General features: G+C 65.8%; 85 protein-coding genes and 6 tRNA genes (2 of these 91 running past the window's edge). 49 read left to right on the forward strand and 42 right to left on the reverse strand.

The window, feature by feature from the left end:
* Nucleotides 1–2,257, forward strand: partial view of a MopE-related protein gene (locus QY325_08835; GenBank protein ID WKZ64872.1) — the end only. Its footprint begins 5,378 nt before the window's first position; the window shows 2,257 of its 7,635 coding nt (coding positions 5,379–7,635); its start codon lies beyond the left edge, outside the window; its stop codon occupies nt 2,255–2,257.
* Nucleotides 2,258–2,440: 183 nt separating this feature from the next.
* Here the strand turns inward: QY325_08835 and QY325_08840 are convergent, their stop codons facing one another.
* Entirely contained in the window at nt 2,441–3,124 is a 684-nt protein-coding gene (locus QY325_08840) for a hypothetical protein (GenBank protein WKZ64873.1), read from the reverse strand.
* 1,033 nt (nt 3,125–4,157) lie between these two features.
* On the opposite strand from QY325_08840, the gene QY325_08845 reads away from it, so the two are divergent.
* The 7 genes from QY325_08845 (at nt 4,158) to QY325_08875 (ending at nt 11,848) form a co-directional block, all read left to right on the forward strand.
* Nucleotides 4,158–7,400 (forward strand): DNA methyltransferase, encoded by a 3,243-nt coding sequence (locus tag QY325_08845; GenBank protein WKZ64874.1) that lies wholly within the window; start codon nt 4,158–4,160, stop codon nt 7,398–7,400.
* Between the two features lie 751 nt (nt 7,401–8,151).
* Nucleotides 8,152–8,421: a hypothetical protein gene (locus tag QY325_08850; GenBank protein ID WKZ64875.1), complete on the forward strand. Its 270-nt coding sequence runs from the start codon at nt 8,152–8,154 to the stop codon at nt 8,419–8,421.
* A 288-nt stretch (nt 8,422–8,709) separates the two neighbouring features.
* Nucleotides 8,710–8,925, forward strand: a complete 216-nt coding sequence (locus QY325_08855) for a hypothetical protein (GenBank protein WKZ64876.1) — start codon at nt 8,710–8,712, stop codon at nt 8,923–8,925.
* 8 nt (nt 8,926–8,933) lie between these two features.
* The gene (locus QY325_08860) at nt 8,934–9,107 is read left to right on the forward strand and encodes a hypothetical protein (GenBank protein WKZ64877.1); all 174 of its coding nucleotides are present in this window, start codon (nt 8,934–8,936) and stop codon (nt 9,105–9,107) included.
* Between the two features lie 95 nt (nt 9,108–9,202).
* Entirely contained in the window at nt 9,203–9,772 is a 570-nt protein-coding gene (locus QY325_08865) for a zeta toxin family protein (protein WKZ64878.1), read from the forward strand.
* A 221-nt stretch (nt 9,773–9,993) separates the two neighbouring features.
* A complete protein-coding gene (locus QY325_08870) occupies nt 9,994–10,698 on the forward strand; it encodes a phospholipase D-like domain-containing protein (GenBank protein WKZ64879.1) in 705 nt (234 codons plus the stop codon).
* 379 nt (nt 10,699–11,077) lie between these two features.
* Nucleotides 11,078–11,848, forward strand: coding sequence for a fibrobacter succinogenes major paralogous domain-containing protein (locus QY325_08875; protein ID WKZ64880.1), 771 nt, complete (start codon nt 11,078–11,080; stop codon nt 11,846–11,848).
* 48 nt (nt 11,849–11,896) lie between these two features.
* Here QY325_08875 and QY325_08880 read toward each other — a convergent pair whose 3' ends face one another.
* The gene (locus QY325_08880) at nt 11,897–12,274 is read right to left on the reverse strand and encodes a hypothetical protein (protein WKZ64881.1); all 378 of its coding nucleotides are present in this window, start codon (nt 12,272–12,274) and stop codon (nt 11,897–11,899) included.
* 551 nt (nt 12,275–12,825) lie between these two features.
* Here QY325_08880 and QY325_08885 point away from each other — a divergent pair.
* Both QY325_08885 and QY325_08890 read left to right on the forward strand, forming a co-directional pair.
* Entirely contained in the window at nt 12,826–23,991 is an 11,166-nt protein-coding gene (locus QY325_08885) for a lamin tail domain-containing protein (GenBank protein WKZ64882.1), read from the forward strand.
* A 529-nt stretch (nt 23,992–24,520) separates the two neighbouring features.
* Complete coding sequence (locus QY325_08890; protein WKZ64883.1) at nt 24,521–27,844, forward strand: thrombospondin type 3 repeat-containing protein; 3,324 nt, start codon at nt 24,521–24,523, stop codon at nt 27,842–27,844.
* 300 nt (nt 27,845–28,144) lie between these two features.
* On the opposite strand, the gene QY325_08895 is transcribed toward QY325_08890, so the two are convergent.
* Nucleotides 28,145–29,341 (reverse strand): DUF1343 domain-containing protein, encoded by a 1,197-nt coding sequence (locus tag QY325_08895; protein ID WKZ64884.1) that lies wholly within the window; start codon nt 29,339–29,341, stop codon nt 28,145–28,147.
* Between QY325_08895 and QY325_08900 the strand changes: the two genes are divergently transcribed.
* The 7 genes from QY325_08900 to QY325_08930 all read left to right on the forward strand — a co-directional run bounded on the left by QY325_08900 (nt 29,265) and on the right by QY325_08930 (nt 36,647).
* Complete coding sequence (locus QY325_08900) at nt 29,265–30,941, forward strand: ABC transporter permease (protein WKZ64885.1); 1,677 nt, start codon at nt 29,265–29,267, stop codon at nt 30,939–30,941. The genes QY325_08895 and QY325_08900 overlap by 77 nt on opposite strands.
* A 58-nt stretch (nt 30,942–30,999) precedes the next feature.
* Nucleotides 31,000–32,355, forward strand: coding sequence for a pyridoxal-phosphate dependent enzyme (locus tag QY325_08905; protein WKZ64886.1), 1,356 nt, complete (start codon nt 31,000–31,002; stop codon nt 32,353–32,355).
* 12 nt (nt 32,356–32,367) lie between these two features.
* Nucleotides 32,368–32,628, forward strand: a complete 261-nt coding sequence (locus QY325_08910; protein ID WKZ64887.1) for a DUF4160 domain-containing protein — start codon at nt 32,368–32,370, stop codon at nt 32,626–32,628.
* A 4-nt stretch (nt 32,629–32,632) separates the two neighbouring features.
* Nucleotides 32,633–32,881 (forward strand): DUF2442 domain-containing protein, encoded by a 249-nt coding sequence (locus tag QY325_08915; protein ID WKZ64888.1) that lies wholly within the window; start codon nt 32,633–32,635, stop codon nt 32,879–32,881.
* Nucleotides 32,882–33,230: 349 nt separating this feature from the next.
* The gene (locus QY325_08920) at nt 33,231–34,037 is read left to right on the forward strand and encodes a helical backbone metal receptor (protein ID WKZ64889.1); all 807 of its coding nucleotides are present in this window, start codon (nt 33,231–33,233) and stop codon (nt 34,035–34,037) included.
* 94 nt (nt 34,038–34,131) lie between these two features.
* Nucleotides 34,132–36,411: a patatin-like phospholipase family protein gene (locus QY325_08925; GenBank protein WKZ64890.1), complete on the forward strand. Its 2,280-nt coding sequence runs from the start codon at nt 34,132–34,134 to the stop codon at nt 36,409–36,411.
* On the forward strand, nt 36,408–36,647 hold the full coding sequence (locus tag QY325_08930) for a hypothetical protein (protein ID WKZ64891.1): 240 nt from the start codon (nt 36,408–36,410) through the stop codon (nt 36,645–36,647). Before QY325_08925 ends, QY325_08930 begins: the two co-directional genes overlap by 4 nt.
* A 57-nt stretch (nt 36,648–36,704) precedes the next feature.
* On the opposite strand, the gene QY325_08935 is transcribed toward QY325_08930, so the two are convergent.
* From QY325_08935 to lpxK, 22 genes are all read right to left on the reverse strand, one after another.
* Nucleotides 36,705–37,025: a DUF3467 domain-containing protein gene (locus tag QY325_08935; protein WKZ64892.1), complete on the reverse strand. Its 321-nt coding sequence runs from the start codon at nt 37,023–37,025 to the stop codon at nt 36,705–36,707.
* Between the two features lie 89 nt (nt 37,026–37,114).
* Nucleotides 37,115–41,413, reverse strand: coding sequence for a DNA-directed RNA polymerase subunit beta' (rpoC, locus tag QY325_08940; GenBank protein WKZ64893.1), 4,299 nt, complete (start codon nt 41,411–41,413; stop codon nt 37,115–37,117).
* Nucleotides 41,414–41,463: 50 nt separating this feature from the next.
* Complete coding sequence (gene rpoB, locus QY325_08945; GenBank protein WKZ64894.1) at nt 41,464–45,282, reverse strand: DNA-directed RNA polymerase subunit beta; 3,819 nt, start codon at nt 45,280–45,282, stop codon at nt 41,464–41,466.
* 190 nt (nt 45,283–45,472) lie between these two features.
* Nucleotides 45,473–45,853, reverse strand: coding sequence for a 50S ribosomal protein L7/L12 (gene rplL, locus QY325_08950; protein WKZ64895.1), 381 nt, complete (start codon nt 45,851–45,853; stop codon nt 45,473–45,475).
* A gap of 60 nt (nt 45,854–45,913) precedes the next feature.
* Nucleotides 45,914–46,468: a 50S ribosomal protein L10 gene (rplJ, locus tag QY325_08955; protein WKZ64896.1), complete on the reverse strand. Its 555-nt coding sequence runs from the start codon at nt 46,466–46,468 to the stop codon at nt 45,914–45,916.
* A gap of 17 nt (nt 46,469–46,485) precedes the next feature.
* Complete coding sequence (gene rplA, locus QY325_08960; GenBank protein WKZ64897.1) at nt 46,486–47,184, reverse strand: 50S ribosomal protein L1; 699 nt, start codon at nt 47,182–47,184, stop codon at nt 46,486–46,488.
* Nucleotides 47,185–47,194: 10 nt separating this feature from the next.
* Nucleotides 47,195–47,632: a 50S ribosomal protein L11 gene (rplK, locus tag QY325_08965; protein ID WKZ64898.1), complete on the reverse strand. Its 438-nt coding sequence runs from the start codon at nt 47,630–47,632 to the stop codon at nt 47,195–47,197.
* A gap of 66 nt (nt 47,633–47,698) precedes the next feature.
* Complete coding sequence (gene nusG / locus QY325_08970) at nt 47,699–48,256, reverse strand: transcription termination/antitermination protein NusG (protein ID WKZ64899.1); 558 nt, start codon at nt 48,254–48,256, stop codon at nt 47,699–47,701.
* 4 nt (nt 48,257–48,260) lie between these two features.
* A complete protein-coding gene (gene secE / locus QY325_08975) occupies nt 48,261–48,497 on the reverse strand; it encodes a preprotein translocase subunit SecE (protein WKZ64900.1) in 237 nt (78 codons plus the stop codon).
* A gap of 23 nt (nt 48,498–48,520) precedes the next feature.
* Nucleotides 48,521–48,593 (reverse strand) — tRNA-Trp (locus tag QY325_08980).
* 80 nt (nt 48,594–48,673) lie between these two features.
* Nucleotides 48,674–49,861: an elongation factor Tu gene (tuf, locus tag QY325_08985; GenBank protein ID WKZ64901.1), complete on the reverse strand. Its 1,188-nt coding sequence runs from the start codon at nt 49,859–49,861 to the stop codon at nt 48,674–48,676.
* 106 nt (nt 49,862–49,967) lie between these two features.
* Nucleotides 49,968–50,039 (reverse strand) — tRNA-Thr (locus QY325_08990).
* An 84-nt stretch (nt 50,040–50,123) separates the two neighbouring features.
* Nucleotides 50,124–50,195: transfer RNA gene (locus QY325_08995), tRNA-Gly, on the reverse strand.
* A 79-nt stretch (nt 50,196–50,274) separates the two neighbouring features.
* Nucleotides 50,275–50,357: transfer RNA gene (locus tag QY325_09000), tRNA-Tyr, on the reverse strand.
* Nucleotides 50,358–50,373: 16 nt separating this feature from the next.
* Nucleotides 50,374–50,446: transfer RNA gene (locus tag QY325_09005), tRNA-Thr, on the reverse strand.
* Between the two features lie 137 nt (nt 50,447–50,583).
* The gene (locus QY325_09010) at nt 50,584–50,880 is read right to left on the reverse strand and encodes an HPF/RaiA family ribosome-associated protein (protein WKZ64902.1); all 297 of its coding nucleotides are present in this window, start codon (nt 50,878–50,880) and stop codon (nt 50,584–50,586) included.
* A gap of 27 nt (nt 50,881–50,907) precedes the next feature.
* Nucleotides 50,908–51,807 (reverse strand): tyrosine-type recombinase/integrase, encoded by a 900-nt coding sequence (locus QY325_09015; protein ID WKZ64903.1) that lies wholly within the window; start codon nt 51,805–51,807, stop codon nt 50,908–50,910.
* 76 nt (nt 51,808–51,883) lie between these two features.
* On the reverse strand, nt 51,884–52,075 hold the full coding sequence (gene rpsU, locus QY325_09020) for a 30S ribosomal protein S21 (GenBank protein WKZ64904.1): 192 nt from the start codon (nt 52,073–52,075) through the stop codon (nt 51,884–51,886).
* An 83-nt stretch (nt 52,076–52,158) separates the two neighbouring features.
* The gene (locus tag QY325_09025) at nt 52,159–53,298 is read right to left on the reverse strand and encodes a TlpA disulfide reductase family protein (protein WKZ64905.1); all 1,140 of its coding nucleotides are present in this window, start codon (nt 53,296–53,298) and stop codon (nt 52,159–52,161) included.
* 2 nt (nt 53,299–53,300) lie between these two features.
* Nucleotides 53,301–54,794: an Asp-tRNA(Asn)/Glu-tRNA(Gln) amidotransferase subunit GatB gene (gene gatB, locus QY325_09030; protein WKZ64906.1), complete on the reverse strand. Its 1,494-nt coding sequence runs from the start codon at nt 54,792–54,794 to the stop codon at nt 53,301–53,303.
* 1 nt (nt 54,795) lies between these two features.
* Nucleotides 54,796–55,608: a purine-nucleoside phosphorylase gene (locus QY325_09035; GenBank protein ID WKZ64907.1), complete on the reverse strand. Its 813-nt coding sequence runs from the start codon at nt 55,606–55,608 to the stop codon at nt 54,796–54,798.
* Nucleotides 55,580–56,683: a tetraacyldisaccharide 4'-kinase gene (gene lpxK / locus QY325_09040; GenBank protein WKZ64908.1), complete on the reverse strand. Its 1,104-nt coding sequence runs from the start codon at nt 56,681–56,683 to the stop codon at nt 55,580–55,582. The genes QY325_09035 and lpxK overlap by 29 nt, the downstream gene beginning before the upstream one ends.
* Nucleotides 56,684–56,728: 45 nt before the next feature.
* Here lpxK and QY325_09045 point away from each other — a divergent pair, with 45 nt between their 5' ends.
* Both QY325_09045 and QY325_09050 read left to right on the forward strand, forming a co-directional pair.
* Entirely contained in the window at nt 56,729–57,826 is a 1,098-nt protein-coding gene (locus QY325_09045) for a Nif3-like dinuclear metal center hexameric protein (protein WKZ64909.1), read from the forward strand.
* 1 nt (nt 57,827) lies between these two features.
* Nucleotides 57,828–58,634 carry a C4-type zinc ribbon domain-containing protein gene (locus tag QY325_09050; GenBank protein ID WKZ64910.1) on the forward strand — a complete coding sequence of 269 codons (807 nt, stop codon included), beginning with the start codon at nt 57,828–57,830 and terminating at the stop codon, nt 58,632–58,634.
* 51 nt (nt 58,635–58,685) lie between these two features.
* Here the strand turns inward: QY325_09050 and QY325_09055 are convergent, their stop codons facing one another.
* Nucleotides 58,686–60,191 (reverse strand): hypothetical protein, encoded by a 1,506-nt coding sequence (locus tag QY325_09055; protein ID WKZ64911.1) that lies wholly within the window; start codon nt 60,189–60,191, stop codon nt 58,686–58,688.
* Nucleotides 60,191–61,204 carry a hypothetical protein gene (locus QY325_09060; GenBank protein ID WKZ64912.1) on the reverse strand — a complete coding sequence of 338 codons (1,014 nt, stop codon included), beginning with the start codon at nt 61,202–61,204 and terminating at the stop codon, nt 60,191–60,193. The genes QY325_09055 and QY325_09060 overlap by 1 nt, the downstream gene beginning before the upstream one ends.
* A gap of 105 nt (nt 61,205–61,309) precedes the next feature.
* Here QY325_09060 and proS point away from each other — a divergent pair, with 105 nt between their 5' ends.
* The 3 genes from proS to QY325_09075 all read left to right on the forward strand — a co-directional run bounded on the left by proS (nt 61,310) and on the right by QY325_09075 (nt 63,613).
* Nucleotides 61,310–62,779: a proline--tRNA ligase gene (proS, locus tag QY325_09065; GenBank protein WKZ64913.1), complete on the forward strand. Its 1,470-nt coding sequence runs from the start codon at nt 61,310–61,312 to the stop codon at nt 62,777–62,779.
* Nucleotides 62,779–63,480, forward strand: a complete 702-nt coding sequence (locus QY325_09070; GenBank protein ID WKZ64914.1) for a hypothetical protein — start codon at nt 62,779–62,781, stop codon at nt 63,478–63,480. Before proS ends, QY325_09070 begins: the two co-directional genes overlap by 1 nt.
* Nucleotides 63,481–63,541: 61 nt before the next feature.
* Nucleotides 63,542–63,613, forward strand: a tRNA-Glu gene (locus QY325_09075).
* A 295-nt stretch (nt 63,614–63,908) separates the two neighbouring features.
* Here the strand turns inward: QY325_09075 and murF are convergent.
* Genes murF through QY325_09090 form a run of 3 tightly spaced genes read right to left on the reverse strand, consistent with a single transcriptional unit; the run spans nt 63,909 to nt 67,991 of the window.
* Complete coding sequence (gene murF, locus QY325_09080) at nt 63,909–65,198, reverse strand: UDP-N-acetylmuramoyl-tripeptide--D-alanyl-D-alanine ligase (protein WKZ64915.1); 1,290 nt, start codon at nt 65,196–65,198, stop codon at nt 63,909–63,911.
* Between the two features lie 58 nt (nt 65,199–65,256).
* Complete coding sequence (locus tag QY325_09085; protein ID WKZ64916.1) at nt 65,257–67,023, reverse strand: SUMF1/EgtB/PvdO family nonheme iron enzyme; 1,767 nt, start codon at nt 67,021–67,023, stop codon at nt 65,257–65,259.
* 32 nt (nt 67,024–67,055) lie between these two features.
* Complete coding sequence (locus QY325_09090; protein WKZ67971.1) at nt 67,056–67,991, reverse strand: type IX secretion system membrane protein PorP/SprF; 936 nt, start codon at nt 67,989–67,991, stop codon at nt 67,056–67,058.
* A gap of 218 nt (nt 67,992–68,209) precedes the next feature.
* Here QY325_09090 and porU point away from each other — a divergent pair, with 218 nt between their 5' ends.
* The 11 genes from porU to QY325_09145 all read left to right on the forward strand — a co-directional run bounded on the left by porU (nt 68,210) and on the right by QY325_09145 (nt 83,425).
* Complete coding sequence (porU, locus tag QY325_09095) at nt 68,210–72,139, forward strand: type IX secretion system sortase PorU (GenBank protein WKZ64917.1); 3,930 nt, start codon at nt 68,210–68,212, stop codon at nt 72,137–72,139.
* A 60-nt stretch (nt 72,140–72,199) separates the two neighbouring features.
* Entirely contained in the window at nt 72,200–73,498 is a 1,299-nt protein-coding gene (porV, locus tag QY325_09100; GenBank protein ID WKZ64918.1) for a type IX secretion system outer membrane channel protein PorV, read from the forward strand.
* Complete coding sequence (ispF, locus tag QY325_09105) at nt 73,498–73,998, forward strand: 2-C-methyl-D-erythritol 2,4-cyclodiphosphate synthase (protein WKZ64919.1); 501 nt, start codon at nt 73,498–73,500, stop codon at nt 73,996–73,998. Before porV ends, ispF begins: the two co-directional genes overlap by 1 nt.
* A gap of 34 nt (nt 73,999–74,032) precedes the next feature.
* On the forward strand, nt 74,033–74,932 hold the full coding sequence (locus QY325_09110; GenBank protein ID WKZ64920.1) for an SDR family oxidoreductase: 900 nt from the start codon (nt 74,033–74,035) through the stop codon (nt 74,930–74,932).
* Nucleotides 74,933–74,992: 60 nt separating this feature from the next.
* Nucleotides 74,993–76,669 carry a sodium-dependent transporter gene (locus QY325_09115; GenBank protein WKZ64921.1) on the forward strand — a complete coding sequence of 559 codons (1,677 nt, stop codon included), beginning with the start codon at nt 74,993–74,995 and terminating at the stop codon, nt 76,667–76,669.
* Nucleotides 76,666–76,809, forward strand: a complete 144-nt coding sequence (locus QY325_09120) for a hypothetical protein (protein ID WKZ64922.1) — start codon at nt 76,666–76,668, stop codon at nt 76,807–76,809. Before QY325_09115 ends, QY325_09120 begins: the two co-directional genes overlap by 4 nt.
* A gap of 9 nt (nt 76,810–76,818) precedes the next feature.
* The gene (locus QY325_09125; protein WKZ64923.1) at nt 76,819–77,841 is read left to right on the forward strand and encodes a helix-hairpin-helix domain-containing protein; all 1,023 of its coding nucleotides are present in this window, start codon (nt 76,819–76,821) and stop codon (nt 77,839–77,841) included.
* Nucleotides 77,838–78,371 carry an adenine phosphoribosyltransferase gene (locus QY325_09130; protein ID WKZ64924.1) on the forward strand — a complete coding sequence of 178 codons (534 nt, stop codon included), beginning with the start codon at nt 77,838–77,840 and terminating at the stop codon, nt 78,369–78,371. The genes QY325_09125 and QY325_09130 overlap by 4 nt, the downstream gene beginning before the upstream one ends.
* A gap of 4 nt (nt 78,372–78,375) precedes the next feature.
* A complete protein-coding gene (locus tag QY325_09135) occupies nt 78,376–79,521 on the forward strand; it encodes an acyl-CoA dehydrogenase family protein (protein WKZ64925.1) in 1,146 nt (381 codons plus the stop codon).
* Nucleotides 79,522–79,595: 74 nt separating this feature from the next.
* Complete coding sequence (locus QY325_09140; GenBank protein WKZ64926.1) at nt 79,596–82,577, forward strand: M1 family metallopeptidase; 2,982 nt, start codon at nt 79,596–79,598, stop codon at nt 82,575–82,577.
* 14 nt (nt 82,578–82,591) lie between these two features.
* A complete protein-coding gene (locus QY325_09145) occupies nt 82,592–83,425 on the forward strand; it encodes a UDP-2,3-diacylglucosamine diphosphatase (protein ID WKZ64927.1) in 834 nt (277 codons plus the stop codon).
* A gap of 92 nt (nt 83,426–83,517) precedes the next feature.
* Here QY325_09145 and gap read toward each other — a convergent pair whose 3' ends face one another.
* From gap to QY325_09160, 3 genes are all read right to left on the reverse strand, one after another.
* Nucleotides 83,518–84,516, reverse strand: a complete 999-nt coding sequence (gene gap / locus QY325_09150; GenBank protein ID WKZ64928.1) for a type I glyceraldehyde-3-phosphate dehydrogenase — start codon at nt 84,514–84,516, stop codon at nt 83,518–83,520.
* A gap of 108 nt (nt 84,517–84,624) precedes the next feature.
* On the reverse strand, nt 84,625–85,497 hold the full coding sequence (lipA, locus tag QY325_09155; GenBank protein WKZ64929.1) for a lipoyl synthase: 873 nt from the start codon (nt 85,495–85,497) through the stop codon (nt 84,625–84,627).
* Nucleotides 85,494–86,249, reverse strand: a complete 756-nt coding sequence (locus tag QY325_09160) for a hypothetical protein (GenBank protein ID WKZ64930.1) — start codon at nt 86,247–86,249, stop codon at nt 85,494–85,496. Before QY325_09160 ends, lipA begins: the two co-directional genes overlap by 4 nt.
* A 62-nt stretch (nt 86,250–86,311) precedes the next feature.
* On the opposite strand from QY325_09160, the gene QY325_09165 reads away from it, so the two are divergent.
* The gene (locus QY325_09165) at nt 86,312–86,719 is read left to right on the forward strand and encodes an OsmC family protein (GenBank protein ID WKZ64931.1); all 408 of its coding nucleotides are present in this window, start codon (nt 86,312–86,314) and stop codon (nt 86,717–86,719) included.
* 59 nt (nt 86,720–86,778) lie between these two features.
* Here the strand turns inward: QY325_09165 and QY325_09170 are convergent, their stop codons facing one another.
* A complete protein-coding gene (locus tag QY325_09170; GenBank protein ID WKZ64932.1) occupies nt 86,779–86,907 on the reverse strand; it encodes a hypothetical protein in 129 nt (42 codons plus the stop codon).
* 159 nt (nt 86,908–87,066) lie between these two features.
* Between QY325_09170 and ung the strand changes: the two genes are divergently transcribed.
* Complete coding sequence (gene ung / locus QY325_09175; GenBank protein ID WKZ67972.1) at nt 87,067–87,726, forward strand: uracil-DNA glycosylase; 660 nt, start codon at nt 87,067–87,069, stop codon at nt 87,724–87,726.
* Nucleotides 87,723–89,432, forward strand: coding sequence for a BamA/TamA family outer membrane protein (locus tag QY325_09180; protein ID WKZ64933.1), 1,710 nt, complete (start codon nt 87,723–87,725; stop codon nt 89,430–89,432). Before ung ends, QY325_09180 begins: the two co-directional genes overlap by 4 nt.
* An 18-nt stretch (nt 89,433–89,450) precedes the next feature.
* Here the strand turns inward: QY325_09180 and QY325_09185 are convergent, their stop codons facing one another.
* On the reverse strand, nt 89,451–90,524 hold the full coding sequence (locus QY325_09185) for an acyl-CoA desaturase (protein WKZ64934.1): 1,074 nt from the start codon (nt 90,522–90,524) through the stop codon (nt 89,451–89,453).
* Nucleotides 90,525–90,654: 130 nt separating this feature from the next.
* Here QY325_09185 and xrtK point away from each other — a divergent pair, with 130 nt between their 5' ends.
* Nucleotides 90,655–91,167: an exosortase K gene (gene xrtK, locus QY325_09190; protein WKZ64935.1), complete on the forward strand. Its 513-nt coding sequence runs from the start codon at nt 90,655–90,657 to the stop codon at nt 91,165–91,167.
* A 3-nt stretch (nt 91,168–91,170) separates the two neighbouring features.
* Complete coding sequence (locus QY325_09195) at nt 91,171–93,984, forward strand: MSEP-CTERM sorting domain-containing protein (GenBank protein WKZ64936.1); 2,814 nt, start codon at nt 91,171–91,173, stop codon at nt 93,982–93,984.
* Nucleotides 93,985–94,024: 40 nt separating this feature from the next.
* On the opposite strand, the gene QY325_09200 is transcribed toward QY325_09195, so the two are convergent.
* Nucleotides 94,025–95,296, reverse strand: a complete 1,272-nt coding sequence (locus QY325_09200; protein WKZ64937.1) for a hypothetical protein — start codon at nt 95,294–95,296, stop codon at nt 94,025–94,027.
* Between the two features lie 87 nt (nt 95,297–95,383).
* Between QY325_09200 and QY325_09205 the strand changes: the two genes are divergently transcribed.
* The 3 genes from QY325_09205 (at nt 95,384) to QY325_09215 (ending at nt 97,848) form a co-directional block, all read left to right on the forward strand.
* Nucleotides 95,384–96,061: a response regulator transcription factor gene (locus tag QY325_09205; protein WKZ64938.1), complete on the forward strand. Its 678-nt coding sequence runs from the start codon at nt 95,384–95,386 to the stop codon at nt 96,059–96,061.
* Complete coding sequence (locus QY325_09210) at nt 96,058–97,314, forward strand: HAMP domain-containing sensor histidine kinase (GenBank protein ID WKZ64939.1); 1,257 nt, start codon at nt 96,058–96,060, stop codon at nt 97,312–97,314. Before QY325_09205 ends, QY325_09210 begins: the two co-directional genes overlap by 4 nt.
* Nucleotides 97,315–97,377: 63 nt before the next feature.
* Nucleotides 97,378–97,848 (forward strand): PepSY-like domain-containing protein, encoded by a 471-nt coding sequence (locus QY325_09215; GenBank protein ID WKZ64940.1) that lies wholly within the window; start codon nt 97,378–97,380, stop codon nt 97,846–97,848.
* A gap of 135 nt (nt 97,849–97,983) precedes the next feature.
* On the opposite strand, the gene QY325_09220 is transcribed toward QY325_09215, so the two are convergent.
* Nucleotides 97,984–98,493, reverse strand: a complete 510-nt coding sequence (locus QY325_09220; protein ID WKZ64941.1) for a hypothetical protein — start codon at nt 98,491–98,493, stop codon at nt 97,984–97,986.
* Nucleotides 98,494–98,503: 10 nt separating this feature from the next.
* Complete coding sequence (locus tag QY325_09225) at nt 98,504–100,906, reverse strand: ABC transporter permease (protein WKZ64942.1); 2,403 nt, start codon at nt 100,904–100,906, stop codon at nt 98,504–98,506.
* A 210-nt stretch (nt 100,907–101,116) separates the two neighbouring features.
* On the opposite strand from QY325_09225, the gene QY325_09230 reads away from it, so the two are divergent.
* The 6 genes from QY325_09230 to QY325_09255 all read left to right on the forward strand — a co-directional run bounded on the left by QY325_09230 (nt 101,117) and on the right by QY325_09255 (nt 109,494).
* Entirely contained in the window at nt 101,117–102,148 is a 1,032-nt protein-coding gene (locus QY325_09230) for a T9SS type A sorting domain-containing protein (GenBank protein WKZ64943.1), read from the forward strand.
* Nucleotides 102,149–102,378: 230 nt separating this feature from the next.
* Nucleotides 102,379–102,840, forward strand: a complete 462-nt coding sequence (locus QY325_09235) for a MarR family transcriptional regulator (GenBank protein ID WKZ64944.1) — start codon at nt 102,379–102,381, stop codon at nt 102,838–102,840.
* A complete protein-coding gene (locus tag QY325_09240) occupies nt 102,837–103,898 on the forward strand; it encodes an efflux RND transporter periplasmic adaptor subunit (GenBank protein WKZ64945.1) in 1,062 nt (353 codons plus the stop codon). The genes QY325_09235 and QY325_09240 overlap by 4 nt, the downstream gene beginning before the upstream one ends.
* Nucleotides 103,899–104,160: 262 nt before the next feature.
* The gene (locus tag QY325_09245) at nt 104,161–107,256 is read left to right on the forward strand and encodes an efflux RND transporter permease subunit (GenBank protein ID WKZ64946.1); all 3,096 of its coding nucleotides are present in this window, start codon (nt 104,161–104,163) and stop codon (nt 107,254–107,256) included.
* Complete coding sequence (locus QY325_09250; GenBank protein WKZ64947.1) at nt 107,253–108,545, forward strand: TolC family protein; 1,293 nt, start codon at nt 107,253–107,255, stop codon at nt 108,543–108,545. The genes QY325_09245 and QY325_09250 overlap by 4 nt, the downstream gene beginning before the upstream one ends.
* 28 nt (nt 108,546–108,573) lie before the next feature.
* Entirely contained in the window at nt 108,574–109,494 is a 921-nt protein-coding gene (locus QY325_09255) for a hypothetical protein (GenBank protein WKZ64948.1), read from the forward strand.
* A gap of 18 nt (nt 109,495–109,512) precedes the next feature.
* Here the strand turns inward: QY325_09255 and QY325_09260 are convergent, their stop codons facing one another.
* The 3 genes from QY325_09260 to QY325_09270 all read right to left on the reverse strand — a co-directional run bounded on the left by QY325_09260 (nt 109,513) and on the right by QY325_09270 (nt 111,755).
* The gene (locus QY325_09260) at nt 109,513–109,737 is read right to left on the reverse strand and encodes a hypothetical protein (GenBank protein WKZ64949.1); all 225 of its coding nucleotides are present in this window, start codon (nt 109,735–109,737) and stop codon (nt 109,513–109,515) included.
* A gap of 358 nt (nt 109,738–110,095) precedes the next feature.
* On the reverse strand, nt 110,096–110,716 hold the full coding sequence (locus tag QY325_09265) for a fibronectin type III domain-containing protein (GenBank protein WKZ64950.1): 621 nt from the start codon (nt 110,714–110,716) through the stop codon (nt 110,096–110,098).
* Nucleotides 110,717–111,476: 760 nt separating this feature from the next.
* Nucleotides 111,477–111,755, reverse strand: a complete 279-nt coding sequence (locus QY325_09270; GenBank protein WKZ64951.1) for a helix-turn-helix transcriptional regulator — start codon at nt 111,753–111,755, stop codon at nt 111,477–111,479.
* A 237-nt stretch (nt 111,756–111,992) separates the two neighbouring features.
* On the opposite strand from QY325_09270, the gene QY325_09275 reads away from it, so the two are divergent.
* Nucleotides 111,993–112,934 (forward strand): HNH endonuclease, encoded by a 942-nt coding sequence (locus tag QY325_09275; protein ID WKZ64952.1) that lies wholly within the window; start codon nt 111,993–111,995, stop codon nt 112,932–112,934.
* A gap of 11 nt (nt 112,935–112,945) precedes the next feature.
* Here the strand turns inward: QY325_09275 and QY325_09280 are convergent, their stop codons facing one another.
* A complete protein-coding gene (locus QY325_09280; protein WKZ64953.1) occupies nt 112,946–113,722 on the reverse strand; it encodes a DUF3883 domain-containing protein in 777 nt (258 codons plus the stop codon).
* A 576-nt stretch (nt 113,723–114,298) separates the two neighbouring features.
* Here QY325_09280 and QY325_09285 point away from each other — a divergent pair.
* On the forward strand, nt 114,299–115,343 hold the 5' portion of the coding sequence (locus QY325_09285) for a class I SAM-dependent DNA methyltransferase (GenBank protein ID WKZ64954.1). 1,034 nt of this gene lie beyond the right edge of the window; the window shows 1,045 of its 2,079 coding nt (coding positions 1–1,045); the start codon lies at nt 114,299–114,301; its stop codon lies beyond the right edge, outside the window.

A 115,343-nucleotide genomic window follows, 5' to 3' on the forward strand; every position in this document is an offset into this window, starting at 1 on the left:
CGGCTTCGGCAGCGAGGCGACGAGCCTGGACGACTGTGCGCCACCCGGTGGCTATGTGGCGCTGGGCGGCGATTGCGACGATGCCAACAGCGACCTCTTCCCCGGCAACGGCTGCAGCAACTGCACCGTGACCGAGCAAGCCTGGCTCGCGGCCAACCAGCAGACGCTGCTCAATGCCGTGGGCGGCTGCGCCCTGCAATGCCTCTCCGGCGATCCCGCCTGCATCGCCAGCTGTCTGCAGGACGAAGGCATCCCCCTGGCCGCGGTCTGCCTCACCTGCGTGGAGGAGTACATCGCCTGCACCTTCGACAACTGCCTGATACAATGCCTGGGCAGCGAGGAGGCCTGCCTGGAATGCCAGCTGCAGAGCGGCTGCTTCGCTTCGTTCGCCAGCTGCCTCGGCATGGTGGATGCCGACGGCGATGGCTGGTGGGCCGGCAGCGATTGCGACGATGCCAATGCCGCCATCAATCCCTCCGCGCAGGAGACCTGCGATGGCATCGATAACGACTGCGATGGCACCGTGGACGACAACGCTGGCGATGCCTACTACCCCGATGCGGACGGCGATGGCTTCGGCGACAACGACGCCATGGTCCTCTCGTGCACACCGGTGCCCGGCCTCATCACGCAAGGCGGCGACTGCAACGACAATGACGCCGATGTGAACCCGCTCGGATTGGAGCTCTGCAATGGCCTGGACGATGACTGCGATGGCGAGGTGGATGAGTTCAATGACAGCGATGGCGACGGGCTGGAGGACTGCATCGATCCCTGTCCGGTGAATGCGTTCCTGACGCCGGGCGACGGCTGCGACGATGGCAATGCCGCCACCACCAACGATGCGATCGGCCTCGATTGCCTCTGTGCAGGAACCCCCGTGGCCGCCTGCACCACCGACCTGGACCTGATCTGGCAGCCCGATGGCGTGAGCCTCATCACCTGGGAGCTCCGTGAACAGGGCACCAACGCCTTGGTGCAGGCCGGCGGCGGCATCTACCCCGATGTGAGCCAGTACAGCGAGGCCACCTGCCTGCCCGATGGCTGCTTCTACCTCACCGTGATGGACGAGGGCGGCGACGGCATCGCCGGCGGCGGCTACCAGCTGAAGATCAACAGCGGCGCACGCCTCATCGACAACCTCACCGATGCCTTCGGCAACGGCGGATTCACCAGCGGCGTCTACAGCGAGATCGACGGCCTCGAGGGCTTCTGCCTCCCCCTGGGAAGCGACCGCCTGATCTTCACCAGCTGCGACCGCGTGGACTGGAAGACCAGCCCCTGCGGCGGCGAGTTCGTGGTGGCCAATGACAACCCGGCCGTGAGCGCCCAGTACGGCGTGAGCAACGCCAACAGCGGCTACCAGATGTGGCTCTACAACCCCAACGGCGGCTACAGCTTCAAGCGCTTCCAGAGCCACAGCACTTCCAACGGCCTGCCCGCCGGCGCCACCCGCGCCTGCCACTTCCAGCTCAACAGCTGGAGCGGAAACCAGCTCCAGGAGGGCGTGCTCTACAACGTGAAGGTCCGCGGACGCATCGCCGGCAACTACCTGCCCTGGGGGCCCGCCTGCCGCCTGGTGGTGAACAACGCCGCTGCGCAATGCCCCCGCACCAAGCTCATGGACATCCCCGGCAACCAATACCTGAGCTGCGGACAGACCCGCCCGGTGGGCACCAGCCAGGCCAGCCTGGTGCATGCCAAGCCCGTGCGCCGCATGAACGCCAACTGCAACTGGGTGAGCGCCAACCGCTACCAGTTCCGCTTCCGCCTGCCCGCCGAGGGCTTCGAGCTGGTGAAGAACAGCGCCGTCGGGCAGTACTGGGTGAACACCAACGGACTGCAGTGCGACAAGACCTACGAGGTGGACGTGCGCGCCAGCTTCGATGGCGGCGCCACCTGGTGCCACAGCAGCGATCCCTGGGGCGATGTGTGCCTGCTCACCACCACCTGCAGCAATGCGCTGGTCGGGCAGGGCACCGGCACCGCCGCCGGCACCCTGCGCCTCTACCCCAACCCCAACCAGGGCGACCAGCTGATGCTCAGCCTGAGCGCGGTGGCTGAGGGCGTGCAGACGGTGAGCGTGGACATCTTCGACCTGTTCGGCAAGCGCGTGGCCGCCCGCACCATCCCCGTGCAGGACGGCTTCGTGAACAGCGTGCTGGAACTGAACGGCGAGCTCGCCAACGGCATGTATGTGGTGAGCATCACCGCCGGTGCCGACAGCTACACCGAGCGGCTGGTGATCCAGAGGTAGGCCTCGGCTGAACGGACCCCTGGAGCGCGGCCCCCACCCGAAACGGTGGGGGCCGCTGCGTTAGCGATCGGTCGATCAGGAACCGAGGCGGTCCATCGGTGCACGCGCCGCAGGCGCGCCAGGCCATGAATGACGAAGGCCCGCGCAATGCGCGGGCCTTCCATCAACGGGTGGTCAGGGGCCTCAGGCGGCCTTCTGCTCCGGGGCCTCCTTGGCGCGGCGGCCGCGGTCAACGATGATCCGCGCGTTCCAGTAGGCCCGGTGCAGCGCGGGATCCTCCGTGGCGAAGCGCTCCATCAGCGCATCCAGCCGGGTGGCCAGCAGCCGCTGCGTATCGCGGATCACCAGCACCAGCTCCGTCGTGGCGCCCTTGCGGGCCGTGATGGCCAGGCGCGGCGCCGCCAGCGCGGCCTCGTAGCGCCGGATGGCCTGCTCCAGCGCCTCCAGCCGGGCGGCATCCACGCCATAGTCCGCCAGCGCTGCGCCCACCGCGGTGGCCTCGGCCAGCACCACCTGGCAGTGCCGGGCCACCACACCATCGGCGTGGCGCTCCAGCAGACGGCGCGTCACCGACATCTTGCCGGCGAGCACCATGTTGCCGCTCACCGTCGCATAGGCCAGGGTGCCCTTGGCCACCACCACCGCGGCCTGCATCATGGCCTGCTCGGCGCCCAGCTTGTCGCGGGCAAAGCCGCGCAGGTCCACCACCTGCTTCTCCACGCAGGCCGAGATCGCCAGCAGGTTCGCGCGCAGGTCGCTGGCCGCCGTGCTCAGCGCAGGCACGGTGTCGAAGATGGCATGGTGCTCATCGAGCACTTGGAGTACGGCATTGAACATGTTCGTCCGGGATTCTTGCTGCTTGTTCATGGCGTTGAACGGTTGGGGTTGTTTGCTTGCATTTTCCGTTGGGGGGAGTGAAAGGGGGGTGTCCATTCGTTCGGTCGGTCCGGCACCGCGGGCGGTGCGGCGGCTTGTGCAGTGGCGGCGTTCAGGGTCCCATGGCGCTACGGTTTTAAGGGTGGGTGTATTGCGGCGTTTCTGACCGGTGCAACGGAGCATTGCCCGCCAGGGTTGGCGCTGTTTATCAACGATCGATCGTCAATTCCCGAAATCCGTATGCAGCCATCCGCCCCAACGCCGCGCAACGCCGCAAGCGCAGCCGACCATGAGCGGCGCGCAAGGCGAATCACACCACCCAGCCAGCGGCCTTCGGCACCGGCGCAGACGCCGTTGACAGGCGCGCAGCCGGCTCTGACAGCCATGCAACGCCCGTTGACACCTGCGCAGCGGCCTTTGACACCTGCACAGCGACCTCTGACACCCGCACAGCAGCCTTTGACACCCGCACATCGGCCTTTGACACACGCGCAGCGGCCTTTGACACACGCGCAGCGACCTCTGACACCTGCGCAGCGACCCATGACACCTGCACAGCGGCCTTTGACACCCGCGCATCGGCCTTTGACACCCGCGCAGCAGCCTTTGACACCCGCGCATCGGCCTTTGACACACGCGCAGCGACCTCTGACACCTGCGCAGCGACCCATGACACCTGCACAGCGGCCTTTGACACCTGCGCAGCGGCCTTTGACACCTGCGCAGCGGCCTCTGACACCTGCACAGCGACCCATGACACCTGCGCAGCGGCCTCTGACACCCGCGCAGCGACCATTGACACCCGCGCAGCGACCCATGACACCTACGCAGCGACCCATGACACCCGCGTAGCGGCCTTTGACACCCGTGCAGCGACCCAGGACACCCGCGCAGCCGCGATCGTCACCCCGCCAGCGGCCCCGGGCCATCGCGCAGCCGCCCATGCCAGGGAACCGGCCGCGCACCGCAGCGGCACAGCCCACGCCGCTACCCTTGAATCATCCCCCTGCAATACATTCAACCCGTGACCCTCCCCGACTACCTCTCCGCCCTCGCCAAGCTCCACGCCAGCGGCCGCGCCACCGAGCACAGCTACCGGGGCGACCTCCAGCAGCTATTGACCAGCCTGTGCACAGGCATCACCGTGACCAACGAGCCCCAGCGCATCGCCTGCGGAGCGCCGGACTACATTCTTACTAGGAAGGACATCCCCGTCGGCTACATCGAGGCCAAGGACATCGGGGTGGACATGGACAGCAAGAGCCTCAAGGAGCAGTTCGACCGCTACCGAGGCTCATTGGACAACCTCATCATCACCGACTACCTCGAGTTCCGCTTTTTCCGCAACGGCGAGCACACCAGCACCGTGCGCATCGGGGAGCTGAGCGGCGGCCGCGTGAAGGCGCTGCCCGCAGCCTTCGACCAGTTCACGGCGCTCATCGCCGACTTCGTGGCGTGGCAGGGGCAGACCATCACCAGCCCCAAGAAGCTCGCGAGCATGATGGCCGGCAAGGCCCGCCTGCTGGCCGATGTGATCGAGAAGGCCGTGACCAGCGACGAGGAGACCCGCGCCAACACCGACCTGAAGGACCAGCTGGAAGCCTTCAAGCACATCCTCATCCACGACATCACGCCCAAGGCCTTCGCCGACCTCTACGCGCAGACCATCGCTTACGGCATGTTCGCCGCGCGGCTGCACGACCCCAGCCTGGACAGCTTCAACCGGATGGAGGCCGCTGTGCTCATCCCCAAGAGCAACCCCTTCCTGCGCAAGCTCTTCCACAGCATCAGCGGGCCCGACCTGGACGACCGCATCGTGTGGATCGTGGATGCGCTGGCCGACATCTTCCGCGCCACCGACATCGCCAAGCTGCTCAGCGGCTTCGGCAAGGGCAGCGGCCGCGAGGATGCCTTCATGCACTTCTACGAGGACTTCCTCGCGCAATACGACCCCAAGCTCCGCAAGAGCCGCGGCGTGTGGTACACCCCCGATGCCGTGGTGCGCTTCATCGTGCGTGCGGTGGACGACATCCTGCGCACCGAGTTCGGCCTGCCGATGGGCTTGGCCGATAGCAGCACCGTGCAGATCGAGGTGGATACCGACAACGCCGACAAGCGCACCACAACCGGCAAGCGCCGCGTGAAGAAGACCGTGCACCGCGTGCAGGTCCTCGATCCCGCCACGGGCACCGGTACCTTCCTGGCCGAAGTGGTGCGGCAGGTGCATGCCAAGTTCCAAGGGCAGGAGGGCATGTGGCCGCAGTACGTGGAGCAGCACCTGATCCCGCGCATCAACGGCTTCGAGCTGCTGATGGCCAGCTATGCCATGGCCCACCTGAAGCTTGACCTGGTGCTGCGCGATACCGGCTACGACATGGGCAAGCCGCACGGCACGCCCGGCGCTGCGCCCAAGGGCAGTGAGCAGCAACGCCTGCGCGTCTTCCTCACCAACTCACTGGAAGAGGCCCACCCCGATACCGGCACCCTCTTCGCCAGTTGGCTAAGCCAGGAGGCCAACGAGGCCAATGCCGTGAAGCGCGATACGCCCGTGATGGTGGTGCTGGGGAATCCGCCGTACAGCGGCATCAGCAGTAACATGGGCGAATGGATCAGCGGGCTGATCGAGGACTACAAGTACGTGGATGGCGAGCACTTCGGTGAGCGCAAGCATTGGCTGCACGACGACTATGTGAAGTTCATCCGCTTCGGTGAGCACTTCATTGAGAAGACCGGCGAAGGCGTGCTGGCCTACATCAACAATCATGGCTTCATTGACAATCCCACCTTCCGGGGCATGCGCTGGCACCTGCTGAACACCTTCGATAAGATTTATGTGATCGACCTGCACGGCAATGCCAACAAGAAAGAAGTAGCACCTGATGGACGTAAGGACGAGAACGTGTTCGACATTCAGCAGGGCGTTAGCATCAACTTCTTCGTGCGCACAGCAGAGAAAAGGAAAGGCCAACTTGGTAAAGTCTACCATACGGAACTATGGGGTGCTCGGGAGGACAAGTACAACCAAATGCTTGCCAGCAGTCGTTTGGACTTCAACTTCCAAGAGGTACCCAATGGCGCTCCCTACTTCTTCTTTCAACCCAAGGACGAGTCGGCGAAGTCTGACTTCAACGCAGGCTTAGCCCTGGACGCCCTGTTCACCATTGGAAGCAACGGCATTGTCACAGCGCGGGATGAGTTCGTCCTTGACTTTGAGCGAGCACCTCTTGAACAAAGGATCTATGACTTCTGCGACCGGAACTTGCCGACAGGTGCATTCCAGGCCAAGTATGCACTAAAGGAGAACTATCAGTGGAAGGTTGATGAACAGCGGAAGCTAGTCCCACCTCTAGACCCTTCTCTGGTCACAACGATTTCATACCGACCATTCGATGACCGCTTCATCTACTACCAAGAGAACCTGGTGTTCCGAACACGGAGGAAGCTCATTGGGCATATGCTTGCAGGGGCTAATGTTGGTATTGTGGCTCCAGGACAAACCAGAGACGGATTTGGTGGCTTTATAGCCAAGCACATAATTGGGCATAAGCTCTTTAGCGCGTACGACATCAACAACATCTTTCCCCTCTATCTCTACCCCGAAACCACCAAGCAGACCGCAGCCCTGAGCCAAGGCGTGCAGCCCAACCTGGATGCCAAGCTGGTGGAGCAGCTGGTCAACGGCATCGGCCTCACCTACCGCTTCGATGCCAACGACCTTTGGGCGCATGGCATAGGAAAGGACCTCACCCCGCTGGATGTGCTGGACTACTGCTACGCCGTGCTGCACAGCCCGGCCTACCGCGCCAAGTACAAGGAGTTCCTCAAAAGCGACTTTCCGCGCATTCCCTATCCGACCGATGCCAAGAAGTTCCGCGCCTTGGTGAAGCTGGGCGCCCGCCTGCGGCAACTGCACCTGCTGGAGGATCCGGCGGTGGAGCAGTTCATCACCAAGTACCCCGCCGCTGGCGACAACACGGTGAGCCGCAAGATGACGGCGAAGAGTCCTGGCTGGGAAGCGACGAGCGGCAGGTCGGCCAGCGGCCAGTTGGGCCGCGTGTGGATCAACGACCTGCAGTACTTCGCCGACGTGCCCGAGGTGGCCTGGAACTTCTACATCGGAGGTTATCAACCCGCGCAGAAGTGGCTGAAGGACCGTGTGGGGAGGCAACTAACTTTCGATGACATCCGCCACTACCAGCGCATGATCGTGGCGCTGACGGAGACGGGGAAGTGCATGGAGGAGGTGGATACGGTGGGCGTGGTATGAGGGATGGAGCAGCTGGTACATCATTGATGATCACGAGAGCGTGCCAAAACAAGTGCAGCGTCATAATCCCCTAAGCCCTGCTGAGCAGAAGCACTTTGTTGATGTGGTCATCCCCGGGCGCATCGAGGTTATTAGCGCATGTCTAAGGGAACCGGAGCCATCTGACCCACTTCTGGCAGCAGCTGCGATCCATACGCGTGCGCTAGCTAGCTTCCTTGGCATCGGGGTGGTCAACGGCAAGGTCACCGAAGACCACAGACACTACGACCATGGGGATGGCTCATACGAGGTGAAGATCTCGGACCTACAGGGTGGCGCGCTCTTCACGAAGGAAGAGCTACTCCAACTGGATAAAGGTGACAGGGAGGCGATCCGGTCGGGCTTCATTACTGTGAACTGCGAGTTCGCACATCTGACCTATTGGCGTGACCCTGAGAATCAAGACACCCGGGGTGGTCCAGTTGCCTCGTACCGACCGGCGCTGATCAGCAGGGTACGCACTTTCGCAGACACGATCATCCGTTTGGTGAGGTCCAGGGTGCCGGCGGCCCCATAGGACCTAATGCGATGTTATCCGATGGATGGAACAATTATCTTGCGTGTCTGGAACACACCAGCGGCACAACGATTAACAATTACCACAAGGCCCACGTGATCGACCTGCTCAAGCGGGTATGTGCCGTGAGCGTGAGGACGGTGGGGGTGGTGAGGGGGATGGAAAGGACGGAAAGGTGAACAGATTACCACGAGAATGAAACCATTGGTGCTTGCCGAGTTACTTACTGCGATCAAACGAGTGATCGCAGCCGGAGAAACGGATTTGACTGGGCTTCATGCTCGCTTGTACAATGCAGGGGAACATGTCCAGTACAAAGAGGGGCGACGTTGGGTAAGCCTGCGAACGGATGCCTTGGCGATGACGATCAAAGCGCTAAGGGAAAAGGCAGATGGCAAGAAGGCTTCTGCTGAGCGGAAAGTGGCCGACCCAGGGCCGAAGGCGCGTAAAGCAAGGAAGGCGTGACATGCAGGTTCACCGCACTACACCGCAGCAGGGTCTCCTGAAAGGGACCCTGCGCTCCCTGAACCGCCGCAGGCCCCCCTCAAAAGCTCAGCACTGCGCGTAGCCTGCGGCTACGCGCAACAACGCAGGCTCTCGGCAGCCTGCGGCTGCCCGTGTACGCCGGTTGCCCCAGGCTGCCGCAGGCTGCGTGGGCCGGACCCTGCCGAGCGCAGCCGCAAGCTGCGCTCACATACCGGCCAGGCTAGGCGCAGATGGGGGCAACATGCGCCTTCACCGTAATTTCGCTGCATGTCGAGCAAGGTCACCTTCAGCAAGAAGCTCAGTTCGGAAGGGAAGGCGATGAACAAGGCCTTCAAGACTGCCACGCGGCGCGCTGCCGAACAGGCCTTCGCCAAGCGGAAGACCATCCTTGTGGAGCGCGATGGGTGGCTTGTGCGGGTGCGCGCGGATGGCCGGGTATGGCGCCGTGTGAAGAAGCTGGCACCCGTGCATTTGCCGGGATAAGGGGGGGCATGGAGCGGAGCCCACGCCTGCGCGTCTTTGCCGGACCCAATGGATCCGGTAAGAGCATCATGAAGCAGCAGGTGATGCGCACCGAGGTGAGCGGAAGGCCGGTGAACCTGGGTGTTTACGTGAATGCGGATGAGATTGCCGCCATCCTGCGCAAACGCCGCCGTTTGGCCTGAGCACCTACCAGGTGCAGGCGGACCGGAAGTCGTTCCTGCGCTTCGCTTACGGATCGGGCTTACTGAGCCGACGCTTCCCGAAGCATCGGATGCTGGTGGAGCACCGCATCGACGGATCCGTTTTCGTGCTCACGAATGGCCGTCATCTGGAGCATTTCGCCCAGCTGATCGCCGCTTACCTGTGCGAGCGATTGCTGGAACGGCGGATCCAGTTCTCCTTCGAGACCGTATTCAGCCATGCGAGCAAGCTGGCTCTCATGGCACGTGCGCAGAAAGCCGGATACAAGGTGTACCTCTATTTCATCGCCACCAACTCTCCGGAGATCAATGTGGACCGGGTCCGGATCCGAGTGGATTCCGGTGGGCATAACGTGCCGCGCACCAAAATCATTGACCGCTATGGCAAGTCGCTGGCCCAACTCCTTCCAGCCATCGAGCTCTGCTATCATGCCTTCATCTTCGACAACTCAACGGCATTCGAAGGGGGCACCGGCGAGCCGCTCATGTTCGCCGAGATGAAGCAGACCTCCACGGGCCTCAACTGGGCTTGGGATACCCAGCGCATCCCGGATTGGTTCATCCGGGCGTATCTGATCGCCAGCGGAGAGGCAGTCTATCTGGATATTGCGCGTACCGTGATCGCCGAGCGGAGCCCAGGGCGATAGTCCTCTTATGGCAGGCCCCTCACTGCGCCTAGCCTGCGGCTACCCTCAGCGGCGCGTAGCCTCCGGCTACGCGCATCGACGCAGGCTCTCGGCAGCCTGCGGCTGCTGGTGTACGCCGGTTGCCCCAGGCTGCCGCAGGCTGCGTGGGCCGGACCCTGCCGAGCGCAGCCGCAAGCTGCGCTCACATACCGCGATACGGCGCGGGTACTGTATGTTGCGGCATGGCCAGCTTCCTCACCGCTACCGACAGCAGTGCCGCCATCGAGCGCGTCATCCGCGAGGCGAGCGGCGCGCTCACCCTCATCAGCGCCTTCGTCTTCCCGCGCATCGTGCACCTGCAACGCCTGCAGGACGCCGGGGAGAGCGGCGTGGAGATCACCATCCTCTTCGGCAAGAAGCCCATGGACCAGGGCGTGTTCCGCGACCTTCGGGAGCTGCCCAACATGCGCCTCTATTTCCTGAAAGAGCTCCATGCCAAGTGCTACTTCAACGAACGGGAGGGCGTTGTGACCAGCTTGAACCTGCTGGGCGGCTCCGAGCGGCACAACCGCGAGATGGGCGTGCTGCTGCGGGCCGATGCCGATGCGGAGGCCTATGCGGCCATGTGCAAGGAGGCGCGCAGCATCGTGCGGGTGGCGGACCTCATCCACAGCACCGTGCCCGACCGCAAGCTGGACGCGCCGCGCATGGAATGGAGCAAGCGGGCCGAGGCCATTCCCACCACGCTGGATGCGGAGGGCAGGGAGCTGAACAGCATCGACAAGATCCGTCGCAAGCATCCGCGCGCCTACCTCCGCTGGACCCCCGAGGAGGATGCCCTGATCCTGGAGATGCTGGACAAGGGCATGGCGCGGCTGGCGATCAGCGAGGTGCTGCAGCGGCAGCCTTCGGCCATCGCATCGCGCATCCAACGCTTGCGTCCGTGAATCCCCGCACTGCGCGTAGCCTGCGGCTGCGCGCAACAACGCAGGCTCTCGGCAGCCTGTGGCTGCCCGTGTACGCCCGCTCCCGCGGAATGATGATCCGTGGTCTCGAATCCCTCCAACCGCTGCCGGGTCTCCCAAGGAACGAGTGGCCCCTGCGCTGACCTTCAATAGCGGCCGCCCCAGCTACAATGGGAAGCGCTCCGCGATCGGCCACCTCCAGCATGATCGGTGTCGCGGGGTCCGCCCACCGCGCGCATGCCAAGCGCTCGGCGAAACCACTGCGGGAGGGGAATGGCGATGGCGCGAATGGGATGGTAATCGGCTGGATCGTACTTTGGATGCGGCGGTGCCTGATGCCGCCACCGAAGCCGGAGCAACCATGCGCCATCCGTTCATCACCCGTGCGCTTCCCGGAGCGCTGAGCCTCCTCTGCCTCTTCTCCTGTGCGAAGGACAACGAGGAGCAGGCCGCTGCCGGCGGCGGCGGCACCACGCCACCGCCCCCGCCGCCGGCATCCACCTCCTTCGTGCCGGTGGAGCTCATCCACGACAGCATCACCGACATCGATGGCAACCAGTACTACACCGTGCTCATCGGCACGCAGGAGTGGATGGCGCAGAACCTGCGCACCACGCGCTACCGCGATGGCAGCGCCATCCCCTATGTGCCCGACAATGCCGAGTGGACCGCATTGGACACCGGAGCCTGGTGCAACTACGTGAACAACGCCATCTACGACTCTCCGTGGGGCAAGCTGTACAACTGGTACGCCGCCGCAGCGCCGAACATCTGCCCCGAGGGCTGGCACGTGCCCACGCTGTGGGAGTACGACACGCTCAGGACCTATCTGGGCGGCAGCACTGTGGCCGGGGGGAAGATGAAGTCCACCTCCACGCAGCTCACCTTCGGGTGGATGGGGGGCAACGCCGGTGCCACCAACGAAAGCGGCTTCACCGCGTTGCCGAACGGCCGCCGCAGCTTCGACGGCGCGTACGATGTAACGCCGGGGCACCACGCCTACTTCTGGACGTCCACCCCGCAAAGCACGGGTTACAGCTACCGCTACCGGCTCTGGACCGGCGACAGCACCTTCAGCCAAGGGACCGACATCAACAGGTACGGCTTCTGCATCCGCTGCCTGAAGGATTGAGGCGCTCAAGCGGATGTGGCCCGGCACGCTGACACCGCGCCTATCCCCCTACTCCAGCTCCAGCAGCAGCCCCGTCCAATCCCCGCGGCTGTCCATCCGCACCCAGTCGCCATTGCGCACGCCGCGGTACACCTCCACCTCGGCCCCGCTGCTGTCGCGGGCGGTGATGCGCAGGTCCGTGAGGAAGTTGGACGGGTACACGTGGCCGCCCGATCCCTCCACCACCTCCAGGATCTCTGCCGTGGCGCCGGCCGCGATGCTGTCCACCCGCAGGGCGACCGCACCGCTGCGCTGCTGGGCCCACAGGTGCACCGTGGCATCGCCGCCGTTGCGCACCAGGTAGCTGGCCCTGCTGCGCGGCTCCACCTTCATGCACGCGGCAAGGCCCAGCGCCAGGAGCAGGATGGGCAGCCTTTCACGGTGCATGCGGCGAAAGTAGGGGCGGCGCCGCGCCGAGGCCCCCTCCTCCGCTGCGGGGCGCCACCGCTGCCGCAGGGCCTCATGCACCGCACCTTGCGGAGCATCGCCGCTGCGTGCCGCCCACCTGGAGGAAGGAGCCGGACGCCCGCCCGCTGCCCTCCCGCGCTGCGGCGCGTATGCAAGAATGACCTGAAACGTTGCGTCACCGGGCCGGTGCGCGCAGGGCGCCGCCGCATGCGCCGTAATCGCCTGATGCTGTGCGCGAACCGCCCGGGGAAGCCCGCTCCGCATCCGCCCTGCACGCAGCGATCGCCCCCCGGTTGCCAGCGGTGGATAAAAATTTCACCATCGGCCTGTGGAAAAGCGGCCACTACATTCGCCCCTGCGAATACGTTTCCGCCAATCGAAGAATTTTGACGCTCCACGCCCTTACCGGCTCCATCGTCACCCGATCCACCGCTGCGGCCTCGCGCGGAGGCAGCGGCGCACCGCACCTTTTCCCGAACCCCAGCCGGCCCTGAGCCGGTGCTGACATCCGACAACCAAAGCCCTGTTCCATGTCCACATTCAACCCCACCCCGAAGAGCGGCAGTACCGGTACGCGCATGCTGAAGCGCGCCCTGCTCCTGGCCGCGCTGGTGCTGCCCGCAGTCCTGTGGGCCCAGGTGAACTACACCCGAAGCACCTTCACCGGAACCTACACGCCCATCACCACCGGCGGTGGCGCGCTCACCGCCGGCGCTACCGGCGACGGCGTGTACACCAACGGCCTGCCGATCGGATTCAATTTCGATTACAACGGCACCGTGTACACCACCTTCGGGGTGAGCACGGACGGCTTCATGAGCTTCACCGCCACGACCAACTCGCTCACGAACACGAACCTCTTCTCCGCGACCGCGCCCAACGCGGTGATCGCACCGTGGTGGGACGACCTGAACACCAATGCCGTGGGCACCAACCCCGCAGGGTCCATCCTGTACCAGACCACGGGCGCTCCGGGCAGCCAGGTGCTCACGGTGCAGTGGATCGTGTCCAGCTACTGGAGCACATCCGCTGGCCAGCCACGCCTGCTCAACTTCCAGGTGAAGCTCTACGAGGCCACCGGGGATATTGAGCTCTGGTATGGCGATGCAATCGGCACGACCACCAATACCGCCGAATCCGCCTCCATCGGCCTGGAGAGCGCCACCGGCGGCAATGGGCAGTACATCGATGCGGTGACCGGCTCGCGCTTCACCAGCAACAGTACCCTGCAGAGCAACCGCTGGCCCGCCTACAACTTCCGCTTCACCCCCGGCAGCGCAGCTCCTGTGGCGGCCGGCACCTACAACGTGGGCGTGGGCCAGACCTATGCCAACCTGAACGAAGCCGTGGCCGACCTGAACCTGCGCGGCGTGAACGGCGCGGTGACCCTCAACCTCACCGACGACCAGTATGACGCGACCCCCGCCGGCGGCAGCCACTTCTTCCCCATCCTGCTGGGCCCCGTGAGCGGTGCCAGCGCCACCAACACCATCACCATCACCAAGAGCGGCACCCCGGCGGTGATCACCTATGACGGGGCGCTGGGGTCCAGCGGATCCCTGGGCAACCAGGCTTCCACCACCGGCGTGGGCGGCTCCAACGTGGACCCCATCATCGGCCTGGTGGGCGCTGATTACGTGACCATCCAGAACGTGACCCTGCTCGGCCCCAGCGGCAGCCTGGTGGACCATGGCATCGGCCTCTACAACAGCTCCGCCACGGATGGCGCCACCAACAACACCATCCAGAACGTGACCGTGCAGATGAACCGCGGCAACACGGGCAGCCGCGGCTTCCGCATGAACACCGGCACCACCCCCAGCTCGGCCGCCGGCGCCAACAGCAACAACACCTTCCGCGACTTCACCATCCGCAACGTGTACGCGGGCATCGAGTTCAGCGGCAACGCCACCTGGCCCGACGTGAACACGCAGATCGTGGCCACGGATTGCAACACGCCCAACAGCATCGGCGATCCGAACACCGCATTCGACATCGGCGGCGGCAACTCTTCCACGGCCTCATACGGCATTCAGCTCACCAACCAGAGCGGCTTCACGGTCAACGGCAATGCGATCCGCAACGTGAGCAACACCACCGGGCAGCTGGATGGCATCAACATCGTTGCCTTCCAAGGGACCTGCACAGTGGCCAACAACGTGGTCCGCACCATCACGCGCAACAGCACCAGCTCCACTGTTGCGCTGACCGGCATCCGGGCCACGCATCCCACCACCGGCACGCACGCGCTGCGCATCTACAACAACGCGATCAGCGAGGTGCGCAACCTCTATACCGGTACGATAACCGCCACACGAAGCCCCTTGGGCATCTATGCACCCACCACTGGCGGCGCGAACACCCAGAGCTTCGAGGTGTGGAACAACACCATCAGCATCGACCAATCTGCCAATCCGAACATCTCCAGTTCCTGCCTTGAGATCGCCAGCACGGCCACCACCGGTGCCACCTGGACGGTGCGCAACAACATCTTGGCGAACTACACTACGGGACAGACCGGCGTGGGGCGCCACTTCGGCGTGGTGCACTCCAACAACGGCACCATCGTAGGCGCCACTGGATCATTGCTCAGCAACAACGCCATCTACATCGCAGACGGTGCCGGCACCACCGGGTTCACCGCTGGCGGTGGCGGCTCCTCGCTGACCACCACTCCCTCGGCCACCTACAATGGACAGGCTGCCTGGGATGCAGCATCTGCACAGGTGGGCGCGAACCTTGACGACAATCCCAACCTGACGACAGGGCTGGAATCGGCTTCCGCCGCATTGAATGGCGCGGGAGCCGCCGTGCCCGGTTACCTCACCGTGGATGCCGCCTGCGCCCCGCGCCAGAACGACATCGGCGCCTTCAACATCAACGCCTGCGTGACGCCGGTGGCCGGCACGATCGATGGTTCGCCCCTCGCCTGCCTCGGCCAGGCCAATGCCCTCTCGCTCGATGGCGCCTCCAGCGGCCTCGGCATCAGCTACCAGTGGCGCTACGGCCCGGTGGGCGGCCCCTATGACGACCTGCTCGGCACCGCCCTTACCCAGAGCACCAGCGGCCTGCCCTTGGGCAGCTACGAAGTGGTGGTGGACGTGATCTGCTCGGCCGGCCCCACCACGGTCACCACGGCGCCCTTCGCGCTCACGGTGAACCCCGTGCCCACCGCCTCGGCCAGCGCGGGCCCCGCCTGCATCGGCCAGACACTGCAGCTCGCCGGCACCACCGACATCGGCACCGGCTTCACCTGGTCCGGCCCGAACGGCTTCAACAGCACCCTGCAGAACCCCACCATCGGCAGCCTCACCGCAGCCGCCAACGGCACCTACACCTTCATCGCCTCGGCCGCGGGCTGCAGCAGCACCCCGGCCACTGTGGCGGTGAGCACCGTACAGCCCCCCACGATCAGCTCGGTCACCGCTTCGCAGAACCCCATCTGCATCAACAGCTCGGCGCAGCTGAATGCCGCAGCGACCGGTGCCCAGCCGAACGTGCTCATCTCCGAGGTGGTCCTTTTCCGCACCGGTACGGGACAGACGCCGACCTATCCGGCGCACATCACCGGTGCCGACCTGGCCGAACTGGTGAACGCCTCTACCGTGCCGGCCGACATCAGCGGCTGGACCATCCAGGCTTTCGCGAGCAACGGCACCACCCCCAGCCATAGCCTGACCTTTGCCCCGGGCACGGTGATCCCGGCCAATGGCGTGGCCGTGGTGCACTTCGGTTCGGGCACGGACAACGTCCCTCTCCTGTACTTCAACACGGGCGGCTCCAGCGACACCTACTTCTCGGGTGGCCCGATGGGCGTGGTGCTGAAGAACGGCAGCTTCGTCATCGATGCCGTGGGTGCCGGAACATCCTTCACCTGGAACCCTGCCACCGGTGTGACCGCCGGGGATTGGAGCGGTGTGGCCAGCTCACCGAGCGGCATTGCCGGTTCCATCCGCACCGCGCTGTCGGACAACAACACAGGGGCTGACTGGACCGCCTCTTCCGTTGGCCTGCCGCAGACCATCGGCACCTACAACAACTACAACAATCCGAACTCCAGCCCCATCGCTTCCTACGCATGGGACCCTGTGACCTTCCTGGACGATGCCACCATCGCCAACCCGCAGGCATCGAACGTGACGGCCACCACGGCCTACACGGTGACGGTGACCAATACGGCCGGCTGCGCCTCGGTGGGGAACATCACCCTTCAGGCCAACCCGGCCATCGGGCCCACGCAGGCCGAGATCAACCCCGACCCGGCGGAGTTCTGCACGGGCGGCGATGTGGAACTCACCGCCAGCCCCCTGGGCGGCGGCGCCCCCTACACCTACACGTGGACCGACCCGAACAACGTGACGGGCGCGCCCTCCAGCTCGGCCACCCAGGTGGTGAACATCCCCGGCCTTTGGACCGTGCAGATCGATGATGCCTGCGGCGGCACCGCCACGGCGAGCATCACGGTGGTGGAGAACCCCACCCCCACGGCCTCGGCCAGCGCCGGCCTGGCCTGCCTGGGCCAGACCCTGCAGCTGACGGGCACCACCGACATCGGCACCAGCTTCGCTTGGACCGGCCCCAACAGCTTCGCCAGCACCAGCCAGAACCCCACGGTGAACCCCGTGGTGCCGGCCAGCGCAGGCACCTACAGCTTCGTGGCCACCCTGGGCGATTGCTCCAGCGCACCGGCCACGGTGACCGTGAGCCCGCAGCCCGCCCCCATCATCTCGTCGGTGACCGCCACCCCCAACCCGGTCTGCGCCGGCACGGGTGATGTGCAGCTCAATGTGAACGCGTTCGTCGGCTACGCCGGCGCACCCATCGCCTACGCGCCGCTCAGCCCCGCAGGGCCTGTCACCCCCGGCCCCACGGGCGATGACAGCATGTCGGGCGACGTGGCCATCGGCTTCACCTTCCCCTTCTTCGGCGTGAACTACACCACGCTGCGCATCAGCACCAACGGCTTCATCACCTTCGCCAACACCACCGATGCGGGCTGCTGCTCCGGTGAGCTGCTGCCCACCAACGATGTGAACCAGCCCAACAACGTGATCGCGCTGGCCTGGGAGGATTACAACACGGGCCTCGGCGGCACCATCGACTACTTCACGCTCACCGCCCCGAACCGCTTCGTGGTCCGCTACAACAACGTGATCCGCTTCGGCAGCACCGGCGCGCTCGACGGCCAGATCGTGCTCTTCGAGGACGGCACGGTGGAGATGCACATCGCCAACTCCAACACCACGGGCGGCGACATCATCACCCAGGGCCTGGAGAACGCCGCCGGCACCGAGGCCATCACCGTCCCGGGCCGGAACGCAGCCGAGTACAGCATCACCAACGACGGCTACCGCTTCTCGCTGCCCCAGGCTGACTACCTGTGGACGCCCAGCACCTTCCTCACCTCCGATGTGATCGCCAACCCCGTGGCGGAGGCCCCCACGGCCACCACCGCCTACAGCGTCCTGGTGTCGTCCACCAACGGCTGCGAATCCACCGGCAACGTGACGATGACGGTGAACCAGAGCCCCGATGTGGACCTGGCCGTGGTGCAGGACTGCATCAACTCGGCCTTCTCCATCAGCGTGCTGGTGAACAGCACCGGCAACGGCCCCACGGTCGACCTCAGCTACACGGTGAACGGCGGCACCCCCGTGGTGGTGAGCGGCCTCGCCGCCGGCCCGCAGGCCCCCCTCGGGCCCTTCCTGGGCACCGATGACGTGGTGGTGACCATCGTGGACCCCGCCGCCGGCTGCAACACCACCCTGCCCGTGTTCCGCAGCGGATGCCCCGAGTTCATCGTCTGCCCCAACATCCTCACCAAGACCTACTGCTACGAGAACAACGACACCCGCAGCTGGCTCTTCGAGGCGCCCCCGGGCGAGACCATCCGCCTGCGCTTCGTGAGCGGCGGCATGGAGCCCAATGACATCATCAACATCTACGACGGCGTGGACGACAACGCGCCCTCGCTCACCGCGGGCTCCTTCGCCAACCTCTTCGGCGTCACCGTGGTCTCCACCGGCCAGAGCATCTACATGGTGGTGGCCAGCGATGGCAGCGGCAGCTGCGCCGACAACGACCCCCTCGCCTCCACCTGGGTGTGGGAGGTGCAGTGCAACCCCGGCTGCGTAGACCCCGCCGGCTCCGTCGCCACCGTGCTCGACTGCTTCGAGCAGCGCTTCTCGCTCGACGTGGGCGTCGACTTCGTGGGCGACGGCGCCACCGTTGACCTGGAGTACAGCGTGAACGGCGGAACGCCCGTCACCATCCCGGGCCTGATCGACTTCGACATCCAGAACATCGGGCCCTTCGCCTTCGGCGATGACGTGGAGGTCTTCCTGCGCCACGACTTCGACGGCTCCTGCGACCTGAACCTGGGCACCTTCACCGAGGAGCAGTCGGCCTGCCCCAACGACGAGCCCTGCTCCGCGTGGATCCTGCCGATGAACCCCAACTACACCTGCACGGCCACCTCGCCCGGCAACATGACCGGTGCCACGCTCACGGCCGGCATCACGGGCGGCTGCACCGGCGTGGTGCAGGACCGCTGGTACCGCTTCACCGCCACGGCCCCCACGCACCGCGTGCAGCTGGGCGGCACCACCACGGGCCTCTCGCACTCCATCTACACCGGCACCTGCGGCGCCCTGACCTTGGTGCCCGGCACCAGCTGCGTGAGCGGCGCCACGGCCAGCAACCCGGCCAACCTCACCATCGGTGAGATCTACTGGGTGCGCGTGAGCCGCACCACCGCGGGCACCAACGCCTACACGGTGTGCGTGAGCGCGCCGCCGCTGATCGACGTGGACGCCACCGTGCTGGTGGAGCCCCTGGCCGCCGGTTGCTACACCGCCGCCGAGGACGTGATCGTGCGCGTGCTGAACAACGCCATCTACCCGCTTGACCTGAGCGTGAACCCGCTCACGGTGAACGTGGCCGTCACCGGCGCCGCCACCGCCAACCTCAGCGGCACGGTGAGCACCGGCATCGTGGCCCCCGCCGCCACCATCGACGTGACCATGAGTGCCACGCTCGACATGACCGCCGCTGGCACCTACACCTTCAACGGCAGCGCCGTGGTGGCCGGTGACGGCAACGCCACCAACGACGGCATGACCGCCGCCAACCGCATCAACGCGGCCACGGTGGCCATCCCGCAGACCTGCAACTTCACCGGCTTCACCGGGTCGAACCTCACCACGGTGTTCCCGAACTTCCGTGAGGGCGCAGGCGCCGCATTGCCGGCCGGCACAACCAGTGGATGGCTCAGCTCCAGCGCGCTGGGACAGGCCACCGCGCGCATCAACCTCTTCGGCACCACCCGCAACGAGTGGATCGTGGGACCGAAGTTCGTACCCGTGCTGGGCACCGTGCTGCAGTACAAGATCGCCATCACGGACTTCGCCTCCGGTGCAGCCGACCCGGCTGGCATGCAGGGCACCGATGACCGGGTGCGCGTGATGATCAGCACCGATTGCGGCGCCAGCTACAGCGAGATCTTCGTGCACAACGCCGCCAACACCGTGGGCATCACCAACAGCCTGGTGCAGCAGCAGGTGGACCTGAGCAGCTACGCCGGGCAGCCGGTGATCATCGCCTTCCTGGCGCAGGACGGCCCGGTTGACAACACCCCGGACTACGACTTCCACCTGGATGACATCAACATCACCAACATCGCCGTCTGCGCCGGCGCACCGGTGGCCGGAACGGCGGCCGGCTCGCAGCCAGGCCCCGTCTGCGCACCCGCCAGCACGAACCTGAGCCTCACCGGCCAGAGCACCGATGCCGGCGTGGCGGTGACCTGGTGGAGCTCCACGGTGAACGGCGGCCCCTACACCACCAACGTGGGCAGCGGTGCTTCCGTGACCGCCAGCGGCCTTACCGAGACCACCTACTTCGTGGCCTCGGTGAAGTGCCTGGCCACCAACGACAGCACGCTCTCCAACCAGGTGAGCATCCAGGTGACGCCCACGCCGACCGCCAGCGCCAGCGCCGGCCCTGCCTGCACCGGCCAGGACCTGCAGCTGACCGGCACCACCGACTTCGGCACCACCTTCAGCTGGACCGGCCCGAACTCCTTCAGCAGCACGGACCAGAACCCGCTGATCACGGCCATCACCACGGCCGCCCAGGGCACCTACACCTTCACGGCCACGGCCAACGGCTGCTCCACCCAGGGCACGGTGGCGGTATCGGTGAACACCACCCCGGTGATCACCAGCCTCACCGCCGACCCCAACCCGGTGTGCATCGGCGCCAACAGCCAGCTGAATGCGACGGCCCCGGTGTCCGGGTACAGCCTGGGCAGCAGCGGCACCAGCTTCATCGACATCAGCGGCACGGGAACGGCCATCCCCGGCGTGGGTGATGACACCGAGCACAACATCACCATCCCCGGCGGCTTCATCTTCAATGGGGTGAACTACACCGACGCGCGGGTAGGCGCCAACGGCGTCATCGTGTTCGGTGCGACGGCCGGTGATATCTCGCTCACCAACGCCGCTCTTCCGACCGGTACGGTGGCCGCAGGCAATGCCTTCCTGGCGCCGTGGTGGGACGACATCGACAACGATGCGGGCGGCGGCCAGATCTTCATCGGCCAGAGCGGCAACCTGCTCATCGCCCAGTGGAACAACTGGGGCCGTTCCGCAGCGGTCGCCGGCCAGGTCATCACCTTCCAGGTGCAACTGGACCAGGTGACCGGGCAGATCTTCTTCGTCTACCCCGACGTCATCTTCGGTGGCACACAGGCCGCCGCCAATGACAACGGCCTCAACGCCACGGTCGGCATCCAGTGGGCCAACGCGGCCGGAAGCGCCATCCAGTACAGCTTCAACCAAGCCAGCCTCGTCGATGGCCAGGTGATCAGCTTCACGCCGAACCAGGCCACCTTCTCGTGGAGCCCGGCCACCTACCTCACGGCCACGAACGTGGCCGATCCCGAGGCCCAGAACGTGCTGGCCGACATCACCTACACGGTGACGGCAACGGCCACCAACGGCTGCGTGTCCGCACCGGCACAGGTGACGCTGGAGGCCAACCCGGCCATCCAGGCGGGTGAGGCGGAGATCAACCCCGACCCGGCCAGCTTCTGCACCGGCAGCGATGTGGAGCTCACCGCCGTGCCCCAGGGCGGCGGCGGCCCCTACACCTTCACGTGGACGAGCCCCAGCAACGTCACCGGCGCGCCCAGCGCATCGCCCACCCTCACGGTGGATGAGGCGGGCACCTGGAGCGTGCTGATCGAGGATGGCTGCGGCAGCGATGCCACCGCCACCGTGGTCGTCACCGAATACGCCGTGCCCGTGGCCAGCGCCAGCAGCAACAGCCCCGTATGCGTGGGCGCCGACATCGAACTGCAGGGCGGCAGCGACGTGCCGGGCAGCACCTTCGCCTGGACCGGACCGTTGAGCTTCAGCAGCACCGATGAGGACCCCGTGATCGCCGGCGCCACGCTCACCATGAGCGGCACCTACAGCGTGGTGGCCACGGCCAACGGCTGCAGCAGCGCACCCGCCACCGCCAGCGTGAGCGTGAACGTGACGCCCACCGCCCCCGTGGTGGTGCCCACGGTGTGGTCGCTCTGCCCCGGCGGCAGCGTGGACATCACGGCAAGCTCCACCGCGCTCTCCACGGTCAGCTTCAACGGTGGTGGCGTGGCCATCCCCGCAGCGCCGAACAGCGGTGGAACAGGTGCCAGCAGCATCGGTGGCCCCTACCCCTCCACCATCACGGTGAGCGGGCTGCCCACCAGCGGCGTCACCGTGAAGCGGGTGTTCCTCAACGGCATGGTACACACCTTCCCGGATGACATCGACATCCTGCTGCAGTCGCCCACCGGCACCAACGTGGTGCTGATGTCCGATGCCGGCCTCAGCAACGACTTCACGGGTGAGAACCTGGAGATCCGCGACGATGCCGCAGGTCCGATGTCGGACAGCGGAGTGATCCCATCCGGCTCCTACCAGTGCACCAACTACGGCACGCCCGACAACTGGTTCGCTCCGGGCCCTGGCGATGTGACCCAGGCCACGCCCTCGCTGAGCCTCTTCACCGGCGATCCCAACGGCACCTGGAGCCTCTTCGTCTCGGATGATGCCGGTGGCGACACGGGCAACATGGCCGGCTGGGCCATCGAGTTCGAGTACAACAACGTCACCTACACCTGGACCGGCGCGGGCCTCAACACCAGCAGCGGCCCCGATGTGACGGCCACCCCGGCGGCCACCACCACCTACACGGTGACCGCGGAGAACAACAGCTGCTCGGCCAGCACGGACATCACCGTGTACATCGGCAACAACGACCTCACCCTCGAGCTGGAGACCGACGGCAACGGCGAGGACCTCTCCTACGAGCTGCGCCAGGACGGCACCAACGCCCTGATCTACGCCGTGGAGGCCGGCACCTTCCCGGACAACGCCATCGTCACCAGCTTCAGCTGCCTGCCTGACGGCTGCTACCACCTGCGCGTGCTCGATGCGGGCGGCGACGGCATCGCCGGCGGCGGCTACATCCTGCGCGAAGGCGACGGGGCCCAGCGCCGCATCATCGACAACCGCGACAACTTCTCCAGCGGGGCGGTGAGCGCCATCGCCAGCAACGGGGCCTTCTGCCTGCCGCTCGGCGACGACCGCCTGATCTTCACCAGCTGCGACAAGCTCGACTGGAAGACCAGCCCCTGCGGCGGTGAGTTCGTGGTGGCCAACAACAACGCTGCGGTGACCGCCCAGTTCGGCGTCACCAACGCCACCAGCGGCTACCAGATGTGGTGGTACGACCCCAACGGCGGCTACAGCTTCCGTCGCTTCCAGAGCCACAGCACGGCCAACGGCCTGCCGGTGAGCGCCACCCGCGCCTGCCACTTCCAGCTCAACAGCTGGAGCGGCAACCAGCTGCAGCAAGGCGTGGTGTACAACGTGAAGGTGCGCGGACGCGTGGCCGGCAACTACCTGCCCTGGGGCGCTGCCTGCCGCCTGAAGGTGGACAACACCCTGGCCCAGTGCCCCGCCACCAAGCTGATGGACATCCCCGACAACCAGTTCCTGAGCTGCGGCCAGACCCGCCCGGTGGGCACCAGCCAGGCCAGCCTGGTGCATGCCCGCCCCGTGCGCCGCATGAACAACAACTGCAATTGGGTGAACGCCAACCGCTACCAGTTCCGCTTCCGCATCGCCTCGGAGAACTTCGTGCTCGTGAAGACCAGCGCCACCGGCCAGTACTTCGTGAACACCAACGGCCTGCAGCCCTGCAAGACCTACGATGTGGATGTGCGCGTGAGCTTCAACAACGGCAGCACCTGGTGCGTGGTGACCCCCAACCCCACCAGCGTGAGCGACCCCGCCTGGGGCGATGTGTGCCAGCTGACCACCGCCTGCGACCTCAACCAGAGCCTGGCAGTGCAGCCCGGCACGGCCGCCGGTGAAGCCGCCGAGCTGCGCATGTACCCCAACCCGAACCGCGGCGACCAGCTGATGCTCTCGCTCGACCGCGTGGCGGAGGGCGTGGAGACCGTGAGCGTGGACATCTACGACGGCTTCGGCAAGCGCGTGAGCGCCCGCACCATCGCGGTGCAGGATGGCTTCCTCAACACGGTGCTCGACCTCAACGGATCGCTCGCCAACGGCCTCTACATGGTGAACATCACCGCCGGCACGGCCACCTTCACCGAGCGCCTGGTGATCCAGAAGTAGGTACCGCCCGAACCGACCTATGAGCGCGGCCCCCACCGTTTCCGGTGGGGGCCGCTGCGTTTGGGCGGCTCGCGCCGCGGGGCGGCCGGCGCACCGGTCCGCCCTTCTGCACCCATTGGCCCGCACGGCCTGTTCATCGATGACCCGAACCTGCCTGAACGCAGAAAAATGCGCTTCATCGATGGGAAAGCTTGACTTTCAATTCACACCGCATTAGCTTCCCCTCGCTTTTGCCGCGGAGCCCTGCAAGGCCGCACAAGAGCAGGGTGCGCCACCGGACCGGAAGACCGGGAACGCACCCGCGGAACAGCCCGAGGAGCCCGGAAGGGACTGCGGAGACCAAACCTCCCCGCCCCTTCCCTACTACCATCCCCTCCCCCCCACCCGCTGCCGGCCGCTTCCCCGCGGCCCCATTACCCGACAGGCCCACCCGCCTTGCCCTCGTGACGGCACCACGGAACGTGCCGCCCTTGCAACGTTCACACTTCCAAAACCAACACACATGAATCGACAGAACTCAAAGGGGCGAATGCGCCGAACGCGGTGGTCCATCGCCTCCCTGGCTGCGAGTGCAATGCTCTGGTCCGCCCTGCCCACAGGGGTTCAGGCCCAGTGCACCGCCACGACGCTGTACCCAAGCACCACCTTTACACCAACGGCGGGTGCAGGATTCCAAACCATCAACGCCTGCAATTATGCCGGCGAATACGCGAACGTGGCCGTGACCACGGGGGACACCTACATCTTCTCCACCTGCGCTGCTGACGGCTCCAACGTCACCTACGACTCACAGCTCACGCTGCGTACCACGGCTGGCGCCCAGCTCGGCTACAGCGATGACGCCTGCGGCACGCAATCGCGGATCACGTGGGTGGCCACGCTCACCGGCACGGTGCGCATCCACCTGCACCAGTACAACTGCGTGTCGAACACCACCTGCTCCGCCATCCGCGTGAGCCGGACGGCGGCCGGCGGAGGTGGAGGCAGCGGATGCCTAACGGCGTCCTATGGTCTTTACCCGGGCACCACGTTCACCCCGGTCTGCACAGGTGCAGCGGAATCCATTACCACGGTTGGCTACGCCGGCGAATACTCCAACGTGAACCTCACGGCCGGCACGCTGTACACGTTCACGAGCTCGGTAGGCACGGACTACATCACCATCAGCAATGCAGCCGGTACCACGGCGCTGGCCTTTGGTACCACGCCGCGCACCTACACCCCCTCCACCAGCGGCACCTACCGCTTCTACACGCACACAAGCGGCCCTGCTGCTTGTGGCGAGTCAGGCACTAGCCGGACCCGCGCGGTGCAATGCACCGCCCCTGCGGTGAACCCCTGCACGGCACCGGTGGCAGCTGCTGCCTGCGGCACCACCCAGACCACCTCGCTCAGCGGCACGCCCTTCTGGACCGTGCAGACCTTGTGCAGCTTCGGTCGCACCGGCATGGAGCGCATGTTCACCTACACGCCCACGGTGACGGGCAACTACAGCGTTACCGTGACCGCCAACAGCCTGAACAACTACTCCGCCCTCAGCTGGGCCACCTCCTGCGCGCAAGCTGCCACCTGGAACTGCATCAGCGGCGACCTGGCCTCATTCGCCACGGGCAGCTTCCCCATCGGCGCCACCTGGACCGCCGGCACCACCTACTACCTGCTGTGGCGCGGCGAAGCACCGGGCATGACCGGCACCGTGACCTGGCGCGTCAACTGCCCGCCGCCGCCCAGCGACGCCTGCGCCAGCGCCATCCCCATCACCACGCTGCCCTACACCAGCACACCGGTATCGACCGTGGGCGCCACCACCGACGGCCCGGTGACGACCTGTGATGGCCCATACAACAACGTCTGGTGGACCGTGAGCGGTGTTTGCGGACCCATGATCGCCTACACCTGCGGATCGAGCTATGACACCGAGATCGCCGTTTACGCAGGCACATGCGCCGGGCTGACCCCGATCACCTGTAACGATGATGCCGGGGCGAATGGCCCCTGCCCCTCCACGCTACAGAGCTGGGTAACCTGGGCAGCCACCCAAGGCACCACCTACTACATCGCGGTGGGCGACTACTGGTCGGGCGGAACCGGCGGCAACGCCGTACTGAACGTGACCGCGGTGGACGGCGATAGCGATGGCGTGGGCGATGCCTGCGACAATTGCGTGAGCACGGCCAATGCCAACCAGGCCGATGCCGATGCCGACGGCGTGGGCGATGTGTGCGACAACTGCCCAGCTGACTCCAACGCCAGCCAGACCGACAGCGATGGCGACACCAACGGTGACGCCTGCGACATCTGCCCCGGCGGCAATGACTTCACCGATGGCGACGGCGATGCCGTGCCCGATTTCTGCGACATCTGCCCCACGGTGAACAACGGCAGCCCCGGCCAGGCCTGCGATGACGGCAACCCGCTGACGGTGCTCGACGTGCTGGGCGGCAGCCCCGCCTGCGCCTGCGCAGGCACCCCCTGCACCCAGACGGTGACCGTGACCCTGCAGAGCGACGGCGCCAGCCCCCTGCGCTGGGCCCTGCGCCAGCAAGGCACCAACATCCTGGTGCAGAGCTCGCCCGGCTACCCCGCCTACGACTACCCGCCGCCGAGCCCCAACTACACCTACACCACCTGCCTGCCCGATGGCAACTACTACTTCACCATCGAGGACGGCGACTGCAACGGCATCGTGAACGGCGGTTACGTGGTGCGCGTGGACGGCAAGCGCGTGATCGACAACACGTCGAACTTCCTCAACGGCTGCATCAGCCAGATCTCCGGCGGCCAGGGCTTCACCATCCCCATGGGCAATGATCGCCTGGTGGTGGACGACATGGACCGCCTCGACCTGCGCCGCGGCGCCTCGGGCACCTGCTCGGACAGGCTGTTGGCCAACAACACCAACAACGTGACCGGCAACGTGTACCAGTTCTGGGTGTACGACCCCAACGGCACGCTCAGCCTGCGCTACCCCGCCAACACCGGCGGCCCCAACCAGCTGAACATGTTCAACCTGCCCTCGCTGGTGGAAGGCCGCCTCTACAACGTGCGCGTGCGCACGCAGATCAGCCCGGGCGTATGGCGCCAGTGGGGCCCTGCCACGCGCATGATGATCGACAACGTGGCGGGCCAGTGCAAGGCCACCAAGCTGAACGACGACCCGTCTGACTTCCGCTACTCCTGCGGCGTCACCAAGGCGCTGGGCAACGGCCAGGCCAACCTGGTCTACGCCAAGGGCAAGACCCGCCTCAACGCCAACTGCGTGTCGGTGCCCGCGAACCGCTACCAGTTCCGCTTCCGCCTCCCCGCCGAGGGCGTGGTGATCGTGAAGACCGGCGTGAGCAACAACCCGTGGACCTACCTGAACATGAACAACCTGGTGGGAACGCCCCTGCCCTCGAACGCCACCCTGCAGGCCTGCAAGCTCTACGAAGTGGAGGCCCGGGCCAGCTTCGACAATGGCGCCACCTGGTGCGTGGGCGGTGACCCCTACACGGACCTCACGCCCTGGGGCGACGTCTGCACGGTGTTCATCTCCGGCTGCTCCTCCATGGCCACGCAGCCCACGGGCAGCGAGAGCATGGATGCCGCGGCCGCCCTGCGCGTGTTCCCCAACCCGAACCGCGGCGACCAGCTGACCCTCGCGCTCGACCGCGTGGCGGCCGGCGTGGAGACCGTGAGCGTGGACATCTACGACGCCTTCGGCAAGCGGGTGACCGCTCGCACGATCGCGGTGCAGGATGGCTACCTCAACACGGTGCTCGACCTCAACGGCGCCCTGGCCAACGGCCTCTACATGGTGAGCATCACCGCCGGTGAAGCCACCTACAACGAGCGCCTGGTGATCCAGAAGTAAGCACCGCCTGAACCGGCCTTTGTGCGCGGCCCCCATCGGAAACGGTGGGGGCCGCTGCATTCAGGGCCTGGGCCAACCCCGGGATGCCCCCTGGGCCGCAACGGCATCCCGCCCCGCGGCAGGCCTCCATCAAGCCATCGCCGGGCGGTGCACCGCACCACGGTCAATCATGCGCCGTCCGCCGTGCCAAGCCCTCTGCACCGGCCGATGAAAGGCGCGGAGCAGGGCGCATGGAGAACGGCAGCCAAGGCCACGCCCGCGCTACGAGGGCGGGCACGACCCGCGCACCCCCGAGCGGGATCACCGCGTGAAATCCGGGTAGAGCAGGTACCTGGCCCGCACCCGGCGGAAGGCCTCCAGGTCCTTGGCCCATCCTGCGCGGATGGCCTCCTCCGTGGCGCCGGCCTGCACCTGCTGGCGCAGCTCAGGCCCGCCGGCCAGCTTGTCGAAGAAGGGAGTGAAGAACGCCGCCTTGTCCGGGCAGGCTTCGTACAGGCCGATCAGCCATTGCAGGTTGATGCGGCGGTCCATCCGCGTGCTGAACGCGCCATAGTCCCGCAGGTCGATCCCCGTGCAGCGCTTGCCCTTGTGCGGAGGGTCCTTGGCGCCCGGCTTGGGCACCGGGGTGAAGGCAAAGGCGCCGATGGGATTGCCGGGGTATCCCACGCACTGGAACGGCTGGTCGGTGCCGCGCCCCACGCTCACCATGGTGCCCTCGAAGAGCCCCAAGGATGGGTAGAGGTAGACCGCCGCCATGTTGGGCAGGTTGGGCGAAGGGCGCACGGGCAGCTGGTAGAAGGCATCGTGGTCGTAGCCCACGCACTCCACCACGGTGAGGTCGCACCGGCGCCCTTCCTTGAGCCAGCCCTCGCCGTTGATCATGCGGGCATACTCGCCGATGGTCATGCCATGCACCAGGGGCACGGGATGCATGCCCACGAAGGAGCGGTACGCCTCCTGCAGCACGGGACCGTCCACGTAGAAGCCATGGGGATTGGGACGGTCCAGCACGATCACCTTGCGCTGCTGCTCCTGCGCCGCCTCCATCACGTAGTGCAGCGTGCTGATGTAGGTGTAGAAGCGCACGCCCGCATCCTGGATGTCGAAGAGCAGCACCTCCGTATCGGCGAGCTGCGCGGCGGTGGGCTTCTTGTTGGCGCCATAGAGCGAGACGAGCGGCAGCCCGGTGCGGGCATCGCGCTGGTCCTTCACATGCTCACCGGCATCCGCCTCGCCGCGGAAGCCGTGCTCGGGGGCGAACACCTTCACCACCTGCACGCCGAGGGTGAGCAGGGAGTCCACCAGGTGGGTGCCGCCGATCATGCCGGTCTGGTTGGTCACCACCGCCACCCGCCGCCCGCGCAGCAGCGGCAGGTAGGCCTCGGTGCGCGCCGCGCCCACCGTCACCTCGGGCCTGCCGATGGCCACGGCCACCGGCTGCTGGGCTGCCGCCGCCAACGGGAGCGCCAGCAGCAGCGCGGCTATCTTCGCCCGCATCCCCTTCGCCGTGAGCTTCGCGCACTTCATCGCCCGCCGCATCGTACGCGGGGGAACCGCCGGATTCTCGCGGCCCATCGTGTTCATCGCGGTGCTCGGCATCGTGGTGGGCATGGCGGTCATGATCCTGACGGTGGGCATCACGCGGGGCTTCCAGCGCGAGGTGCGGGCGAAAGTAACCGGGGCGGCGGCCCACCTGCAGATCGTCGCCATCGGCCAGACCGACCCCAAGGAGACCCTGCGCATACCCATCGGCCAGCCGTTCTACCCCGCATTGGATACCGTTCCCGGCATCGCCCACATCCAAGTGTATGCCACACGGCCGGGCATCATCGAAACGGAGCGCGACATCGAGGGCGTGGTGCTCAAGGGCATCGGTGCCGACTACGACACCCGATTCCTCCGCACGCACCTGCTGCAGGGCGGGCTCCCGGCCATCGGCGACAGCGCACGCCCCATCGACCTGCTCCTCTCCAAGCACCATGCGGACCGCCTGCGCATCGGCGTGGACGACACCATCACCACCTACCTCGTCCGGGGCCGCGACGAGATCCGCCCGCGGCGCTTCCGCGTGTGCGGCGTGTACCAGACCGGGCTGGAGCAGATCGACCACAACCTGGTGTTCGTGGACATCGACCACCTGCAGCGCTTCGCCCAATGGGGGCTGAAAGCCGAGATCGATGTGAGCCCGCTCCGCTACAGCAGCTACGTGGAGATCACCGGGCTCGCGTTCGGGGGGGATCGGCTCTACACCTACGAATGGCCCGGAACGGATTGGAAGGGGCCTGGCCCGCACCGCGCCCTGCTCTACGACCGCTACGTGCCTGATGTGCCGTATGGCGCCATCGGCAAGGCCCCGAAGGACACCGCGTTCACGCTCGTCGTCCACGATGCCGATCGCACCATCCCGGACACGGCCGTCGTGCGCATCATCCCCGACTCGTTGGTGCGGGTGACCACCAGCCTGGGCACCGAGGTGATCGTGGGCGGCGTGCGCGTGGAGCGCAGCGGCAGCGGCGGCAGCTACCGCAGGTATTGCGGCGGCTTCGAGGTGATCCTCGACCGCTTCGAGGACATGCAGCGGCTCGACGACCTGGTGTACACCGCCTACCTGCCCCCCGACCTCCGCTCCCTCAGCGCGCGCGACCGCTTCCCGGAGATCTTCGCCTGGCTCGAGCTGCTGGACAAGAACGTGGTGGTGATCATCGCGCTCATGATCGCCGTGGCCATCATCAACATGACCAGCGCACTGCTGATCATCATCCTCGAGCGCACCGCCATGATCGGCACGCTCAAGGCCCTGGGAGCCACCAACGGCGCCATCCGCCGCATCTTCCTCCTCGATGCCGCCTACATCCTGGGCGCCGGCATCCTCCTCGGCGATGCCCTGGGAATCGGCCTCGCCGCCGTGCAGCAGCGCTTCGGCCTGGTGAAGCTGCCCGTGGAGACCTACTACGTGGATGCCGTGGTGGTGGACATCGAACCCCTAGCGGTGCTGGCGCTGAACGCAGGCACCCTGCTGGTGTGCGTGCTGGCGCTCATCCTCCCCAGCATGCTGGTGACCCGCATCGCGCCCGCCAAGGCCATCCGGTTCGCGTAGGGGCGGATCCTGATCCGCCCCTACGCAACCGGCGGGACGCTCCTACCTTCGTGCTGCAATGAAGATCCACGAGAACATCCTCAGCACCATCGGCAACACGCCCATGGTGAAGCTCAACCGCATCGTCAAGGACCTGCCCTGCACCGTGCTGGCCAAGGTGGAGACCTTCAACCCCGGCAACAGCATCAAGGACCGCATGGCCCTGAAGATGATCGAGGACGCCGAGAAGGCCGGCCTGCTGAAGCCCGGGTACACCATCATCGAGGGCACCAGCGGCAACACCGGCATGGGCCTCGCCATCGCGGCCATCATCAAGGGCTACAAGTGCATCTTCACCACCACCGACAAGCAGAGCAAGGAGAAGGTGGACGCCCTGCGCGCCTTCGGGGCGGAAGTGATCGTGTGCCCCACCAACGTGGACCCCGAGGACCCGCGCAGCTACTACAGCGTGAGCAGCCGCCTGGTGAAGGAGGTACCCAACAGCTGGAAGGCCAACCAGTACGACAACCTCAGCAACCGCCAGGCGCACTATGAAAGCACCGGCCCCGAGATCTGGGACCAGACGGACGGTAAGGTGACGCACCTGGTGGTGGGCGTGGGCACCGGTGGCACCATCTGCGGTACCGGCCGCTACCTGAAGGAGAAGAACCCGAACGTGAAGATCTGGGGCATCGACACCTACGGATCCGTCTTCAAGAAGCTGAAGGAGACCGGCGAGTTCGACAAGAACGAGATCTACCCTTACATCACCGAGGGTATCGGCGAGGACTTCGTGCCGGCCAACGTGGACATGGACCTCATCGACCATTTCGAGAAGGTCACCGACCGCGACGCGGCGATCTACACGCGCAAGATCGTGAAGGACGAGGGCATCTTCGTAGGCAACAGCGCGGGCGCGGCCATGGCCGGCCTGATGCAGATGAAGCACCTGCTGAAGCCCGAGGACGTGGTGGTGGTGATCTTCCACGACCACGGCACGCGCTACCTGGGCAAGATGTTCAACGACGACTGGATGCGCGAGCGCGGCTTCCTGGTGGAGGAGAAGCCCACCGCCGGCGACCTGCTGAAAGGCAAGGAGCTGCAGCTGCTGAGCGTGGAGGCCGATGAGCCGGTGCTGATGGCCATCGACAGGATGCGCGCCCACAACATCGACCAGCTGCCCGTGTTCGAGGGCGGCAAACCGGTGGGCACCATCACCGATGCCCGCCTGTTCGATGCCATCCTGGAGGACGCCGACGTGCGCACCCAGGCCGCCCGCGTGGTGATGGGGGCGGCCCTGCCCGTGGTGCAATTGGAAGCTACCTTGGAAGAAGTCGCGAAGCGGTTGGGCAATGGCAGTCCGGCCGTGTTGGTGGAACAACCGAACGGCTATGGTATCCTGACAAAACAGGATATCATCGGCAAATTGCGGTGATCCGCCTGGGCCATGCCTGAACTCTGCCGCTTCTACGGGATCATCATCCGGATGTATTTCATGGACCACAACCCGCCGCACTTCCACGCGGAATACCAGGGTCAACGCGCCGAGTTCGACATCCGCACCCTTGAACTGATCGCCGGTTCCTTGCCCGGCAGGGCGCATGCGCTGGTACTGGAATGGGCATCCATGCATCGCGCGGAACTGCTGACCAACTGGAACCGTGCCGTGGAGGGCGAACCTCCATCGCCGATCGATCCACTACCTTAGAGACATGAACACGGTCGTAAAGGTCATTCCACAAGGAGCTAACCGGCTCATCCTGACCTTCGCGGATGGCTTCCAAGCGGAGGTCGACCTAAAGCCCCTGCTCACCAAAGGCATCGCCCAACAGGTGGCCGCTCCCGACCTCTTCGCGCAGGTGACCACGGAACCCGGAGGCGGTATCTCCTGGCCGAACGGTTTCGATCTGTGCCCGGAATTCCTGCGGGAATTGGCCGAGAAGCGTCAGGCGGCGGCGTAACTGTACAAACACAACGACTATTTCGACGGATCAGAGATGAAGATCATGGCCGGAGCATGAGATGGAAAGCACGATATACAGCAGCGGCTCTTCTCATCATCTTATTCCTGTCATTCATGGCCTGGGCCTATTCGAGCTTGGTCCTACTTAACACCGGTCTTGACTTAAAGTACTTGGAGTCAGAAACGAGCGATCTTTTAGCAAGGCAGGCATTTTGGACTACCATTCGATCCCGCATCAGTTGGATTATTATGATCGCCTTGGCCATGCTCACGGGACTACTGACCTACCGGTGGTTCTTCGTACCGAGCAAAGGCTAAGGAGTTCACTCATCCGATCATCTGATCGCATGCGCTCCGTCCCCGACCAGATGAACCGCACCGTCCGAGTGCCCGACCACCCGGAGCGCATCATCTCCCTCGTTCCGTCCCAGACCGAACTTCTGCACGACCTGGGCCTTGGCGACCGCGTGGTGGGCATTACCAAGTTCTGCATCCACCCGGATGCCTGGTTCCGCAGCAAGGCCCGCGTGGGTGGCACCAAGCAGGTGGATCTGGACAAGGTGCGCGCATTGAAGCCCGACCTCATCATCGGCAACCAGGAGGAGAACAGCCGGGAGGACATCGAAGCGTTGGAACGGGAGTTCCCCGTGTGGATGAGCGACGTGCGCGACCTGGACGGCGCTTTGGAAATGATCCGGCGCGTGGGAGAATTGACGGCCACTGGTGACAGGGCCGGTGAGCTGATCCGACTGATCGCGGTTGCTTTCGACCATCTTGAACGGCCGTCAACCCCAATGAGCGTCGCATATTTCATCTGGCGCGACCCCTTGATGGTGGCGGGCGAGGACACCTACATCAGTGACATGCTGGACCGTGCGGGCTTCACCAACGCGTTCGCCCACCGCCCAGAGCGCTACGCGGAGATCACCCCGGCAGAGCTCGCGGCAGCCGACCCCGATGTAGTCCTGCTCTCCTCCGAGCCTTACCCCTTCGCCGAAAAGCACCTGCTGGAGTTCAACATGATCTGCCCCGGCACCCCGGTGAGGTTGGTGGACGGCGAGCTCTTCAGCTGGTACGGCAGCCGGCTGCTGCGCACACCGGCCTATCTCGCTGCAGTGCAGCGTTCCCTACCCACGGACCGGGCACCCGCCTGAGCGGCGGGACGCATCCGGCGACGGGCGGTGAACCGGCTCCACGAATGGCAGCCCCCCCAGGACGCACGGCCCTACTTTTGCGAGCAGCCCTGCCATGCCCCGTTTGCTCTTCGCCCTTGTCCTCGCCTGTTTCAGCGGGGCGGCCGCGGGGCAGCGGGTGGGCGTGGTGCTCAGCGGTGGCGGTGCCGCAGGGCTGGCCCACATCGGCGTGCTCAAGGCGCTGGAGGAGCATGGCGTGCCGGTGGACTGCGTGGCCGGCAGCAGCATGGGAGCGCTGATCGGTGCGCTCTATGCCTCGGGATACTCACCGTGGGAGATGGACTCCCTCTTCCGCACCGAGCTCTACCGCACCATGGCCGAAGGGGGGGTGGAGCAACGGCACACCTACCTCTTCAAGCGCGACCATCCGGACGCCTCGCTCATCACCCTCCGGTTCGACCTGGACACGGCCCTGCAGACATCACTCCCCACGAACCTGCGCAGCCCCGTGCTCCTCGACTTCGAGCAGATGCGCGGCTTCACGCCCGTATCCACGGCTGCCGGCAACGATTTCGACTCGCTCTTCGTGCCGTTCCGCTGCGTGGCCAGCGACCTCACGGCGCAGCGCGCGGTGGTGTTCCGCCAAGGCGACCTGGCGCAGGCCGTGCGTGCCAGCATGAGCTACCCCTTCTATTTCAAGCCCATCCGGGTGGATGGGCACCTGATGATGGATGGCGGCCTCTACAACAACTTCCCCAGCGATGTCATGTACCACGACTTCCTGCCAGACATGATCGTGGGGAGCAACGTGAGCGGCAATTCGCCGCCTCCGAGCGAAGACGACCTGGTGAGCCAGCTGAGGGCCATGATGCAGGAGCCCACGAACTTCTCGGTGATCTGCGAGAACGGCATCATCATCGAGCCGCGCACCGGCACCAGCCTCTTCGACTTCAGCGACCCCGGCAGGGCGATCGACGATGGATACCGGGCTGCCCTCGCCCGCATGCCCGAGGTGCTGGCCGGATTGCAGCACCGCGAGCATCCCGGCGCCGTGGCCGAGCGCCGTAGGGCCTTCCGCGCCAGGATACGGCCCATGATGTTCGGGGCTGTCCACGTGGAGGGGCTGAAGCGGTCCGCCACCCGCTATTGCGAGCGCACCATCGCCCACGCGGGCACCCCCCTATCGCCCGAGCGGCTCAAGGGCGCCTACTTCCGGCTCTTCGCGGACAACAACATCGCGGGCCTCTATCCCCAGGCCTCCTACAGCGCCGACCGCGACGCCTACGACCTGCACCTGCTGGTGAAGCCGGACAAGGACCTGGAGGTCCGCTTCGGCGGCATGTTCTCCTCGCGGCCCATCAACACGGGCATGGCCGCGCTCCGTTACAAGCTCTTCGGCGCGGCCTCGAGCCAGCTGGAGGCGCTCTCCTACTTCGGCAAATTCTACACGGCCGGGCAGCTGAAGCTCCGTATGGACTTCAGCACACGGGTGCCGACCTACCTGGAGCCCATCTTCAATATCCACCGCTGGGATCACTTCACCAGCTTCAGCACCTTCTTCGATGAGGTACGGCCATCGTTCGTGGTGCTGCGCGAGACCTATGGCGGCTTCAATGCGGGCTTCGGCCTGGGCAACAAGGGCCTCCTGAAGCTCGATGCCAAGCTGGTGGAGACCAAGGACAGCTATTACCAGACGGAGGGCTTCAGCGGCCGCGACACAAGCGATGTGACCTGGTTCCGCCATGGCACCGCAGGCCTCCTCCTCACCCGGAACTCGCTCAACCGCAAGCAGCACCCCAACGAGGGCGAACGCTTCGCGCTGAGGCTGCGCTACATCGCCGGTGAGGAGCGGACCGATCCGGGCTCCACCCAGCCGCGCTCCGACCTCTACACCGCCGACCACGAATGGCTGATGGCCTGCGCCCATCTGGACCAGTACGTGCTGCGCCGCGGCGTCTTCAAGCTCGGGGTGCTGGCCGAGGGCGTATTCAGCAACATGCCCTCCTTCCAGAACTACACGGCCACCATCATCCGTGCGCCGGCTTTCCAGCCCACACCGGAGAGCCGCACCTATTTCATGGAGCAGTTCAGGGCGCCCAAGTACCTGGCCGGTGGCCTGCGCACCATCGTGGCCGTGGCGCGCAACCGGTTCGACCTGCGCCTCGAAGGCTATGTGTTCCAGCCATACGAGCCGGTGGTGCGCGGCGAGGGCACGGGAAGCGCCACCGCACCGGCCTTCAGCCAGCGCTACTACATGGCGGCGGGCTCCCTCATCTACCAGAGCCCCATCGGGCCGGTGTGGTTCAACGTGAGCTACTTCGACCAGCAACGCGAGCCCTGGGCCTGGAGCCTCAACTTCGGCTACATCCTGTTCAACCAGAAGGCCCACGAATGATCACGCACGACCTGCTCGATGCCTACGAGTCCGTGAAGGGCGAATACGAGAAGCTGCCTTGGGGCCAGAAACCGGACGAGCGGCTGTGGGAGGCGGTCGACGGCCTGCTGCTGGACCTGCACCTGATCCGGCATGGCTACGCCACCGAGGGGTATGAGCAGCACATCGAAAAGGAGCTGAAGCGCCTTTGCGCAGACACCGCGGTGGCGGACCGCCTGCGCGCCATCCGCTTCTGACCGGAACGAAGAAGCCCCCTGGCGACCAGGGGGCTTCCGGCATCCTTAGTCCGTGGCTCAGGCTTGCGCCGCAGGCCCCCCGAAGTTCATCGGGATCTCGGGCATGTCGGTGTCGCGGATGGTGCCGTGCACCTGCTCGAACTTCCCGATGTTGTCGGCCAGCGCGCGCATGAGGCGCTTGGCGTGCTGGGGCGTGAGCAGGATGCGCGCGCGCACCTTGGCCTTGGGCACGCCGGGCATCACGCGCACGAAATCGAGCACGAACTCGGAGTTGCTATGGGTGATGATGGCGAGGTTGCTGTACACGCCATCGGCCACCTCCTCGCTGATCTCGATGTTCAGCTGGTTGGGGCGGGGTTGTTCCTTCTGGTCTGCCATGTTCGTTCGGTTTGCTGCGGCCGGCGCAAGCAGCGAGCGGCAAGTCAGGGACCTGCCGCTCGCTCACTCGTCACTGGCCGATGGATTGGTCACTCATCGATTTCCTGCTCCTGCAGGCGGTCGGCGAGCAGGCGCTGGTATTCCTCCTTGTTGGCCACGAAGGTGCTCTGGTAGGCGCGGGCGCCGGTGCCGGCAGGGATGAGATGCCCCACGATCACGTTCTCCTTCAGGCCCACCAGGTGATCCTCCTTCGCGTTCACGGCGGCCTCGTTCAGCACCTTGGTCGTCTCCTGGAAGGAGGCGGCGCTGATGAAGCTGTCCGTCTGCAGCGAAGCGCGGGTGATGCCCTGCAGCATGATGCGGGCCGTGGCCGGCTTGGCCGGACGGGCCTCCACCGGCTTGGCGTCCTTGCGCTTCAGCGCGCTGTTCTCGTCGCGCAGCTTGCGCATGGTCACCATCTGGCCCACCTTCAGGCTGGTGCTGTCCCCGGCGTCGGTCACCACCATCTTGTCGTAGATGGCGTCGTTCTCCTCCATGAACTCCACCTTGTTGACGCTGGAGCGCTCCAGGAAGCGGGTGTCGCCCGGATCCTCGATCTCCACCTTGCGCATCATCTGGCGCACGATCACCTCGAAGTGCTTGTCGTTGATCTTCACGCCCTGCATGCGGTACACCTCCTGCACCTCGTCCACCAGGTACTCCTGCACCTTGGTCGGCCCCTGGATGTCCAGGATGTCGCCGGGCGCGATGGACCCGTCGCTGAGCGGCTGGCCCGCCTTCACGAAGTCGTTCTCCTGCACCAGGATGTGCTTGCTCAGGGGCACCAGGTAGGTCTTGTGCTCGCCGGTGCGGCTCTCCACGATGATCTCGCGGTTGCCGCGCTTGATCTTGCCGTAGGAGATGATGCCGTCGATCTCGCTCACTACAGCAGGATTGCTGGGGTTACGCGCTTCGAACAGCTCGGTCACGCGGGGCAGGCCGCCGGTGATGTCGCCGCCCTTGCCGCTGCTCCGCGGGATCTTCACCAGCACGTCGCCGGCCTCGATCTTCTGGCCCTCCTTCACGATGATGTGCGCTCCCACCGGCAGGCTGTAGCTCTTCAGCTCCTCCTTGCCCTTGGGGTCCATGATCTTGATGGTCGGGTTCTTACGCTTGTCGCGGCTCTCGATGATCACCTTCTCGGCGAAGCCCGTCTGCTCGTCGATCTCCTCCCGGAAGGTGGCGTTCTCCTCGATGCTCTCGAAGGCGAGCGTACCGGCCAGCTCGGAGATGATCACCGCGTTGTACGGGTCCCAGGTGCAGATCAGGTCGTTCTTCTTGATCGCCTTGCCGCCCTTCACGTAGAGGTAGGCGCCATAGGGCACGTTGCTCGTGGTGAGCACGATGCCGGTGTTGGCATCCACGATGCGCATCTCGGTGCTGCGGCTGATGACCACCTCGGCGTCCTCGCCCTTGCGGTCCTTGCGCTTCACGGTGCGCAGCTCGTCGATCTCCAGGATGCCGTCGTACTTGGCGCGGATCTCGCTCTGCTCGGTGATCTTGCCGGCCACACCGCCCACGTGGAAGGTCCGCAGGGTGAGCTGCGTGCCCGGTTCGCCGATGGACTGCGCGGCGATCACGCCCACGGCCTCGCCCATCTGCACCATGCGTCCGGTGGCCAGGTTGCGGCCGTAGCACTTGGCGCATACGCCCTGCTTCTGCTCGCAGGTGAGCACGCTGCGGATCTCCACCTCCTCGATGGGGCTGTTGCCGATGGCGGCTGCGGCGTCCTCGTTCACGGTCTCGCCGCTGGCGATGATCAGCTCGCCGGTCTGCGGATGGTACACGTCGTGCACCACCGTGCGGCCCAGCACGCGGTCCTGCAGGGTCTCCACCACCTCCTCGTTCTTCACGAGCGCGGTGGCCACCAGGCCGCGGAGCGTTCCGCAATCATCCGCGGTGATCACCACGTCCTGCGCCACGTCCACCAGGCGGCGGGTGAGGTAGCCGGCGTCGGCGGTCTTGAGCGCCGTATCGGCCAGGCCTTTCCGTGCACCGTGGGTGGAGATGAAGTACTCCAGGATGGACAGGCCCTCCTTGAAGTTGGAGAGGATCGGGTTCTCGATGATGTCCTGTCCGCCGCCGCCGCCGCTCTTCTGGGGCTTGGCCATCAGTCCGCGCATGCCGCTCAGCTGGCGGATCTGCTCCTTGGATCCGCGGGCGCCGCTGTCCATCATCATGTAGATGGAGTTGAAGCCCTGGCGGTCGGTCTTGATGCGCTCCATCAGGCTGAACGTCACCTTCGAGTTGGTGTGCGTCCAGATGTCGATGGTCTGGTTGTACCGCTCGTTGTTGGTGATGAGGCCCATGTTGTAGTTGTTGGTCACCTCATCCACCTCCGTCTGCGCGGCCTTCACCAGCTTGTCCTTGGCGTCGGGCACCACCACGTCGTCGAGGTTGAAGCTCAGGCCGCCGCGGAAGGCGCTCATGAAGCCCAGTTCCTTGATGTCATCGAGGAACTGTGCGGCGCGCGCCACGCCGGTCTCCTTCATCACCAGGCCGATGATGTCGCGCAGGGCCTTCTTGGTGAGCACATCGTTGATGAAGCCGCACTCGTCGGGCACCACTTCGTTGAATAGGGTGCGGCCGCAGGTGGTCTCGATCATCTCCGCCTTGCCCGTCTTGGGGTTCATCCAGCGCAGCTTGATCCAGGTGTGCAGGTCGAGGCGGCCCTCGTTGTAGGCGATGATCACCTCCTCGGGACTGTAGAAGGTCATGCCCTCCCCCTTCATCTTCCGCTCGGCATCGCTCTTGCGGCCCTTGGTGATGTAGTAGAGGCCGAGCACCATGTCCTGGCTGGGCACCGCGATGGGCGCGCCGTTGGCCGGGTTCAGGATGTTGTGGCTGGCGAGCATCAGGAGCTGCGCCTCCAGGATGGCGGTGTTGCCCAGGGGCACGTGCACGGCCATCTGGTCACCGTCGAAGTCGGCGTTGAAGGCGGTGCAGACCAGCGGGTGCAGCTGGATGGCCTTGCCCTCGATGAGCTTGGGCTGGAAGGCCTGGATGCCCAGGCGGTGCAGCGTGGGTGCACGGTTCAGCAGCACGGGGTGGCCCTTGAGCACGTTCTCCAGGATGTCCCACACCACGGGCTCCTTCTTGTCCACGATCTTCTTGGCGCTCTTCACCGTCTTCACGATCCCCCGCTCGATGAGCTTGCGGATGATGAAGGGCTTGAAGAGCTCGGCGGCCATGTCCTTGGGCAGGCCGCATTCGTGCAGCTTCAGCTCGGGGCCCACCACGATCACGGAACGCGCGCTGTAGTCCACGCGCTTGCCGAGCAGGTTCTGGCGGAAGCGGCCCTGCTTGCCCTTGAGCGAATCGCTCAGCGACTTCAGCGGGCGGTTGCTCTCGCTCTTCACGGCGCTGCTCTTGCGGCTGTTATCGAACAGGCTGTCAACGGCCTCCTGGAGCATGCGCTTCTCGTTGCGCAGGATCACCTCGGGCGCCTTGATCTCCATCAGGCGCTTCAGGCGGTTGTTGCGGATGATGACCCGGCGGTACAGGTCATTGAGGTCACTGGTGGCGAAGCGGCCGCCGTCCAGGGGCACCAGCGGGCGCAGCTCGGGCGGGATCACCGGCACCACCTTCACGATCATCCACTCCGGCTTGTTCTCGCGCCGGCTGTTGGCATCGCGGAAGGCCTCCACCACGTTCAGGCGCTTGAGGGCCTCGTTCTTCCGCTGCTGGCTGGTCTCCGTGTTCGCCTTGTGGCGCAGGTCGTAGCTCAGGCTGTCGAGGTCCAGGCGGCGCAGCAGGTCCTGCAGCGCATCGGCGCCCATCTTGGCGATGAACTTGTTCGGGTCGTTGTCGTCCAGGTACTGGTTGTCCTTGCCGAGGGCATCCAGGATGTCCAGGTACTCCTCCTCCGTGAGGAAGTCGAGGTACTGCACGGGGTTGCCCTCCTTGTTCACCGCCCTGCCGGCCTGGATCACCACGTAGCGCTCGTAGTAGATGATCTGGTCGAGCTTCTTGGTGGGCAGGCCCAGCAGGTAGCCGATCTTGTTGGGCAGGCTGCGGAAATACCAGATGTGGGCCACGGGCACCACCAGCTGGATGTGCCCCATGCGCTCGCGGCGCACCTTCTTCTCGGTCACCTCCACGCCGCAGCGGTCGCAGACGATCCCCTTGTAGCGGATCCGCTTGTACTTGCCGCAGTGGCACTCGAAATCCTTCACCGGACCGAAGATCCGCTCGCAGAAGAGACCGTCCCGCTCCGGCTTGTAGGTGCGGTAGTTGATCGTCTCCGGCTTGATCACCTCGCCATGGCTGCGCTCGAGGATCTGCTCGGGGCTGGCCAGGCTGACGACGATCTTGTTGAAGTTGCTGTTCAGCTTCACTTCCTTCTTCATGTTCTCGCGTTGCTTGCTTCCGTTCGACGTTCAGTTGCGCTTCCCTTCGATCACTCGAGGGAGACGTTCAGGGCCAGGCCACGGAGCTCGTGGAGCAGCACGTTGAACGATTCCGGAATACCCGGAGTGGGCAGGGGTTCACCCTTCACGATGGCTTCGTAGGCCTTGGCGCGGCCCATCACGTCATCGCTCTTCACGGTGAGGATCTCCTGCAGGATGTTGGCGGCGCCGAAGGCCTCCAGCGCCCACACTTCCATCTCGCCGAAGCGCTGGCCGCCGAACTGGGCCTTGCCGCCCAGCGGCTGCTGGGTGATGAGGCTGTAAGGTCCGATGGAGCGCGCGTGCATCTTGTCGTCCACCATGTGGGCCAGCTTGATCATGTAGATCACGCCCACGGTGGCCGGCTGGTCGAAGCGCTGGCCCGTGCCGCCGTCGTAGAGGTAGGTCTTGCCGCTGCGCGGGATGCCGGCCTCGTCGGTCTCGGCGTTGATCTGGTCGTGCGTGGCCCCGTCGAAGATCGGCGTGGCGTACTTGCGGCCCAGCTTCTTGCCGGCCCAGCCCAGCACGGTCTCGTAGATCTGGCCGAGGTTCATGCGGCTCGGCACGCCCAGCGGGTTCAGCACGATATCCACCGGCGTACCGTCCTCCAGGAAGGGCATGTCGGCGTCGCGGACGATCTTGGCCACGATGCCCTTGTTGCCGTGGCGGCCGGCCATCTTGTCGCCCACGGTGAGTTTGCGCTTGGCGGCCACGTACACTTTGGCCAGCTTCACGATGCCGGCGGGCAGCTCGTCGCCGATGCTCACCTGGAACTTCTTGCGCTTGTAGGCGCCGCTGATGTCGCTGTGGCGGATGTTGTAGTTGTGGATGAGCTGGCGGACGAGCTCGTTCTTCCGCTTGTCGGCGGTCCACTCCGTGGGATCCACGGTGATGAAATCGATGGCCTGGAGCACCTTCGGGCTGTACTTCGTGCCCTTCTTGACCTGCTCCTCCTTGTACTTGTTGAAGACGCCGTTGCTGCTCTCGCCGCCGATCAGCTGCATGAGCTTCTCGATGAGCAGGTTCTTCAGCGCACCGAGCTCCTTGTCCTGGTCCTTGTCGATCTGCTCCAGGATGCCCTTCTCATTGCCCTTGGCCTTCTTGTCCTTCACGGCCCGGCTGAAGAGCTTCTTGTCGATGACCACGCCCTTGGTGCTCGGCGGGGCCTTCATGGAGGCGTCCTTCACGTCGCCGGCCTTGTCGCCGAAGATGGCGCGCAGCAGCTTCTCCTCGGGGCTGGGGTCGGTCTCCCCCTTCGGCGTGATCTTGCCGATGAGGATGTCGCCCTCCTTGATCTCGGCGCCGATGCGGATCAGGCCGTTCTCGTCAAGGTCCTTGGTGGCCTCCTCGCTCACGTTCGGGATGTCGGCCGTCAGCTCCTCCAGGCCGCGCTTGGTGTCGCGCACCTCCATGATGTACTCATCGATGTGGATGGAGGTGAAGATGTCCTCCGAGGCCACGCGCTCGCTGATCACGATGGCGTCCTCGAAGTTGTAGCCCTTCCAGGGCATGAAGGCCACCTGCAGGTTGCGGCCGATGGCCAGCTCGCCATCCTGCGTGCCGTAGCCTTCGCAGAGGGTCTGGCCCTTGGTCACCTTCTCGCCCTTGCGCACGATGGGGCGCAGGTTCATGCAGGTGCTCTGGTTGGTCTTCAGGAACTTGGTGAGCTTGTACTCCTTCTCATCGCCCTCGAAGCTCACGATGCGCTCATCGTCGGTGCGCTTGTAGTCGATGACGATGCGGTCGCTGTCCACGTACTTCACCACGCCCTCGCCCTCGGCGGTGAGCAGCACGCGGCTGTCTCGTGCCACGAGCTCCTCCAGGCCGGTGCCCACGATCGGCGCCTCGGGCCGCAGCAGCGGCACGGCCTGGCGCATCATGTTCGAGCCCATCAGCGCGCGGTTGGCGTCGTTGTGCTCCAGGAAGGGGATCAGCGAGGCGGCGATGGAGGCGATCTGGTTCGGGCCCACGTCCATCAGGTGCAGCTCCTTGGGCTCCACCACGGGGAAGTCGCCCATCAGGCGGGCCTTCACCCGGCCGGTCTCGAACTCGCCCCGCTCGTTCACCTTGGCGTTCGCCTGGGCGATCATCTTGTTGTCCTCCTCCTCGGCGCTCAGGTACACCACGTCGGCCTTCATGTCCACCTTGCCCTCCTTCACGGGTCGGTAGGGTGTCTCGATGAAGCCGAGGCTGTTGATCTTGCTGTACACGCAGAGGGAGCTGATCAGGCCGATGTTCGGACCCTCGGGGGTCTCGATGGTGCAGAGGCGGCCGTAGTGCGTGTAGTGCACGTCACGCACCTCGAAGCCGGCGCGCTCACGGCTCAGGCCGCCGGGTCCGAGGGCCGACATCCTCCGCTTGTGCGTGATCTCGCTCAGCGGGTTGGTCTGGTCCATGAACTGGCTCAGCTGGTTCGTTCCGAAGAACGAATTGATCACCGAGCTCAGGGTCTTGGCGTTGATCAGGTCGGTGGGCGTGAACACCTCGTTGTCGCGCACGTTCATGCGCTCGCGGATGGTGCGGGCCATGCGGGCCAGGCCCACGCCGAACTGGGCGTGCAGCTGCTCGCCCACGGTGCGCACGCGGCGGTTGCTCAGGTGGTCGATGTCGTCCACATCGGCCTTCGAGTTCACCAGCTCGATCAGGTACTTGATGATGAAGATGATGTCCTCCTTGGTGAGCACGCGCACGCTGAGCTCGCTCTGCAGGCCCAGCTTCTTGTTGATGCGGTAGCGGCCCACCTCGCCGAGGTCGTAGCGCTGCTCGCTGAAGAACAGCTTGTCGATCACGCCGCGGGCGGTCTCCAGATCGGGCGGCTCGGCGTTGCGCAGCTGGCGGTAGATCACCTCCACGGCCTCCTTCTCGGAGTTGGAGGTGTCCTTCTGCAGGGTGTTGTAGATGAGCGCGTAGTCGGCCGCGTTGATGCCGGCCTTGTGCAGGATGATGGTCTTCGCGCCGCTCTCCACGATCTGGTCCACGTGGTGCTCCTCGATCACCGTCTCGCGGTCGATCAGCACCTCGTTGCGCTCGATGCTCACCACCTCGCCGGTGTCCTCGTCCACGAAGTCCTCCACCCAGGTCTTCAGCACGCGGGCGGCCAGCTTGCGGCCTACGCTCTCCTTGATGGCGGCCTTGGTCACCTTCACCTCATCGGCCAGGCCGAAGATCTCCAGGATCTGCTTGTCGCTCTCGAAGCCGATGGCGCGCAGCAGGGTGGTGACCGGCAGTTTCTTCTTCCGGTCGATGTAGGCGTACATGACGCCGTTGATGTCCGTGGCGAACTCGATCCAGCTGCCCTTGAAGGGGATGACCCGTGCGCTGTACAGCTTGGTGCCGTTGGCGTGGCGGCTCTGGCCGAAGAACACGCCGGGGCTGCGGTGCAGCTGGCTGACCACCACGCGCTCGGCGCCGTTCACGACGAACGAGCCCTTGGGGGTCATGTAGGGGATCTGGCCCAGGTACACGTCCTGCACGATGGTCTCGAAGTCCTCGTGCTCGGGATCGGTGCAGTACAGCTTCAGCTTGGCCTTCAGCGGCACGCTGTAGGTGAGGCCGCGCTCGATGCACTCATCGATGCTGTAGCGGGGCGGATCGATGAAGTAGTCCAGGAACTCCAGCACGAACTGGTTGCGCGTGTCCGTGATGGGGAAGTTCTCGCTGAATACCTTGAAGAGGCCTTCCTTCTCGCGGTGCTCGGGGAGCGTGTCGATCTGGAAGAACTCCTCGAAGCTCTTGAGCTGGATGTCGAGGAAATCGGGATAATCGATACCGATCTTGCTGGAGCCGAAATCGATGCGCTTGCCTTTCTTGATGGTCTTCGCCTGGGCCATGGGTGGGGATCGGGAATGGAAGACGGACGGTTCACGTGATCCGGGATGCCTTGGTCGACGCTCCCACGGTGGATCGGTCCGTGGGTGTCCCGGCGCAGGGCGCCGTATCAAACGCCGACATCACAGCACGGCGGGGAAGGTCCCTGAAGGGACCTTCCCGCGCCGCTGTGATGCGGATGCGATGAGGCTATTACTTGACCTCAACTTCGGCGCCGGCTTCCGTGAGTTGCTGCTTCAGGCTCTCGGCGTCCGCCTTGGACACGCCTTCCTTCAGCGGCTTCGGAGCGCCGTCGACGAGGTCCTTGGCCTCCTTCAGGCCCAGGCCGGTGAGCTCCTTCACGAGCTTCACCACGGCGAGCTTGTTGGCACCGCCGCTCTTCAGGATCACGTCGAAGCTGGTCTTCTCCTCAGCAGCGGCAGCGCCACCGCCGCCGGCGGCCGGAGCGGCCACGGCAACGGCCGCAGCGGCCGGCTCGATCTTGTACTCGTCCTTCAGGTACTGGGCCAGTTCGTTGACCTCCTTCACGGTGAGGGCCACCAGCTGATCGCCCAGGGTTTTGATGTCTGCCATTGTTCGGTGTTGTTACTGATTGTTCGTGGAAGCGGACTGTGCGTAACGCGTTTGGTCTTGTTAGTTGGCGGCGCGGGCCTCCAGGGCCTTCACCAGGCCGGCGATCCTCTGTCCGCCGCTGCCCTGCAGGCCGCTGATCACATTCTTGATCGGGCTCTGCAGCAGGCCGATGATCTCGCCGATGAGCTCCTCCTTGCCCTTCAGGTTCGCCAGCATGGCGATCTGGTCGTCGCCGATGAACACGGCCTCATCGATCCAGGCGCTCTTGAGCTGGGGCTTGGGCACCGCATCCTTCGCTGCGGGGTTCTTCTTGCGGAAATCCTGGATCAGCTTCGCAGGGGCATTGCCCTTCTCGGCGAACATCACCGCGGTCTGGCCGGCCAGGGTGGGGAACAGGGCGCTGTAGTCCTTGTCCTCGATGCGCTCCATCGCCTTCTGCAGCAGCGTGTTCTTCACCACGCGCATGCGGATGCCCTGCGTGGTGCAGGCGCGGCGCAGCTGGCTCGTCGCCTCGGCGTTCAGCGCGCTGGCATCGGTGAGGTAGAGCACGTGGGTGGCCTTGATCTCGCTGACCAGCTCAGCGATCACCTCGTCTTTCTGTATGCGGGTTGCCATGGTTCTTCAGGTGTTGATCAAGCCACTTGTACGGTGCGGGTATCCACCTTCACCCCGGGGCTCATGGTGCTGCTCACGGTGATGCTCTTGATGTAGGCGCCCTTGGCGGTGCTGGGCTTCAGCTTCACCAGGGTCTGCAGGATCTCGTGGGCGTTCTCGCTGAGCTTCTGGGCATCGAACGAGGCCTTGCCGATCACCGCGTGGATGATGCCGGCCTTGTCCACCTTGAAGTCGATCTTACCGGCCTTCACCTCCTTCACGGCCTTGGCCACATCCATGGTCACGGTGCCGGTCTTGGGGTTCGGCATCAGGCCGCGGGGACCGAGCACACGGCCCAGCGCGCCCACCTTGGCCATCACGGCCGGCGTGCAGATGATCACATCCACATCCGTCCAGCCGCCCTTGATCTTCTCCACGTAGTCGTCCAGGCCGGCCATGTCGGCGCCGGCGGCCATGGCCTCCTCGCATTTCGCGGGGTCCGCCAGCACCAGCACCTTCACGGTGCGGCCGGTGCCATGGGGCAGGCTCACGGTGCCGCGCACCATCTCGGTGCTCTTGCGGGGGTCCACGCCCAGGCGCACGGCGATGTCCACCGTGGCGTCGAACTTCGTGGTGCTCACTTGCTTCACGATCTGCGTCGCCTCGGGGAGGCTGTAGATCTTGCTGGCGTCGAACTTGGCCAACGCCGCCTTGCGCTTCTTGGTCAGGTTGCTCATGGCGTCGGTCTTAGAAGGGTTTCTCGCCGGTCACCGTCACGCCCATGCTGCGGGCCGTTCCGGCCACCATGCTCATGGCGCTCTCGATGGTGAAGCAGTTCAGGTCGGGCATCTTGTCCTGGGCGATGGCGCGCACCTGATCCCAGCTGATGCTGCCCACCTTCTGGCTGTGCGGAACGCCGCTGCCGCCCTTGATCTTGGCGGCCTCGATGATCTGCACCGCTGCGGGCGGGGTCTTGATGATGAAGTCGAACGACTTGTCGGCATAGACCGTGATCACCACCGGCAGCACCTTGCCGGCCTTGTCCTGCGTGCGCGCATTGAACTGCTTGCAGAACTCCATGATGTTCACGCCCTTGGCACCCAGTGCCGGGCCGATGGGGGGCGAGGGGTTGGCCGCTCCGCCTTTCACTTGCAGCTTGATGAGGGCTGCGATCTCCTTTGCCATTGTTCTTGGTTTGTGTCCTTATGGCGCCTTCCTCGTCGGTCGGCTCGGACGGGTTTGCTAGTTCGTTCAGACCTCTTTCTCCACCTGCATGAAGCTCAGCTCGAGCGGGGTCTTCCTTCCGAAGATCTTCACCATCACCTTCAGCTTCTTCTTCTCCTCGTTGATCTCCTCGATCACGCCGTTGAAGCCGTTGAAGGGGCCATCGATCACCTTGACGCCCTCTCCCACATGGTAGGGGTTCACCGAGGTCGCCTCAGCGTCGGCCAGGTCATCCACGGTGCCCAGGATCCGGTTCACCTCGGCCTGGCGCAGGGGAACGGGGTCTCCCCCCTTCTCCGCACCCAGGAAGCCGATCACGTTCGGCAGGTTCTTGATGCTGTGCGCGATCTCGCCGGTGAGCTCCGCCTCCATCAGCACGTAGCCCGGGAAGAAGCTCCGCTCCTTGCTCACCTTCTTGCCGTCGCGGATCTGGTAGAACTTCTCCATGGGGATGAGCACCTGCGCGATGCGGTCCTTCATGCCCTTGGTGCGTGACATCTCCATCTCGATGAGCTCCTTCACCTTCTTCTCCTTGCCGGAGATGGCGCGGACCACGTACCACTTGCGCGTCGTCACCTCTGCCATGGCCTTAGGAAGCGAGGAATTTGTAGATGAAGCCCAGCATGCCCTTCCAGAAGCCGGTATCCTCCTTGCCCATGTTCTGCACCCCGAAGAGGTAGTCCATGAGGAAGATGATCAGCGAGAGGATCAGGGCGGAGACCAGCACCACGATGGCGCTCCCCTGAAGCTCCTTCCAGGTGGGCCAGCTCACCTTGTTCATGAGCTCGTTGTAGCTCTCGCTCAGGTATGTCTTGAAGCTTGCCATCGATCGATCGGGATTCGCTTGGGCACGGGTGGCAGGAATCGAACCCGCAGCCTAAGGTTTTGGAGACCTTCGCTCTACCAATTGAGCTACACCCGTGTATCTGTCCGTGTCGTTCATTTCGGCGGCGAAGGCCGGCCCGGTTGCCCGGACCGGCCTCGCTGCCTGGGGTCTGCTGCTTACTTGATGATCTCGGTCACCTGACCGGCGCCCACGGTGCGGCCGCCCTCGCGGATGGCGAAGCGCAGGCCCTTGTCCATGGCGATCGGCACGATCAGCTTCACGGTGATGCTCACGTTGTCGCCCGGCATGATCATCTCACGGCCGGCCTCCATCGTGATCTCGCCCGTCACGTCCGTGGTGCGGAAGTAGAACTGGGGGCGGTACTTGTTGTGGAAGGGGGTGTGGCGGCCGCCCTCCTCTTTCTTCAGCACGTAGATCTCCGCCTTGAACTCGGTGTGCGGGGTGATGCTGCCGGGGGCGGCGATCACCATGCCGCGACGGATGTCGGTCTTCTCGATGCCGCGCAGCAGCAGGCCCACGTTGTCGCCGGCCTCGCCGCGGTCGAGCAGCTTGCGGAACATCTCCACGCCGGTGCAGGTGCTGGTCAGCTTCTGCTCCTGCATGCCGATGATCTCCACGTTGTCGCCGGTCTTCACCACGCCGGTCTCGATGCGGCCGGTGGCCACCGTGCCGCGGCCCGTGATGGAGAACACGTCCTCCACGCTCATCAGGAAGGGCTTCTCGGTATCGCGCGGGGGCACCGGGATCCAGGTGTCCACGGCATCCATCAGCGCCATCACCGTATCCACCCACTTCGCCTCGCCATTGAGGGCGCCCAGGGCGCTGCCGCGGATGATCGGCGTGTTGTCGCCATCGTACTCATAGAAGCTCAGCAGCTCGCGGATCTCCATCTCCACCAGGTCGAGGAGCTCGGCGTCCTCCACCATGTCCACCTTGTTCATGAACACCACGATCTTCGGCACGCCCACCTGACGGCCCAGCAGGATGTGCTCGCGGGTCTGGGGCATGGGGCCGTCGGTGGCGGCCACCACGAGGATGGCACCGTCCATCTGGGCGGCACCGGTCACCATGTTCTTCACGTAGTCGGCGTGGCCCGGGCAATCCACGTGGGCGTAGTGACGGTTGGCCGTCTGGTACTCCACGTGCGAGGTGTTGATCGTGATGCCGCGCTCCTTCTCCTCCGGTGCGTTGTCGATGGAGTCGAAGCTGCGCTTCTCCGAGAGGCCCTTCTCGGCCAGCACGGTGGTGATCGCGGCGGTCAGCGTGGTCTTGCCGTGGTCAACGTGGCCGATGGTGCCGATGTTGACGTGCGGCTTGGTACGTACGAAAGTCTCCTTTGCCATGGTCGTGCGGTCGTTGAGTTGTTCGTGTTCAGATCGGTCCTTGATTGCGCTGTACCGGCCGCCCCCTTGCGGGGGACTGATGTCGCTCAGCCCGAAGAGGCTGATGAGCCTTTGACGGGAATTGAACCCGTGACCTCTTCCTTACCAAGGAAGTGCTCTACCCCTGAGCTACAAAGGCCTGTTGGGATGCTGCGCCCCCCCTCGGCCCGGGCGGGCTTCGGCGGGGTGAGCCCCGGATTCGCTGGAAGCCCCGGAGGGCAGGAGCGGGAGACGAGATTCGAACCCGCGACGTTCAGCTTGGAAGGCTGATGCTCTACCACTGAGCTACTCCCGCGGAATCCGGCGTGGGTTGTGGTCCCCGTTCATCTCGGAAGCGGCGCCTGGAGGAGGCGACGCTGGCTCCGTCTGAACGGTGGGGAGAACAGGATTCGAACCTGTGAAGTCGTAAGACAACAGATTTACAGTCTGCCCCCGTTGGCCACTTGGGTATCTCCCCTGATCTTGGCTCGCGGAGCCAATGGAGGGACTCGAACCCACGACCGGCTGATTACAAATCAGCTGCTCTACCAGCTGAGCTACATTGGCCTGTACAACAAGGAAAAGAACGGTTCCTTTACCCGCTCCCAGCCGGTAAGGGCTGGAATTGGGCCTGCAAATGTAGAAAAGAACCGCTCCGCGCCAAACAAGAGGCGCAATCTTTGCTTATGGGCACCGCCCGGAGGCTACCGGGCCCGGTCCTTGGTGCGCACCACCTGGTTCCGCAGGGCCTCCACGGCCGCGATGGTGGCCTCCTCGAAGGTCTTGTCCTGGCGCTTGGCGAACAGCTCGCTGCCCGGCACGGCCAGCCTCACCTCCACCAGCTTGTTCTCCCGGTTCTCCCCGTCCTTCTCCAGGCGGAGGAACACCTCGGCGGAGAGGATCCCGTCGGTGAATTGGGTGAGCTTGGTGAGCTTCTCCCGGATGAAGTCGATCAGCTTGGTATCGGCGTCGAAATGGATGGACTGGACGTTGATGTTCATCGGTCGGTGATGCGTTTGGCGGTGGGTTCAACGGTCGCGCCGCCCGCCGCGCGGATGCGCCTGGGCGTGGACCTTCTTGAGCTTCTCGGCGGTGTTGTGGGTGTAGACCTGGGTGGCGGCCAGGCTGGCGTGGCCCAGGATCTCCTTCACGGCGTTCAGGTCGGCCCCGCGGTCGAGCATGTGGGTGGCGAAGGTGTGGCGGAGCACGTGGGGGCTGCGCTTGCGCTGGGAGGTCACCTCACCAAGGTAGAGCTGAACGATCCGTTGTACGCTCCGGCGCGACAGGGGTTCGCCATCCTCGCCCACCAGCAGGGGGGCGCCGGCGGCGAGGGCACCGAGCGCAGCGGACCGGGCGGCGCCGTATGCCTTCAGGCGCATCAGGGCACCGTCCCCCAAGGGCACGATGCGCTCCTTGTTGCGCTTGCCCAGCACGCGTAGGGTGCCCTTGGCGGCGTCCACATCCTCCGGCCGTATGCCGAGCAGCTCCGCCAGGCGGATGCCGGTGCCATAGAGCAGTTCCAGGATGAGCAGTTCCGCCGCTTGGCGCAGGCCCTCACCCTTCCGCTCGCCTTGGAAGAGCTGCTCCATACGCGCCTCCTCCACGAACTCCGGAAGCCGACGGGGTGCCTTCGGGGGCTCCACCAGGGCCGTGGGGTCGCGATCCGTGGCCCCCATGCGCCGTGCGAACCGGTAGAAGCCGCGCAGCGCGCTCAGGCGCCGGTTCACCGTGCGGGGCGAATCGCCCAGCTCGATCCGCGCCATCACCCAATAGCGCACCAGCTGGTCGTCGCAGTCCTCCGGACGGGCCACCCCCTGTTCCTGCAGGTAGCCGCTGAAGAGGGTGAGGTCGGCCCGGTAGGCCGCCACCGTATGGGCGCTGAAGCGCTTCTCCAAGGCGAGATGGTCCAGGTACCGGTCCACGAGCATGGGACGGCCAAGGTACCAAACGCCGAAGGCGGAAGAGCCATTGCCCTTCCGCCTTCGGCGCACGATCAGGCAGGGGTCACTCCTGCTCGGTCTGCATCTGCAGCTTGTAGGCGGCGCGGATGATCTCCTTGCGGCGCGCCACGGAAGGCTTGGTGTAGCTCTGGCGCTTGCGCAGCTGGCGCATGGTGCCGGTGCGCTCGAACTTCTTCTTGAACTTCTTGAGCGCCTTGTCGATGCTCTCGCCTTCCTTGACCGGGATGATCAGCATGGTCGTCGTGTCCTTTTTCGTAAGGGGCCGCAAATATAGCGGACCGGATCAGAGTTCCAAACGCTCATCCGTTCATATCGCGCTCACTTGCCCAGCACCTCGGCCAGGCGGGCTTCCAACTGATCGCCGCGCAGCCCCTTGTCGAGCACCTTGCCCTCGCGATCCACCAGCACGGTGAAGGGGATGCTGCTGACGCCGTACTCCTGGGCCGCCGCGTTGTTCCAGAAGCCCAGGTCGCTCACGTGCTTCCAAGGCAGGCCATCGGCCTTGATGGCCTCCACCCACGCCGTATGGTCCCGGTCCAGGCTCACCCCGAGGATCTCGAAGCCCTTCGCCCGGAAGCGCTCATACACCCGCTTGACGTTGGGGTTCTCGATCCGGCAGGGCCTGCACCAGCTGGCCCAGAAGTCGATGAGCACCACCTTCCCGCGGAGCTGGCTGAGGGCGAAGGAGCCGCCATCCGGGGTGCTCTGGCGGATCTCCGGGGCCTCGGACCCGATCGGCAGCAGGTTGCTCAAGCGTTTCATCTCCTCCTCCTGGGCCCTGATCATCACCAGCTCCTGCTCGTACCGGTCCACTTGCTCGCGGAACGAGGCGTAGAACCCCGAGTTCGGCATCGTCCTGCGGAGGCCGTCGCGCACCTGCTTGAAGAGCTCGAACTCTCGGGTCATGTCCATCCGGCCGAGCACGCTGATGGCCACCGGCGATCCGCTGTTCTCGCGCACGAACTGGCGGCAGCGCTCATAGAACGCCAGGTTGGTGGCATTGAGCTCATCGAGGTTGGCCTGGTTCGAGGGGTCAGCGGACAGGGCCGAGCGCAGGCCGCTCACCTTCTGCTCATAGCCCATCGCCTCCTCCTGGAACCGGCGCATGGCGTCGGTATGCACCGATCCCTCGAGGCGCATGGGGGTCTGCAGCAGGCCGCCCTGGGCCTCCACGACAAGGCCCTCGGCGCTGTCGAGCACCACGATCAGCTGCTCATTGCCCACCGCGATCCGGTAGAAATCGAGCGGCAGGTAGGGCACCTTCATCGTGCCCTTGCCATCGCCATTCAGCTTCACGGAGTCCACGTGGTAAGGACGCCCGTTCTCATAGCGGTCGAAATAGGCCATCTGGTTGCCGGCGCCCTCGACGCTGAGGCTGATCGTGCGGGTGGCGGTGCCCTGGCCTCCGCAGGCAGCGGCCAGGATGATCAGGGGTAGGAAGGAACGGATGGTTGGCATGTTCATGCGGATTCCTGTTCAAGCAGCTGGCGCACCACCGCGTTGGCGCGCTTGGGGTCGGCCTTGCCCTTGGTGCCCTTCATCACCTCGCCCATGAAGAGGCCGAGCAGGCCTTTCTGGCCGCTGCGGTAGGCGGCCACCTTGTCGGGGTACTTCGCCATCACCTCGCGCATGAGCCCCTCGATCACGTCCTCTTTCGTGTCCTGCACCAGATCGTGCTTCACGGCGAGCTCCTCGGCGGTGCTGCCCGCATCCTCCAGCATCAGGGGAAAGAGCCTCTGGCTGGCGATGGTGTGGCTCACCTTGCCGCTGTCGATCAGGGTGATCAGGCCCGCGAGGCGCTCGGCGCTGATGGGGAACTGGCTGATGTCCAGCCCGCGCTCGTTCACCCAGCTGCGCACGTCGCCCATCACCCAATTGGCGGCGGCCTTGTAGTTGGCGGTCCGGGCGATCACCGCCTCGTAGTAGAGCGCGGTGCCCTTGTCGTCGGTGAGGATGCCCGCATCGTAGTCGCTGAGGCCGAGCTGCTGCGTGTACTTGGCGCGCAGCTCGCGCGGCAGGGGCGGCATCGCCTTTCGGATGGCCTCCTTCATGGCCTCGCTGACTGTGATGGGCTGCAGGTCGGGCTCGGGGAAGTAGCGGTAGTCGTGCGCCAGCTCCTTGCTGCGCATGCCGATGGTGATGCCCTTGGCGGCATCGAAGGTGCGCGTCTCCATGTGGATCGCACCGCCCGCATCCAGCACCTCGCTCTGGCGCTGCGCCTCGTACTCGATGGCGCGCATCACGTTGCGGAAGCTGTTCATGTTCTTCACCTCGCAGCGCGTGCCGAATCTCTCGGAACCGATGGGACGCAGGCTGATGTTGGCATCGCAGCGCAAACTGCCTTCCTCCATGTTGCCATCGCAGATGTCCAGGTAGCGCACCAGGCGGCGTATCTCCACCAGGTAGTCGTAGGCCTCCTGGCCGCTGCGGATATCCGGCTCGCTCACGATCTCGATCAGCGGCACGCCGGCGCGGTTCAGGTCCACCAGCGTGTTGAAGGGGTCCACGTCGTGGATGCTCTTGCCGGCATCCTCCTCCATGTGGATGCGGGTGATGCCGATGCGCTTGGAGCCGCCCTCGACCGGGATGGTCACATGCCCCTTGGTGCAGATCGGCGTATGGTCCTGCGTGATCTGGTAGCCCTTGGGCAGGTCGGGATAGAAGTAGTTCTTGCGGGCGTAGTGCATCCACGGCGCAATGGTGCAATCCGTGGCCAGGCCCATGCGCACGGCCAGCTCCACCACCTTCCTGTTGGCCACGGGCAGGGTGCCGGGGTGGCCCAGCGTCACCACGCTCACGTTGGTGTTGGGGTGGTCGCCGTAGGCGTTGGGATCGCTGCTGTAGGCCTTGCTGGCGGTGATGAGCTGGGCGTGCACCTCCAGGCCCACCACCAGTTCGTACTTCTCGCTCCAGTGGGGCGCTCCTGTGCCGGTAACGGCTTCCTTCTTGCTCATCTCAGCAGCTGGCGATCAGTTCCTTCATGATGCGCGTGAGCTTGGGCTCGGCCTGCTCGGCCACGCGCTGCACCATCTCGTGGGTGGTCTTCTCGATCCGGCCCTTCACGCCCATGTCGGTGATCACGCTCATGGCGAAGCAGGGGATGCCCATGTGCCGCGCGGCGATCACCTCGGGCACGGTGCTCATGCCCACGGCGTCGCCGCCGATCACGCGCACGTAGTGGTACTCAGCGGGCGTCTCCAGCGTGGGACCGGTGAGCCCCACATAGCAGCCTTCCCGCACCGGGATGGAGGCCTTGGCGGCGATGTCCCTGGCCTTCGCGATCAGCGCGTGGTCGTAGGGCTCGCTCATGTCCGGGAACCGCGGCCCCAGCTCATCGATGTTCCTGCCGATGAGCGGATTGGGGAACAGGCAGATGTGGTCGTTCAGGATCATCAGGTCGCCCACCTCGAAGACGGGATTCACCCCGCCGCAGGCATTGCTGACCAGGAGCCGCTGGATACCGAGGAACTTGAAGACGCGCACCGGCAGCACCACCTCGCCCATGGTCCATCCCTCATAGTAGTGGAACCGCCCCTGCATGGCCACCACGGGCTTGCCGCCGAGGAGTCCGAACAGCAGGCGCCCCGGATGGCCCTGCACCGTGCTTACGGGGAACTCGGGTATCTCGCCATAGGGGATGGCATGCTTCACCTCGATTTCCCTGCCCAGGCCGCTGAGGCCGGTGCCGAGGATGATGCCGGTCTCGGGCACGAATCCTCCGGTGACCCTCTTCAGGTGCTCAGCGATGCGCTGGATGCGTTGCAACATGGTCTCTGATCAGCTGAGCGAATCGCTCCGGTTCATTCAAGATGACGGCCCGCATGCCGATGGTCGCCAACGGGAGGCCTTCGAGCGGGGTGCCTTCGCAGGGACCCAGCCGGGCGGCATCCTTCTCCGTGGTTACCAGCGTTTTCGGGCCGGGTGCGAAAGTAGCGTAACGGTGCGCGATGCGCGCCAGGTCAGCGTGGGTGAAGGCGTGGTGGTCAGGGAAGGCGATGTGCTCCACCCTGCGAGATCGCTGGAGGTGGTCCAGTAGGGGTTGCGGGTTCTCGATGCCCGTGAAGAGCAGGCAGCTCGCGATCGGCGGTTGGGTCTCCCCGCGGATCGAGCCATGGGGCGCTGTCGACAGCCCGCCCTCCGCCACCGAGGGCCGACCGCCGGCTGCCGACCTGGGCTCCTCGTATTGGATCCCCGCGAAGAACAGCTCCTGCGCATCGCTCAGCCGCAAGCGTTCGCGCCATTGCTTCCGCTCTTCCGGTGAAGGCAAGGCCGGGCACTTCGTCACCACCACGATCCGGGCGGCTTTGCGACGCGAAGGCAGGTCGCGCAGGCGCCCGGCGGGAAACAGCGCATCATCGCACCAGGGCCGTTGCCAGGTGGTGAGCAGGATGTTGAGGCCCGCATCCAATCGTCGGTGCTGCAGGGCATCATCGAGCACCACGGCTTTCGCGCCGGGCACTTCGCGCTGGATCCGCTCGATCGCCCCTACCCTATCCGCCCCCACGAAAACGCGGGCCTCGGGGAATTTGCGCTTCACCTGAAGGGGCTCATCGCCTGCCCGTTCGAAGGTGTCCGTGGCTTGCACTTCATGGAAGCCCGTGCCGCTGCGGCCATAGCCACGGCTCAGCGTGGCCAGCGGCGCCGTGCCTGCCAGCGTGCGCAGCACCAGCTCCAACATGGGCGTCTTGCCCGTGCCTCCCAGGGCCAGATTGCCAATGGCGATGGTGGGTACTGTGGGGCGCACGGAGCGTAGCACGCCGGCACCGTAGAGCGCATGCCGCACGCGCAGCACGGCGCCAAAGAGCCAGGCGGGAGGGGCGAGCACGATGCGTCTCAGGCTCATGGTTACTTTGCCGCAATGCCGCGCGGTCAGCGCGAAGCGTCAAAGATGAAGATCAAGGACCTCATCGCCCCGCTCGAAGCCTGGGCGCCCCGCTCCCTGCAAGAGGACTACGACAACAGCGGCCTGCAGTTGGGCGACCCGGAGGCGGAAGTGAGCGCGGCCATGGTCTGCCTCGACTGCACCGAAGCCGTGGTGGAGGAAGCGGCCGCCAAGGGCTGCGGCCTCATCATCAGCCACCACCCGGTCATCTTCAGGGGCCTCAAGAGCCTTTCCGGCAAGGGCCACGTGGAGCGCACCCTGCTTGCGGCCATCCGGCATGGCATTGCGCTCTACGCCATCCACACCAACCTCGACAACGTGATTGACGGCGTGAACGGCGAGATCGCCGCGCGCCTCGGGCTGAAACCGCTGGGCACCCTGGCGCCAAAGCCGGGCCAGTTGCGCAAGCTGGTGGTCTTCGTCCCCATGGAACAGGCCGATGCCGTGCGGAATGCCGTGTTCCAGGCCGGCGCCGGCCACGTGGGCAACTACGACGAGTGCAGCTTCACCGTGGGCGGCATGGGCACCTTCAGGCCCGGGCCAGGCACCGACCCCTTCTCCGGCGAGCAGGGCATACGGAGCAGCGTGGCTGAATTCCGGCTCGAATTCATTTACCACACCCCGCGCGAGCAGGCCGTCCTGGCCGCTATGCGTGCAGCCCACCCCTACGAGGAAGTGGCCTACGACATCCTCCCGCTGGCCAACACCGACCAAGGCATCGGCACCGGCCTTCTCGGCGAGTGGGAGGCCCCCCTACCCGAGGCGGATTTCCTGGCTAAGCTGAAGCAGGTCTTTGACCTTCAGGCGATTAGGCACACGCAGACCTTGGGAAGGCCCATTCGCCGGGTGGCGCTCTGCGGCGGCTCCGGCGCCTTCCTCATCCGCGCCGCCATCGCTTCCAGGGCAGACGCCTACATCACCGGCGACGTGAAATACCACGAGTTCTTCGACGCGGATGAGCGCCTGCTGCTGGCCGATATCGGGCACTACGGCAGCGAGCAATTCACCATGCACCTGATCCAACGCCGGTTAGGGGAACATTTCCCTACATTTGCCGTCCGTTTGACGGAAACCGTCACGGACCCCATACATCATTATTACTGACATGGCGAAGAGCGACGTGAAGGCTCCGGCGAAGGAAACCAAGGCCGCCCCCGTACTCGGAAAGGCGGAGATCACCATCGCCGAGAAGCTGGTCGAGCTGTACCGCCTGCAGACCATCGATTCACAGGTGGACCGCATCAAGGTGCAACGCGGCGAGCTGCCCTTGGAGGTGCAGGACCTGGAGGACGAGGTGGCCGGCCTGGAGACGCGCCTGAAGAAGCTGCAGGACGAATTGGCTGAGATCGAGGGCCAGGTGAGCGACAAGCAGAACCAGATCAAGGACAGCAAGGCCCAGATCAAGAAGTACGAAGCGCAGCAGGCCAAGGTGCGCAACAACCGCGAGTACGATTCACTCACGAAGGAGATCGAGTTCCAGAACCTCGAGATCCAGCTGGCCGAGAAGCGCATCAAGGAATTCAAAGCGCAGATCGAGGCCAAGAAGGCCGTGGTGGACGAGAGCCAGGCCAAGCATGACGACCGCAAGAAGGATCTGGAGCTGAAGCGCAAGGAGCTCGACGACATCGTCGCCGAGACCGAGAAGGAGGAGAAGGACCTGCAGAAGAAAAGCGATGCGGCCAGCAAGCAGATCGAGGAGCGGCTGCTCAGCGCCTACCACCGCATCCGCAGCAATGCGCGCAACGGGCTGGCCGTCGTGCCCGTGGAGCGCGGCAGCTGCGGCGGCTGCTTCAGCGCCATCCCGCCCCAGCGCCAGCTGGACATCGGCAGCCACAAGAAGATCATCGTGTGCGAGCACTGCGGACGCATCCTCGTGGATGAGTACGTGGTGGACCGGGTGAAGAACGGCTAGGAACCGCGCTCAACCGCACCGCGAAGGCCTCGTTGGGAGGCCTTCGCCATCTCAGGGCCTCAGGCCAAGGGTGAGGAAGGTGGACACCACGCCCCTGCGCACCAGCATCGGCTCCACCAGCGCGGGGTCATAGGCGAACTTCCGCAGGTCCTGCACCGTGTAGTTGGCGGCGAGGTCAACCGTTACATGGGCGCCGCGGTAGCCGATGCCAGCGGCATAAGTGCGCCGGGCCGTGCCGCGCTGGGCATCCGTCGTCACATACGGGTCCTGCACGAATCCCCATCCCCCGCGGTAATACCAACTGCCCGCCCGCCACTCCGTTCCGATCCTCACGGAATGCTGGGCGCGGAACCGGTCCTTGATGGCGGCATTCTCCAGCGCGAAGTCGTACGGATCATCGAGCGTGGCCGAACGCCCGAAGCGCAGCGAGCGCGTGTCCCCGTAGGAGTAATCGATGCTCACCAGCCCATTGGCCCCCGCGATGTAGGCCGCGCTCGCCGTCGCGCGCCATGGCGTGTTGATGCGGTAGCTAAAGCTTCCATCCGGCGACTCGTAGGTGAGGTCATAGTCATCCAGGCCCTGGGTCGACCGGAAGCCCGTCCGCACCGATGTGTTGAAGGCGTCGTTGAGCTGCATCCATTGCGGGCTCTGGAATGCGACCCCGGCCCTCACCCGATCGGAGAACCGGCCGATGACGCCCACCAGGAGCTCGAAACCGCCGCCGCTGGTCACCAGTTCCTCCCTGAACTCCATCTGCCCGAGGTCCAATCCCTGATCCAGGCTGTATTCCGTGTGCGTGGTGGTGCGCCGGAAGCGGTGGCCCATGATGTTGGCGGTGGCCCCGATATAGATGCGATCGTCGATGTTGGCCGCGTAGAAGATCCCGGTGCGGTTGGTGGCCCCGTTCGCCTCCACCGTGTGGCGCTGGCGGGTGTCGCTGCCCATGGGGATGTAACTGAAATAGGCGTCCGTTGAACCCGGCAGGGTATCGATGCCGAAGGCGTTCCACGCCAATCCGGCTCCGAAGGGCAGGTCGTCAGGCAAGGTGGTGTAGGGAATGCCATCGGCCTGGTTCACGAAATGCGCGAGCATCGTGGTCGGGGCCCGGTCCGCCAAGGCATCGGTACTGAAGCGCTGCAACTCGATCCGATCGTAGACGATGCCATAGACGGATGCCACCATCGCACCATCCGCCTTGCCGGGGTTATGAACCACCAGTGCCAGATTGGGCAGGGACAGGCGGGAAGCGGTGGCGGAAGACCCCGTGCCGTAATAGGTGGCCGCATCGCCGATCACATCCACCCCGAGCGTGAGGGAGAGCGAGCTGGCCCGGTAGAGCGCCATGCCCGCTGGATTGATGCCCGCAGCGACGGGATCCGCGCCCAGCGCACCGAAGGCGTTGCCCATGCCATTGCTGCGTGCCGTACCGCCCGGCCTGCTGGTGGCCATGCGCAGCGCATCCTCCTCGCTCTGCGCCCGGGCGCCACTGGTCAACAGCCAACCGGCGAGCGCGAAATGCACCGCCAGCCATGCAGTGGAATGCCAGCGCCGCGCCATCACCGCGACCGATGGCGCGTAGGCGCGCCACCGCCATCATTCGTTCGGGACGGCGCCGGGGCCGAGCGCTCGAAGACAGGGCGGTCGTTGCCGCGGTCGTTGATCGTGGGTCGCCGCTCCACCGGTTGGCGCTCCGTGGGGCGCTCTGAAGGGCGGCGCTGCGGTGGCTGAACCACAGGGCGCTGAACGGGCCGCTCATCCGGCCGTGCTATGCCGCGATCCATCGGGCGGGAGGCCGGCTGCCGCTGCTGGATGGCCGGGCGAACCAAGGATGCCGGCTGCTCCACAGGCCGTGGGCTCAGGCCCACCGGATCGCGGAAACTGGCGCGCGGTCGCACGGAGCCATTGCCCGTGCCAAGGGACGAGCCCGTGGTGGAGGGCCGATGGCCGATGTACGTGTTGCTGCTTCCGCCTACGATTACCGGGGTGTAGCAGCCTCCGCACGCGCCAAAGGGGCCCCAGTAATTGCCGTAGTAGCTGTATCCGTTCCATCCCCAGCCGTTATAACCGCCGAAGCCGTAGCCCCAGCCATCGTTCCAGCCCCAAGGGGAGTTCCAGCGCCAGGGATCATTCCAGCCCCATGGCCGGTTCCAGCCCATTGGCCGGTTCCAACCCCACGGATCGCTCCAGCCGTACGGATTCGAACCCCATCCCATGCCCATGCCCCAGCCTGGGCCGTTCCATCCGCTCTGCCAGCCCATGCCCATGCCGAAGCCCGTTCCGAAGCCGAAGCGCCCGTAGTTGTAATAGTACGGGTCGTTGTAGGCCATGTCATAGTAGCTGCGGGAAGCGCCCAGGTCGCGCGAAGTGCCGGGGTCGTAGTAGTCGTCGGTCGCCTTATCGGCCGACGGCTCCTGGGAAGGGACAGGGGTCGGCGCTGCCGCAATCCTCGGCGCCTGCGAGGGCATGAAGTACACATCGTCATCCTGCTGTGCCAGCGGCTGCGACGACGAGCAGGCGCCTGCCAACAGGGCGATGAGCAGGACGGCCGGGAGGCTGGTTCGGATGTTCATGCTGCGCGTGGTGTTGAAGGCCTTGCCTCGAGCACCCGGACGCCGGATTGGCGTTGCGTACTTTCGGCTCCTGTTACAGAACAAAAATAATACCGGATTAGTGCGATGGCCGACCAGTTGACGAAGCGCTCAGAGGATTACGCGCAATGGTACAACGACCTTGTGCTGAAGGCCGATCTGGCGGAGCATAGCGACGTGCGCGGGTGCATGGTGATCAAGCCGCACGGCTACGCCATCTGGGAGAAGATGCAGCGCGCCCTGGACGACATGTTCAAGGAGACCGGCCATGTGAACGCCTACTTCCCCCTCTTCATCCCCAAGAGCTACCTGGCCAAGGAAGCCAGCCATGTGGAGGGCTTCGCCAAGGAATGCGCGGTGGTGACGCACTACCGGCTGAAGAGCGACCCCGAGCACGGCGTGGTGGTGGATCCGGAGGCCAAGCTCGAAGAGGAGCTCATCGTGCGGCCCACCAGTGAGACGATCATCTGGAACACCTACCGCGGCTGGATCAAGAGCTACCGCGACCTGCCGTTGCTCATCAACCAGTGGGCCAATGTGGTGCGCTGGGAGATGCGCACGCGCCTGTTCCTGCGCACCGCCGAGTTCCTCTGGCAGGAGGGCCACACGGCGCACGCCACCAAGGCGGAGGCGCTCGAGGAGACCGAACGGATGCTGGAGGTCTACCGCCAGTTCGCCGAGGAATGGCTCGCCATCCCCGTGATCAAGGGCATCAAGACCGCGAGCGAGCGGTTCGCGGGCGCCGAGGAGACCTACTGCATCGAGGCGCTCATGCAGGACGGCAAGGCCCTGCAGGCCGGCACCTCGCACTTCCTTGGGCAGAACTTCGCCAAAGCCTTCGATGTGCTCTTCACCAACCGCGATAACCGGCAGGAGCACGTCTGGGCCACCAGCTGGGGCGTGAGCACCCGGCTCATGGGGGCCCTCATCATGACCCACAGCGATGACAACGGCTTGGTGCTTCCGCCCAAGCTCGCCCCCGTGCAGGTGGTGGTGGTGCCCATTGCCAGGAACGAGGAGCAGCTCAAGGCCATCCTCGCCTTCGCAGAGCCCGCGGTCAAGGCCATGCGCGCGAGGGGCATCTCCGTGAAGCTTGATGCCGACGATACGAAGAAGCCGGGCTGGAAGTTCGCCGAGTATGAATTCAAGGGCTATCCGGTCCGCATCGCCATCGGCCCGCGCGACATGGAGAACGGGACCGTGGAGGTCGCCCGCAGGGACACTTTGGAGAAGCAGGTGATGCAAGTGACCGACCTGGCCGAGAAGATCGGCCATCTGCTCGGGCATATCCAGGACAACCTGTTCCAGAAGGCCCTGGCCATGCGCGAGGCCGGAACCCGGGCCGTGGACAGCTACGAGGAATTCAAGCGCGAGATCGAGAAGGGCGGCTTCATCTTGGCGCACTGGGACGGCACCGCCGAAACCGAGGCCCGCGTGAAGGAGGAGACGAAGGCCACCATCCGGTGCATCCCGCTGGATGGGGACCGCACCCCGGGCGCTTGCATGGTCACCGGCAAGCCCAGCGAGCGCCGCGTCATCTTCGCCCGGGCCTACTGATGAGCAAGAAAGCCGCCCCCGACCCCCGCAGCCTGATCCTTGAGATGCTGCGCACCAAGTCCTGCATGAAGCAGGACGTGTATCAGAGCACCATGGTGCTCTTCGAGATGGTGAAGGAGCTGCTGCAGGAGATCGCGCTGGACCTGGAGGCCAAGGTGAAGTGCGAGGATGAGCGGCTCACCGTCACCTTCACCGACAAGGGGCAGACCGCCTGCGAGCTGCGCGTGGCGGGCGATGTCATCATCTTCCACATGCACACCAATGTCTTCCGGCTCGATCAGAGCCACAGCCTATGGAAGACGAGCTATCTGGAGGAGGACGAGCTGCGCGGCTACTTCGGGGTGATCAACATGTACAATTTCCTCAGCGACTCCTTCAAGTACAACCGTGAGCGCGACCTGGGGTACTTGGTGGCCCGGCTCTTCCTCAACCGCGACAACCGGTTCTTCGTCCAAGGCAAACGGCAGCTCGGTTTCCTATACAACGACCTGCCCGCCAATGCGCTGGAGCGCGAGCGTATCAGGGCCGTTCTGCTCTCCGTGATCCTCTACGTGCTGGAGTTCGACCTGCTGGCCCCGCCCTACGACCAAGTGAACCAGGTGACCGTGAGCGAGATGAACGAGCTGAACGCCAACCTGAAGATCAGCACGGGCAAACGGCTCGGTTTCCGGTTCCAGTCGGATACCGAGGACATGACTTGATTGGGATTTCGCGCCGCTGATTACATTTGCGGCCCTGTCGCTGGACAGGCATTGTCATCGTGGCCCGTTCGTCTAGGGGTTAGGACGCGTCCCTTTCACGGATGAAACAGGGGTTCGATTCCCCTACGGGCTACATCGGAAACCCGCGCACTGCGCGGGTTTTCTCATTCCACCGCATGGCGCCACGCCCGTCATGCCGCACAGGAGGCGCGCCGTAACCGGCTCCCACGTGCTGGACCAGCACGCTGCACCAATTGTCACCTCCCCGCCCAAGGCTCGGTCAGCGCCATGGATTGGCCGGTGTCCCCGCCGCGCAGAGCACGACCAGGACCAATGCCCCCCGAGCCGCAGGAACCAAGGCAGGCCCCTGACCGCTCATCGGTTGGCGGTTGGCGCTCTTCGGGCAGCCGCAAACGGTCGCTTCGCGTTCACAGGGCGGGCAGGAGCGCCTCCAAACGGATGCCGCGCGAGCCCTTCAAGAGAATCAGGCGCCCCTCAACGGGCTCGCTGTTCAAACGGGCCACAACCGCCTCCGCGTTCGCATAGGTGGTCCCGGATGCTCCTGCCTCCGCGAAAAGCGGCCCCACATACCACGCTTCGAGGCCCAGCTGGCTTATGAGTTCGATGATCTTCCGGTGCTCAGCGCGCGAATCGGCGCCCAGCTCGAGCATATCACCCAGGATGACCAGCTTGGGCCGTGCACTGGCCATGGCGGCGAAGTGGCGCAAAGCGGCACCCATGCTGCTTGGATTGGCGTTGTAGGCATCGACCACCACTTCGTTGCGGCCGGTATCGCTGAACTGCGAACGGTTGTTGCTGGGCACGTAGCCCTCCAATGCGCTGACGATGGTCGCGTCCGGAACCCCGAAAAGCCGGCCCACAGCCACGGCAGCCAGGGCATTGGGGAGATTGTAGGCGCCGACCAGCCGAGTCGCCACCCGATGCTCCCGGCCATCGCGGCCGAGGAAAGCCAAGCCGAGGAAGGGTCCCTGGCTCGCATCGCGCCCGCGGGTATCCGCATCCGGGCGGGTGCCGTAGGTGTGGCGCGGAAGTCCCTGGCTCCTGGTCATGAGAACCTCATCGTCCGCATTCACGAGCAGGCTCCCCGCGTGGCTCGCCAGAAACGCATAGAGCTCCGTCTTGGTGCGCAACACGCCATCGAATCCCCCGAACCCCTCCAGATGCGCCCGGCCCACGTTGGTGATGAGGCCATGCGTGGGTTCGGCGATGCCTACGAGCTCGGCGATATCGCCGGGCTTGTTCGCGCCCATCTCAATGATGGCGAAGCGATGTCGGGCCGTCAACCGAAGCAGCGTAAGCGGTACACCGATGTGGTTGTTGAGGTTGCCCTTGGTGGCCAGCGTAGGTCGGTCTCCGGCCATGACGGCTTGCACCAGCTCCTTGGTGGTTGTCTTGCCATTGGTACCGGTGATGGCCAGCACCGGCAGCTCGAATTGGCGCCGATGGTGCCTAGCAAGATCCTGGAGCGCCGCCAGCCCGTCGTGCACGAGAAGGCACCTGGGATCGACGGCAGCGCCCGGATCGTCCACGATGGCATAGCGCGCACCGCTGGCGAGCGCCTGCGCAGCGAAGGCATTCGCATCGAACCGGGGTCCCTTCAGGGCCACGAAGAGGGAGCCCGCCTCGATCGCCCGGGTGTCGGTGCAGACGCCCGTGCATTCCAGGAAGCGCTGATAGAGGACCGCCAGGGGTGTCATGGAATGGAAGACCCCCGGCAGTCTGCCGGGGGTCCGAATGTAAAGGGGCGTCCTTCGGTCAGCGCTTCTTGGCTTGATCGAGCTTTTCGCGGCGCTTGTTGTCGCCCATGCCCACCGGGCTGCCAACGCGCGTCATGGCGCAGCGGAAGCCGATGGTGGCCGTGCTCTGCCGCTCATCGAGGTGGCGGCGCGTGGCTGGATTGGCCCAGTAGATGCGGTCGGCCCAGCTGGCGCCCTTGTAGACCCGGCTGCGGTCATTCACCAGGGTGGTCTTGCCCCAGTCGTACATCGGATTCCCTTCGAAATCGGGCTGCTCGTAGTAGATGCTGCTCTCCACATCCCCGTCGCGGAAATCGATGTTGTCGCTCTGGCGGTAATTGCGGCGATCGATATTCTCTTCCACGGTGACACTGCGCACGCGCACATCGCCCGGCTGGTCGGCCTGGTAGTCGCTGATGCCGGAGAGCAGCTTGGGGCAGATCTCCAGGTCCTTGCTCTTGATGTTGTCCACCATGTCCTGAACACGCTGCATGGCCGCATCCTGCTTGCGCGTGTTATTGAACTCGATGGCCTGATCGATCTGGGTGAGCAGCTCGTCGATCAGCGCCGCCTCCTCATCCGTGGCACGGCCCTGCATGGCCATCTGGAACTCGGTGAGGTAGTATTTGATGCCATCCACATCGTAGACCACGAGGTCATGCTTGTCCTGCACAACGCCATCGCTGTTGAGCACCTTGGTGCGGAACACGTTGCCGCGGAAGGGCCTGAAGTCGTCCTTGTCCTCGGGGCTGAGGGGGCGGTACACATCCATCACCCATTCGCTCACGTTGCCGGCCATGTTGTATAGGCCATAGTCATTCGGCCAGTAGCTGAACACCGGTGCGGTGACATCGGCATTATCGTTGAGGCTGCCTGCCACGCCCATGTAATCCCCACGCCCGCGCATGAAGTTGCCGCGGAAATCGCCGTAGAAAGCGCCTCCCCGCTTGCGGCTGTCGTAGCGCACCCAGTGGCCGTTCCAAGGATAGATGCGGCGCTCCACCACCCGCTCGTCGACGGTGTTGCCGATGATTCCGTATGCTGCGTACTCCCACTCCGCCTCAGTCGGCAGGCGGTAGCGCGGCAGCAGCACGCCATCCTCCATCTTGATGTTCCGCGTGTCCTTGTTCGGATTGAAGTCGGTCACGCCGTCCACCTTCTTGCCGCTCTCGTACTGGCCGGCCAGGTAGGCATCCGTGGTGAAGTGGTCCTCGTTGATCTGGTTGGTGTAATGCTCGAACAGGCCTTCGCGGATCAGGATGATCTCGTTCACGCGGTCCGTCCTCCAGGCGCAGTAGTCGTTGGCCTGCAGCCAGTTGATTCCCACCACGGGATAGTCCCGGTAGGCCGGGTGGCGCAGGTAGTACTCCACATAGGGCTCGTTGAAGGCCAGCTTGCTCCGCCACACCAGCGTATCGGGCAGGGCCTTCTTGTAGATCTCGGGATAATCGGCCGCGAAAACGCGATCGAGCCAGTAGAGGTACTCGAGCCAATAGAAATTGGTGACCTCCGCCTCATCCATATAGAAGGATGAGACGGTGACGGTGCGCGGGATCATGTCCCACTCGTGCCTCAGGTCGTCGGTGACGCGGCCCATGGTGAACTGCCCGCCCTCCACGAGGATGAGCCCCGGGCCGTTCTCCTGCTCCTCGAAGCTGGCCTTCTCGAAGCCGCCGTTCTTGGAGTCGTTGTAGTTCCAGCCGGTGGCGCCGCTTTTCTCGAACTGGCAGCTCGAGAGGAAAGCCGCACCCATCAGCAGGACCCCTGTCTTCCTTGCAAGGCTCATGGCAATGGTGGTTTCGTGGTTCCTGGGAGGGATCAGAACGTCGGGCAGGCCACGACGCGGAACCTCCGCTTCTTGGGTTTGCAGTTGAACTGGATCTGCATGCTTACCTCGTGCGACCCTGCGGTGCGCGTGGTGAGCTTGCTGGTGGTGAGGTCGTAGCTGTAACCGAACTTGAACTTGTCGGTGTGGAATCCGATGAGGGCGATGAAGGAGTCCCGCGTACGGTACCAGACGCCGGCGGTGATGGGGCCGTGGTCGATGTACAGGCCGAGGTTCAACTGACGGAACGCGGCCTGCTGCTGGTATAGTACGTTGGGGGAGATCCGGGTCCTGGCCTCGCCGTACTTGCCCTTCATGCCCAGCGGGATGGCCGCACCGGCATGGCCGGTGATCTTCATGGGCAACCGGCTCGTGCCTACGATAAGGGATTCATTGGGCTGGGTGAGGTGGTGCACCGCCACGCCCACGAAATAGATGTCGGTGTAGCCGAGGAGCCCGGCGCTGAAGTCGGCGTTGCCCACCTTTCCGCCCCGGGGGACATCATTCGTGTTGTAGATGAAGCCGCGCCGCGGGTCGATCTGATCGCCGAAGGTGAGCTTGCTCCAGTCCAGCGACTTCTGGAAGTAGGTGGCCTGGAAGCCGAACTTCATGGAGAACTTGCGTGAAATGGCCTGCTGGTACGAATAGATGCCACTCACCGTGGTGGTGTTCAGCGTGCCTTTGCCGGCCTGGTCGTTGGTGACCAGCAGCCCCAAGCCGCCCATCAATCCATCCACATGCTGGTCATAGCTCGCACTGGTGGTGACGAAGGTGCCTGTGAGGGCCGGCCACTGGTTGCGGTAATTGAGGACCACACGTGGGCACCGCGCGGTACCGGCGAATGCCGGGTTGAGGTAGAGCGGATTGGCGTAGAATTGGGTGAACTGGGGGTCTTGCGCCATAGCGCTAAGGCCGCCCAACACCACCATTGCGAACACCAGGCCCGCACGCCCAATGGTCCTTGTCATCATGCTCTCGTTGCGATCTAGGCTAACTGCAAGCGCCAATTATACGGAGCCGCCCCGGAACGGTTCTCAAGCGACTGGCAATAATGCCGAACAAGCCCCGTTGACACCGTGTTCCGAAACGCAAGGGTCGAAGGTAGTATTTTCGATCCGAACTGTTGAAAACCTGTTGATTGCCGGTGATGAGCCCTTCCCTGAAGACCCTGACCGCTGCCATTTTCATCCCCCTCGCGCTGAACGTGCATGCGCAAAGGGATCTCTCCCGGTCCCTCGCGTGGCCCTCAGCCGGACCGGAAGCCCGCGGCCGCATCGGGGAACCGGCGACGAAGCAAGCCACACAGGCCGCCGAGGCCCTCGCCTTCAGGGGCGCCGCCATCGACCCGGACCGGGGCGGTCTGCCTGTCCACACCGAAGTGCTGGAACTGCAAGCCGGCGTCAGCCAAGCCACGCTCCGGCTGGCCGATGCGCAGTACATCGGCATCACGGCCGATGAGCGCAGCGCATGGCCTGGGCTGGATACCATCGGCGCCGAGCCGGAGGTGCATACGCACCTTTCCTGGCACCGCAAGCAGCCCCACCTGCTCATCACCCTGGTCCCCTTCCGCAGGAATCCAGCGAACGGGAGCATCGAGAAGCTGACCTCCTTCCGGTATGAGTTGGCGGAGACCTTCGGAGGCCCCAGGGGCCGGCCGAAGATGAACTACCCCGAGCATTCGAGGCTGGCGGAAGGGGATTGGTTCCGCTTCACCGTGGCACGCGACGGGGTGTACCGGCTCACCTATGATTTCCTGCGGTCATTGGGCCTGCCGGGGTCGGAATGGGCCAGTGACCGCATCAACATCTATGGCAACCACCATGGCCTGCTGCCATTCGTGAACAGCGTGGTGGTGCCCACGGACCTGCTGCCCAATGCCATTGAAGTGGTCGACGGCGGAGACGGCGTCTTCGGCCCGGGCGACCATCTCCTCTTCTACGCATCAGGACCGACGCGCTGGGAGCAGGCTTCCGGCCTCTTCCGGCATACAAAGCACGTCTACACCGACTCGGCTTCCTACTTCGTGGGGCTGGATGCGGATGCGCCGGTGCGCATCCAGACCGTGGCCCAGAGCAGCCTGCCCGCCACGCGCACCATCACCCGGTTCAACGACCGGCAGGTGATCGACCGCGACCTCACGAACCTGATCAAGTCCGGACGCACTTGGTATGGCGAGGTCTACGACCTTGTGACCACCTATGGATACAGCTTCGAGACGCCTTTCCTGGTGCCCACCGAGCCGATCACGCTGGAGGTGAACGGCGCGGCGCGGACCTTCAATTCGGGCGTGGTGCAGAACACCAGCTCCTTCACCGTCTCCTCGGGCAGCGCATTCTCAGGCACCATCACGGTGAACGGCATCGCCAACAGCTATACCGGGCCCACAGCGCGCAACTTCAACCAGACGTTCACCTGGAATGCCGCAGGGAACAGCGTTCCGGTGTCCATCACCTTCAACAAGTTCGACCCGGTGACCTCCGTAGGCTGGCTGAACTACCTGCGCCTCAACTGCACGCGCGAGCTGCGCATGTTCGGCGACCAGCTCATGTTCCGGTCGCTGGAGTCCGCCGGGCCCGGCGAGGTCTCCGAGTTCGTCATCGACAATGCCCAGACCGTGCAGCGGATCTGGGACATCACCGACCCCCTTAATCCCGGCCGCGTCGACTATGCCGCATCGGGGAACCAGAAGACGTTCCGGATGGGCACCGATACCCTCCGCCAGTTCATCGCCTTCCGCGATGCCAACTACCTCTCCCCCACCGCCGTGGGCCGCGTAACTCCGCAGGACCTGCATGCCACGGAACTGCCTACGGACCTGGTGATCGTGTGCCCGCCCGTGTTCCAGGCGCAGGCCCAGCGGCTTGCCGAGCGGCGCGCCAGCGAAGGGCTCTCGGTGCGCATCGTATCGCCGCAGCAGGTCTTCAACGAGTTCAGCAGCGGCATGCGCGACGCTTCGGCGATCAAGCGGTACATGCGGATGCTCTACGACCGGGCCGGTGCCGACCCCGACCTGATGCCGCGCTACCTCCTGCTCTTCGGCGATGGCTCCTACAACAACATCTCGCTCACGCCGAGCAACCAGAACTACATCCCCACCTACCAGACCGAGGACAGCGTCGACCCCTCGCGCTCGTACACGTCGGACGACTTCTTCGGCCTCCTGGATGAAGGGGATGGCGAGTACACAGGCGACCTGGTGGACATCGGCGTGGGCCGCCTGGTGGTGCACAGCGCCGAGCAGGCCCGGCAGGTGGTGGACAAGATCCTGAACTACGACCGCCTGGGCGTGAGCACGGCGAGCGGCGGCAGCTGCACGGTCACCGGCGATGGCGGCATCCCGGATTGGCGGACCCACGTGCTCTTCGTGAGCGACGACCAGACCGGTGACGGCTTCGAGGGCATCATCCACATGGACCAGAGCGATTCGCTGGCCCGCCGCGTGGAACGGGAATACCCGCACCTGAACGTGGACAAGATCTATATGGACGCCTACCAGCAGATCTCAACACCGGGCGGGCAGCGCTATCCGCAAGCCAGCTCGGAGCTGCGCGACAAGGTGCAGAAGGGCGCCCTCCTGGTGAATTACGTGGGGCACGGGGGCGAAGTGGGCTGGGCCCATGAGCGGCTGCTGGACAACACCACGATCCTGGACTGGACGAACAAGGACCGCCTGCCGCTCTTCATGACCGCCACCTGCGAGTTCACCCGGTGGGATGACCCCGGCCGCACCTCGGCAGGCGAATACGTGCTGCTCAATCCGAACGGCGGCGGCGTGGGCCTCATGTCCACCTCGCGCCTGGCCTACTCCAGCCAGAACTTCATGCTGGCCAACGACTTCTTCGACCATGTCTTCGAGACCGTGGATGAGGCGGGCCGGGAGGCGCGCATCGGCGATACCTACCGGCGCACGAAGAAGGCCATCACCACCCAGCAGCCCACGCTCCGCAACCACCGGAACTTCGTGCTGGTGGGCGATCCGAGCATGCGGCTGGCGCTGCCGCGTGCCACCCTGCGGATCGCCGCGATCACCGATACGCTCGGGCAGCCGGTCGATACCCTGAAGGCCCTCAGCGTGGTGCGCGTCACGGGCTTCGTCGATGACGGCAGCGGCCAGCCCATGCAGGAGTTCAACGGGGTGGTGGTGCCCACTGTCTACGACAAGGCCAGCGTGCAGAACACCCTGGCCAACGACGGCGGCGGCGCCTTCACCTTCCGCATCCGGAAGAGCGTGATCTACCGCGGCCGGGCCACCGTCACCAACGGCAGCTTCAGCTTCACCTTCGTGGTGCCGAAGGACATCAACTACCAAGTGGGGCCCGGGCGCATCGCTTGCTATGCGGAATCAGCCATGTTGAACGCCAGCGGCTACACGAATAGCCCCAAGGTGGGCGACACGGCCGATGACGTCGCCCTGGACGATCAGGGGCCGCGGATCGACCTGTTCCTGAACGACGACCGGTTCGTGCGCGGGGGCATCACCAACGAGACCCCGCTGCTCTTCGCCCGTCTGTTCGATAAGAACGGCATCAATACCGTGGGCTCGAGCATCGGCCACGACCTGCTGGCCACCTTGGACGAGAACACCGAGCAGGCCATCGTGCTCAACGACCTCTACGAGGCCGACCTGGACACCTACAAGAGCGGCCAGGTGCGGTACCGCTTCGGTCGCCTTGCCGAAGGCAGCCACACGCTGCGCCTGAAGGCCTGGGATGCGCACAACAATTCATCGGAGTCCACCACCGAATTCGTGGTGGCGAGCAGCGCCGAGCTCGCCTTGGAGCATGTGCTGAACTACCCCAACCCCTTCACCACCAGCACCCAGTTCTTCTTCGAGCACAATCGCCCATGCGCCACGCTCGATGCCCAGATCCAGGTGTTCACCGTGGCCGGTCGGCTGGTGAAGACCATCAACGAGCGCCTGACCTGCGATGGGTTCCGGAGCGAGCCCCTGGCGTGGGACGGCAGGGACGACTTCGGCGACAAGCTCGGCCGCGGGGTCTATGTGTACCGCCTTTCCGTCACCGCACCCGATGGCGCGAACGCGGAGAAATTCGAGAAGCTCGTCATCCTCCGTTAAGGCCGCCGACGCCCCGCAGCGGCCGTATATTCGCAGCCCTTTACCCCACCCCTCTCCGGAATGATCCAGCGGTTGTCCCCTTCGCGCACCCATGCCGCCATCGCCCTCACCATGGCGGCCGTTCCCGCCATGGCGCAGGTGAACACGGGGTGCATCAACCAGCTCACGGGGCAGGACTGCCGCAAGGGCGTCCTCAACACCATCACCACCGCGGTGCCCTTCCTGATGATCTCGGTGGACAGCAGGGCCGGGGGCATGGGGGATGCCGGCGTTGCGGTGTCGCCGGATGCGAACGCCATCCACTGGAATCCATCGAAGCTGGCCTTCGCCGACCAGGACGGCGAGTTCATGATGAGCTACAGCCCCTGGCTGCGCAACCTGGTGCCGGACATGAGCCTCGCCTATCTGGCGGGTTACAAGCGGCTGGCCAACAAGCGCAGCGCCATCGGCGCCAGCCTGCGCTACTTCAACCTGGGCAGCATCACCTTCACCGACATCAACGGCTCCACCATCCGCGACTTCAAGCCGGCCGAGTTCGCGCTGGATGTGGCCTTCGCCCAGCAGTTCGGCGAGAACTTCTCCGGCGGCATCGCCATCCGGTACATCAACAGCAACCTCACGGGCGGGATCAGCGTGCAGGGCGCCAACTCGAAGGCCGGGCAGAGCGTGGCCGCAGACGTCTCCTTCTTCTACCGCAAGCCGGAGATGCGGCTGGGCGACAAGGATGCCACCTTCGCCTTCGGCCTGAACATCTCTAATGTGGGGGCGAAGATGTCCTACACCTCCTCGGCCAACCAGGACTTCATCCCCATCAACCTGCGCCTGGGGCCCTGCTTCACGCTCGACCTGGACGAGTACAACAGCCTCACGCTGAACATCGATGCGAACAAGCTGCTGGTGCCCACCCCGCCCGTATACGACCCCAGCGGCGCCATCGACCCGGTGACCAATGAGCGCGCCGTGGTCAGCGGCCGCAACCCCAACGTGGGCGTGGCCGAGGGCATCTTCGGCAGCTTCAGCGACGCCCCCGGCGTGGTGACCGTCGACCCCAGCGACAGCAGCTTCACCATCCTCTCGGGCAGCAAGTTCCGCGAGGAGATGCAGGAGATCAATCTCGGCGGCGGCCTGGAGTACTGGTATGCCAAGCAATTCGCCTTCCGCACCGGCTATTTCTACGAGAACTTCAACAAGGGCAACCGGCAGTACTTCACCTTGGGCCTGGGCCTGCGTTACAGCAAGTTCGCGCTGGACATGAGCTACCTCATCGCCAACACGCAGCGCAGCCCCCTGGCCAACACGCTGCGCTTCACGCTCGGCTTCCGCTTCGACGGCAAGGGCGAGAAGAAGAAGACCGAGTGATGGCGGAGCCGGGCACGCCCACCTTCCGCATCGGACTGGGCTATGACATCCATCGGCTGGCCGAGGGCCGGGAGCTGTGGCTCGGAGGCATCCGCCTCGAGCACCACGTCGGATTGGATGGCCATTCGGACGCCGATGTGCTGCTGCACGCCGTGTGCGATGCCCTGCTGGGGGCCATTGGGCTGGGCGACATCGGGCAGCATTTCCCCAATACCGACCCGGCCTGGAAGGGCGCGGACAGCAAGCGGCTCCTCGGGGCCGTGGTGGGCATGCTGCATGCGCGCGGCTGGCGGGTGGGCAACGTGGACTGCACCCTGGTGATGGAGCGGCCGAAGATCCTGCCGCATGTGCCTGCCATGCGCGCCGCGATGGCCCCGTTGCTGGGCATTGCCGAGGACGCCGTGAGCGTGAAGGCCACCACCAACGAACGCGTCGGGTTCGTGGGCCGGGAGGAGGGCGCTTGCGCCTATGCCGTGGCCCTGGTGCACCGCGCTGGCTGAGCGCGGCGTGCGCGCGGCTGGGTAGATTCGCCGCATGCGCATCCTCATCACCGGCTCGAACGGGCTGCTCGGCCAGAAGCTCGTAGCGGCGCTCCGCAACGACCCCGGAACGGAACTCATCGCCACGAGCCGCGGTGCCGACCGGACGCCCGTACCGCTCGGCGACCGCTACCGGGCGATGGACATCACCGTCCAGGCCGAAGTGGACCGCGTCTTCGACGCCGTTCGTCCAGAGGCGGTGATCCATGCTGCAGCCATGACGAACGTGGATGCGTGCGAGACCGATCCTGAGGCGTGCCGCCTGCAGAACGTGACCGCCACGCAGCACCTGGTGGATGCGGCGAAGCGCCACGGCAGCCATTTCATCTTCCTGAGCACCGACTTCATCTTCGATGGCCTCGATGGGCCGTACCGCGAGGAGGACGCGGCCGCTCCGCTGAGCGTCTACGGGCACAGCAAACTCGAGGGCGAGCGCATCGTGATGGGCGCGGGCCTTGCGAAGTGGGCCATTGCGCGCACCATCATCGTCTTCGGCGTGGCGCCCGGCCTGAGCCGGGGCAATGTGGTGCTCTGGGCCAAGGGCGCGCTTGAGAAGGGCCAGCCGATCAAGGTGGTGGACGATCAATGGCGCATGCCCACACTGGCCGAGGACCTGGCCGATGGCTGCATCCGCATCGCCAAGCGCGGCGCCACCGGCATCTACAACCTGAGCGGTCCGGATGGCATGAGCATACTTGAGCTCGTTACGCGGGTAGGCCGCTTCTTCAACCTGGACACCTCTTTGGTGACACCGGTGAAGAGCGATGCGCTGGGCCAGCCCGCCAAGCGGCCTCCACGAACGGGCTTCGTGCTCGACAAGGCGCGCCGCGACCTCGGCTACGCACCGCACGGATTCGAGGATGGCCTGGCGGTGGTGCGCGACCAGCTGAAGTGACGCCGGCTACGGCTTGCTTCTTCTCGGGGCGCGGCTATCTTGGCCAGCCTATCCCAACCGATGGCGGCACAACAGAAGGAATCCTGGGGAACCCGCGTGGGCCTCATCCTGGCCATGGCGGGCAACGCCGTGGGCCTTGGCAACTTCCTGCGCTTCCCCGTGCAGGCGGTGAACAACGGGGGCGGCGCCTTCATCATCCCCTATCTGGTGTGCTTCCTGCTCATGGGCATCCCGCTGCTGTGGATCGAATGGAGCATGGGGCGCTTCGGCGGGAAGCACCGCAACCACAGCACGCCGTTCATCCTCGATACGATGACGAAGCGGGCCTTCTGGAAATACTTCGGTGTGTTCGGCATCTTCACCAACATCGCCGTGGCGGCCTATTACTGCTACATCGAGAGCTGGACCATGAGCTACGTGTGGCACAGCATCGCCGGCACCTTCAATGGCCTGAGCCAGGCCCAGGTGGCGCAGTTCTTCACCGATTACGTGGACATCGGGATCACGCACTCGGGCATCCCCTACGAGGCGGTGGTCTTCTACGTGCTCTGCCTGCTGCTCAACACGTGGATCCTCTCGCGCGGGCTAGCCGGCGTTGAGCGGGCGGCCAAGATCGGCATGCCCCTGCTCATCCTTTTCGGGGTCTTCCTGGCGCTGCGCGGTGTCACCCTGGGCACCAGCGGCGCCTCGGCGGAGGTGCCCGATGCCAGTGCCTGGGATGGCCTCAATTTCCTGTGGACGCCGCAGTTCAGCAGCCTGAGCGACCCGAAGGTGTGGCTGGCGGCCGCGGGGCAGATCTTCTTCACGCTCAGCGTGGGCATGGGCACCATCCATTGCTACGCCGCCTACGTGAAGAGCAAGGACGACATCGCGCTGAATGCGGTGAGCGCAGGCTTCATGAACGAGTTCGTGGAAGTGGTGCTGGGCAGCCTCATCGTCATCCCCATTGCGGCCGGCTACCTGGGCCTCGACTGGGTGAAGGAGAACGCGGGCTTCGGCATGGCCTTCCAGACCATGCCCTTCCTCTTCGAGAAATGGGGGCCCTTCCTGAGCATGGCGGCAGGCGTCATGTGGTTCGGCCTGCTCTTCTTCGCCGGCATCACCTCCTCACTGGCCATGGGCACGCCCTGGATGGGCTTCATGCGCGATGAGTTCGGCTGGGGCCGTACGAAGGGCGCGTGGAGCTTCGGCCTCATCGTGCTGCTGCTCGGGCTGCCCACGGTGCTGTTCTTCCAGGAGGGCGTCTTCGGCGAGTACGACTATTGGGCCGGCACGGTGAGCCTGGTGGTGTTCGCGCTGGCGGAGACGGTGCTCTTCGCCTGGGTGTTCGGCATGGACCGGGGCTGGAAGGAACTGATGTCGGGGTCCGACCTGAAGGTGCCCCCGTTCTACCGCTTCATCATCAAATACATCACCCCCGCCATGCTGCTGGTGGTGTTCCTGGCGTCGGTGTTCACCCCGGCCGGCAACGAATGGTCAGCAGCCCTCAGCAGCCTCTTCAGCGGCAACGGCTGGCCGCTCGACAACGGGTCCATCATCAAGACCATCGCCAACTCGGGATTGCACGAGCAGCTGGCCGCAGCCACCGATGCCGGCGAGATCCAGCGGCTGAACGACCGGCTCTTCTACACCAACCTGGCACGCGTGATGCTCCTGCTCACCTTCACCGGGCTGGCCGTGCTCGTCTACGTGGCCAGCCTGCGCCGCCTCCGAACCGCCAAATACGCCCGTGCATGAACAGCGATGCACTCTTCCTCATGGTGGCGACGCAGCTCACGGTGATCGCCATCACCGGCTATTTCTTCGTGCGCGTGCTGATGACGCCGCCCAAGAAGGAGCCGGACAGCTATTCGGAGAACGACGAGGCGGACCGCTAGCCCATCGCCATGGCACGCCCGCCCGAACGGCAGCGCGAGCGCAGCTCCTTCTCGCGCAGGCCACTGCGGGAGCAGTTGAAAAGCCTGTTCCTGCTGCACACGGCAGAGCGCCGGGGGAATGCGGCGCTGATCATCATCCTCCTGGCGGTCTGCGGCGCCTATGCGCATCAGCGCTGGTTCCATGAACCCGATACGCGCGCGCTCGATCCCATCCGGGCGCAGCTGGATGCCTGGCTGGCCGGACGGGATTCGGTGAGCGCACCGGCGGCGGAAGTCCCGGAACTGTTCCTGTTCGACCCGAACGAACTGGACCGCCCGGGGTGGCGTCGCCTGGGCCTGAGCGACCGCCAGATCGATGGCATCGAGCGCTGGCGCAGCAAGGGCGGCCGCTTCCGCACCAAGGCTGACCTTGGGCGCATGTACAGCTTGCGGCCGGCGCAGTTCGAGCAGCTCCGCCCATACATCGACCTGCCCGACAGCCTTCCCCGGAAGGGACGCGCAGGGAACGGAGCGCAGGAGCGCGCACCAGTGGGCGCAGGGAGCACCGACCAGGAGCCACGGGCAGCGGCCATCGGGCCTGAAGGGACAGCCCTGCGGGACCTTCGCCCGGAAAGAGGCGGCCTGCGCCGAAAGCTGGAGGTGAATTCAGCTGACACCGCTGCACTCATCGCGTTGCCCGGCATCGGACCCGCATTCGCGCGCGGCATCGTCAAGTACCGGGAGCGGCTCGGCGGCTACCACTCGCTCGACCAGCTCGCAGAGGTCTATGTGCTCAAGGACAAGCCCGATGCCGTGCTCCGGCTGAAGGAGCTCCTGGTGGCCGACACGCTGATGATCCGGCGCATACCGCTCAATTCCTGCACCGTGGAGGAACTCGCCGCCCATCCCTACGTGACCTGGAAGCTCGCCAAGCCGATCGTGGCCTACCGCCAGCACCACGGGCCCTTCAGGAACGTGGACGGCCTGCGCGCCATTCCCCTGATCGACGAGGCCCTCTGCCGTAAACTTGCGCCCTACCTGACGCTGGAGTGACCCCGCTGCGCAATCAATTGGAAGCCGCCATCCGTGCGGTACCCGATTTCCCCAAGCCGGGCATCCTGTTCCGTGACATCACGCCGGTGCTGGAGAACCCGCTGCTCTGCAAGGCGGTCACCGAGGGCTTCCGCGAGCAGCTGATCGACACGCCCATCGATGCCATCGCAGGCATCGAGAGCCGGGGCTTCCTCTTCGGCATGCCGCTCGCGCTTGCGCTGGGCGTCCCCTTCCTCACGGTGCGGAAGAAGGGCAAGCTGCCGTGGAAGACCGTGAGCCACAAGTACGACCTGGAGTACGGCAGCGCCGAGGTGGAGATGCACGTGGGCAGCGTCCGCCCCGGCATGCGCGTGCTGGTGCACGACGACCTGCTCGCGACCGGCGGCACCGCTGCCGCCGCCGCTGAGCTGGTGCGCATGCAGGGGGGCAACGTGGCGGGCTTCTCCTTCCTGATCGAACTGTCCTTCCTCAACGGGCTTCGGAAGCTCGAACCTTACAACGCCAAGGTGGTTACCTTGATGACCTACTGACCCCATGGAATTCGCAACGACCGAGAGCCAATCGATGATCGCGCAGGCCGTGCGCGATCTCTGCGAGCGCGAACTGCGGCCCCACGTGATGGCGTGGGACGAGGCGCAGCACATGCCCATCAGCCTGTTCAAGGAGCACTTCGGCCCGGCCGGGATGCTGGGCGTACTGGTGCCCGAAGCCTACGGCGGCGCCGGACTGGGCTATTTCGAGTACATCGCCACCATCGTGGAGACGGCCCGCATCTGCGGGAGCGTAGGCCTGAGCGTGGCCGCGCACAACAGCCTCTGCACGGGCCACATCCTGGCATTCGGCAACGAGGAGCAGAAGCGCAAGTGGCTGCCCAAGCTGGCCACCGGCCAGTGGCTGGGCGGATGGGCGCTCACCGAGCCCAACACGGGCAGCGATGCCATGCGCATGAAGTGCACGGCGCGCAAGGAAGGGAACGAATGGGTGCTGAACGGCACCAAGTGCTGGATCACGCACGGCATCAGCAGCGACGTCGTCGTCGCCATCGTGCGCACGGGCGAGCTGCTCGACAGCAAGGGCATGACCGCCTTCGTCATCGAGCGCGGCACGCCGGGGCTGAAGGCGGGCAAGAAGGAGAACAAGCTGGGCATGCGCGCCAGCGAGACGGCCGAGGTGATCTTCGAGGAGTGCCGCGTGCCGGAAGAGAACATCCTGGGCAGCGTGGGCGAAGGCTTCCAGCAGGCCATGAAGATCCTCGACGGCGGGCGCATCAGCATCGCCGCGCTCAGCCTGGGCATCGCCAAGGGCGCCTACGACGCCAGCGTGAAATACGCCAAGGAGCGCGAGCAATTCGGCCAGCCCATCGCCAACTTCCAGGCCATCGCCTTCAAGCTGGCGGACATGGCCACGCGGATCGAAGCCGCTGAACTGCTCACCCTGCAGGCTGCGGACCTGAAGAACCGCGGCAGGAAGATGACCAAGGAGAGCGCCATGGCCAAGTACTACGCCAGCGAGGTGGCGGTGTGGGCCAGCAACGAAGCGGTGCAGATCTTCGGCGGGTACGGCTACACCAAGGACTTCCCCGTGGAGAAGTTCTACCGCGACAGCAAGCTGTGCACCATCGGCGAGGGGACCAGCGAGATCCAGAAGCTCGTGATCAGCCGGAACGTGCTCAAGGGCTGACCGCACCCACCGCCATGCGCCCTATCCGGAGCCGCGGCCTGATCCGGCGCCTGCGGAACGCTTCTGCGGCGGCGGTGGCGATTCCCCTCCCAGCGATCGCCCAGGACTACTTCCAGCAGCGCGTCGACTACGTGATCGAGGCCCGGCTCGACGATGAGCGGCATGTGCTGCATGCGCACGAGACCTTCGTGTACACGAACCGTGCGCCGGTGGCGCTCGACACCCTCTGGATCCACCTGTGGCCCAACGCCTACCGCGACCGCAGCACCGCGCTCTGCCAGCAGCTCGACCGCCTCGGCGACCTCTCCCTGCATTTCGCGGAAGCCGGGGATCGCGGATGGATCGACAGCCTGGATTTCCGGGTCGGCGACACGCCCGTGGCGTGGGGGCTCCATCCCCGCCATGCCGATATCGGCTGGATCGTGCTGCCGATGCCGCTGCAGACCGGGTCGACCGTAACCGTCAGCACCCCGTTCCGCGTGAAGATCCCGGACAGCCGGTTCTCGCGCCTGGGCCACACCGGCCAGGCCTATCACCTCACGCAGTGGTATCCGAAGCCGGCCGTGTACGACCGCGACGGGTGGCACGCCATGCCCTACCTCACCCAAGGGGAGTTCTACGGCGAGTTCGGCAGCTACGATGTCACCATCACCCTGCCGGACAATTATATGGTAGGCGCCACGGGATCGCTGCAGACCGCTGAAGAGCGCGACCGGATGGACCGCATGGCCTCCCCGGATTGGCAGTACCCGGAACCCATCCTGGATCCCCGCACCGGCAAGCCGCAGCTCAACCGGTTCCCGGCCTCCTCCGCGCAGATGAAGACCCTGCGCTACGTGCAGGACGATGTGCACGATTTCGCCTGGTTCGCCGACAAGCGCTTCATCGTGCGCAAGGGCAGCGTAGCGCTGCCCCGCAGCGGCCGCACCGTCACCACCTGGGCCCTCTTCACGCCCAAGAACGCGGTGGACTGGGCCGATGCCATCACCTACGTCAATGAGAGCGTGCGGCTCTACAGCCAATGGGTGGGCGATTACCCCTATGCTTCCTGCACCGCATTGGATGGCACCATCAGCGCGGGGGGCGGCATGGAATATCCCATGGTCACCATCATCGGCGAAGCGAGCGGGGCCGCCCTGGATGAGGTGATTGCGCACGAGGTGGGCCACAATTGGTTCTACGGGATACTCGGCAGCAATGAGCGCGACCACGCCTGGATGGATGAGGGGCTGAACAGCTTCCTCGAGCTCCGGTACATGCGGACACGCTACCCCGGCCGGGAGTCCATCATCGCCGAGGGCATCCCCGGCTTCCTGCTGGGCGGGCGCAAAGTGGGCCAGCGCGAGGCGCTCGAGCTGGGCTATCGCCTGAATGCCCGTCGCAACCTGGACCAGCCGCTCTGCCTGCACAGCGACGCGTTCACCTCTTCGAACTACGGCACCGGCGTGTACATGAAGACGGCGCTGGCCTTCGACCACCTGATGGCCTACCTCGGTGAGGAGGCCATGGACAAATGCCTGCACGCCTACTTCGAGGAGTGGAAGTTCAAGCACCCGCGGCCGGAGGATCTGCGGAAGGTGTTCGAGCGGGAGAGCGGCAAGGACCTCGGATGGGTGTTCTTAGACCTGATTGCGTCAGATCGGAAATGGGATTTGAAAGGCGAGCTCGAGCGCGATGGGCAATCGTGGTCAGCAAGATCAACCGGGCATGCGATCCTTCCCATTCCGGTCTCCGGGTACAGTGGGGGCGACTCATTGGGAACCGTTTGGACAGAACCATACGGATTACTCGATGCGACCGTGAAACTTCCTTGGCCAGATGTGGACCGCATCCGCATCGATGCCGGCAACCGCACCCTCGACATCGACCGCCGCAACAACACCGTGCGCGCGCACGGCCTGTTCAGGCGCCGCGCCGCGCTCCGCTTCCGTCCGCTCTTCGGCCTTGAGCAGGACGATGCGCGAACCGTCTATTATGCGCCGGTGCCGGCCTGGAACGGGCACGATGGCTGGCAGGTCGGCGTGGTGGCGCACAACATGGGCTTTCCGCCCAAGCGCACCGAGTGGGTGCTGGCTCCGCTGCAGGCACTCGGCAGCGAGCGCATCGTGGGGGCTGCCCGCATCGAGCACCATTTCGACCGCATCCGGTCCAGCGTCTTCCAGAACATCCACCTCGGCCTCAGCCTGCGCTCGGCCAGCACCCTGCACGACCACCGTGCGTCCGCCTGGTACGAGAAGGTGGCAGCCAGCATCCGATTCGACCTGAGGCGCGATCCACTGACGAAGCCCTGGAGCCATAGCATCGCCTTGCGCGGCGTGCGGCTCTACAGCGCCGCGGAGGTGGTCGGCACCGACGGTGCGCTATACGCCTATCGCACCTGGGATGATTACCTGGAGCTGCGCCATACCGCGACGGATACGCGCAAGCTGCACCCCACTGCGATCACCACCGCGCTCACCGCCGGGGAGGATTGGCTGCGCGGGAGCCTCGAGGCGGAGCAGGCCTTCGCCTACAACGCGCGCAACAAGCAGGTGCGGCTGCGCGCCTTCGCCGGCACCTTCCTCATCCAGCCCGAAGCCCTTGCTCCGCTCGAGGCCTGGCGCCTGAGCTGGGGGCCGCAGGACATGCTCTTCGATCACGCCTATTTCGAGCGCGGCGCCCGCGACCGCTTCTTCAGCCGGCAGTTCATCAAACAGCAGGGCGCCTTCAAGACGCCCATGCTCCAGGGCGGCAGCGGCAGCTGGCTGGTGGCCTTCAATGCCGAGATCGACTTCCCCTTCAAGTTCCCGCTCGCCGCCTTCGCCAGCGCAGGCTGGGCCCCGGTCACCACCGTCACGTCCGAAGGCCGCAGCGAAGGCACCGCCGGCTATGCGGAAGCCGGTATCGGCATGCCCCTGGTGAAGGACATGCTGGAGGTGTGGGTCCCGCTCTACGTCTCCGGCCGCATCGCGGATGAGGAGGCCTTCCTGCGCCGCGGCATCGGCGACCGCATCCGCTTCGTGCTGGCCCTGCACCAGCTGGACCCCACGCGGATCATGCGCCGCATCCGGCCCTAGCCCGCCCACGGGCCATGGCTGCCCGACTTGCACGACCTTCGCAGCGCATGCAGGCCGGCCAGCGCATCCACTTCCTCAGCGACTTCCACCTCGGGGTCCCTGATGCAGCGAGCAGCCTGGCGCGCGAGAAGCGCATCTGCGCCTTCCTGGATGAGGCGGCCAAGGATGCCGCGGAGATCCACCTGCTCGGGGACCTGTTCGACTTCTGGTTCGAGTGGAGGAAGGCCGTGCCGCGCGGGCATGTGCGGCTGCTGGGCAAGATGGCCGAGCTCACCGACCGCGGCATCCCCGTGCACCTCCACATCGGCAACCACGACATGTGGATCTTCGACTATGTGCCGACGGAGACGGGGGGGATCGTGCACCGCGAGCCCATCGTGCGCGAGTGGAACGGCAAGCGCTTCCTGATCGGCCACGGCGATGGCCTGGGCCCGGGCGACCACGGCTACAAGCTGATCAAGGCCGTGTTCCGCAACCCCGTGTGCCAGTGGCTCTTCGCACGGCTGCATCCCAACTTCGCCATCGCCATGGCCGAATTCTGGAGCGGCCAGAGCCGGAAGAAGAGCTATGCCAACGACCGCAAGTGGCTGGGCGCCGAACAGGAGTGGCTGGTGCAGCATTGCCGCGAGGTGCTGAGGACCGAGCGCTTCGACTACATGGTCTTCGGCCACCGCCACCTCCCCATCGACATGGAGATCGCTCCAGGGTCTCGCTACGTGAACCTCGGCGATTGGATCAGCTACTTCACCTACGCCACCTTCGATGGGCAGGAGCTGAAGCTGATGAGGCGCACCAGCGATGGCCCCTTGAGCGGGGATGCGCGGATCACGGGTGGGCCGGCGGTGTGAAGCTGTCAGTAGGCAGTCCGCAGTATGCAGTTGGCAGCATGCAGATGGCCATGTCGCAGAATGCCGACTGCCTACTGCGTATTGCGGACTGCCTAGTGCTTGGAAGCCCCCAGCTTCACCACCAGGTCCACCAAACGGCTGCTGTAGCCGTACTCGTTGTCGTACCAGCCCATCACCTTCACCATGTTGCCCACCACGCTGGTGAGCTGCGCATCGAAGATGCAGCTGTGCGGATCGCCCACGATGTCCACGCTCACGATGGGGTCCTCCGTGTAGCGCAGTATGCCCTTGAGCCTGCCCTCCGCGAGCGACCTGAAGTAGGCGTTGATCTCGTCGGCTGACTTGAGGTCCTTCACGCGGCAGGTGATGTCGGTGATGGAGCCATCGGGCACGGGCACGCGGATGCCACCGCCGCCCAGGCGGCCATCGAGCTCGGGGAAGATGCGTGTGATGGCCTTGGCCGCACCGGTGGTGGTGGGCACCATGCTCACCGTGGCGGCGCGCGCCCGGCGCAGGTCCTTGTGCGGCGCATCATGCAGGCGCTGGTCGCCGGTGAAGCTGTGCACGGTGGTGATGAAGCCGTCCTCGATGCCGCAGAGCTCCTGGATGCCCAGGATCATGGGCGCGGCGCAGTTGGTGGTGCAGCTCGCGTTGCTGATGATGGGCTCGTCGCCCTTCAGGATGCGGTCGTTCACGCCCAGCACCACGCTGGGGATGTCGGCATCCTTGGCAGGCGCGGAGAGGATCACGCGCTTCGCGCCGGCGCTCAGGTGCGCACCGGCTGATGCGCGGGTGAGGAAGTGGCCCGTGCTCTCGATGACCGCATCGATGCCGAGCGCCTTCCACGGCAGTGCGGAGGGATCCTTCGCTGCAAAGGCCTTCACGCTGCGCCTGCCCAGATGAAGGTGCTCCTCATCATGGCCAACGTCCCCAGGATAGACGCCGTGCACCGAATCGTACTTGAACAGGTGGGCGAGCGTGCGGTTGTCCGTGAGGTCGTTCACGGCCACCAGCTCCACATCGTTCCGCTGCAGGAGCAGGCGCGCGGTGACACGTCCGATGCGGCCGAATCCGTTGATGGCGATCCTCATGGGTTTGGTGCTTGTGTGGTCGGATCAGGGTTGTCAGGGCACGGTTGTCCGCTGTCGGCTGTCGGTCGGCTGACGGACAGCCGACAACGGTCCACGGACAACCCCATCTCAGAACATGTGCTTCTCCGCGTGGTAGCTGCTGCGAACCAATGGTCCGCTCTCCACATAGCGGAAGCCCTTGGCCAGCCCGATCTCCTTGAACCGGGCGAAGCGGTCAGGGTGTACGAACTCCGCCACGGGCAGATGCTCCTTGGTGGGCTGCAGGTACTGCCCCAGGGTGAGGATGTCCACGCCCACGCTGCGCAGGTCGTCCATGGCCTCGAGCACCTCCTGCTCGCTCTCGCCGAGCCCGAGCATGATGCCGCTCTTGGTGCGCAGACCGGCGCGCTTGGCGCGCATGAGCACCTCGAGGCTGCGGTCGTACTTGGCCTGGATGCGCACCTCCTTGGTGAGGCGGCGCACGGTCTCCAGGTTGTGGCTGAGGATCTCGGGCGCGGCATCGAGCACCACCTGCAGGTTCTCCCATTTCCCTTGGAAGTCGGGGATAAGGGTCTCCATGGTGGTGCCCGGGCTGCGGCGGCGGATGGCGCGTATGGTCCTGGCCCAGATGTCGCTGCCGCCATCCTTCAGGTCGTCGCGGTCCACGCTGGTGATCACGCAGTGCTTCACGCCCATCAGCTCCACGCTGCGGGCCACGCGCGCGGGCTCGAAGGGGTCCACGGCCTCGGGCCGGCCGGTGGCCACGGCACAGAAGCCGCAGCTGCGGGTGCACACGTTGCCCAGGATCATGAAGGTGGCGGTGCCGGCGCCCCAGCATTCGCCCATGTTGGGGCAGTTTCCGCTCTGGCAGATGGTGTGGAGCTTGTGCTCGCCCACGATGCCGGCCACCTTGCGGTAATTCTCGCCGGTGGGGAGCCTCACGCGCAGCCAATCCGGCTTCCGCACGCGCTCAACGGGTTCCGCGATGGTCTCTTCGCTCATTGCACGTACTTCTTGCCGAACTGGATGGCGATATAGAACTCCAGGAAGAACTGCTTGTTCTCCACCCCCTCCAGTTCCGCCATGATGGGCACCGTGACCGGGAAGGCATCCATGGTGGCGCCCACCTCGATGGCCTTGATGCCGGTGGTGTGCCCGGAATACTCGAAGTTGAGCGCAGCCCGGCCGAAGACGCCGGGGCGCAGGCTCGTCTCGGCCAGCCCGTTGAGCCATGATGCCCGGCCATAGATGTTCTGCACATTGTGCACGGCCGGATCGTACCGCTCGATGACGAAGGTCTCGTAGGGGATGTTGTCAGGCTTGCCGATCTCCAGATACACCGGCTTGAGGAACCCGATGGAAGGGCCGATGCCCCAGAGGTAATTGAGCTCGACGCCCGAGCGCCGGATCTTGTCGGTGATCTGCACTTTGCGGCCGTAAGTGGGGCGCAGTATCACGAAGGCGTTCGCCTTGCCGTAGAAGTAGCCCCGGGAGTCCTCGTAGTAGGGGTTGAAGCTCTTCACCTCCTTGGGGTGCTTCATGCTTACCACCTCCACGCTCAGCAACCGGCGGTCCGTTGCGGTTCGGTACTTCGCATGGTGGAAGTGGGCGCCCCAGCCGTCGCCGTGGAGCATGAATCCGCCGTAGATCTCCCTGCGGAAGGGCACGCGGGTCTCCTCGTAGATGGTCTGCTGCGCCAGCGCAGGGCATGCCGTCACCAGCAGGAAGGCGAGCAGAGCGGACCGGAACGGCATGGGTGAACAAAGCTAAGCCATCGGCGACCGGTGCACCTACCTTGGCACCGACCCGCCCGACCATGGATACCGCCATCATCACCCACCTCGGCGAACTGCGGACCGAGGCCCTGCACGTGCGCAGCGGACAGCGTTTCGTCACCGACGCCCCGGTGGACAACAAGGGCCGGGGCGAGGCCTTTTCCCCCACGGACCTCCTGGCCACCGCCCTGGCCACCTGCATGCTCACCACGATGGACATCGTGGCCCGCGACAACGGGATCGAGCTGACGGGCATGACGGCCCACGTGGTGAAGCACATGGCCTCAGGCCCCCGGAGGGTGCAGCGGGTGGAGGTGCGCATCGCCCTCGATGGCGCGCGGCTGAGCCCCGCCGACCGCGCGCTCATGGAGCGCACCGCGCACGGCTGCCCGGTGGCGATGAGCGTGCACCCCGACCTGGTGCAGGAGGTGAGCTTCACCTATCGCTGAAAACAGGTAAGCCCGGACCGATGGTCCGGGCTTCGATCTCCGACGGGGATAGGCGCCGCTCAGCAGGCCTTTTCGGCGGGCACCTTGGCCACCTTGCCATAAGCCGGGCAGGAGTGGGTGCTGCCGCAGGAGGCGAGCAGCATGCCGCCCACCGCGATCACCGCCAATACAAGAAGCGCCTTTTTCATCGTTGCGTGGTTTGTGTCCGGTGATTAGGACCTTTGAACGCCTGTCTTGCGGTCAAATTTAGCCCGTCGAACGGACGAGCCGTGGAAATGTTTCAACAAGCAGGCCTGTAATCCGTGAATTCCTCCACCCTGCCTGATAACGCCGAGCGCCGCCCGAATATTGGCGAGGGCTGGCACCGTGCACTGGAGGGCGAGTTCAACGCGCCCTACTTCAGCGAGTTGAAGGCCTTCCTGGAAGCGGAACTGCGCCAGTACGCGGTGTTTCCGCGCGGCCGCGACATCTTCAACGCCTTCAACTCCACGCCTTTCGAAGCCGTGAAGGTGGTGATCCTGGGCCAGGACCCTTACCACGGCCCCGGACAAGCCCACGGCCTCTGCTTCTCGGTGCCCAAGGGCATCGCCCCGCCGCCTTCGCTGCAGAACATCTTCGCCGAGCTCGAACGCGACCTGGGACTGGGGAGGCCACCCCACGGCGACCTCTCCTCCTGGGCCGGCCAGGGCGTGCTGCTGCTCAATGCCACCCTCACGGTGCGGGCCGACCAAGCCGGATCGCACCAGGGCCGCGGATGGGAGCGCTTCACGGACGCCGCCATCCAGCGGCTTTCGGAGCGGCAGGAGGGCATCGTCTTCCTGCTCTGGGGCCGCTTCGCGCAGCAGAAGGAGGGCCTGATCGACCATGAGCGGCACTATGTGCTGAAGGCCCCCCACCCCTCTCCCCTTTCCGCCCACCGGGGCTTCATCGGCTGCGGCCACTTCAGTCAGGCCAACGAGCTCCTGGCGGCGCAGGGCAAAGCGACGATCGATTGGCGGCTGCCATGAACGCGATCCGCGCCGCCGCCTTGATCACCGGCCTTGCGGCTGCGGGGGCGTGCGCGGGACAGCGCCACAGGCTCCTCATCACCGGCGCTGATGCGCTGCCCGCCCGCTGGTCGCGGCCCATGGACCTGCCCTCGGCGGAGCGCGTGCCGGCGGCGGCCTCCGGCTTCCTCGCCTTCCTCCATGGCCAGGGCTACCTGGAGGCCAGCCTCGACACCTGCATCCGCAGCGGCGACACCACGCGCTGCGCCTTGGTGCCCGGTCGCGCCTACCGCTGGGCGCAGCTCAGCGGCACGGGGATCCCGGTGGAGATCGCGAGCCAGAGCCGGTTCAGGGAGAAGCTCTACGCGGGCCGGCCGGTGAGCCCGGCCGCGACCCGACGCCTGCTGGAGGACCTGCTGCGCCTCTGCGAGGACAACGGCCACCCCTTCGCTTGGGTGCGACTCGACAGCCTGCGGCACGATGCGGACGGGCTGCGGGCCACCGTGCGGCTCGACCGCGGACGCGCCGTGCGGTTCGATAGCGTGGTGGTGCGCGGCACGGCGCGCACCAGCATGCGCTACCTGCAGACCCACCTCGGCATCCGCCCGGGCGATGCCTACAACGAGAGCCTGGTGCGCGGCGTGGAGCGCCGGCTGCGCGAGCTGCCGTTCGTGACCCAGCGGCAGCGCCCCTATGTGCAATTCAACGAGGACCAGACGAAGCTCCACCTCTTCCTCGATGCGAAGAAGGCCAGCTCCGTGAACGGCATCCTGGGCGTGCAGCCCGACCCGGTGACGGGCAACGTGAAGCTCACGGGCGACCTGGACCTCCGCCTGCGCAACGCCCTGCGGCGGGGCGAGGCCATCGACCTCAACTGGCGCAGCCTGGCCGATGCGACGCAGGACCTCCGGGTGCGCTTCAACCTGCCCTTCGCGCTGAATACGCCGATCGGAACCGATGCCAGCCTGAAGCTCTTCAAGCGCGACAGCACCTTCCTGGAAGTGACCGCCCGCGGCGCCCTCGAGTACCTCCTGCTGCGCGGCGACAAGGTGAGCGCCTTCGTCAACAGCAAGAGCAGCGAGCGGCTGGGGCGCGACCTGATCGCCGCTGCGGGCCTGGCCGATGTGCGCGTGCTCTCCTACGGCCTGGGCCTCTCGCGCGAGCGATTCGATTACCGGTTCAATCCGCGCAGCGGGCACAGCGTGCGCGTGGAGGGTTCCGTAGGGCGCAAGCGCACCACCACGGCGGTGATCGGCGACGCCGCACCGCCGCCCGAGGTGCGCACCGTGCAATACGAGCTGGAGGGCTCGGCCGTGGCGCACCTGCCCATCCGGCGGCGCAGCACGCTGCGGTTCGCCGCGCAAGGCGGCTGGATGGTGAACGACGACCTGTACCGCAATGAGCTGTACCGGATCGGCGGCCTGAAAACGCTGCGCGGGGCTGACGAGGCCTCCATCTTCTGCTCGGCCTTCGCCGTGGGCACCGTGGAGTACCGCTTCGTCTACGAGGAGAACTCCAACTTCTTCGTGTTCGTGGACCAGGCCTGGTGGGAGGATGCCACGCGCGGCACCCTGCTCACCGACACCCCGCGCGGCTTCGGCATCGGCACCACCTTCGAGACCAAGGCGGGGCTCTTCGGCCTCACCTATGCCCTGGGCCAGCAGTTCAGCAACCCCATCCTCCTCCGTGGAGGCAAGGTCCACTTCGGCTTCACCAGCCTGTTCTGAGCGGCGCGAAGGCGGCCCTCAGGCCATGCCCACCCGGCGCAGGTGCGCGAGGTGCGAGCGCAATGCGCTCCGCATGGTGGGGAATTCGCGGTACTCGATGCCGAATTCGGCGCACACCTGGCGCAGGCGGACGCTCAGCGCAGGATAGTGCACATGGCTGATCCGCGGGAAGAGGTGGTGCTCGATCTGGAAGTTGAGGCCCCCGAAGAGCCAGTTCCACACCCTGTTGCGCGTGGCGAAATTGGCGGTGGTCTCCACCTGGTGCACCGCCCACTCCGCCTCGATGCGGTGCCCGTCCCCCTCGGGGTGCACGAACTCCGCATGCTCCACCACGTGGGCGAGCTGGAAGACCACGCTGATGACGATGCCGGCGACGAAGACCATGACGCCATAGCCGGCGACCACGGGCAGCACCCCGACCTGCCACATGGGGAGGACCAGGAACAGCCCGATGTAGAAGACCTTGGAGGCCCAGAAGACGATGTGGTCCTTGGCCTTCATGGGGCGCAGCGGCGTGCCGTCGGCCACCTTGCCGCTGAAGTACTTGCGCAGGTCGTTGTAGAAGATCCAGAAGAGGTAGGTGGTGCCGTAGAGCAGCAGGCTGTACACATGCTGGAACCGGTGGAACCAATAGCGCTTCTGGCCGGGGTGCACCCGGATCCAGGGCTTGATGTCGATGTCATCGTCCATCCCCTCCACATTGGTGAAGGTGTGGTGGTTCTCGTTGTGCTTGAGCTTCCACAGGTAGGCATTGCCGCCGAGGAAGTTGAGGCTGTGCGCCATCAGCTCGTTCACCCACTTGCGCCGGCTGTAGCTGCCGTGGGCGCCATCGTGCATCACGTTGAAGCCGATGCTGGCCACCACGAGCCCCATGAGCGCGCAGAGGCCGAGCGCCAGCCACGGGGAGGCCGGGGTGAAGAACACGAGCACCACGTACAGGGCGGCCAGTGCCGCCCCCAGGATGCCGGTCTTCAGGTACAGCCTGTAGTCGCCGGTCTTGCTGATGTTGTTCTCCTTGAAGTAGGCCTCGGTGACTTCCCGGAGGCGTTGGAAGAAGACCGGAGCGGTCCTCGCGAATGTCGTCTGCGCCATGTTCGCTGCAAAGGTACCGCTCGGCGGATTCGGCCGCAGGGGGCCATTCGATCTTCTTCACGATCCGGTGGCAACCGCCACGTACCGATCCCGGGGCCGCCCCGTTGCATCCTTCGGTTCCTTTGCATCCATGCCGCGTGCCCGCCTCATCGCCCTGCTGCCCGCGGCAGCGCTGGTCCTGCTCGGGCTGGGCTTGAAATGGTGGGCGCGTACGGCGACGGCGGAGGACCTCGGCTTCCTGATCGGCCCGGCGGCCTGGCTGGTGGGTGCGCTGGGCGGCGATGCGCCCATGGCCACCGCCGCCGGCATGGAGCTCCGCGGCCTGGGCATCGTCATCGACCGCTCGTGCGCGGGCATGGGCTTCCTGGTCACCGCACTCCTCAGCTTCGGGCTGATCGCCGCGCGCACCGCCGCCTCCGCCGGACCGGGCCGGTTGGCCGCCCTCGGGCTTGCGCTGGCGGCCTATCCGCTCACGGTGGCGGTCAATGCCGGCCGCATCCTCACCCTGTGCGGCTTCCAGGGCCTGGGTTTCGGGCTGCCGCCCCGGCTGCATGAGGGCATCGGCGCCGTCTTCTTCCTCGCCGCGCTGGTCCTCGCCTCCGTCACCGTCAACCGCCTCCTCGTGCATCGGCCCCGTTCCTGAACCATGCGCACAACGCTCCACCCCGCCGGCATCCTCCTGGCTCACACGCTGCCGGCCGCAGCGCTCGCGGTGCTCTATGCCGATGCCCTCGCCGTTGCCAGGCCCCTGCTGGATGCGGAGAGCCTGGAGGCGTGGCGCATGATGGCCTTGGGGCTGGCTGCACCCGCCCTTGCGGCCACGCTCTATGCCGCATGGGCATGGTGGAGAGGAACCGCGGTGAGCGCCCTCTACGGTGCACTCGCCTTCGTTGCCTACGTGCCCTTGCTGCTCCTCTTCGGCGAGCGCATGGATCACCTGTTCCCCAGCGAGGTTCCGCGCTGGATGATGCCGGAGGATGCCCCGTTCTATGCCTTCCGCCTGCTCGCGGTGCCGCTGGTGCATGCGCTGTTCGTGCTGGTGCGGACCTCGCTCCCCGATGGCGCGGCGCAGCGCCCCTGGCGCGACCTGCTGCTCGCGGCCGCCATCCCCATCGCGGTCTTCCTCGGCTTCCAGCTCATTGCACCGTTCCGCGCCGCCGGGCCCTTCGAGGGCCATGCGTGGGCGGTGGTCGGCGCCGCGCTGGTGATCGGCTTCCACTTCCTCCTGCTCCGCGGGGTGCTCGCACTGGTGATGCGCCATGGCGATCGGCAAGGCCTCGCCATCGCGGTGCGCGCGCTGGTGGCGCTGGTGCTCCCCCTGCTCGGCCTTGCGCTCAACGAAGGGCGCTTCCCGGCCTTCTTCAGCCACATCCATCGGCCCTTCGGCGACCTCTCCCATCCGGGTTTCTGGCTGGCGGCCCTGCTGAATGCCGGGGCGGTGCTGTGGCCCTCGAGCACACAGCCCGCGGTGCGGCTCATTCAATTCGCGCTGCGCAGCGCCGGCTTCAGCTACGTGCTCTACTTCTTCGTGCTCTTCCTCCCCCTGCTGCCGCTGAGCGTCCTGGCCATCCTTTTCTTCGGCATAGGGCTCCTGCTGCTGGCCCCGCTCCTGCTCTTCGCGGTGCAGGCACGGATGCTCATCGCCGATGCCCGCTTCCTGCTCGCGCACCATCAGCCGCTGAAGCTGGCCGCGGTGTTCGCCGCAGCCCTGGGCGCGCTGCCCGCCGTGGTGACGATCGCTTACCTGCAGCACCGCACGGCGCTGCATGGCGCGCTGCGCCACGTGTTCGAGGCCGACCCCTCCATGCCGGTGCGGCCCATCGATGCGGAACGCCTGGCCCGTGCGCTGGACCAGGTAGAGGCCAACCGCTCAGGCGGCAGCTGGAGCCGCACCCACACGCCCTTCCTCACCCCGTTCTACAACCGCATCGTCCTCGGCAGCCTCACGCTGAGCGAAGAGCGCGCGGCCATCCTCCGCAGCGTGTTCCTCGACGCACGGCCTGCTCCGCCGCCCGCCCGCCGCAACCCGCCTCCCGGCGCCAACACCGCGCTTGCGGATGCGGTGGTGGAAAGCCGCTACGAGGAGGGGCAGCAGGCATGGCGCTCCTTGGTGCACCTCGGCATCCGCAATACCGGCGCGGGGCAGGAGGAATACACCACCGCCATCCGCCTGCCGGCCGGTGCCTGGGTGACCGGCCATTACCTGGTGATCGAGGGCGACACCGTGCCGGGCCTCCTGGCCGAGCGGCGCGCCGCGCAATGGGTGTACAACAGCATCGTGGACGTGCGCCGCGACCCCAGCCTGCTGCGGCATACGGCACCCGATTGCCTGGAACTGCGCGTCTTCCCCGTGGAGGCCGGCCAGCGCCGGGCCTCCGGCATCGCGGTGCTGCACAAGGAGCCCATCGCGCTGAGCATCGGCGACACCATGCTGGCGCTGGGCGACACCAGCCATGCCGCGCTGCCGGCGGATTCCGCCGCGCGTGCGCCGGGCGCCGCCTACCTCACGGCGGCGGCGAAGCGGGCCCTGCCCTTGGTACGGCGCTCCCCGCACGTGCACCTGATCGTGGACGGCACCGAAGGCCAGCGCGGCCGCCGCCCCGAGGTGATCGAGCGGCTGCAGGCCTTCGTCCGTGCGGAGGGCCTTGACACCGCCCGCGTCACGCTGCACATCGCCGATGCCTACGGCACCAGCCTGCCCTATGGGAAGGCGGCGCTGCGCGCTTTCAGCCACCACGCCGGGCGGGGCGGCTGCTTCACCGACCGCATCATCCGCCGCATCCTCGTGGGCGCCTGCCTGCAGCCGGGGGCCGAGGCGCCCGTGATCGTGCTGGCGCCGAGCGTGCCGCCGCACGACCCCGCCAGCCTGGGCGTGCTGCTGGAGGACCTGTCGGCCGCGGCCGCGTGCCTGCCCGAAGGGGACCGCTTCCACGTGCTGGGCGGGTCCGGTTACCTGAGCGAGCGCCGCTTGCACGATCCGCTCCGGCAGGTGAACACCGAGCCGACCGGCATCACCGTGCCGCCGGTGCACGCCTGGCCCGATGCGCAGCGCCCGCTCGGCTACCTCCCGGCATCGCCCGGCGGCGGCGTGCTGCTCGACCTGCCGCATGCGGGCCGGCTGAACGAGGCGCTACCCACCCCGTGGCAGCAGGGGCTGTGGATGCACGCCCGCTGGCAGGCGCACCTGCTGCGCTCCGCACAGCTGCCCGTGGCGGCCCGCGAGCTGGTGGGCGCCAGTTTCCGTGCGCAGGTGCTGCTGCCCGTGACGGCCTGGATCTGCCTGGAGAACGAGGCGCAGCGCAATGCCCTGCTGAAGAAGCAGGAGGAGCTGCTGAACGGCGCGGCCTCGCTCGATGCGGCGAACGAAGCGCTCACCCCCATGAGCGAGCCGGGTGCGGGCTGGATGCTCATCGCCTTGCTGGCAGCAGCAGCGGCGATCCTGTTCCGACGGGCGCGGTAGCGCATGGATCTCCCCGCGCGCATGCCGGCCCGAGCCGCTCTCAACGAAGCGCGTTGTATGCGAAGCGCATGATGCAGCCCTTGGCCATGCCCTTCTTGTCGCCCTCTGAGGAAATGAGCAGGTCACCGTTGGTGAGGAAGGCGAGGCCCTCGGGCTTGAAGTAGACCTCGGCAGGCAGCGGATGCACGGCCGTCTCCGTGCCATCGAAGACGACCAGGAGGCGATCGCTCGCGGAGAGCACATAGAGGGCCTGCGTGATCGGGTGGATGCCCGCGGCGGAGGGCTGGAAGTGCAGCCCAGGACCCGCCATCGCGGGGCTGATGCGCGCAAGGGCCTGCGCCACACCCGCGCTGCTGAGGGTCCGCACCACCTGTACGCGGCCATTGCGGCCGATGCGCTGCACCTGCCGGTCCTCTGCGGGACCGGTCACGGGCGCATCCTTGCTCACGATGTGCGCCTCGCCGGTGGCCGCATCGAGGTAGAGCCCCTCCTGGTTGAGCGATGCCAGCGCGGGCATCTGCTCGTGGATCACCGTCCGACCCCGACGATCCAGGTACACCAGATGGCCATCGCTGCGCAGCACAACGATGGTATCGCCGTGCACGGCGATGTCCTCGAAATCGCCCACGTCGGTGAAACGCAGCACATCGGTGATGCGCCCATCGCGCAGGTCGTAGGTGAACACGGCGCCCAGCTCATCCTGCACGCAGAGCACGCTACCATCGTCCGCCATCGCGATGCCCGAGACCTCGCGAAGCAGGTCCGGCAGTTCATGCACGGTATCCGGGTCCAGCAGGTCATACCCGAGGCGGGGAAGGTCCTGTCCGCGCAGGCTGAACAAGCTCCACTTGTCCGAGACGAGCAGCGCTGTTGGCTTGTACTTGCGGCCCGTGGTGGTGAAGTAGAGGTTCTGCTCCACGCCATCCAGCATGATCTCCACCTTCAGGAAGCTGGTATCCACGGCGGCCACCAATCCGATCTCGTCCAAGGCCCATCCCGCATGGTGCTTGGCGATTGCCTTCTCGATCCGCTCCATCACGGCGGCATCGGGCCGCACCTCACGCTCCAGGTAGGTCACCCGCCCGTTGCTGATCCCGGCCTCCACCAATTCGGCTCCGCAGAGGTATTCCACTTCCACCAGGCCGGACCCGGAGCGTTCGATGCTGAGGATATCGGCGGCGGGGCATTGCTCGCGCACCAGGTCGGCAATGCCGCGGTCATCGGTCACCTGGGCCATCGACGGCACCGAGAGGCCGAATGCCAGGAAACAACCCGCGAGCAGCTGATGGAGGGGTGAGGGGATGGGATTCATGCACGCAAAGGCATGATCCGAATCGGGGATCATTCTGGAATGCGAATCCCCATTTCCTTCCCACATCCGCCCGGTAGCTTTGACTCCATGAAGATCCTGGTGGTGGAGGATGAGCCCGGCCTGGCCGATGTGATCGCCCGGTCGCTGGAGCGCGAGCACCATGTGGTGGAGCTCGCTTGCGACCACCGGACCGCCCGGCTGAAGCTCGCCGACCACAGCTACGACCTGATCTTGCTGGACATCATGCTGCCCGGCGGCAGTGGCTTCGACCTGCTGCGCGGCATGAAGGCCGCTGGCGCAGGGGGCAACGTGATCATCATCTCCGCCAAGGACTCCCTCGATGACAAGCTCACCGGACTCGACCTCGGGGCGGACGACTACCTCACCAAGCCCTTCCACATTGCCGAGCTGAACGCCCGCGTGCGCTCCGTGCTGCGCCGGAAGGCCCTCGGTGGAAACAGCACCATCAGCGCCGCCAACCTGCGCATGGACCCCGACGCGCGCAGCGTGCAGGTGGATGACGCCGAGCTCACCTTGAACCGCAAGGAGTTCGACACGCTGCTGCACCTGATGCTGAACAAGGACCGCCTCGTCTCCCGCGGCTCCCTGGCCGAACACGTGTGGGGCGACCATGCCGATGCCGGTGACGACCTCGACTTCATCTACTCGCAGATCAAGAACCTGCGCAGGAAGCTGAAGCAGAGCGGCGCCGCGCTGGAGATCCAGGCGGTGTACGGCATCGGCTACAAACTGGTGGAGGCATGAGGCTGCTGAACCGCTCGCTGCTGCACCTCTCCGTCGTGCTGCTGCTCGTGCTGGCGGCCTGGGCCGTGGCCTTCTTCTTCATCGTGCGCCATGCCGTGGTGGACAGCATAGACGAAGGGCTGGAGGACCAGGAGGAAATCATCCGCCACCGGCTGGAACAGGACAGCACCCTGCTGCGGATCCACGACCTCGGCCTCCACGGCTTCGCCTTCGCGCCGGTGGCGCAGAAAGTGAAGACCAGCTACCGCGACACCGTGCTCTTCGTCCCCAGCGAGGGGAAGCAGGAGCCCGTGCGGCTGCTCACCAAGTCCTTCCCCTACAACGGCGGCTATCAGCAATTGCGCATCTACACCAGCACGGTGGAGGAGGACGACCTGATCGAGGACATCCTTGCGGCGCTCATCGGCCTCTACATCACCCTGCTGCTCACCATCATCATCGTGAACAACGTGGTGCTGCGGCGCGTGTGGCGGCCCTTCCATGCGATCCTCGACCAGCTCAAGGGCTTCCGTCTCGGATCGGGCCGCTCGCTGGCCGATGTGCCCACGGAGGTCAGCGAGTTCAGGGAACTGAAGGCGGCCGCCAGCGCGCTCGTCCGCCACGCCATGGACACCTACGAGAACCAGCGGGCCTTCACCGAGAACGCAGCGCATGAGCTGCAGACGCCCTTGGCCATCGCCATCAACAGGCTGGAGCTCCTGGCCGAACGCCCTGCGAGCGAGGAGGAGCGCATGGCCGCCGTGGGCGAGGTGATCGCCTCCCTGGAGCGCTTGACGCGATTGAACAAGTCCCTGCTGCTGCTCGCCCGCATCGAGAACCGGCAATTTCCCGATGAACAGCCCATCTCCTTCACCGCGCTGCTGCGGGATGTGGCGGAGGAGTTCGCCGATCTAGCGGCGCATCGCCAGGTGGAACTGGGCGTGCAGGCCGATGGCGACCTGGTGCGCTCCATGGACCCCGGCCTCGCGCGCATCCTGCTCAACAACCTCGTGAAGAACGCCATCATGCACAATGTGCCAGGCGGCACGGTGAAGGCCCAGGTCGATGCCACGGGCCTCACCATCCGCAACACGGCTGCATCAGGGCCATTGGATCCCGCGCGCATCTTCGGCCGCTTCCACAAGGAGACCACCGCCGACGGAGGAACAGGCCTGGGGCTCGCCATCGCGAACGCCATCGCGCAACTGTACGGCCTGCGCATCACCTACGCGTTCGATGACGGGCATGTGATGCGCCTGGAAGCCACGGCCTGAAGCATCCTTCCCAATTCCTTCCCGATCGCCTGCTTCCTTTTGGTGCATCAAACACCTTGCACCATGAAGCACACCCGCCGATCGGCCCGCACGCTGGGCCTCGCCATCGCCGGCGCCGCCTTGATCAGCACCGCCGCCAAGGCCCAGGACCTGCAGCCATCGCAGGTGCCCGCGCCCGTGCTGAGCGCCTTCACCATGGCCTTCCCGAACGCCATGGACGTGGATTGGGACCTCAAGGGCACGCAATACAAGGTGGAGTTCGAGACCGGCCTGCTCTTCACCGACCACGAGGCGTGGTACGATGGCAGCGGCAAGCTGCTGCGGCATGAGGAGGAGACCTCCGCGAGCGACCTGCCTGCCGGGGTGGCAAGCACCATCGCCACGGAGTTCCCCGGCTACCGCATGGATGACGTGGACCGCATCACGATTGACGGCACCGTCTCGTACGTCGTTGAACTGAAGCAGAAAGGCCAGCCGAAGTGGAAAGTGGCCTATGACAGCTCCGGCAAGCAGCTGCAGCGAGGCCAGTACTGAGGGATCCTGAGGCGGCATGGATCAGGCCATCCGCTGGCGCGCACGCCATCGCTTCTGGAAGAGCAGGCCCGGCCGTGTGTTGCTGCGCTCCAGCACCGCCCTGGTCGCGGTGGGGCTCCTCCTCGCCTGCACGGCTCACGGCAGCGGGAACCGCATCTCCGTCAACCCGAGCAGCGCGAAGTGCTCCTGCAATTCAGCGGAGCGCTCACCGCCGCGCGCGGCATGGTGCAGCAACGAGAGCCCGTGCGGCCCCTTTGCGCGCAAGAGATGCGGGAACGCTGCAAGCTGCGACTTCACCACGGCGGTTTGCCCCAGCATGGTGAGCACGAAGATGTTGGGCCGGGCACCGCGCGCCAGCAGGAACTCCGCCACCTCGCGGCTGCCCACATGGCCGGCGGCTTCCAAGGCGGTCTCGAAGTCGCCGCCGCCCCAGTCGTAGCACGCGTTCAGCAACCCGGGCTGCTCGTCGAGCATGCGCTTCACGGCATCGAACTCCCCATGGCCCACGCGCACGAACTCCTTCACCAGCTCGTCCGGCAAGCGCGGGGGCTTGTCGTTGCCGGCGAGGTTCTGGGCGTGCAGGGGTAGCGCCCCCACGAGCGGCCAGCCGAGGGCGGTAGTGGCGAGGAAGTGCCTTCGATCCATGTTCGTTCGGTTACTCGTGCCGCAAGGCCTTCACCGGATCCGTCTGCGCCGCCCTTATCGCCCGGAAGCTCACCGTGAAGGATGCGATGAGCAGCACCACCAGTCCCGCACCGAGGAACACCAGCGGCTCGATGTGCGTGCGGAAGGCGAAGTTCTCCAGCCAGCGGCCCACGCCGAACCACGCGAGCGGCACCGCCACCAGCGCACCCACGAGCACCAGCAGGAGGAAATCGCGGGTGACCTCCCAGGTGATGCGCAGCGTGTCGGCGCCCATCACCTTGCGGATGCCGATCTCGCGCGTGCGCTTCTCGGCCGTCCAGCTGGCGAGCGCGAAGAGGCCAAGGCAGGCGATGAAGACCGCGAGCAGGGAGAAGATGCCGACGAGCTGCGCCAGGCGGCCCTGCGCCTCGTACTGCATGTTGAGCTGATCGTCGAGGAACTGGTACTCGAAGGGGAAGTTGGTGGTGCGCGCGTTCCATTCCTTGCGCGCGGCCTCGATCACGGGCCTGGGGTCGCCGCCCTCGGTGCGGATGTAGATGTACCGGAGCCACTGCGTAATGTCATTGGTCATGTCGAACACGAATGGGGCGACGGCCTTGAAGAGCGGATCGAAGGCGAAGTCCTTCGCCACGCCGATCACGCGCTCCTCGCCATGCGGCGTGTCCATGCGCTCGCCGATGGCCTTGGCGGGATCATCGGGGTACAGCTGCCGGGCGAAGGTCTCGTTGATCACCACGCTCAGGGAATCATCGCCGGGGAAGTCGCGGCTGAACCAGCGACCGGCGAGCAGCTCGATGTCCATGGCCCGCTGGAACTCGGGGTTCACGTAGAGCGCGGGCAGGTAGGTCCACTTGCCCTGCTCCATGGTGCCCCAGTTGAACTCGTGGGTGTTGTGCTTCTTGCCGAGGATGTCGTTGGCCCAGCTCACGGCCTTCACCCCGCTGATCTTCTTCAGCTCGGGGTAGACCGCCAGGTAGACATCCGCCATGGGCGCGCGCACGGGGATGAGCACCACCTGCTCCTTGGTGAATCCGAGGTCCACGGTGCGCAGGTGGTCGTGCTGGCGCTTCACGAAGACGGTGCCGATGATGAGCACCAGCGCGATGGCGAACTGCACCACCACCAGGGCTTTCCGCAGCGCCTGCCCGCGCGAGGTGCCGCCGCTGTTCCCCTTCAGCACCACCGCCGGCTGGAAGCTGCTGAGGAAGAAGGCCGGGTAGATGCCGCTGAGCAGGCCGAGCACCACCGCGAGGCCGAGCACGCCGGGCACCAGCATCGTCGGCAGCGGGATCATCTCACCCGCCAGCTCATTGAAGGCCGGCATCAGCAGCTTGATCAGCAGCAGGGCGATCAGCGCAGCGAGCATGCTCATGAGCACGCTCTCCAGCAGGAACTGGGCGATGAGCTGGCCGCGCGCCGCCCCCGCCGCTTTGCGCACGCCCACCTCGCGGGCCCGGTACGCGCTGCGCGCCGTGGCCAGGTTCATGAAGTTCACGGCGGCCAGCACCAGGATGAAGAAGCCGATGGCCCAGAGGATGTTCACGCTGCCCTTGTCGCCGTTCTGCCGCATCTCGAAGTCGAGCTTGCTGGTGAGGTGGATGTCCGCCAGCGGCTGCAGCTCGTGGCCGATCTGATCCTTGAGGAAGTCGGGGTAGTATTTCTGGATGAAGGCCGGAAAGACGCGCTCCGCCTCCGCTTCGGTCACGCCCTCCTTCAGCCGCACGTAGGTCCAGCACGGGTTCCACACCCAATTGTTGCGCTCGATCTTCTTCCAGTACTGCAGGATGGTGTAGATGCTCACCAGCCCCTCGAAGCGGATGTGCGAGTTGCGCGGAAGCTCGCCCAGCACGCCCGTCACCTGCACATCCATGGCGTTGTCCCACTTCATCATCCGGCCCATGGGGTCGGCATCGCCGAAGTACTTCTTCGCCAGCTCCTGGCTGAGCACGATGCTGCCGGGCTTGGTGAGCGCCGTCCTCGGATCGCCCTGCACGAGCGGATAACCGAAGAGCTCGAACACGGTGCTGTCCACCAGGTACAGCCCGCTCTCGGTGAACATGCGGTCGGTGCTGAGGCTGTCGCCCACCTTCAGCGTGTGCTGCGGGTCCTGGAAATCGAACCAGCGGCAGTAGCGTTCCACCAGCTCCGGATGGTCGGCGTAGAGCGTGGGCCCCAGCCCGAAGACCATGCTGCTGCTGTGCTCCCCCTGCCCCTCCATCTCGATCTTGCCCACCACGCGGTACACGCGGTCATGATCGGGCACGAAACGGTCGAAGCTGCGCTGGTACCGCACGTAGAGCCCGATGAGCACGAAGCATGCGATGCCCGTGGCCAGGCCCAGCAGGTTGATGAGCGCGTAGCGCTTCTGCTTCCAGAGGTTGCGGAAGCCGGTGAGGAGGAGGTTCTGCAGCATGGGTGCGCCGAGGGGTGGACGCAAGGTGCTCCGACCTGCCCGCCGATGGGCGGATTCCGTGCGCTGGCGTTGCGTAGGTGACGGATGGTTGGCCCAACCATTCAACCTACCGTCCCCAGCGCATACGCTGCTCTGCTGGCGCATGCCGCTCCTCGCGCGGCCGTGGTGCAGCGGCACACCCACGCTCACCTTGGTTGAAACAACCTGCTCATGCAACGCACCCTACGCTTCATGCCCCGCATCGCCCTCGCGCTCGTGTGCGCCATCGTCTTCCGCGGCCTGCCGCGCGCGCAAGGGCTCTCCACCGCCGAGCTGCTCGCCCCCGTGGGGAGCAGTTTCCATCATTACCAGATCGCAGACCTCTTCCCGTGGGACACCCTGCAAGGCCCGGGCGTGCTGTGGGATTATGCGTGGACCGATGTCGACAGCACCGACGACGTGACCTTCCTGGTGATCGAGCCCGATGAGGCGCCCGCCCTCCCGGACCATCCGACGGCCAATCGCGTCATCCGCTCCATCCAAGGCGACAATGACGACTACATCATCGACCGCTTCTACGAGGTGCAGGTGGACCGCGTGAGCGAGGTGGGCAGCGCGGGGCCCGTGCTGACCTACGCATTCGACGACCCGGAGCTCGCCTATGGGCTGCCGATGCAGCTCGGCGATACCCTGTGGGACGACTACTGCTTCTGGTCAGACGGGCTGGGCGTCCAATACCACTTCTGCGGGTCGGGCTACGTGACGCACGACGCGACCGGGACGCTCATCCTCCCCTACGGCACCTTCACCGATGTGAAGCACGTGACCCAATGGCACACCAGCAGCGAGACCACGGGGCCCGGTGAGGACACCACCCGGTTCCACCGCCAGCAGTGGTTCGCGCCGGGCATCGCATTCCCCATCCTCGAGGTCAGGCTCACCACCTACGCCAATGGGTCCTACTTCGTGGGCGGGAGCCTCCTGGACGGCGATGCCTTCACCGCGATCCACGACACGGAGGCCCACGCATGGTCGGCCTTCCCGAACCCCACAGCGGGTGTCCTCACGCTGCAGCGCGCCAGCGGCGGCACCGCTTGGATCGATGTGCTCGCCCCCGATGGCCGGGTGATGCTCGCCGATTCGTTCCGCGCGGGTGACACGCAGCGCAGCCTCGCGCTCCACGCCCTGCCGGCCGGTATCTACGTGGTGCGCGTCAGCGACGAAGCGGGGAGCACCGCCCGGCGGATCATCAAAGGGGATTAGGCGCCCCCTGCTTCCCGCAGCGCCCCGCACCCGCGCGAGGCCCACCGGCAGCGCCACACGCTGGCGCTCCGCCCCGCGCGCATGCGCGGCACCTTGGCCTCCGGGCCCTGGGCAGGCGTGGCATCGATGGCGCGGCCGCGCCGACCGGCCGTTTGCGGAACCTTAACAAATGAACCGCCCGGCCGAACAAGCCTTTGGTTTCATTTGTAACCATTACGAACGCAACGGCCATGCCCACCTCGTCCATCGGCTACTGGTGCTCCATCGCGGCGCACCAATACTTCGCACGGCTCCAGCAGAAGCTGGAGGGCCTGGACATCACGCACTGGTTCTACGTGCTGCTCACCATCGAGGAGGGGCACGGCGCGCTGAGCCAGCAGGAGCTGGCCGACAAGCTGGACCTGGACAAGGTGGCCATGACCCGCGCGCTGGACCACTTGGGCGGCAAGGGCTACGTGGAGCGCTGCGCCTGCGCAGGCGACCGCCGCAAGCACCTGGTGAAGCTCACGCCCAAGGCGCGGCCCGCCGTGCGGGCCATCCGCAAGGCCTACGCCGAACTGAACGAGGAGGCCCTGCGCGGCGTGCGCAAGAGCGAGCGCGCCGCCTTCATGGAGCACCTGATGACGATCGTGAACAACCTGCGTCCGGCGGATGGCCCCGCGACCGTGACGACCAAACGCGTACACCCATGATGCGCAAGGCCTGGATTCTCGCCGCCGCCCCCCTGCTGCTGGCGGCCTGCGGAGGCAGCGATGAGCAGACCAAGGGCGGCGGTGCCATGCCCCCCATGGCCGTGGGCGTGCACGTGCTTCAGGGCGAGCCCCTGGACGATGCCCTGGTGGCCACCGGCACCCTGCTGGCCAACGAGGAGGTGCAGCTGGTGAGCGAGCTGGCCGGCCGCATCACCCACATCGGCTTCGAGGAGGGCGGCCCGGTGAGCGCCGGGCAGGTGCTGCTGCGCATCAACGACGATGAGCTGCAGGCCCAGTTGCGCAAGGCCGAGGCCCAGCTGCGCCTGGCGCAGGAGGACGAGGCCCGCAAGCAGCAGCTGCTCGCCGTGAGCGGCATCAGCCTGGAACAGTTCGATGCCGCCCGCACCGCGGTGGCCGGCCTGCAGGCCGATGCCGACGACCTGCGCGCGCGCATCGCCAAGAGCGTGATCCGCGCGCCCTTCGGCGGCCGGGTGGGGCTGCGCAGCGTGAGCGAGGGCGGCTTCGTGGCGGCCGGAACGCCCATCGCGCGGCTGCACCAGACCGATCCCATGAAGGTGGAGTTCGCCGTGCCCGAGCGCTACGGCCGCAGCCTGGCGGCGGGCTCCGCCATCACCTTCACCCTGGAGGGCGATACGGCCACCTACACCGGCGCCGTGTACGCGGTAGACCCCAGCGTGGACGCCGCCACCCGCACGGTGAAGGTGCGTGCCCGCACGGGCAACGCCCACGGCCGCCTGATTCCCGGCGCCTTCGCCAAGGTGCAGGTGCGGCTGCAGCGCATCCCCGACGCGCTGGTGATCCCCGCCGAGGCGCTGATCCCCGACATCCAGGGCCAGAAGGTGCTGCTGATGAAGGGCGGCACCGCCGTGAGCGCCCGCGTGCAGCTGGGCCTGCGCACCGCCGAGCGCGTGCAGCTCACCAGCGGCGTGCAGCCGGGCGACTCGGTGATCGTCACCGGCCTGCTGGCCCTGCGCGACGGGGCGGCGGTGCGGCCCTTGGGCGGACAGGCGGAGAAGAAGGCGAATGCGGAGAAGTGAATGGTGAACAGGTGAATGGTGAATGGTGAATGGCGAATGGGTGAATGGTGGATGGTGAATGGTGAATGGTGAATGGTGAATGGTGAATGGCGAATGGGTGGATGGTGAATAGCGAAAAGGTGAGTGGCGAACAGTCAATGGTGAACAAGGGAGATCGAATGGCGAACGATGAGCATCCAACAGGGGTCGGCGAACGGCGCGTAGTCCAAGGAGCCACCAGTCACCAACTCCCAGTCGCCATTCACCCCGGGACTTTGCACGCATGACCATCAGCTCCATCAGCATCAACCGGCCCGTGCTCGCCACGGTGATCTCGATCCTGATCGTGCTGTTCGGCGGCATCGGCTTCACCTTCCTCGGTGTGCGCGAGTACCCCAGCGTGGACCCGCCCATCATCACCGTCACCACCAACTACGTGGGCGCCAACGCCGACGTGGTGGAGAGCCAGATCACCGAGGTGCTGGAGGAGAGCATCAACGGCATCGCGGGCATCCGCACCCTCACCAGCGTGAGCAGCGACGGGCGCAGCACCATCACCGTGGAGTTCGAGCTGGACGTGGACCTGGAGGCCGCCGCCAACGACGTGCGCGACCGGGTGAGCCGCAGCGTGCGCAACCTGCCCGCCGATGTGGAGCCGCCCATCGTGGCCAAGAGCGATGCGGACAGCAACCCCATCCTGTCGATGACCATCCAGAGCGATGAGCGCAGCATGCTGGAGCTCTCGCTGATCGCCAACGACGTCTTCAAGGAGCGGCTGCAGACCATCCCCGGCGTGAGCGCCATCAACATCTGGGGCGAGAAGAAGTACAGCATGAAGCTGCTGCTCGACCCCGTGAAGATGGCCGGCCTGGGCATCACCCCGGCCGATGTGCGCGCCGCGCTCGACCGCGAGAACGTGGAGCTGCCCGCCGGCCGCATCGAGGGCTTCCGCACCGAGCTCAGCATCCGCACCCTGGGCCGCCTCACCACCGCCGAGCAGTTCAACGACCTGATCCTGCGCGATGCCGGCGGGCGCGTCATCAAGCTCAAGGACGTGGGCCTGGCCGAGCTGCGGCCCGAGAACGAGCGCAGCCTGCTGCGCGGCAACGGCGGCGTGCCCCAGGTGGCCGTGGCCGTCACCCCCCAGCCCGGCAGCAACTACGTGGCCATCGCCGACGAATTCCACAAGCGCGTGGCGCAGATCAAGAAGGACCTCCCCGCCGACCTGCGCTACAACATCGCCCTCGACACTACCGTGGGCATCCGCGCCGCCATCCTGGAGGTGGAGGAGACCATCCTCATCGCCTTCGGCCTGGTGGTGCTCGTCATCTTCCTCTTCCTGCGCGACTGGCGCACCACGCTCATCCCCGTGGTGGCCATCCCCATCTCCCTCATCGGCGCCTTCTTCATCATGTACGTGGCGGGCTTCAGCATCAACATCCTCACGCTGCTCGCCATCGTGCTGGCCACCGGCATCGTGGTGGACGATGCCATCGTGGTGCTGGAGAACATCTACGCCAAGATCGAGGGCGGCATGGACCCGATGCGCGCCGGCCACGAGGGCAGCAAGGAGATCACCTTCGCCATCATCAGCACCACCATCACGCTGGCGGCGGTCTTCCTGCCCATCATCTTCCTCAGCGGGCTCACCGGCCGCCTCTTCCGCGAGTTCGGCATCGTGGTGGCCGGCTCGGTGCTCATCAGCGCGGTGGTCTCCCTCACCCTCACCCCCATGATGAGCGCGCGCATGCTGCGCCACAAGACGAAGCACAGCCGCTTCTTCGAGGTCACCGAGCGCTTCTTCAACCGGCTGGCCGCCGCCTACCAGCGCTCGCTCGCCGCCTTCCTGCGCCGCCGCCGCTGGGCCTTCGCCATCATGCTCGCCAGCGGCGCGCTCATCTGGGGCGCTGGCGCCCAGCTGCAAAGCGAGCTGGCCCCCATGGAGGACAAGAGCCGCTTCATGATCCAGAGCACCGCCCCCGAGGGCACCAGCTTCGAGCTCATGAACGACTACCTCGCGCGGATCATCGAGGTGGCGGACACCCTGCCCGAGCGCCAGGCCCTCATCAGCGTCACCGCCCCCGGCTTCGGCACCGCCAGCAGCACCAACAACGGCTTCGTGCGCGTGGCTTTGGTGCCGCCCGGCGAGCGCAGCCGCACGCAGGACGAGCTGGCCAAGGCCGTGATGGCGAAGATCCAGGGCTTCAACCTGGCCCGCAGCTTCGTGATCCAGGAGCCCACCATCGGCGGCTCGCGCTTCACCCGCCTGCCGGTGGAGTACGTGATCCAGGCGCCCGACTTCGAGCGGCTCCGCGCCGTGATCCCCGCCTTCATGGAGAAGGCCGCGCAGGACAAGACCTTCCGCGTGGTGGACCTCAACCTCAAGTTCAACAAGCCCGAGCTGAACGTGGAGATCGACCGCGACCGCGCGCGCGCCATGGGCGTCACCATGCAGGACATCGCCGAGACCCTGCAGCTCTACTTCAGCGGCCAGCGCTACGGCTACTTCATCATGAACGGCAAGCAGTACCAGGTGATCGGCCAGGCCACGCGCGACAACCGCGACGCACCCATCGACCTCAGCAGCGCCTATGTGCGCAACGACAAGGGCGAGCTCATCCAGCTGGACAACCTGGTGCGCCTCAGCGACCGCAGCACCCCGCCGCAGCTCTTCCGCTACAACCGCTATGTGAGCGCCACCGTGAGCGCCGACCCCGCCGAGGGCTACACCATCGGCGACGGCATCGCCGCCATGGACCGCATCAAGAAGGAGGTGCTCGACGACAGCTTCAGCACCGCCCTGGGCGGCGTGAGCAAGGAGTTCGCCGAGAGCGGCAGCAGCCTCCTCTTCGCCTTCCTCCTGGCCCTGGTGCTCATCTTCCTCATCCTCGCCGCGCAGTTCGAGAGCTTCGTGGATCCGCTGGTGGTGATGCTCACCGTGCCCCTGGCCCTGGCCGGCGCCGTGGTGAGCCTCTGGATCGGCGGCCACACGCTCAACATCTTCTCGCAGATCGGCATCATCGTGCTCGTGGGCCTGGTCACCAAGAACGGCATCCTCATCGTGGAGTTCGCCAACCAGCGCAAGGAACAGGGCCTGCAAAAGATGGACGCCGTGGTGGACGCCGCAGGCCAGCGCTTCCGCCCCATCCTCATGACCAGCCTGGCCACCATCCTCGGCGCGCTGCCCATCGCCCTGGGCCTGGGCGCCGCCGCCAGGAGCCGCTTGCCCATGGGCGTGGCCATCATCGGCGGGCTGCTGTTCGCGCTGGTGCTCACCCTCTACGTGGTGCCGGCGCTCTACAGCTACATGAGCCGCGAGCGCAGCGCCGAACCGCCGCAGGCCCCCGCAGCGGACCACGAACACGCACCGCACGCATGAGGGTCCCCGCCACCATCGCCGTCCTCCTCCTCGCCGCCGCCGCCGCGGCGCAGGTGCTCACCGCCGAGGAGGCCGTGCGCATCGCCGTGGAGCAGAACCACGGCATCCGCATGGCGCGCCTCGATGCCCGCAGCGCCGAGATCATGAACACCGCCGGCAACGCCGGCATGCTGCCCACCCTCGACGCCGTGGGCCAGTACAGCATCGACAACAGCGCCACCAAGCAGACCTTCTTCAGCGGCGAGGTGCGCGAGCGCGACAACGCCGACCAGCGCGTGCTCGATGCCGCCGTGCAGCTCAACTGGACCGTCTTCGACGGGCTGTCCATGTGGGCCGCCAAGGACAGGCTGGAGGCCCTGGAGCTGATCGGGCAGACGCAGCTGCGGCAGCGCATCGAGGCCACCGTCTACGAGGCGCTGGCCGCCTACTACCAGCTGGTGCAGCTGCGCCGCGCCATCGCCGTGCAGCAGCAGGGCGTGCACATCAGCCGCGAGCGCCTCGCCATCGCGCAATCCGCCGAGCGCATCGGCAGCGGCAGCGGCCTGCAAGTGGTGCAGGCGCGGCTCGACCTCAGCGCCGACAGCGCCGCCGTGCTCGACCTGCAGGTGCAGGAGGCCGTGGGCGCCGCCCGCCTCAACGCCCTGCTGGGCCGCGACCCCGCCACCCCCGTGCAGGTGGCCGCCGAGGTGCCCGCCGCCGAGCCCCTGCAGCTGGCCGAGGTGCAGCAGGCCGCACGGCAGGCCAACAGCGAGCTGCAGCAGGCCCGGCAGCAGCGCATCGCCGCCGACCTCAGCGTGAAGGAGCTCACCGGCGCGCTGCTCCCGCGCATCGACCTCTTCGCCAACTACGGCTACACGCGCAGCACCAGCGCCGTGGGCATCCTGCAGAGCAACCAGGCCCTCGGCCCCGACTACGGCGCGCGCGTCAGCATCCCGCTCTACCGCGGATCGCAGGCCAGCCGCGCGCTGGAGGTGGCCAAGCTGAGCCGCGAGCAGGCCGCCCTGGCCGCCCAGCAGACCGAGCTCTTCCTGGAGGAGAGCCTGCTCAACGCCTGGGCCGCCTACGCCACCGCCAACCAGCGCGTGGCCCTGGAGGAGCAGAACCTCGATGGCGCCCGCACCCAGGCCGAGGTGGCCCTGGAGAGCTACCGCCTGGGCGCCATCACCGCCGTGGAGCTGCGCGAGGTGCAGCTGGGCCTCGTGGGCGCCGAGCAGCGCCTGCTGGTGGCCCGCTACCAGGCCAAGCTCGCCGAGCTGCAGCTGAAGTGGCTGGCGGGCCGGCTGGTGTGAGGCGCGCGCCCCGCCTAACTTCCGCCCCATGCTGCGCCTCCCCGCCCTGCTCGCCCTGTGCTGCGCCGCCGCCGCCGCAGCTGCCCAGCCGCTCACCGGCGCGCAGCCCGATGCCGGCTTCGGCTTCGCCTTCACCATCCCCGAGGGCTGGGTGGGCGCCGCCAGCGCCGAAGGCTACGTGATCGGCCACCAGACCGTGCCCGGCATGGTGCTGGTGGCGCCCAAGCACCACGGCGACCTGGCCGCCCTGCAGCGCACCTTCGCCGAAAGCACCGACGACGGCACCAGCAGCCTGCGCGCCGTGGCCCCGCCCCAGACCCTGGCCGACGGCAGCGTGCGCGTGGAGCAGCGCGGCACCGTGGAGGGCGCGCCCGTGAAGGTGGTGGCCATCGCCAAGCTCAACCCGCACGGCGGCAACACCGCCAACCTCATGGCCCTGGCCGCCGCCGATGGCTTCAGCCCGCAGCTGGAGCAGGCCCTCCTGGCCGTGCACCGCAGCGTGCGCTACACCGCCGCGCCGCGCACCGCCGGCGCCGACGGCCCGCCTGACGCCCAGTGGAAGCAGCGCCTGGCCGGCGCGCGCCTCACCTACATGGACAGCTACAACAGCCCCGCGGCCACCGAGGGCGGCATCGGCGGCGGCTACAGCATCCACCGCCGCATCGACCTCTGCCCCGAGGGGCATTTCAAGACCGACGGCTCCGCATCCCACAGCTTCAGCGGCGCCGACGTATCGGCCGTGAGCAGCGGCAGCAGCGCCGGCGAGGGCCGCTGGAGCGCCGTGCGCGGCAGCGACGGCAATGCGCTGCTGCGCCTGCGCTTCAACGACGGGCGCGTGGCCGAATACCGGCTGGGCTGGCAGGAGGGCAAGACCTACCTCAACGGCGAGCGCTGGTACCGCACCACCCTGGCCAGCGACGGGCCGGAGTACGCACCGGCCTGCCCCTGAGCCGCCCGCAGGCGGCGCTTACTTGCCCTTGCGGTCCTTGGGGCCCGGCACCACCTCGATCACCTGGGCTTCCGGGTAGCGGGTCTTCCACGACTCGAAGCTCTTCATGCTCTTCAGCAGCACCACCGTGCGGTGGTTCAGCCGCACGCGGATGCAATCGGCATCGGCCGTGGCGGGCCGCAGCACCACCGGCTCCTTGCGGCCGTGGCTGCCCTTGGCGGGGGCTTTGCGCGTCGTGCTCATGCGTTGGGGGTATCGGTGGCCCAGCGGCGCGGCAGGCGCCGGAGCGGGGTTAGGGCCATGGGTGACAGTTGCAGCATCGGCTTGCCCAAGGGGGGCATCTTCTGGGGTCCCTCCCGAGGGAACCGTTGCACCGCGCCAGCATGGCGCCGTGCCGCCCGGGAACGACCGGCGCGGCCCCTGCCGCCGCCGGATCCCCGGCGGGCGAGGCCGGGCACGTCAGCAAGATACGGCCTGCGCGCCTCCCGGCCAACACCCGCGCCCAAATAAGCGCGGCGCCCAGGCGGAGGGGCGCCGCTGCAAACGGGAAAGCCCCGGCCGAGGTGCCGGGGCTTCCGCATCAACAGGTCAGCTGCTGCGTTCAGGCGGCGCGGCCCATCGCCGGGTCGGCCTGCAGGCCCTCGCCCGCGCTGCCCAGGGCGCTCACCGTGAACCAGTAGGCCTTGTAGCTCTCCAGCCCCTTGGCCTGGTAGCTGGCGCGGGTGGTGTACGCGAGGAACTGCCAGTTGGCCTCCACCGTGGGGTCGCTCTCCGTCCACCACACCTTGTAGCCGTAGGCGCCGCGCTCATGCCGCCAGCGGATGTCCAGCGTGCCCTTGCTCTTGGTGGTCAGCGCGCGCAGACGCTGCACCATGCCCGGCACACCGATCGGCTCGGGCTGCCGGCGCAGCTCAAAACCGCTCGTCGCCAGCTTGGCCGCATCGCCCTTCGCCTCCATCCGCACATAATCCGCAACGGTCCGCAGCATCTCCTGCGCATCCCCGATCAGCACATCCCGTTGCACCTTGCTCGCCTTGCTGCCGTCGGTGGCCTCCTCGATGGCCGCCTCCAGCGCATCCCCCTTGCTCGTCATCTCCGCCAACGTCACCGGGGGGGTGGGGAAGAAGGCGTTGCCGGTCAGCTTGGCCACCACGTTGCGGAGCAGCGCGAGCAGGCGTACGGCGTTCAACAAGGACAGCGACAGCTTGATGTTCGCTTTCATCGTCTTCCGCCCCGTGGATCCGGTGGGGCGAGGCCGTTTCTGTTAGTGATCCGGGGCCTGTTACGCAGCCCCCTGCAGCACCCCCCTCCGGCGCGGGCCGATATGCCATATGGCATAACCGCGTTCGCCTGCACCCCGCACGGCACGCGCCGCCGCAGGCGGCCCATGCCATATGGCATATTCGGCGCGCTTCGTAACCCTTGCCCGGCACCTGCGCCCCGGCCCGGCCGCGCAAGCAGCGCACGGCCCGGTGCAGGCGGCCCAGGCCGGCCCATCACTACGGGGCGAGTCCCCGATCACCACGGGGCAAGTCCCCGATCACTACGGGATGAGTACCCGAGAACTACGGGATGAGTACCCCATCACTACGGGGTGAGTACCCGATCACTAAGGGGTGAGTAGCCCATCACTACGGGATGAGTACCCGATCACTACGGGATGAGTAGCCCATCACTACGGGGTGAGTACCCGATCACTACGGGGTGAGTACCCGACCACTACGGGGTGAGTACCCGATCACTACGGGATGAGTAGCCCATCACTACGGGGTGAGTACCCGACCACTACGGGGTGAGTACCCGATCACTACGGGATGAGTACCCGATCACTACGGGGTGAGTACCTAATCACCACGGGATGAGTAGCCGATCACTACGGGGTGAGTACCCCGGCACCACAGCAGGCAGGCTGAGCGCTCCGCCCTGCCCAAGCGCACACCGCAGCACCACCGGCGGATGCGCCGCCGCGCAGCGCACCGGCCTCAGGCCTGCGGGCCCATGGCCGCACGGCCCTTGCCCCAGCTGTGCATGGGCTGCCTCACCGGCTCCTCCGCCTGCACCACCCGCAGCGTATCGAACCAGCCCAGCGGCACTTCCAGGTACAGCGCTATGCGCTCCACCTCCCAGAAGTAGGGCTTGCTCCGCCCGTTCTCGATCTTGCTCAAGCGCGTCTGCCCCATGCCCGTCGCACGCCCCAGCTGCGACTGGCTCCACCCCTTCCGCTCGCGGTAGTACCGGATCCGGTCTCCGAGGGTCATCATGGAACTCATGGGTCAACAAGGCCGATTACCGGCGGCCCTCCCCTAAAGCTTTGCACCGGATGCGGCCCCTGCAAGCGCCGCTGGCCCCGGCTTCACCAACGGCGCCGTGTGGAAAGGCAGCGGTGGGAAAGGGCGGCGGGTTGACTGGGGCTCAGGCCAATAGGCTGCTTGGCTGCGCCACCTTTACCTATAGAGGACCATCCCAGCTGCAGTAGGCGGAAGCGATAACTTGCCCAGGTGCCAGCAAGCCCTCTGCCCGACTACCTGCGCTTGAACCGAGCCAATGGGCAGGCACCGCACAAGCCCATCCTGCTCTTGGCCGTATTACGGGCATTCGATGAGGGGCTGATCATCGAGAACAGGATACGTCCGGAACCGGAGCTGATCAACCTGTTCAATGGCTACTGGTCCGCACTTGTGCACGACCCCAGGTCCCAATGCCGCTTCTACCTGCCATTCTTCTACTTGCGCAATGAGCGATCCGGTCTGTGGACGCTTCACACCCTGTCCGGCTTCGAGCACGGGCTCACCCGTGGGAAGGACATCAAGAGCCTAGGCGCCCTGCTCAGCTTTGAAGCCTACGCCACCTTAAGGCCCGATGTGTTCAACCGATGGCGCGTTGCCACGCATCGCGCCGCCGACCGGCTCCTCATCATGGCCAAGTACTTCCCCGGCCAACCGTTACCGCTGGAACTGCCCGACCAACTGCGTGACATCGAGAAGCAGATCGTCTCCGATCCGCCCGAGGTCTACGTGGCCCGCCAACTGCAGCGGCTCCAATCCGAAGAGGAAGAAGACCAGCTGCTGCGCAGCGCAGCCTTCAAGCGGAAGATACCCGAGCTCTACGGCTATCAATGCGCCATCACGGGTCTTCGTGTGAGTACCACCCGTGGCCCAAGCTTGATTGACGCCTGTCACATCGTGCCATGGGCCGATTCGTTCGATGACACGATCAGCAACGGCATTGCACTCTGTCCCAATATGCACCGTGCGTTCGACCGCGGGCTTATCAGTATCGGTTCCGACTACCGCGTCTTGGTGAACAAGGACCTTCAGGAAGCCGAGAGCACCCATGCCATCCGGCCGTTCGAGGGAAAGCTGCTCGACCTACCCAAGGAGGCGGTGCACCGCCCCGCTCCTGAGAACTTGACAAGGCATAGGGAGCGATGGGGGTTCTGAGGCTTAAGGTGTCAGGACCTTAAGACAGTAGCACGGTAGCTGATTGCGTCCAGCTTCAACTTGTCCTCAAGGCTGCCAGCGAGCATGTACAACCGAGGTTGCTGGTACAGCTCAAAGACGCGATAGAGGCGCGCCGCATCGGGGTGTTCACGCGCGTGTTCCAGTTCATTCCGCGTAATCATGAACGGCGTTCCGATCTTGAAGGGAGTCGACTTCACCTCAATGTGCAGTTCACGCTCGTTGGTATCGTAGGAGAGGATGTCATACCCCAGCCCGTCACCACGGGTGATGGAAACGTGTTCAACCGCATCAGCTAGTTCGTGCCGCCCCTCCGCTTTCAGGCGTGTCCGCTCAAAATGCAGCACCCATTGTTCACCGGCCAATCCGATCTCCTTGCAGTTCGCTTCCTTCTCGGCGATCTCCTCCTGTGAGATGATCGTGCCACCTCGCTTGGGTCCTTTTGTGAAACCCACAGGTGGATCGCATACCGTCGCAGCATCGAAGAGGTCCGTCGTGTACGGAACGACGAGCTTCTTGCGATACCGCTGCAAGATGACCAGCGCCTCCGGGTGGTCCCGCACATACTGAAGGGTGACCGGTTCAAGCGATCGCTGGATGTTCACCAGGGGAGGGAGTCCTCTCAGGTAGGGATGGTCATGCAGCACCAGCACGGCACTGATGTTCTGCATCTTCTTTTCGTAGCCACCCGGCACACGCCCCCATTGCCGCGCTAATGAACGATAGACCTCGGCCTTGTTGAGCCGTTGTCCCGCTAGTTCACGCTCCATGAGCATGAAGTAGGCGCTCAACGTAGCCTCAACCTCTGGCTGTTCCCATCCTTTCATTTGCCATCCCCTGGCCTTTCCGCCCCAAGATCGTCATCCTAGACCAATCAACGACAACACGCATTGTGCTACCCGCCTCAGTGGGTTCGACACGGGCCGGCCTATCGGTGGAGTGCAAGCGCGCTCCTGAGCTTGGCAGGCTGCGGCCAACGATATGCTCACGATGCAGATACAGCGCTTCGCCTATCTGATGTGGAAATGCCGGAGTGCGGAGGATGCGAATCGCTTGGCCGTTCATTGCGAGCGGAACTCGGTTACCCCCCGCAGGGTCTCCTTCTTCGGGACCCTGCGGCGCTGTATAAGGCCGCAGGGGCTCTTCGTTCCTCAGGAGACCCTGCGGAGGTTGAAGTGCCAAAAGCCATTGAGCGTAATGGCCGCGCCACGATTCACCATCAGCTAGTGCAGCCAATGGGCTGCTCAGCTTTGCACGGCAGAACCATTCCAGCTCGGCTTCGGGTAGTCACCTCCGGTTGAGGACCTGTTGAGCCGGCATCCCCTGCCTATTTTGCCCCTCCTACCATGTCCACCGACACCCACAAGCAGCTCGCCAACTTCATCTGGAGCATCTGCAACCTGCTGCGCGGCCCGTACAAGCGCAACGAGTACCGCAAGGTGATCCTGCCCCTCACCGTGCTCAAGCGCTTCGACAGCATCTTGGCGCCCACCAAGGCCAGGGTGCTGGCCGAGCACGCGAAGCACCAGGGCAAGAGCGAGACCGTGCAGTTCAGCCTGCTCACCACTGTGAGCGGCGTGAAGTTCTACAACACCAGCCCGCTCGATTTCGGCAAGCTGCTGGACGACCCAAGCAACGTGGCCAGCAGCCTCACCGGCTACATCAACGGCTTCAGCCCCAACGTGCGGGCCATCTTCGAGAAGTTCAAGATCGGCGAGCAGGTGGCCTACATGGCCGAGAAGGACCTGCTCTACCGCGTGGTGAAGGCCTTCCAGAGCGAGGCGCTGGACCTGCGGCCCGAGAAGGTGGACAACGTGCAGATGGGCTATGTCTTCGAGGAGCTGATCCGCATCGGTGCGGAACAGAGCAACGAGGAGGCCGGGGACCACTTCACCCCGCGCGAGGTGATCCAGCTGATGGTGAACCTGCTGCTGAGCGACGAGACCGACCTGGCCCGAAGCCACGTGGTGAAGACCATCTACGACCCCACCTGCGGCACCGGCGGCATGCTCAGCACCGCCGAACAATACCTGCGCAACCTGAACAGCAAGGCCAACCCGCAGCTCTTCGGGCAGGACTTCAACGACGAGTCGTGGGCCGTGTGCAAGAGCGACATGCTGATCAAGGGCGAGAACGCCGACAACATCAAGCTGGGCGATACGCTGAAGGACGACCAGCACGCCGGCGCGCAGTTCGATTACATGCTGGCCAACCCGCCCTTCGGCGTGGAGTGGAAGCAGCAGCAGAGGACCGTGGAGGATGAGCACCTGAAGCTGGGCTACAAGGGCCGCTTCGGCGCCGGGCTGCCCCGCATCAACGATGGGGCCTTCCTCTTCCTGCAGCACATGCTGAGCAAGATGCGGCCTGTGGACAAGGGCGGCAGCCGCATCG

This window comes from Flavobacteriales bacterium (assembly GCA_030584065.1).
In the GTDB taxonomy this organism is placed as follows: Bacteria; Bacteroidota; Bacteroidia; order Flavobacteriales_F; family PHOS-HE28; genus PHOS-HE28.

Coding starts and splice junctions, on each gene's coding strand:
- QY325_09225 (WKZ64942.1), bottom strand. CDS start 100,906: ATGCTGCAGAACCTCCTCCTCACCGGCTTCCGCAACCTCTGGAAGCAG.
- QY325_09200 (WKZ64937.1), bottom strand. CDS start 95,296: ATGAATCCCATCCCCTCACCCCTCCATCAGCTGCTCGCGGGTTGTTTC.
- QY325_08920 (WKZ64889.1), top strand. CDS start 33,231: ATGCGCTCCGTCCCCGACCAGATGAACCGCACCGTCCGAGTGCCCGAC.
- QY325_09260 (WKZ64949.1), bottom strand. CDS start 109,737: ATGAGCACGACGCGCAAAGCCCCCGCCAAGGGCAGCCACGGCCGCAAG.
- QY325_09145 (WKZ64927.1), top strand. CDS start 82,592: ATGGCTGCCCGACTTGCACGACCTTCGCAGCGCATGCAGGCCGGCCAG.
- QY325_08885 (WKZ64882.1), top strand. CDS start 12,826: ATGTCCACATTCAACCCCACCCCGAAGAGCGGCAGTACCGGTACGCGC.
- rpoB (WKZ64894.1), bottom strand. CDS start 45,282: ATGGCCCAGGCGAAGACCATCAAGAAAGGCAAGCGCATCGATTTCGGC.
- QY325_09215 (WKZ64940.1), top strand. CDS start 97,378: ATGAAGCACACCCGCCGATCGGCCCGCACGCTGGGCCTCGCCATCGCC.
- QY325_09195 (WKZ64936.1), top strand. CDS start 91,171: ATGCGCACAACGCTCCACCCCGCCGGCATCCTCCTGGCTCACACGCTG.
- nusG (WKZ64899.1), bottom strand. CDS start 48,256: ATGGCAGAGGTGACGACGCGCAAGTGGTACGTGGTCCGCGCCATCTCC.
- QY325_08880 (WKZ64881.1), bottom strand. CDS start 12,274: ATGCACCGTGAAAGGCTGCCCATCCTGCTCCTGGCGCTGGGCCTTGCC.
- QY325_09270 (WKZ64951.1), bottom strand. CDS start 111,755: ATGATGACCCTCGGAGACCGGATCCGGTACTACCGCGAGCGGAAGGGG.
- QY325_09050 (WKZ64910.1), top strand. CDS start 57,828: ATGGCGAAGAGCGACGTGAAGGCTCCGGCGAAGGAAACCAAGGCCGCC.
- QY325_09250 (WKZ64947.1), top strand. CDS start 107,253: ATGAGGGTCCCCGCCACCATCGCCGTCCTCCTCCTCGCCGCCGCCGCC.
- QY325_09210 (WKZ64939.1), top strand. CDS start 96,058: ATGAGGCTGCTGAACCGCTCGCTGCTGCACCTCTCCGTCGTGCTGCTG.
- QY325_09025 (WKZ64905.1), bottom strand. CDS start 53,298: ATGCCAACCATCCGTTCCTTCCTACCCCTGATCATCCTGGCCGCTGCC.
- QY325_08850 (WKZ64875.1), top strand. CDS start 8,152: ATGAAACCATTGGTGCTTGCCGAGTTACTTACTGCGATCAAACGAGTG.
- QY325_09280 (WKZ64953.1), bottom strand. CDS start 113,722: ATGGAGCGTGAACTAGCGGGACAACGGCTCAACAAGGCCGAGGTCTAT.
- QY325_08860 (WKZ64877.1), top strand. CDS start 8,934: ATGGAGCGGAGCCCACGCCTGCGCGTCTTTGCCGGACCCAATGGATCC.
- gatB (WKZ64906.1), bottom strand. CDS start 54,794: ATGAGCAAGAAGGAAGCCGTTACCGGCACAGGAGCGCCCCACTGGAGC.
- QY325_08905 (WKZ64886.1), top strand. CDS start 31,000: ATGAAGATCCACGAGAACATCCTCAGCACCATCGGCAACACGCCCATG.
- QY325_09120 (WKZ64922.1), top strand. CDS start 76,666: ATGAACAGCGATGCACTCTTCCTCATGGTGGCGACGCAGCTCACGGTG.
- xrtK (WKZ64935.1), top strand. CDS start 90,655: ATGCCGCGTGCCCGCCTCATCGCCCTGCTGCCCGCGGCAGCGCTGGTC.
- QY325_09240 (WKZ64945.1), top strand. CDS start 102,837: ATGATGCGCAAGGCCTGGATTCTCGCCGCCGCCCCCCTGCTGCTGGCG.
- QY325_09045 (WKZ64909.1), top strand. CDS start 56,729: ATGAAGATCAAGGACCTCATCGCCCCGCTCGAAGCCTGGGCGCCCCGC.
- QY325_09055 (WKZ64911.1), bottom strand. CDS start 60,191: ATGGCGCGGCGCTGGCATTCCACTGCATGGCTGGCGGTGCATTTCGCG.
- QY325_09265 (WKZ64950.1), bottom strand. CDS start 110,716: ATGAAAGCGAACATCAAGCTGTCGCTGTCCTTGTTGAACGCCGTACGC.
- proS (WKZ64913.1), top strand. CDS start 61,310: ATGGCCGACCAGTTGACGAAGCGCTCAGAGGATTACGCGCAATGGTAC.
- QY325_08910 (WKZ64887.1), top strand. CDS start 32,368: ATGCCTGAACTCTGCCGCTTCTACGGGATCATCATCCGGATGTATTTC.
- QY325_08915 (WKZ64888.1), top strand. CDS start 32,633: ATGAACACGGTCGTAAAGGTCATTCCACAAGGAGCTAACCGGCTCATC.
- QY325_09220 (WKZ64941.1), bottom strand. CDS start 98,493: ATGGATCGAAGGCACTTCCTCGCCACTACCGCCCTCGGCTGGCCGCTC.
- lipA (WKZ64929.1), bottom strand. CDS start 85,497: ATGAGCGAAGAGACCATCGCGGAACCCGTTGAGCGCGTGCGGAAGCCG.
- QY325_09180 (WKZ64933.1), top strand. CDS start 87,723: ATGAACGCGATCCGCGCCGCCGCCTTGATCACCGGCCTTGCGGCTGCG.
- QY325_09245 (WKZ64946.1), top strand. CDS start 104,161: ATGACCATCAGCTCCATCAGCATCAACCGGCCCGTGCTCGCCACGGTG.
- QY325_08900 (WKZ64885.1), top strand. CDS start 29,265: ATGGCCACGGCCACCGGCTGCTGGGCTGCCGCCGCCAACGGGAGCGCC.
- QY325_08895 (WKZ64884.1), bottom strand. CDS start 29,341: ATGCGGGCGAAGATAGCCGCGCTGCTGCTGGCGCTCCCGTTGGCGGCG.
- QY325_09185 (WKZ64934.1), bottom strand. CDS start 90,524: ATGGCGCAGACGACATTCGCGAGGACCGCTCCGGTCTTCTTCCAACGC.
- rpsU (WKZ64904.1), bottom strand. CDS start 52,075: ATGCTGATCATCCCGGTCAAGGAAGGCGAGAGCATCGACAAGGCGCTC.
- tuf (WKZ64901.1), bottom strand. CDS start 49,861: ATGGCAAAGGAGACTTTCGTACGTACCAAGCCGCACGTCAACATCGGC.
- secE (WKZ64900.1), bottom strand. CDS start 48,497: ATGGCAAGCTTCAAGACATACCTGAGCGAGAGCTACAACGAGCTCATG.
- QY325_09070 (WKZ64914.1), top strand. CDS start 62,779: ATGAGCAAGAAAGCCGCCCCCGACCCCCGCAGCCTGATCCTTGAGATG.
- QY325_09115 (WKZ64921.1), top strand. CDS start 74,993: ATGGCGGCACAACAGAAGGAATCCTGGGGAACCCGCGTGGGCCTCATC.
- QY325_09235 (WKZ64944.1), top strand. CDS start 102,379: ATGCCCACCTCGTCCATCGGCTACTGGTGCTCCATCGCGGCGCACCAA.
- ispF (WKZ64919.1), top strand. CDS start 73,498: ATGGCGGAGCCGGGCACGCCCACCTTCCGCATCGGACTGGGCTATGAC.
- QY325_08935 (WKZ64892.1), bottom strand. CDS start 37,025: ATGGCAGACCAGAAGGAACAACCCCGCCCCAACCAGCTGAACATCGAG.
- QY325_09165 (WKZ64931.1), top strand. CDS start 86,312: ATGGATACCGCCATCATCACCCACCTCGGCGAACTGCGGACCGAGGCC.
- QY325_09060 (WKZ64912.1), bottom strand. CDS start 61,204: ATGAACATCCGAACCAGCCTCCCGGCCGTCCTGCTCATCGCCCTGTTG.
- rplA (WKZ64897.1), bottom strand. CDS start 47,184: ATGAGCAACCTGACCAAGAAGCGCAAGGCGGCGTTGGCCAAGTTCGAC.
- QY325_08930 (WKZ64891.1), top strand. CDS start 36,408: ATGATCACGCACGACCTGCTCGATGCCTACGAGTCCGTGAAGGGCGAA.
- lpxK (WKZ64908.1), bottom strand. CDS start 56,683: ATGAGCCTGAGACGCATCGTGCTCGCCCCTCCCGCCTGGCTCTTTGGC.
- QY325_08925 (WKZ64890.1), top strand. CDS start 34,132: ATGCCCCGTTTGCTCTTCGCCCTTGTCCTCGCCTGTTTCAGCGGGGCG.
- QY325_09085 (WKZ64916.1), bottom strand. CDS start 67,023: ATGAGCCTTGCAAGGAAGACAGGGGTCCTGCTGATGGGTGCGGCTTTC.
- QY325_09035 (WKZ64907.1), bottom strand. CDS start 55,608: ATGTTGCAACGCATCCAGCGCATCGCTGAGCACCTGAAGAGGGTCACC.
- QY325_09015 (WKZ64903.1), bottom strand. CDS start 51,807: ATGCTCGTGGACCGGTACCTGGACCATCTCGCCTTGGAGAAGCGCTTC.
- QY325_09160 (WKZ64930.1), bottom strand. CDS start 86,249: ATGCCGTTCCGGTCCGCTCTGCTCGCCTTCCTGCTGGTGACGGCATGC.
- QY325_09230 (WKZ64943.1), top strand. CDS start 101,117: ATGCAACGCACCCTACGCTTCATGCCCCGCATCGCCCTCGCGCTCGTG.
- QY325_09125 (WKZ64923.1), top strand. CDS start 76,819: ATGGCACGCCCGCCCGAACGGCAGCGCGAGCGCAGCTCCTTCTCGCGC.
- QY325_09110 (WKZ64920.1), top strand. CDS start 74,033: ATGCGCATCCTCATCACCGGCTCGAACGGGCTGCTCGGCCAGAAGCTC.
- porU (WKZ64917.1), top strand. CDS start 68,210: ATGAGCCCTTCCCTGAAGACCCTGACCGCTGCCATTTTCATCCCCCTC.
- gap (WKZ64928.1), bottom strand. CDS start 84,516: ATGAGGATCGCCATCAACGGATTCGGCCGCATCGGACGTGTCACCGCG.
- QY325_08855 (WKZ64876.1), top strand. CDS start 8,710: ATGTCGAGCAAGGTCACCTTCAGCAAGAAGCTCAGTTCGGAAGGGAAG.
- QY325_09010 (WKZ64902.1), bottom strand. CDS start 50,880: ATGAACATCAACGTCCAGTCCATCCATTTCGACGCCGATACCAAGCTG.
- QY325_09170 (WKZ64932.1), bottom strand. CDS start 86,907: ATGAAAAAGGCGCTTCTTGTATTGGCGGTGATCGCGGTGGGCGGCATG.
- QY325_08840 (WKZ64873.1), bottom strand. CDS start 3,124: ATGAACAAGCAGCAAGAATCCCGGACGAACATGTTCAATGCCGTACTC.
- rplL (WKZ64895.1), bottom strand. CDS start 45,853: ATGGCAGACATCAAAACCCTGGGCGATCAGCTGGTGGCCCTCACCGTG.
- QY325_09205 (WKZ64938.1), top strand. CDS start 95,384: ATGAAGATCCTGGTGGTGGAGGATGAGCCCGGCCTGGCCGATGTGATC.
- rpoC (WKZ64893.1), bottom strand. CDS start 41,413: ATGAAGAAGGAAGTGAAGCTGAACAGCAACTTCAACAAGATCGTCGTC.
- QY325_09135 (WKZ64925.1), top strand. CDS start 78,376: ATGGAATTCGCAACGACCGAGAGCCAATCGATGATCGCGCAGGCCGTG.
- rplJ (WKZ64896.1), bottom strand. CDS start 46,468: ATGGCAACCCGCATACAGAAAGACGAGGTGATCGCTGAGCTGGTCAGC.
- QY325_09090 (WKZ67971.1), bottom strand. CDS start 67,991: ATGGTGGTGTTGGGCGGCCTTAGCGCTATGGCGCAAGACCCCCAGTTC.
- QY325_08870 (WKZ64879.1), top strand. CDS start 9,994: ATGGCCAGCTTCCTCACCGCTACCGACAGCAGTGCCGCCATCGAGCGC.
- murF (WKZ64915.1), bottom strand. CDS start 65,198: ATGACACCCCTGGCGGTCCTCTATCAGCGCTTCCTGGAATGCACGGGC.
- rplK (WKZ64898.1), bottom strand. CDS start 47,632: ATGGCAAAGGAGATCGCAGCCCTCATCAAGCTGCAAGTGAAAGGCGGA.
- QY325_09255 (WKZ64948.1), top strand. CDS start 108,574: ATGCTGCGCCTCCCCGCCCTGCTCGCCCTGTGCTGCGCCGCCGCCGCC.
- QY325_08875 (WKZ64880.1), top strand. CDS start 11,078: ATGCGCCATCCGTTCATCACCCGTGCGCTTCCCGGAGCGCTGAGCCTC.
- porV (WKZ64918.1), top strand. CDS start 72,200: ATGATCCAGCGGTTGTCCCCTTCGCGCACCCATGCCGCCATCGCCCTC.
- QY325_08890 (WKZ64883.1), top strand. CDS start 24,521: ATGCGCCGAACGCGGTGGTCCATCGCCTCCCTGGCTGCGAGTGCAATG.